Source organism: Streptomyces sp. NPDC030814 (assembly GCF_055572155.1).
Map to the genome: position 1 here is coordinate 1 of NZ_JBVIDX010000015.1, position 113,676 is coordinate 113,676.

A 113,676-nucleotide genomic window follows, 5' to 3' on the forward strand; every position below is an offset into this window, starting at 1 on the left:
CTGTTGAGTTCTCAAGGAACGGACGCTTCCTTTGTACTCACCCGAGTATCTTCTCGGGCTTTCCTCCGGGCGCTTCCCTTCGGTCTTGCGTTTCCAACCTTACCAGATCCGTTTTCCGTTCCGTTTCCGGTCGGATTTCATTTCCGGTAGCCGTTGGAGGGCTTTGCCTATTCGTTTGCCTTGCGGCTCCCTTTCGGCGAGTCCGACTTTATCAGAAGTTTTTGACCGGCCTTACCGGCCGCTCTCTCTGAATCATCGGGGTGGGCTCGCTCGTGGATCTTGTCCTCGAGGAACCGATAGATTCTCACTGCCGCCCGGGGCATGTCCACCTCTGGGCAACTGTTGAAATCTACCTCCCCGCGAGCTCCGTGTCAACGGCTCTTGCGGGAACGAGGACGACACTAACAGCCCGAGCGGGGTGGATGCACATCAGGCTGCCGTGGGCACCGTGGCGCTGCGTTCGTGCTCCTCGACGTCACCGGTTTCGCCGGCTCGCGCGGCGCGTCCGCCCAGGACATAGACGTAGGCGAGGAAGGCGACCTCGACGAGGACGCCGATGCTGATGCGGGCCCAGGTCGGGAGGCCGGAGGGGGTGACGAAGCCTTCGATGGCTCCTGAGATGAACAGGACCAGCGCCAGCCCTATCGCCATGCCCACGGCCGCTCGCCCCTCCTCGGCCAGCGCCGAGCGGCGGGTGCGGGGGCCTGGGTCGACGAGGGTCCAGCCGAGGCGCAGGCCCGTACCGGCGGCGACGAAGACCGCGGTCAGTTCCAGGAGGCCGTGTGGCAGGACAAGCCCCAGGAAGACGTCCAGTCTGCCCGCTGAGGACATCAGGCCGATGCCCACGCCCAGGTTGAGCATGTTCAGGAGAAGGATCCAGAGGACCGGCAGGCCCAGGAAGATGCCGAGGACCAGGCACATCGCGGCGGCCTGGGCGTTGTTCGTCCACACCTGGGCGGCGAAGGAGGCCGCGGGATGGCTGGAGTAGTACGTCTCGTACTGACCACCGGGGCGGGTCATCTCGCGCAGTGCGTCGGGGGCCGCGATCGACGCCTGGACTTCCGGATGGGTACCGATCCACCAGCCCAGGAGAGCCGCGACGAGGGTGGAGAGAAGCGCGGTGGGGACCCACCAGTGGCGTGAGCGGTAGACCGCCGCGGGGAAACCGTGGGTCAGGAAGCGGGTGACATCACGCCATGAGGAGCGGCGGGCACCTGTGACCGCACTGCGCGCGCGTGCCACGAGTTGGCTGAGACGGCCGGTGAGCTGGGGGTCCGGGGCGCTGGACTGGATCAGGGAGAGGTGGGTCGCCGTGCGCTGGTAGAGGGCGACGAGTTCGTCGACCTCGGCACCGTTGAGGCGGCGCTGGCGGCGGAGCAGTGCGTCGAGGCGGTCCCACTCGGCGCGATGGGCGGACACGAAGACATCGAGGTCCATCGGGTTGGCTGCTCCTCGTCCCTCTCGTACGGCGTGTCAGCTTGTCGTACAGGTCTTACTGCGGCGCGATGTGCCATCAGCTTGGCAGACTGGCCAGTCCCTGGGCGGGTCAGGGGATCGAACCGGAAGGACGACGGGTGTGAGTGAGCTAGTGACGGGCGAGGCGGTGGCGCTGGAACTGCGTCCCGCGAAGCTGCCGAGCCGGGCGCTGGCCGTGCTGCTCGACCTGGTCGTGGCGCTGGTCGTCTACCTCGTGGTGACCCTGCTCCTGGCCCTCGCCACGGCCGGTCTCGATGAGGCAGCCCAGATGGCGATAGGCATCGCGAGCTTTCTGCTCCTCCTGGTGGGTGTACCGATCGCGGTGGAAACATTGAGTCATGGGCGTTCGCTGGGGAAGCTGGCCTTCGGGCTGCGGGTGGTGCGGGACGACGGTGGGCCGATCCGGTTCCGGCACGCCCTGGTGCGCGGTGCCGTCGGGGTCGTGGAGATCTTGATGACCCTCGGGGTCATCGCGTGTATCGCTTCGTTGGTGTCTGCGCGAGGGCGGCGGCTGGGCGATGTGTTCGCGGGGACGTTGGTCGTACGGGAGCGGGTGCCGGCGGGGAAGTCGTCGTTCGTGCCTCCGCCGCCGCCCTGGCTGGCCGGGCAGTTCTCCGGTCTCGACCTGTCCGCCGTTCCGGATCCGCTGTGGCTGGCGATCCGCCAGTACCTGACGCGGGTGGGACAGCTGGATCCGCATGTCGGTGCGGCGATGGCGGAGCGTCTCGCCTCGGATCTCGCGGCGCGTACGGGGACCCCCGCGCCGTACGGGGTGCCGCCGGGCGCCTATCTCGCGGCCGTGGTGCATGAGCGACAGGCTCGGGAGGCTCGCCGGGCGTTCGGCGGCCCCGTGAGGCCCGGGTATGCGCCGCCTACCGGTGGCTTCGCGCCCGCGACCGGAGCGGTTGCGCCCGGGGCACCGGCGCCCGGTCCTGCTCCCGCCGCCCCGCCCACGCCTCCTGCTCCCGCTCCTGCCTCACCGACTGCTCCTGGGGCTTCCGCTCCCCTCGACGCGCCGCAGCAGCCGCCGACCGAGCGGCCGAGCACCGGGTTCGCGCCCCCCGCGTAGGCACGTCCGACGGACCGGCCGTCGATCCCCTCAGCCGATGCCCGTCAGTCGAACGTCGACGGCGGTGATTCCAGGTGTTCCAGCTCGATCCCGGGCGCCGCGAGGACCACGTCGCCGGCGATGTGAACGGTGTGCCGCTCCCCCGTGTCCAGGGCTGTGACCTGGTATTCGTCCACGGTGAGGGGGCCGTTGTCAGTGGCGTGTGCTTCTCTTGCGATCAAGGCCCAGGACTGGTCCAGAGTGCGCGGGGCGAGGACCGGGTCGGTGAAGGCGACGAGGCGTACGCGGGTGGCGGGCTCGGAAGGGGTGAGGCGCAGGAGACGGGCGGTGGCGACGAGGAAGGCCGGGGACGTGCCGGTGAAGGCGTGGGCGCGCACATTGCCTTCGGTGGCATGCGTACCGGTGGGGTCGGTGCGGACCCAGGTGACGCCGTCGAGGGCGGCGCCGCGGACCTGCCAGCTCGCGGCGTGCAGTTCGAGGCGGATGGGGCGGCCGAGTTCGTCGAGGGCGAGGTCGACGGAGCCGGCGTGGTCGCCGGACGGAGTGATCAGTTGGGAGACATAGCGCCAGCCGGAGGGACCCGGCGCGCAATGGAAGTGTTCTTCGGCGAGGAGGGTGTGGTCGTGCGGATCGTGCAGCGAATACCGGCCGCGGGGCATGGGCGTCCTGGGTCTTGACGGGCTGAGCCGGCCGACGGGCGGGCCACGGGACGAACGGGCAGGCCCCCGGCACGGGGGTGCGGGGGCCTGCCTGTGAGCTGCCGCGGCAGTGCGTCAGCGTGGTGCGTGATCAGTAGCGGTAGTGGTCCGGCTTGTACGGGCCCTCGACCTCTACGCCGATGTACGCGGCCTGCTCGGGGCGGAGCGTCGTGAGCTTCACGCCGAGCGCGTCCAGGTGGAGGCGGGCGACCTTCTCGTCGAGGTGCTTGGGCAGCGTGTAGACGCCGATCGGGTACGCGTCGGGCTTGGTGAACAGCTCGATCTGGGCCAGGGTCTGGTCCGCGAACGAGTTGGACATCACGAACGACGGGTGGCCGGTGGCGTTGCCCAGGTTCAGCAGACGGCCCTCGGACAGGATGATGATCACCTTGCCGTCGGGGAAGGTCCAGGTGTGGACCTGCGGCTTGACCTCGTCCTTGACGATGCCGGGGACCTTGGCGAGGCCGGCCATGTCGATCTCGTTGTCGAAGTGGCCGATGTTGCCGACGATGGCCTGGTGCTTCATCTTGGCCATGTCGCCGGCCATGATGATGTCCTTGTTGCCGGTCGTGGTGATGAAGATGTCGGCCTTGTCGACGACCTCGTCGAGGGTCGTGACCTGGTAGCCGTCCATGGCGGCCTGGAGGGCGCAGATCGGGTCGATCTCGGTGACGATGACGCGGGCGCCCTGTCCGCGCAGGGACTCCGCGCAGCCCTTGCCCACGTCTCCGTAGCCGCAGACGACGGCGGTCTTGCCGCCGATGAGGACGTCGGTGGCGCGGTTGATGCCGTCGATCAGGGAGTGGCGGCAGCCGTACTTGTTGTCGAACTTCGACTTGGTGACGGCGTCGTTCACGTTGATCGCCGGGAAGAGGAGGACGCCGTCGCGCTGCATCTCGTACAGGCGGTGGACGCCGGTGGTGGTCTCCTCGGTGACACCGCGGATCTCCGAGGCGAGCTGGGTCCACTTCTGGGAGCCCTCGGTGATGGTGCGGTGGAGGAGCTCCAGGATGACGCGGTGCTCGTCGTTCTCGGCGGTGTCGACGGAGGGGACCTCGCCGGCCTTCTCGTACTCGACGCCCTTGTGGACGAGGAGGGTGGCGTCACCACCGTCGTCGAGGATCATGTTGGGGCCGCCGGTGGGGCTGTCCGGCCAGGTCAGCGCCTGCTCGGTGCACCACCAGTACTCCTCCAGGGTCTCGCCCTTCCAGGCGAAGACCGGGACGCCCTGCGGGTTGTCCACGGTGCCCTTCGGGCCGACGGCGATGGCCGCGGCGGCGTGGTCCTGCGTGGAGAAGATGTTGCAGGAGGCCCAGCGGACCTGGGCGCCGAGGGCGACCAGGGTCTCGATGAGGACGGCGGTCTGCACGGTCATGTGCAGGGAGCCGGTGACGCGGGCACCGGCGAGGGGCTGGGCCTCCGCGTACTCCTTGCGGATCGCCATCAGGCCGGGCATCTCGTGCTCGGCGAGGGTGATCTCCTTGCGGCCGAACTCGGCCAGGGAGAGGTCGGCGACCTTGAAGTCCTGTCGGTTCTCGACAGTCGTCATGACGAGCTGCTCCTCGGTGTCGGATCGAGGGTGGGTAGGGCTGGTCTGCGCGGCGGCGGACACAGGGGTGCCCGAAGAGGACACAGGCATGCCCGCGTGCGCGCAGCGCAGTCCGTCGGAGGCCCTCTCTCCCTCGGGTCGGTCCTCCTGGGACCGCCCGACCGCCATCAGCAGCGACGTCTGGCTCCGTCCCAAGCTACACCGGTCGACCCTCGCGACCCCAGTCCGCCTGAGTACGGATCAAGCCGTTGCGTGCGGCTGCCGGGGGTTTCGTGGCTGTGGCCAGGGGCGTCGGTCGTGCGGCCGGGCGGGTGCGGGACCGGAAAGGGCAAAGGCCCGCCGTGTGATGCGGCGGGCCCGGTCCTGTGGGGCGGGGGGGTCAGTGGTCGGCGGTCGGCGCGGGGCCGCCGGGGGTGGCGTCGGCGTCGGGGCCCTTGGCGGCCTCGGCCTCGCTGTAGATGTCGGGCTCGAGGTAGATGACGCGGGCGATCGGGACGGCTTCGCGGATGCGGGCCTCGGCGGCGTTGATCGCGTGGGCCACCTCGGCGGCCGTGTCGTCGTGCTGGACGGCGATCTTGGCGGCGACGAGGAGCTCCTCGGGGCCGAGGTGGAGGGTGCGCATATGGATGACGCGGGTGACGGTGTCGCCGTCGACGACGGCCGCCGCGATCTTCTCGACCTCTTCGGCGCCGGCGGACTCACCGAGGAGGAGGGACTTGGTCTCCGCGGCGAGGACGACCGCGATCAGGATGAGCAGGGCTCCGATGCAGAGGGTGCCGATGCCGTCCCAGACGCCGTCGCCGGTGAGCAGGGCGAGGCCGACGCCACCGAGGGCGAGGACCAGGCCGACGAGCGCGCCGAGGTCCTCCAGGAGGACGACGGGCAGCTCGGGTGCCTTGGCGTGGCGGACGAAGTCCGTCCAGGACTTCTTGCCGCGCAGGACGTTGGACTCCTTGATGGCGGTCCGGAAGGAGAACGACTCGGCGATGATCGCGAAGACGAGGACGCCGACCGGCCAGTACCAGGCCTCGATCTCGTGCGGGTGCTTGATCTTCTCGTAGCCCTCGTAGAGGGCGAACATGCCGCCGACGGAGAAGAGGACGATCGAGACGAGGAAGGCGTAGATGTAGCGCTCACGGCCGTACCCGAAGGGGTGCTGCGGGGTGGCCTCGCGCTGGGCCTTCTTGCCGCCGAGGAGGAGCAGGGCCTGGTTGCCGGAGTCGGCGAGGGAGTGCACGGACTCGGCGAGCATCGAGGACGAGTGGCTGAAGAGGAACGCCACGAACTTCGCTGCCGCGATGGCGAGGTTGGCGCCGAGTGCCGCCACGATCGCCTTGGTGCCGCCTGACGCGCTCATCTGTCCGGGGTGTCCCTTCGCCTACGCATGTGTGTGCATGGGCATGGGTACCCACGCTTCCGTCCGTCACCGGCCGGGCTTTGCCCGCCTTTTGCAGGGGGCATTGTTGCAGCCCGGTCCGGTGTCGGTGCGCCGGGCTCTGGATCAGGGAGGGGTCATGGCGTTCAGGCGACCACCGTCGCGCGGAACAGTGTGCCCGGTCCGGACACCTCGGCCTTCTCGTGCGCGGGCACGAAGACGGACTGGCCGGGGGCGAGGGTGTGTTCGCCCGCTCGTACGGAACCGGCCGTGCAGAGCAGGATCTGCGGGGTGGGGAGGGTCAGGTCGTGCGGGGCGGTGGCCTCGGGGAGGACGTAGCGGGAGAGCCGGAACTCGTCGATGGGGGTCTCGTAGACCTCCTCGCCGTCGGGGGCCGCCTCGGGGCGCAGGACGCCGGGGTCGGTCGCCTGGAAGCGGACGACGCGCAGGAGTTCGGGGACGTCGACGTGCTTGGGGGTGAGGCCGCAGCGCAGGACGTTGTCCGAGTTGGCCATGATCTCGACGCCGAGGCCGTTGAGGTAGGCGTGCGGGATGCCGGCGCCGAGGAAGAGGGCCTCGCCGGGCTGCAGGCGTACGTGGTTGAGCAGCATGGCCGCGATGACGCCGGGGTCGCCCGGGTAGTGGTGGGCGATGTCGGCGTACGGGGCGTAGTCGCCGCCGAGGCGGCCGCAGGCGGCTGTGGCCTCGGTGACCGTCTCGGCCGTCGCCTCGGGGTCGGCGCTCAGTACAGCGGTCAACACCTCGCGCAGCGCGGCCTCTTCGGGGTGGGCGTGCAGGAGGTCGACGTACGGCTTGAGGGAGTCGACGTCGAGGGCGGCGAGCAGGTCGGCGGACCGCAGCGGTTCTCGGAAGCCGCAGAGGCCGTCGAACTCGGTGAGGGCGCAGATCAGTTCGGGCTTGTGGTTGGCGTCCTTGTAGTTGCGGTGACCCGCGCCGATCGGGATGCCGCGGTGCTCCTCGTCCTCGTAGCCCTCCCTGGCCTGTTCGAGATCCGGGTGGACCTGGAGGGAGAGGGGGGCGCCGGCGGCGAGGATCTTGAGCAGGAACGGCAGGCGGGGGCCGAACTTGGCGACCGTGCGCGCCCCCAGTTCGCGGCCCGGTGCCTCGTCGATCACCTCGGTGAGGGGTCCGCGCGCGGTGCGCGAGGGGGCGCCGGGGTGGGCGCCCATCCACATCTCCGCCTGCGGTTCACCGGTGGGGGCCACGCCGAGGAGGTGCGGGATGGCGGTGGTCGAGCCCCAGGCGTAGGGGCGGATGGTGTTGTCGAGGCGGTCCATGGTGTCTGTTCTTCTCCGTACGCCGTTCGGGGGTGTGCCGGGAGGGCCGGGTAAAGATCAGGCTCCCGAAGCGAGCGACAGGTAAACGGCGGCGAAATCCGTGATGGCGATCAGTTCCGCGAGGGTCTCCAGGTCGCTGCCCTCCTCGGGTTCCAGCTCGCTGACCGCGGTCTCGTGGCCGAGGGCCAGCTCGCGGGCGGCCGAGGCGGCGCTCAGTCCGCCGGTGGGCCGGTCGCGCAGGAGGAGCACGCGCGCGTGAAGGGCGGGCGGCTCCTCGACGCGGTCGCGGAAGAACGCCTCGGGGTCGGCGCTCGCGGCCAGGGGGCCGGACAGCACCACCGCGTGCGAGGCGAGGGCCTCGGGGAGCTGGGCGGCGAGGGTGGGGCGACCCGCGAGTTCGGCGAGCGCGGAGGCGAAGCGGCGGCCCACGGGGCCCGCGGCCTGGCCCTCGGTCCAGATCAGCGGGAGTGCGTCGGCGAACTCGGCGGCGAGCGTCTTGGCGGGATTGCTGTACGTGGCGATGGCGGGGCCGCAGCGCTCGGCGACGTGGTCGAGGCGGTCGGCGACCTTCGCCAGGGCGTCCGGGTCGGCGGCGACGAGGCCCATGCGGTCGAGGAGCGCGAGCATCGGGGTGAGCAGGGCCCACAGGATGCCGGGGGCGGCGGCCCCGAGGGGCACTTCCAGCTCGTACGGGGCGGTCGCCATCGGTACGAAGAGGCCGTGGGCGCCTGCCACCGCGTCGGCGACGGGCGTACGGGCCGGGGCGACGGCCACGACGGTGCAGCCGCGACGGTAGGCCTGGTCGACCAGGAGCGACAGGCCGGGTTCGGTGCCGTCGGCGGTGGCGATCAGGAGGAGGTCGACGGATCCGGCCCAGCCGGGGAGTTCCCAGCGGAGGGCGCCCGCGGCGGGAGCCACACCAGTGGGGTGGATCCGGGTGATCGGGCAACTGGCGCCGGCGAGGGCGCCGAGCAGGTCGGCGACGCCCGCGGAGGCCATGCCCGGGCCCGCGATCATGAGGGCCCGGGGTCGGCCGTCGGGTTTCAGGTCGGCGATGCCGGCCTCGGTGCCGAGGCGGATGGCCGTGCGGACCCGGGCGCCGGCCTCGGCGGCCCCTCGGAGCAGGCCGCCCTGGTCGGCCTGCGCCAGGGCGTCGGGGGTGTCTAGCAGCGATTCGTCGAGCATGGGCGGCAGCCTCCGATTCGCCGGGTGCCCTTTTTCGCCATTTCGCCGGGTTTCCCTACCCGAGCGGGATTACGCCTTGCGGTGCGCCGTGAGCCGGGCTCGGGCGTGGGGTCACGCCGGGCGGCGGGCCTCGTCGACGAGGAGGACGGGGATGCCGTCGCGGATGGGGTAGGCGAGGCCGCAGTCCTGGCCGGTGCAGGTCAGCTCGGTGTCCTGCTCGGTGAGGGGGGCGTGGCACGCCGGGCAGGCGAGGATCTCCAGGAGGCCGGCTTCGAGCGGCATGTCGGGGTCCCTTCGGGGGCGGGGTCTGTTGTGCGGGGTCGTGCGGTGCGGCCTGGTCAGAGTACCGCCGGGCGGGGGTCGGCGCCGGGGTTGGGCGGGAGGTCGGGTGCCGCCCGGGGGAGGGACCTCCCCTGGTTGGGCGTCCGGCGCCGGGCGGGTTTCGCCTGCCCGGCGCGTGGCCGCCCGCTCACCCTCTGATGATCGCCAGGACCTCGTCGCGGAGCTTGGCCATCGTCGCTTCGTCTCGGGCCTCTGCGTTCAGGCGGAGGAGGGGTTCCGTGTTGGAGGGGCGGACGTTGAACCACCAGTTCGGGGAGGAGATGGTGAGGCCGTCGAGCTCGTCCAGGGTCAGGCCCTCCCGGCCCTCGTACGCGGCCCGGACGGCGGCGAGGCGGGCGGCCTGGTCGTCGACGGTGGAGTTGATCTCACCGGAGCCCGCGTAGCGGTCGTACTGGGCGACGAGGCCGGAGAGGGGGCCGTCCTGGCCGCCGAGGGCCGCGAGGACGTGGAGGGCGGCCAGCATGCCGGTGTCGGCGTTCCAGAAGTCGGCGAAGTAGTAGTGGGCGGAGTGCTCGCCGCCGAAGACCGCGCCGCTGCGGGCCATCTCGGCCTTGATGAAGGAGTGGCCCACGCGGGTGCGTACGGGGGTGCCGCCGCACTCCTCGACCACCTCGGGGACGGACCAGGACGTGATCAGGTTGTGGATGATCGTGCCCCGGCCGCCGCGCTTGGCGAGCTCGCGGGAGGCGACGAGCGCGGTGATCGCGGAGGGTGAGACGGGGTTGCCGCGCTCGTCGACGACGAAGCAGCGGTCGGCGTCGCCGTCGAAGGCGATGCCGAGGTCGGCACCCTCCGCGCGGACGCGCCGCTGCAGGTCGACGATGTTCGCCGGGTCCAGGGGGTTGGCCTCGTGGTTCGGGAACGTGCCGTCGAGCTCGAAGTACATGGGCACGAGGTCGAGCGGCAGGCCGGCGAAGACAGTGGGGACGGTGTGGCCGCCCATGCCGTTGCCTGCGTCGACGACGACCTTCAGGGGGCGGATCGACGTGAGGTCGACCAGGCCGCGGAGGTAGGCCGCGTAGTCCGCGAGTGTGTCGCGCTGGGTGATTGTTCCCGGTGTCACGGCAGGCTCCGGCGCTCCGGACTCGCTCCAGGTCTCGGCCAGGGCGCGGATCTCGGCGAGGCCCGTGTCCTGGCCGACGGGGGCGGCGCCCGCGCGGCACATCTTGATGCCGTTGTACTGGGCGGGGTTGTGGGAGGCGGTGAACATCGCGCCGGGCAGGTTCAGCGCGCCCGACGCGTAGTACAGCTGGTCGGTCGAGCACAGGCCGATCTCCGTCACGTGCACGCCGCGTGCCGCCGCGCCGCGCGCGAAGGCGCGGGAGAGGCCGGGTGAGGAGGGCCGCATGTCGTGGCCGATGACGATGGCGTCCGCGTCGGTGACCTGGGCGAAGGCAGCTCCGAAGAGTTCGGCCAGGGGCTCGTCCCACTGGTCCGGGACAACACCGCGTACGTCGTACGCCTTCACGATCGTCGACAGATCAGCAGCCACGGCCAAACCCTTCTGAAGTCCTCACCGGATCGCCCCAAACTACCGCCCGGTGGTGCGGCCGACCGTGTGACTTCCGGGGATGTGGACGACTTCCGGGAGCCGCCGCCGCTCGGAGTCGCCCAAGGAGCCGACGAGTCGGAGAGCTCGACCCCGAACCGGCCGGGCCCGGCGGCAACGCCACCGGGCGGGGCGTCAGTTGTCGGGTGAGCGCAGGACGCGGAGGTGACCCCGGCGGGCGACCTCCATCGGGTCGGCCGTACGTGCGCCGCCACCGGCCTCGGCGGCACGCTGCTGCGGGCGGGCCGCCTCGCGCACGGCGTTGGCGAGCGCCTCCAGGTCGTCACCGCTGGGGCGGGCGGGGGCCGAGGCGTCCAGCAGGCGTACGACCTCCCAGCCGCGCGGGGCGGTGAGGCGCTCGGAGTGCTCGGCGCACAGGTCGTAGCAGTGGGGTTCGGCGTAGGTGGCGAGCGGGCCGAGGACCGCGGTCGAGTCGGCGTAGACGTACGTCAGCGTCGCGACGGCGGGACGGCCGCAAGCGGTGCGCGAACAGCGACGTACAGGGCTCACGACGTTGGACGGTACCGCACTCTTGAGCGGGCCGCGACGACTCCCCACCAGGTCACTCCACCGTGTCGTACTGTGAGACGCCCCACACGCCTCCGCGAACCCACCTCCCTGACCTGCGAGTAACCCCTCGTCCGGGATGCCGAACGGCTCGAAAGTCGATCAATTTCCGGTACAAATCAGGCCATTTGCTCTGAGCTTGCCGGTCTGGGAGAGAACGGAATCGAGCCCAACCTTGGCCGGAATGGTCATCCGGCGACAGGCCCGGCGGTTGTCCCGGGGCGCCCCCGTTCGGCGCGCCGGTTGGACGTACCAGGTCAGCGGCGTGGGGCCGGTGGTGCGGGCCGCGGTGTGGAGCCGGGCGCGCGGACCTCGTGGGGACTACGCTTCGCAGGTGATGGAGAACCTCGTACCGCCCCCCGCCGCCTCCGCACCCCGGCCCCGCCGTCGAGATCGGCACGGCAGGGGGATGCGCGGCCCCATCGCGCCGCCGCAGGTGCCGCTCGCGGCGAGTCGCGCGGAGGTCTTCGCGGACCTCGTGCAGGACTCCGTGGAGCGGCTGGAGCGGCGGTGGCCGCAGCTGGCCGACATCGACTTCCTCGTCCTCGAGGTGCCGCGGCTGGACGGCCCGGGGGACGGGGTGTGGAACGACGAGGCGGTGCCGCTCGGGGGGATCGTGCCGGCGCGGGAGGGGCGGGTCGCGCGGGTCGTCGTGTACCGGCGGCCGGTGGAGATCCGGACGAAGGGGCGGGACGAGCGGGCGGCCCTGGTGCACGAGGTGGTCGTGGAGCAGGTCGCCGAGTTGCTGGGGCTGAATCCGGAGACCGTGGATCCCCGGTACGGGGAGGACTGACCCGCCGAGGGGGCGCCCGGTGTGGTTCGCCCCCGCCGCCCCGTCCCGGTCTCCGAGGCCGAGGGCTGCCGCCCCTTCGACCCCGCCTCCTCCCGGCCCGTCGTTTGATCACACCTGGGCCGCGGAGCCTGGCACGCACATCGACGTCGGCGTGATCCAAACGGCAGACCCTAGTCCTGCAGTACCGCCACGTCCTGGCGGGCCCGGGGGACCGCTACCGTGCCGCGGTCGTCGGGGAGGGTCTGGATGGTGAAGGCCGGGATGGCGTCGACCTTGGATTCGAGGGTGCGCGAGGCGTAGACGGGGGTGTCGGTGAGGGGTTCCACGGTGAGGGCGTAGGAGCCCTTCAGGCCGGGCGGCGCCGGGAACTCCACGTTCTGGGTGGTGCCCGCCTTGATGGTGAAGGTCTTGGTCGTGGGCTCGCCCGTGGTGCTGCCCGCGGACGCGGTGACCTTGACCCTCGCGGTGCGGCTGGGGGCGGTGAGGGCGAGGGTCGTGCCCTTGGCGCGGTTGTCGGCGACCGTGGCGCGCTCGCCGACGGGCCGGGTGGCCGGGATGAACGCCGTTTCCTGGTTGTCGCCCTTGCCGCGCACGACACGGAGGGCGGCCACCACCGGGATCGGCTCGTCGGTGGGGCTCAGCAGGAGTGATCCGGCCTCGCCGCGGGTGATGGCACCGAGATCGGCCGTAGCGGTCATACCCGCCTTGACGTGCAGGGTCTCGTTGCCGGCCGGGGTGATCGCCCCGGCGGGCGAGGCGAGCCGGAGCTTCAGGTCGGCGTCGATGTCGCCGGGCGTGAAGGCGATCAGCTGGACGGACGTGGCGTCCTTCGGGATGCCGGGGAGGACCGCGCTGCCGGCCGGGTCGGTCGCGGCGGCGATCCAGTCACCGCCCTGTTTGTCGTCGAGGGCCTGCACGGCGGCGGCGACACGGCCGCTGCGGACACTGATGTGGACCGTGAGGTCGGCCTGCTTCTCCGTGGCGAGTGTCGACAGCAGCACGGGTTCGGTGGAGCGGGGCCGGACGGTGATTCCCTCCCCCACCGTCGACTTGAGGGCGCCGTCCTTTCCGTAGAGCTCGATGTCGACGACGGCGGCCGCGTCGTCCGGGTTGGTCAGGTGGACGTAGTCCGTGCGGCCGGCGGCGGTGCTCACCCCCGGGAACCAGAACTGAGTGTCCGGAGCGGTGCAGTTGACCCCGAGCAGGCCCCGGCCGGTGCCGGCGGCGACCTCGGTGGTCTCCTGGACGGTCCAGCCGGGCGCGAACTTCCCCTCGGCCGTGCCGATCAGCGCGGGCGCATCGCCGCCGTCGGTGCTTCCGGTGGCGGGCTTGCCGGGCTCCTTCGGCTCCAGGACGGGCTTGCCGGCCTTGCCCTTCTTTCCGGTGTCCGCCGACTCCTGTCCCCCGGAGGTCAGTTGGGCGCCGCCCTTGCCCGAGGTGCCCTTGGTGACGGGAGTGAAGGACGTGTACGCGGTCTCGGCGATGTCCGAGGCGCTCGGCTGGGGGCAGAGCAGACTCGTGCGCTCGACGGGGAGTTGCGCGGCCGCCTCGACGGTGGTGGTGTCGCCGCCGGAGGCGTCCGGCGCGCTGAGCACGGCGAACCCGGTGACGGCGGCGAGGGCGGTCGTGCCGGCGATCAGGGACAGGGTCGTGCGGTTCACTGCTGGCTCCCGTCGGGGCGCTCGGGGTCGGCGCCGGTGCCGTGCGACGGGTCGTACGTCGCGTCGTAGCCCTGGTTGTACGTCTGGTCGTAGGAGGACGCGTCGCCCCCGTAGGAGGCGTACGGGTCGTACTGGCCGCCCTGGTAGGGGTCCGCCTGGTAGTGCTGCTGGTCGTACGTGCCCGCCGGGTACTGCTGGGCGGCCTGGTACTGCTGGTCGTACTGGCCGTAGTCGGCGCCCGCGTAACTCGGTGTCTCCCACTCGCCGTACGACTGCTGCTGCGGGACGGGTGCGGGGGCCGGGGCCTCCTCGGCGGGGGGAGACGGGGTGGCGTCGGCCAACTGGTCGGCCTCCGCCTGGGCGCGCAGACGGCGGGCGCGGCGGCCGTCGCCGGTGATGTCCTGGGCGGGCACGGCGACCGGCTCGTCGGGCAGGTCGTCGTCGACGTCGCGGCGGCGGCCGGGCAGGGCGAGGACCACGAGGACGACGGCGAGCGAGCCCTGCGCCCACAGCCAGCCGGTGTGGCTCACGGGCTCGTCGAAGGTGACGTCCAGCCTGCCGCCCTCGGCGGGGAGCTGGAAGCCCTGGGCCCAGCCGTCGACCGTGGTCGGGGTGAGCGGCTTGCCGTCGAGAGTGGCGGTCCAGGACTCGTCGGCGGTGTCGGCGAGGCGCAGCACGCGTCCCGAGCCGCCGGCCGGGAGGGTGGTGTGCACGTCGACGGGGCCGGCCGCGACGGACTTCGGCTCGCCGGAGGCCGCCTCGACGGTGACCCGGGCCACCTCTCGGTCCACGCGCCACAGGGCGCTGCCGTCCTGCTGGCTGAGCCGGCTCAGCCCGGGCGTGGCGTCGAGGACGCGGCTCATCTCGCGGGGAGCGCCCCGGCGGACGAGGACGTAGCGCACGGCGAAACCGCCGAGTTCGTCGGCCTGGTCGGCGCCGGAGCCGGCGACGAGGTTGGCGACGACCTTGTCGAGCTGCTCGTTCTCGCCGACGGCGGCCGTGAGTTCGGCGTCGCCGAGGCGGACGCCCGAGCCGCGGACCAGGGTGTAGGAGACCTCGGCGGTCGAGTCGCTGTCGAGGACGAGGGTGCGGGCCTGGTCGCGGGTACCGCTCTCCTCGGCGACGAAGGCGGGGACCTGGACGGGGTCGCGGCGCTCCAGGGGACCGTCGGCGCCGCCGATCATCCAGCCGGCGGCGGCCAGGAGCGGGCCGACGGCGGCGGCGAGCGCGATCAGCGCGGCCACCGGCTGGCGCCAGCCGAAGCTCTGCTCGGCCACCCGCGCGCGTGCCCCGTCGGCGCCCAGCGTCGCGGCGGCGAGGAGGGCGATCCCGTAGACCAGGGTCGCGGGGCCCGCCCAGGTGGAGCCGTTGGACAGGACGGCGAAGACGAGGCCCGCCAGGGCGGCCGTCCAGGCGGTCCCGATCGCCGGTCGGCGTTCCGAGCGCAGCAGGGCGGCCAGCGCGGCGAGGACGACACCGATGAGCGTGAGGCCGCCGACCGTGCCGGGGCCGCCGGGGCTGATGCCGAGCAGATCGGTCGGGGAGGCCGCGCTCGCCCCGTACTCCAGGCCGGCCTCCTGGAAGAAACCGAACGGCAGCAGGGTCAGCGACCAGGGGGCCAGGATCAGCAGCGGAGTGCCCAGCTGGGCGAGGAAGCGCGGGCCGTAGGCAGTGATCTCGCGGCGGCGCACGACGAGCACGGCCACGCCGAGGAGCAGCGCCATGGGCCACACGATGGGGGTGAACGCGGTGGTGATCGTGAGCAGCAGCGCGTACGCCCAGGTGGCGCGCCAACTGCCGCGCGCCCCCGTGCTGTTCGTGAGCCCGGCCGCGGCGGCGCCCGCGCGGGCGATCAGGGGCAGCAGGATCGCGAGGACGGCGGTGCCGATGCGCCCCCCGGCGAGGGCGCCGGTGACGGCGGGCAGGAAGGCGTACACGACGGCCGCCCAGGCGCGCAGCAGCCGGGACTCGACGAGGGGGCGCGAGGCGAAGTACGCGGTGCAGCCGGCCAGCGGCACGGAGGCCACGAGGAGCACGGTGACCGCGAGCCCGGTCGAGCCGAACAGCAGGGAGGCGAGCATCGCGACGATCGCCAGGTAGGGCGGCGCGGCCTCGGCGCCGCCGGCGCCGATGGGGTGCCACGCGTCCAGGTAGCGCGACCACAGCTCGGCGGAGTCGGCGGGCGCGGGGAGGAGGGCGCCGCCCGCGAGCGCGCCGCCGCCGAGGAGCGCGCGGCAGGCGACGAGCGAGGCGAGCAGCAGCACGAGGAAGAGCAGCGGGCCCGGCTTGCGCGCGACGCGCTTGAGCCGGGCGAACTGCTCGACCTCCAGGAAGTCGGCGTCGTCGTCGCCGGGCCCGGACTCGACGGCCCCGCCGTGCCGTCCGGCAGAGGAGGTCTCGGTGTCGGAGCGGCCGAACAGATCACCGGCGGCCTGCTCGACAGTGGCGCGGACGGTCGCGCCGGGCGGCGGGAACAGCGCACGCAGCTCGCCCTTGTCGACCTGTGCCCCGCCTCTCCTGCGGCGCCCGGCGATGATTCGCTCGGGTCGCAGCAGCACGCTCAGCAGACCGCGGATCTCGTCGACGGCCTGCCCGGGGACCTTGCCCACGAGGTAGGCGACGGTCCGCAGCAGGGTGCCGAGCACGATGCGGAACAGCAGCCAGGGGAGCTGTGCGGTGCGGGAGTTGACGAGCAGGGTGTAGACGGCGCCCGCCTTGTCCACCATGTGCGGGGAGGCGGCGGAGCGGCCCACGCAGTCGACGGTGCGGCGCTCGCGGGCGGACGCCTCCGCGTGCCGTACGACCGCCTCGGGGGCGACGAGGACGCGGTGTCCGGCGGCGGAGACGCGCCAGCACAGGTCGACGTCGTCCCGCATGAGGGGCAGTCGGCGGTCGAAGCCGCCGAGCTCCTCGAAGACGTCGCGACGGATCAGCATGCCGGCGGTGGAGACGGCGAGGCTGGGCTTGACGTGGTCGTGCTGGCCCTGGTCCTGCTCGCGGCGGTCCAGGCCGGTCCAGCGGCGGCCGGAGGCCGCGATGGTGACGCCGACCTCCAGGAGCTGACGGCGGTCGTACCAGCCGCGGAGCTTGGGGCCGACGACGGCGACGTCGTCCCGGCCGAGCTCGCGTTCGTTCTCCACGACGCGCAGCAGCTGGGCGAGGGCGTCGGGCTCGGGGGCGCAGTCGTCGTGCAGCAGCCACAGCCATTGGACCGGCTCTCCGTGCGGGAGCTCGGGCATGTCGTACGCGTCGTCGCGCCATGTGCGGGTGACCGGGTCCCAGCCGCTGGGGCGGCGGAGGTAGGCCAGGTCGTCCTGGGTGAGCACGCCCGCGGTGCGGTTGGCCTCCTCGACGGCCTGGCCGAAGCCGGTGCGCCGGGCGAGGTGCAGGACACGGTCGGGGCCGAGGGCGTCGGCGAGGAGCTGGGCGGAGTCGTCCGCGCTGCCGGTGTCGGCCGCCATGGCGCTCTGCACGGGGCGCTCCTGGCCGAGCAGTCCGGCGAGCGCTTCGGGCAGCCATCGGGCGCCGTCGTGCGCGACGAGGACCGCGGTCACCACATGACGTGGGAACTCAGGGGTGGCAGCGTCGTGAGCTGCGGTGTGGCTGTGCACGGACATCGAGGTACGGGCCCCGGTTCGATGGACTGCGGTGGACGTCTGTGTCCGGCGGGGACAGCGGGACGTCTTGGACGAGGGCCCACACTAACGGCAATGAAACAGGGGCGGCGCGGAGCGCCTGGGTGAGGGGTGGTGGTCGGGAGACGGGCGGCACGGCGGCCCGCCGCCTGTGGACAAGCCACCTGCGACGGGCCGTTGGTCACCCGGTTCCGCTGGGACGTGCTTCGGACTGCCGGCTTCCTGAGTGGTGTCGTGCGTGGGCGTGCGTTCAGCGAGGGCTGCGCGCGCTCAGACGGCGGCCTTCTTCAGGCGGCGCCGTTCACGCTCGGACAGGCCGCCCCAGATGCCGAAGCGCTCGTCGTTGGCGAGGGCGTATTCGAGGCACTCGGAGCGGACTTCACAGGCGAGACAGACCTTCTTGGCCTCTCGGGTCGAGCCGCCCTTCTCGGGGAAGAAGGACTCGGGGTCGGTCTGAGCGCACAGTGCGCGCTCCTGCCAGCCGAGTTCCTCGTCCGCGTCGTCGACCAGCAGTTGCTGCACGAGCTCGGTCATGTGCGCCCCTCGTCCGTCTTTCGCGTCCCCGTCGTGCGGCCGTTACCGATTCCGGCTGAACGACACGAGTGAAATTACAAGTGTGCTGCTACGGGCGAGTCAAGCCGAGATCTGCTATTGGGCCCCTTATTCACTCTGCGGAACCAAGGCTATGCGGAAAGTGTTCAAATCGGCATAAACCTGACAGCAGCCTGGCGGTGGGCGGAAGTCCCGTACGGTCTCCCCTCCTTACGAGGGAAGACGTCCAGGAGTTCGATCTCGTTCCGGTCCGTTCGCGCTCACCCGTAGCGGGTTGTGCGCCATGTGTCCCCGACTTCCCCTGCACAAACCTTTCACCGGGGTGATGCACCGGAAGAGGTGAAGGGGCATCCACATAACGGACGTGAAGTTGACAGCAGAGGTGTGAACCGCTGTCCTAGTGGGCATGCTCGCGAACTCGGCACTCACCCCGACCCGCTCCGCCGGGTCCCTCGGTGCTGCCCGCGCTCGCTGTAGCTGTTGCTGTCCCAGCTGTTGAGCCCAACGCGCTCCGGCTGCCACTGAGCCCATCGCGGCTCGGCTGCTGTTCCCCTCCGCCCGCACCCGGGCATCCGCCCCGCCCGTGACCCGGGCCGACGGCACACGACACCCAGCCATCCCCCGCACTCCCCGCCGAGGACCACCTCACCCCATGAACAGCGACAGCGACCTCCAGATCGCCGGCGACATCCTCGAAGTCCCGCACCTGCTCCGGGCTCCGCGCCCGCACCCGGTCACCGTGGCCGAGTTCGCCGGACTGGCCCGTTCCATCGCCGAGGACCGCGCCCAGTGGGAGCACCTCGTCGAGTACGACGCGACGACGCGCTGGTACCACCGGCTGCGCACCGGCCCCGGGTACGAGGTGTGGCTGCTGTCCTGGGTGCCGGGCCAGGGCAGCGGGCTGCACGACCACGGAGGCTCATCGGGCGTGCTCACCGTCCTGGACGGCACGCTGACCGAGCGCACCGACAGCGGGACGCGGGCGCTGGACGCCGGCGCGCAGCGGGTGTTCGCGCCGGGCTATGTGCACGAGGTCGTCAACGACACGCTGGAACCGGCCATAAGCCTGCATGTCTACTACCCGGGCCTGACGGACATGCCGATGCACACCAGGGCCTGCGTCACGGACACGGCGGCCGTCACGGCCTGACGCCGGGACGCGGTGGCCGCCGGGCCGATGCGTTCCCCCTGACGCCGGGCCCCGGTCACGTCGGCCGAAACCGTTCGTGGTCGGGGGCGGGCGGGCGGCCCGTTGTCGTACCCGCCTGCGAGACTGGCTCCCATGCGCATTGTGGTTCTGGCGGGTGGCATCGGCGGTGCCCGGTTCCTGCGTGGCCTGAAGCGGGCCGCGCCGGAGGCCGACATCACGGTCATCGGCAACACCGGGGACGACATCCACCTCTTCGGCCTGAAGGTCTGCCCGGACCTCGACACGGTGATGTACACGCTCGGCGGCGGCATCAACGAGGAGCAGGGCTGGGGCCGGGCCGACGAGACCTTCCATCTGAAGGAGGAGCTCGCGGCGTACGGCGTCGGACCGGAGTGGTTCGGCCTCGGCGACCGGGACTTCGCCACGCACATCGTGCGGACGCAGATGATCGGCGCCGGATACCCGCTGAGCGCGGTCACCGAGGCGCTGTGCGACCGGTGGAAGCCGGGTGTACGGCTCATCCCCATGACCGACGACCGGGTCGAGACGCATGTAGCCGTCGACCTCGACGGCGAGCGCAAGGCCGTCCACTTCCAGGAGTACTGGGTGCGGCTGCGTGCCTCCGTGCCGGCCGAGGCGATCGTGCCGGTCGGCGCCGAGCAGGCGAAGCCCGCGCCCGGGGTGCTGGAGGCCATCGCGGAGGCGGACGTGATCCTCTTCCCGCCGTCCAACCCCGTCGTCTCCGTCGGCACCATCCTCGCCGTGCCCGGCATCAGGGAGGCGATCGCCGAGGCCGGGGTGCCCGTCGTCGGGCTCTCCCCCATCGTCGGCGACGCACCCGTACGGGGCATGGCCGACAAGGTCCTCGCCGCCGTCGGAGTCGAGTCCACCGCCGCCGCCGTCGCCGAGCACTACGGCTCCGGGCTGCTCGACGGCTGGCTCGTCGACACCGTCGACGCGGGCACCGTCGAGCGCGTCGAGGCCGCGGGCATCCGCTGCCGGGCGGTGCCCCTGATGATGACCGACCTGGACGCCACCGCGGCCATGGCCGGTGCGGCGCTGGCGCTCGCGCAGGAGGTGCGGGGCGCGTGAGCGAGGAGACCGCGAGAGAGGTGTCGTCGGCCGCCGGGTACCGGGTGTGGGCCGTGGCCGGCATTCCCGAGGTACAGCAGGGGGACGACCTCGCCAAGCTGATCGCCGCGGCCGAGCCGGGGCTGCGCGACGGGGACGTGCTGCTCGTCACCTCGAAGATCGTGTCCAAGGCCGAGGGGCGGAGGATCGAGGCGGCCGACCGGGAGGCCGCGATCGACGCCGAGACCGTCCGGGTCGTGGCCCGGCGCGGTGCCCTGCGGATCGTGGAGAACCGACAGGGCCTGGTGATGGCCGCCGCCGGGGTCGACGCCTCCAACACACCCGCCGGGACCGTACTGCTGCTGCCCGAGGACCCCGACGCCTCCGCGCGTGCCGTGCGGGAGGGGCTCAGGGACGCGCTCGGGGTCGACGTCGGGGTCGTGGTCACCGACACCTTCGGCCGGCCCTGGCGCAGCGGACTCACCGACGTCGCCATCGGCGCGGCCGGGGTGCGGGTCCTCGACGACCTGCGCGGCGGCACGGACGCGCACGGCAATGCGCTCGGTGCGACCGTCGTCGCCACCGCCGACGAGCTGGCCGCCGCCGGTGACCTGGTGAAGGGCAAGGCCGCCGGGCTGCCGGTGGCCATCGTGCGGGGCCTCGCGCATATCGTCGCCGAGGATGGCGGCGAGGGCACGAAGGCCCTGGTCAGGGGCGCCCGCGACGACATGTTCCGGCTGGGGACGTCCGAGGCCGTACGGCTCGCGGTGACCCAGCGGCGTACCGTACGGGCGTTCACCGACGAGCCGGTCGACCCCGGTGCGGTACGGCGTGCCGTGGCCGCCGCCGTCACCGCGCCGGCACCGCACCACACGACTCCGTGGCGGTTCGTGCTGCTGGAGTCCGAGGAGTCGCGGGTGCGGCTGCTCGACGCGATGCGGGACGCGTGGATCGCGGATCTGCGGCGGGACGGCAAGAGCGAGGAGTCCATCGCGAAGCGGGTGCGGCGGGGGAATGTGCTGCGCAACGCGCCGTACCTGGTCGTGCCGTGTCTGGTGACGGACGGCTCGCACACCTACGGGGACGAACGGCGCGACGGCGCCGAGCGGGAGATGTTCGTCGTCGCCGCCGGAGCCGGGGTGCAGAACTTGCTGGTCGCGCTGGCCGGGGAGCGGCTCGGGTCCGCATGGGTGTCCTCGACGATGTTCTGCCGGGATGTCGTACGGGAGGTGCTGGGGCTGCCCGGGGGATGGGACCCGATGGGGGCCGTGGCCGTCGGGCACCCGGCGGCGGAGCCGCCGGCTCGGGCGGAGCGGGACGCGGGGGCGTTCATCGAGGTGCGGTGACCCGGAGAACCTTGGCCTCCTATGCTCGTAGGGCTCCCCATAGCTTCCTAGGACCTCATCGTGGCTGGACGTTTCTCCCCCCGGCCCACTCGTACGACTGTGCGGGGTGGGCATGTCGTGGTGCCCGGTGGGGTGCCCCGGCCGGCGACCGCGCCAGGGCTTCGGCGGACCTGGACGCCTGAGGGGCCGTTCGATCTGGGGCTGGTGCTCGGGCCGCTCAAACGGGGGCCCGGCGATCCGGCGTTCCGGGCGACCGCCGACGGGGCCGTGTGGCGGGTCTGCCGTACGCCGGCCGGGGCCGGGACCCTGCGGGTCGCCGTGCGCGGCGGGGTCGTCGAGGCGGAGGCCTGGGGCCCCGGGCGCGAGTGGCTGCTCGACCGGCTGCCGCCGCTGCTGGGGGCGTTGGACGAGCCCGACGCGTTCGTGCCCCGGCATCGGATCGTGGCGGCGACCTGGCGGCGGCGCGCGGGGCTGCGGCTGACACGGACCGGGCTGGTGATGGAGTCGCTGATCCCGTCGATCCTGGAGCAGAAGGTCACGACGGACGAGGCGTACCGGGCGTGGCGGCTGCTCGTGCGGAAGTACGGGGAGCCGGCCCCGGGGCCCGCTCCGGCGGGCATGGCCGTGATGCCGACGGCCCGGGAGTGGGCGTTGATCCCGTCCTGGGAGTGGCATCGCGCCGGGGTCGACAACAAGCGGGCGTCGACGATTCTGCGGGCGGTCCGGGTGGCGGGGCGGCTGGAGGAGGCCGTCGGGATGTCGCCGGAGGACGCGCGGGCGCGGTTGGAGCTGGTGCCGGGGATCGGACCGTGGACTTCGGCGGAGACGGTGCAGCGCAGCCACGGGGCGGCGGACGCGGTGACCACGGGGGATCTGCATCTGCCGGGGATCGTGGGGTACGCGCTGGCGGGGGACCGGGACGCGGACGATTCCGTGATGCTGTCGCTGCTGGAGCCGTATGCGGGGCAACGGCACCGGGCGGCTCGGTTCATTCTGCTGTCGGGGCGGGTGCCGGGGCGGCGGACGCCGAAGATGCCTCGGTGGGACATCGGGCGCCTGTGAGGTCGGGGGTGCGGGTGCGTACGGCGGGTGCGGGTGGGTGGGGGTTGTTCGCGCCCACGCGGCGGAGCCGCATGTGTCACCGCCCCGCGCCCCTGAAAAGCGGTCGGGGCTGTGCCCCGTGCTTTTCAGGATGAAGGGCGGGCCGCAGGCCCGACCCCTTCAGGGGCGCGGGGAACTGCGCGAGGAACCACGACGGACCCGCACCCGCCAGAACCACCCGCACCCCCGAGGCATGAGGCGCCCTACTCGTCCGGTGAGAAGCGGAGCGCCCCCGTGGGGATCCGGGCGTCGCACCAGACCCGCACCCCCGTGCGGAGTTCGTTGTCCGCGCCGATGACCGCGCCGTCGCCGACGACCGTGCCCGTCAGGACGGAGCGTTCGCCTATGCGGGCGCGGGCGCCGATCAGGGAGTCGGTGATGACAGCGCCGGGTTCGACGACGGCGCCGGCGAGAACCGTGCTGCCGGAGACCCGCGCGCCCTCGCCCACGAACGCGCCCTCGCCGACGACGGTGCCGCCGGTGAGCTTGGCGTCGCCGGCCACCCGGGCGGTGGGGAGCACGAGACGGTCGCCGCAGCGGCCGGGCACCGCGGGGGACGGTGCGCGTCCGAGGACGAGGTCCGCCGAGCCCCGGACGAAGGCCGCGGGGGTGCCGAGGTCCAGCCAGTAGGTGGAGTCGACCATGCCCTGGAGGTGGGCACCCGCCGCCAGCAGGTCCGGGAACGTCTCCCGCTCCACCGAGACCGGGCGGCCCGCCGGGATCGTGTCGATGACCGAGCGGCGGAAGACGTACGCGCCCGCGTTGATCTGGTCGGTGATGATCTCCTCGGGCGTCTGTGGCTTCTCCAGGAAGGCGAGGACGCGGCCCGTTTCGTCGGTGGGGACCAGGCCGTAGGCGCGCGGGTCGGTCACCTGGGTCAGATGGAGCGAGATGTCCGCGCCGGTCGTCCGGTGGGTGCTGACCAGGCGGCGGATGTCCAGGCCGGTGAGGATGTCGCCGTTGAAGACGAGGACGGGGTCCTCGGGGGCGGAGTGGAGGTGCGCGGCCGCGTTGCGGATGGCGCCGCCCGTGCCGAGAGGCTCCTCCTCGGTGACGTACTCGAGGTGGAGGCCGAGGGCGGAGCCGTCGCCGAAGTGGGGTTCGAAGACCTCGGCCAGATACGAGGTGGCGAGGACGATGTGGTCGACGCCCGCCGCTCTCGCCCGCGCCAATTGGTGTGTGAGGAAGGGGACTCCGGCCGCCGGGAGCATGGGCTTCGGAGTGTGCACCGTGAGCGGACGCAGTCGGGTGCCTCTGCCGCCGACCAGGAGGATCGCTTCTGTCACCTGTCGTCTCTGCTTCCTGCCGGGACCGGCCGAACTGTCTTTCGGCCGGCCAGTGTATGCAGACCGTTCGATGGCGCCTTCGTGGTCGTGCGCAACCCCGCCTCGCTGCCGCTTCGCAGCTCGGCGGGGCCGTTGGGCCGAGGGCACGGTGGGTGTGCCCTCGGCCTTGCTGTGGTGCCGTGCGGTGGCCCCGGCCGGCTCCCCGGTTTCCGGCCCGGGGGTGTTCCATCCCCGGGTTCCCCCTTCAACCTGCCGCCGTGCTACCGCCCTTGGTAGCGGGCCGCCTGCGACCGGACCGAACCGAGCTTTCCGTAAAGGCGCCCCCCCGGGCAGTCGGTCGCGAACCCGTCACGGTGGCCGGAGATCACATGCAGTCGTACCTTCTTACCTTTTGCGTAGAGATTGCCACCTCCGGACGTGAGGTGTGTCGTGCCCTTGGGGTTCGCCCGGTAAAGACCGAGTTTCCACGCGGTGAGTTGCGCGATCCCCTTCACCGCCGCTCCGGGCGGGTAGGTGGAGCCGAAACTGCCGATGACCGCGATCCCCATGCTGTTCGTGTTGAATCCGAGGGTGTGGGCGCCCATGACGGGCTTCGCGACGCCACCCGCGCGCCCCTCGTAGATGTTTCCGCACTTGTCGACGAGGAAGTTGTAGCCGATGTCCCGCCAGCCGCTGCTCACCACGTGGTAGCGGTAGATACTGCGAATGACGGAAGCCGCCTCGTTGCAGCTGTAGTTGTTGCCCGAGGCCGTGTGGTGCACGAACGCCGCCTTGACGCGCTTGGTGTAGAGGAAGTCGCGCTCGCGAAGCTTCTCGTCGGCGCCCCAGCCGCGGCGCGTGACGATGCGCGGACGCGGCCCGATGTAGGGCTTCGTACCAGGCTCCAGGGAGGCCAGTCCGGCCTCCGTCGCCCTGCGCGACAACGCCGGGATCACGGTGGCGCCCAAAGGTGTGAGATCGGCGTTGACGGCGGAGGAGGCGGCCGACTCGACGGTCAGCGTGCCGAGCCGCGCGGTGTCCATGCCGACGGGCGGGGGGGCGGCGGGAGGTCCGGCCGCGGGGACGGCCCCCTGCGCCGTCATGGCCTCCGGGACACCGGGGCCGGGGTCGACCAGTTCCAGACGTAGCCCGTCCGGGAGCATCTGGACGCCCGGCACGGCCGTACGACCGCTGGCCTCGGCCCGTACGCGGACCTCGATCCCGTCCGATTCGCCCACCCACAGCGGGGCGGTGGAGCCGCGCACCCGGCTGGAGGTGCGCTCGGCGGTGTCCGGGTCGGCGGCGTGCTCGTGGTTGTGCGTCTCGACGTCCTGCCAGCCGGACCACCGGGCGGTGCCCCGTGCCCGCGTACGGACCTGGACGCGGCCCTGCAGTTCGGTGTCCGGGTCGTCCCATACGACGCCGACCAGGGAGAACGATCGTACGTCCCGTCGCCGGAGGCCCTGTTCGGCGGCGTTCGCGCCGAAGCCGCGGTCCCTCGCGCGCGGAACCAGGGGGAGCGACTGGGTGGTGCCGGACGGCGATGCGGTCGCCGGGTCGACGGCCGGGGTCCCGACCGAGGCGGCTCGTGCGGAGGTCGCGGACATGTCGGAGGCGGACGGGCTGTCGAGGGCCGGGGTCGCGGCGGCCGCCGGCAGTGCGGCCGGGAGGGCGAGGACCGCAGCGCAGGTGACGCCGATCGAGGAAGCGAGAAAACGAGAGCTACGCATGCGTCCGATCTTGGACATAGTCATACATATCTGTCCATCGCGGAACTGACGGACCGTCGGCTCCGCTCCGCCGAACCGGTGGGTGGCGCTGCGCCGAACCGGTGGCCCCTCCGGTTCGCCCCGGACTCGCCCGGCGCCCGGCCCCGCGTACGCTTACGCGCGTGAACGCCACCGACCGCACCCCTGCCGACCTGCTGCGATCCGCGCTCGCCGCGGACCCCGCGCGCCCCCTGGTGACCTTCTACGACGACGCCACGGGCGAACGCGTCGAATTGTCCGTGGCCACCTTCGCCAATTGGGTGGCCAAGACGGCGAATCTGCTCCAGGGCGACCTGGCCGCGCAGCCGGGTGACCGGCTCGCACTGCTGCTGCCGGCGCACTGGCAGACGGCGGTGTGGCTGCTGGCGTGTTCGTCGGTGGGGGTCGTCGCCGATGTCGCCGGGGAGCCGGGTGAGGCCGACCTCGTGGTGAGCGGGCCGGACACGCTGGAGAAGGCCCGGGCGTGCTCCGGGGAGCGGGTCGCTCTCGCGCTGCGGCCGCTCGGCGGGCGGTTCCCGCAGACCCCGGCGGGGTTCGTGGACTACGCCGTGGAGGTGCCGTCGCAGGGGGACCGGTTCGCGCCGTTCGTCCCGGTGGACCCCGAGGAGCCGGCGCTGATCGTGGCCGGGCGGGAGTTCAGCGGGGCGGAGGTCGTGGAGCGGGCACGGGCCGAGGCGGGCGGCATCGGGCTCACCGGGCCGGGATCCCGGCTGCTGTCCGGAGCGGGATACGACACCTGGGAGGGACTGCTGGCGGGGTTGTACGGACCGCTGGCGACCGGGGGGTCCGTGGTGCTGTGCCGGCATCTGGAGCGGTTGGGGGAGGACGCGCTGGCCAAGCGGATCGAGAGTGAGCGGGTGTCTGCCGTCTCGCGCTAGGGGGGTGTGGTGAAAGTCCAGTGCGGTGCCCGCGGTGTCCGGTGCGTGGCCTCGGCGTGCCGGACGAAGGCCCTCGTAGCGGCGCTACGTGGGTCTTTAACCGGTGCGGCGAGGGTGCGTGCCGGACACCGCGGGTGCTGTGCGGGACTTTCACCACACCCCTTAGTGCTGGGCGCCGCGGCGCGGGCGGGACTTCGCGGACACGACCTGGCAGTACCGTCCCGTCCGGCTGAGGGCCCTGGCGCGGCCGAGGGTCGCCCGTGGTCGCTCGCGCCACACGCGGCTCAGCCGCGTACGCCGCGGTCCCGCGCCCCTTCGGGCGCGGCTGCCCACCGCCCCGCAGGACGGCTCCCCACCCACACACGCCCCGCGGGAAGGCGCCGCACGCCCACCCGCCGCGCGGAACCGCGCCCTGCCTCTGACGGCCCTCGACCCCCGTCCCCCATTCGGCCTACCCCCGGCCGCCCCCTCCCCCGTCCCGCGCCATCGTCGTAGGAGCACGACTCGCTCGTACCTCGTACGCCGTGAGGGGTGGCCGGAAGTGAACGACGTCGGAGGCAGGACGGGGGCGCTCGGGCCCGGTGCGGGCGGTTCCGCCACCGGGGGCGGGCTTCTGCGCCGTCGCCGGCGACGCTGGCTGCGGTGGACGGCGGCGGGGGCGGCGGCGGTCGTGGTCGGGGGCGTGGCGGTGGGGTGGGCCGCCTACCGGAAGCTCGACGGGAACATCACCTCGGACACGAGGGCGGCGGACGAGCTGGCCCGGTTCGAGAAGGAGCGGCCGACGTCCCTGGTGCGGGACGCGCAGAACATCCTGCTGATCGGCTCGGACTCGCGCTCCGGGAGCGACAACGGCAGATACGGGCGGGACTCCGGCACCGAGAGGTCGGACACGACCATCCTGTTGCATCTGGCGGCCGACCGGAGCAGCGCGACGGCGGTGTCGCTGCCGAGGGACCTGATGGTGGACGTGCCCGGGTGCCGGAGGGCGGACGGCACCCGGACGAAGCCGACGTTCGCGATGTTCAACTACGCCTTCCAGGTGGGCGGTTCGGCCTGCACCATCCGGACCGTCGAGAAGATGACCGACATCCGCATCGACCATCACGTCGTCGTGGACTTCAGTGGCTTCAAGGCGATGGTCGACGCCGTGGACGGGGTCGAGGTGTGCATCGAGGCCCCCATCCGCGACAAGGCAGCAAAGCTCCGGCTGCCCGCGGGCCGGGTGAAACTCAACGGCGAGCAGGCACTGGGCTACGTGCGGGCCCGCAAGTCGCTCGGCGACGGCAGCGACACCGAACGGATGGACCGGCAGCAGCGGTTCCTGGCGGCACTGGCCGCGAAGGTGCGCAGCAACGGCGTCCTGCTGAATCCGGTGAAGCTCTATCCGGTGCTGGACGCGGCCACCTCGTCGCTCACCACCGATCCCGGCCTGGCGAGTCTGCGCGGTCTCTACGACCTCGTCCGCGGTATGCGCACCATTCCCGTGGAAAAGGTGCAATTCCTGACTGTTCCGAGGAAGTCGTATGCCCAGAACGCCAATCGTGACGAACTCGTCGAGCCGGCCGCGCACCGGCTTTTCGCCCGGTTGCGTTCCGACGCACCCGTGGCCGTGGCCCGGGAACTCCCGGAAGGAGCTCCCGAAGGCCATGCGGAAGAGACGTCGGGCGGGTCTTCTCCCACCCCGGATCCGATGCCCACATTCCGCGGTCGCACGGCCGCCGAAGAGGCCTGCGAGTGACCGGATCGGACCCCCGCAGGTAAAACGCACGTCAACACGAGGAACAAATGCTCTAGGAAATGGGCAGATTGCCCGCTTGTAGGGGCGTGCAATTTGTCACCGCCGTCGCTCAGCGCCTGATCGGGCGGCTAGTGTGAGCGATCCGGTGTGTCAGGCCTTCCCGGTCACGCACCACTTGCAGCGAGACCCGAGCGTCTTTTGAGGGGGAAGACGCCGCGTGGCCCCGACGGAGGAATCAGACAACCGTGGACGCGCAAGGCCGTGGGCGGGCGGAAGACATCGATCCCGCAGACCAGTGGGTACTCAACCCGAGCACCGGTGAATACGAACTGCGACTGACCCCTTCCGCACCGCAGTCAGGCGTACCCAGGCCCCGCCGGGCCACGCCCGCGGGGGTGGGGACCAGAGCGGCCCGCACCACCGCACGATCGGCGGCTCCGGACACCCGGGAGATTCCCGAGGTGGTCCCGGGGCCGCGGCGTCGACGGGGCGCGCCGGAGGAGGAGCCGCTGCCCGGCCGTCGCGGCGGCCGGAGCAAGACGAAGCCCAAGAAGTCCACGGGCAAGCGGATATTGGTGTGGACGGGCGGCACCCTCGCCTTCCTGCTGGTCGGCGTGAGCTCCGCGGCCTACCTGTACTACCAGCACCTGAACGACAACATCACCTCCATCTCCGACGACGGCGCCGGCACCGGCGGCTTCAGCAAGGACCGGGCGATCAACCTGCTGGTGATCGGCACGGACAAGCGCACCGGCAAGGGCAACGGGTCGTACGGCGACAAGGAGAGCGTCGGCCACGCCGACACCACGATCCTGCTGCACGTCTCCAAGGACCGGACGAACGCGACCGCGATGAGCATTCCGCGGGACATGATCGTGGACATCCCGGACTGCGAGACGACGCAGGAGGACGGCTCCAAGGAGATCATCCGCGGTACCTCCGACGTCCGGTTCAACACGAGCCTCGGCCAGGACGGCCGGACCCCGAGCTGCACGATGCGGACCGTGACGGAACTCACCGGGATCGTTCCCGACCACTTCATGGTCGCCGACTTCAACGCGGTGAAGACGCTCTCCACGGCGATCGGCGGCGTCGAGGTCTGCCTCGCCAAGCCCATCAAGGACTCCAAGTCCAAGCTGGACCTCTCCGAGGGCAAGCACACCATCCAGGGCGAGCAGGCACTGTCGTTCCTGCGCACCCGCTACAGCGTGGGCTTCGGCAGCGACCTGGACCGGATCAAGCTCCAGCAGCAGTTCCTCAGCTCGATGATCCGCCAGATGAAGTCCGAGGACACCCTCACCGACCCGGGCAAGGTCATCGACCTGGCGGAGGCGGCCACCAAGGCCCTCTCCGTCGACGACAAGATCGCCGACATCAAGAAGCTGGCCTCGCTCGGCCAGGAGGTCGGCAAGGTGAACACGAAGAACATCACCTTCACCACGGTCCCGGTGGTCGACAACACCGACCGCGCGACCGTGCTGCCCATGCCCGGCAAGGCGGAGCAGCTGTTCGAGACCATCCGCGACGACGTCTCGCTCAGCGACGTGAAGAAGAAGGAGAAGGAGAAGCAGGCCGCGAAGCTCAAGGGCAAGCGCGCCGATGCCTCCGAGGTCCGGGTCAACGTCTACAACGGCGGTGCCGAGGCCGGCAGCGCACAGGCCACTCTCAACTGGCTGCAGAACGATGTCGGTGTGACGAAGTCCAGCCAACTCGGCAACGCGGGCAAGACGTTGTCGAAGACGACCCTCGAGTACGACCCGGACCAGGCCGACCAGGCGCGCAAGCTGGCCGACCTCATGGGTCTGTCCGCGTCCGCGCTCAAGCCCGGCGAGGGCAACAGCGAGACCAACTCCCAGGGGCTGCCTGCGATGGTGCTGACCCTGGGCAAGGACTTCAAGGGCGCCGGGGTGAAGATCAGCGGTTCGACGTCGGCGGCGGACCTCGACGTCGAGAAGAACACGGCGGACAAGGAAAAGTGCGCCGGCTGATGACCTGACGGGGTCTTCTCGCGTCTATCAGGACGCAACACGAAGTACAGACGCCGGGCGGGCGCGAGGGTGCGCCCGCCCGGTGGGCTCCGGTGGTCATGCGGCGGCACCCGCCGCCGTAGCGACCCATGTGCGCGTCCACGTCCGATGTTCGACCGGGCGCACAGACGCGGTAACGGTCGTACTCACGGGTGGCCGATGTCATCCGGGCAGGGCGCAGTACGCGTTCAGGAGAGCATGCGTACATCCCAGTTGGGGTCTCGGAAGTCCAACAGGAGGCGGGGTCGGCCCCGTCGGCACAGCAGGGTGGGGAGGGGCAGGGAGATGGTACGGAGCGACGTGCGCGGGGACGGGGGGCAGCCGCGCGTCGAGGAACCCGGCGAGCGGGGCGGTGGCCTCGGATCGCCGGACGGCTCGTCCGGCGACGACGGGAGCGCCAGAGTCCCGGAACAGCGCGGACACGGCGGCGGCCGTCGGGGCGGCGCCGCAGGGCGCAGGCGGGCCGACGCTGCCGCGCCACGCCGGCGCAGACGGGTACTGCGCTGGTCGGCGACGGTGCTGACGGTGGTGATACTCGGCACCTCAGGGGCCGGCTACCTCTACTACCGGCATCTGAACAGCAACATCAAGAAGGAGAAGCTGAACCTCGGCGACACGAAGATCGCCGAGCCCACCCCCAACGCGGCCGGCCAGACCCCGCTGAACATCCTGCTCATCGGCTCCGACGCGCGGGACACCGAGGAGAACCAGAAGCTCGGCGGCGCCCGGGAGACCTTCGGCGGCACTCCGCTCGCCGACGTCCAGATGCTGCTGCACCTGTCCGCCGACCGCAGCAACATGTCGGTCATCAGCATGCCCCGCGACACCCTCCTCGACATCCCCAAGTGCACCGACCCGGACGACGGCAAGGTGTACGGGGCGACCAGCCGGACGATGACCAACGAGTCCCTGGGCCGCGGCGGCCCCGGTTGCACGGTCGCGACCTGGCAGGAGCTGACCGGCATCCACATCGACCACTTCATGATGGTCGACTTCGCCGGTGTGGTCTCCATGGCCGACGCGATCGGCGGCGTGCCGGTGTGCGTCACCGACAACATCGAGTCCCGGGACGGACAGGGGCACGGCTCCGGCCTGAAGCTGGAGAAGGGCACCACGTACATCCAGGGCAAGCAGGCCCTGCAGTGGCTGCGCACCCGGTACGGCTTCGAGGACGGCAGCGACATCGCGCGCGCCAAGGCGCAGCACATGTACATGAACTCGATGGTCCGCGAGCTGCGCGAGAACGCCACGATCACCAACCCGAACAAGCTGCGCAGGCTCGCCGAGGAGGCCACGGAGGCGCTCACCGTGGACGAGGGCCTCGGCGACGTGGCGAAGCTCTACGACCTCAGCAAGGAACTGCGCAAGGTCGAGCCGGCCCGGATCACCATGACGACGATGCCCTTCACCTACGTCGGCGCGCGCGTCGTGCCCAAGGAGGGCGACGCGGAGAAGCTGTTCCGGCTGGTGCGCGAGGACATCGCCCTCGACGGCAAGGACGCGAAGAAGGCCACCACCGAGGACCTGACCTCCGACGACCCGGCGGCGCCGGACGACGAGATCGGTGTGCTGGTGCAGAACGGCACCTTGACCTCAGCCCTCGGGGCGGCCCCCGGCCGCGCCCACACCGTGTCCCAGCTCCTCGTCCGGGAGGGCTTCGACAAGGCGTCGGCCGACTCGACCACCGCCACCACCGAGGACAAGACGGTCGTGCGCTATCCGAGCGCCGAGCTGGAGGGCGACGCCCAGGCGGTCGCCAAGGCGCTCGGCATCCCGCTGAGCCAGGTGGAGAAGTCCACGAACGTCAGCGGTGTCACGCTCGTCGTCGGCGCCGACTGGCGCGAGGGCGACGCGTACCAGGCCGAGAAGGAGGACGACAAGACCCCGAAGTCGGCGGACGCGCTGAACGGCGCGGACGACAAGGCCTGCATGAAGGTCAACCCGAACTTCACCTGGTAGTCCTCCTCACCTGATGGCCCGGCTGCGCCGGCTGATCCGGTGCACGTGCGTGGGGCCCCTCCCGAACCTCGGGAAGGGCCCCACGCATACGCGTGATCCGGTTCAGCTCTCGGTGAGCACGGCCGGGCGACGGGACGCGATGACCTTCTTCGCCAGCGACTTCGGACTGGTCAGGAAGCCGAAGCCCCACGACATGTGCATCGTGGCGAGGGCGAGGGGGATCTGCAGCCGCGCCTTCAGCGGCAGGCCCTTGCCCGCCGGGACCGAGCCCGCGACGATCGCCGCGAGATAACCGCCGGGGACGACGAATCCGAGCGGCGTGAGCAGCCCGCCCACCAGCAGACCGGCCGCTATCGCGCACACGGCGGTCGGCGGGGCGAGGTAGCGCAGGTTGATGGAGCCCTGGTGGTAGCGGGCCACGACATGGCGCCAGCGTCCGTAGTCCTTGTACTGCTTGGCCAGCGCCTTCACGCTGGGCCGGGGCCGGTAGGACACCTTCAGCTCCGGCGAGAACCAGATGAGGCCGCCGGCCTCCCTGATCCGGAAGTTCAGCTCCCAGTCCTGGGCGCGGATGAACTCCACGTTGTAACCGCCCTGCCGCTCCAGGGCCTCGCGCCGGAAGACACCCAGATAGACCGTCTCGGCCGGACCGGCCTGCCCGCCCGTGTGGAAGGCGGCGTTGCCCACGCCGATCTTCGAGGTCATGGCGGCGGCGACGGCGCGCTCCCAGTCGTTCTCGCCCTCGGCGTGCATGATGCCGCCGACGTTCTGCGCGCCGGTCTCCTCCAGGAGCCGTACGGCGGTGGCGATGTAGTTCGGCGAGAGCATGCCGTGGCCGTCGACGCGGACCACGATCGGGTGGCGGGATGCCTTGATCGCGGCGTTCAGCGCGGCGGGCGTACGGCCGGTGGGGTTCGGCACGGTGTGCACACGCGGGTCTTCGGCCACGAGCTGGGCCGCGATCTCGTCCGTACGGTCCGTGGACGGACCGAGGGCGATCACGACCTCCATCTCGCCGGCGTACTCCTGCGCGAGGATCGCTTGGACGGCTCCGCGCAGATGCCGCTCCTCGTTGAGGACGGGCATGATCACAGACACGGCGGGGAGCCGCACGTCGGGCTTGGCGTTCATAGGGGGCTCACGTTACCGCGAACGGGGGACAGCGACGCGCGCCGCCCGGTCGCCGATACGGGCCGCGGAGCGACTGCGCCTACGGTGCACAGCGTTCCCATGTCTCCCCCGACCGGTCACGCGGAGGTGTCCCCCGTGCCCACACCGCCCCGCCGCCCCGCACGGCCGCAGCGAGCCAGGCCCGCGGTCCGCCCCAGGAAACGGAGCTGGGCCATGCGGGCGGTGACCACGCTGTCGGTGGTGGTGCTGGCCGCCGCGGGCATCGGGCACGCGGTGGTCACCAGCCTCGACGAGAGGATCGCCCGCGTCGACCCCTTCAAGGACATGAAGAACCGCCCCGAGGCGGGCCACGGCATGAACGTCCTGCTGGTCGGCACCGACGGCCGCGACCGCATCACCGAGGAGGAGCGGCGCGCCTACCGGCTCGGCGGCGCCCCCTGCCACTGCACGGACACCATGATGATCGTCCACATCTCGGAGGACCGGGAGCGGGCCAGCGTCGTGAGCCTGCCGCGTGACTCCTACGCCGAGGCGCCCGCGCACACCGACCACACCACCGGCAAGCGCCGGCCCACCCACCCGATCAAGCTGAACGCCGCGTACGCGGAGGGCGGCCCCCAGCTCACCGTCCGCACGGTCGAGCGCATGACCAGGGTGAAGATCGACCACTACGTCGAGGTCGACTTCGCCAGCTTCATGCGGACCGTGGACGTCCTCGGCGGCGTCCGGATCTGCACCGCCCGCCCCCTGAAGGACTCCTACACCGGCCTCGACCTGCCCGCCGGCACCCACGACCTCGACGGCGGCCAGGCCCTGCAGTACGTGCGCTCCCGCCACGCCGACGGCTCCTCAGACCTGGGCCGTATGAAGCGCCAGCAGCGCTTCATGGCCGCCCTCATGGCTCAGGCGACGTCCTCCGGGGTGCTCCTCAACCCGATGAAGTTCCGCGACATCACCCGGGCCGTCCTCGGCTCGGTCCGCGCCGACAAGGAGTTCGGCACCGGCGAGCTGATCGACCTCGGCCGGGCCATGCGCGGCCTCACCCCCGCCTCCGCCGAGTTCACCACCGTCCCCATCGGCCGCATGGGCCACGTCGTCAAGGGCATCGGCTCGACCCTCCTGTGGGACGCCGCCAAGTCGCGCCGCCTCTTCAAGGCCCTCCGCGACGACCGCCCCCTCGCCCCCTACCGGGCCCGGGGCACGCGCGTCCTGGTCGAGGTGGCCCCGCAGCAGATCCGCGTCCAGGTCGAGAACGGCACGGCCGTCGCCGGCCTCGGCCGCGAGGTCGACCGCCAACTGGCCGCCACCGGCTTCCGCACCACCCGCAGTCCCCTGAACGCCCGGCGCACCGACGTCCGCCGGACGATCGTCCTCCACGACCCGCGCTGGGACCGCTCGGCCAGGTCCCTGGCGACCGCCCTGCCGGGCGCGGAGCTGCGGGAGGCCCCGGGCCAGGGACCCGTCCTGAAGGTGATCGCCGGAGCGGACTTCAAGAAGGTCCGCCGGGTACGGGCCGAGAACCCCGACCAGGGGGAGTCCGGAGTGGTGAGGGGCGACGAGGTGACCTGCCCCTGAAGGGTCCCGGCCAAGGCCCACGGGACCGTCGGCCGGGGACGCCTCAGTCCCCCAGCCCCTCCGCGATCCGCTTCTCCCGCAGCTCCAGGATCGCCTTGCGCCGGGCCAGCCGGTGCGTCCGCCGGATCTGCGCCTCCTGGTAGCGCCGCCGGTCCCGCTCCGTCTCCGGGAGCACCGGCGGCACCCGGCGCGGCTTGCCGTCGGCGTCGACCGCCGCGAACACCAGATACGCCGACCCCACCTGCTGCGGCGGCGTCGACTCGTTCCACCGCTCCGCGAGCACCCGGACACCGATCTCCATCGAGGTCCGCCCCGTCCAGTTCACCTGGGCCTTCACATGGACCAGGTCGCCCACGCGGACGGGTTCCAGGAAAGCCATCTCGTCCATGGAGGCGGTGACGGCGGGCCCACCGGAATGACGCCCTGCCACCGCGCCCGCCGCGTCGTCGACCAGCTTCATGATGACGCCGCCGTGCACCGTCCCCAGAAGGTTGGTGTCGTTGTGGGTCATGATGTGGCTCAGGGTGGTCCGGGACGCCGAGGTCGGCTTGCCGGGTATATCGGATTCCGCTGCGGGGGCCTGCTCTGTCATGGCGTCCACCTTAGGGGTCCTTTCACTATGCCCGCCCGGGCCGCATGGTCTGGCACCGCACCTCGCCGCGTTGCCGAAACGCCCACGTGGCTCCGCCACGAGGGCGCTCCGGCGCCTTGCGATGCACGGCACCGGACCACACGACCTGATCGGGCGCTCATAGTGAAAGGACCCCTTATGCGTGACCTCGTAAGGTCCGCTTTGCATCAGCTTGGCAACAGCCCCGCTGCGAAATTCCCAGGACCCTTGTACGGCCCACAGGGGGGCCCTGCACACTGGGGCCCATGAACGATTGGCCCGAGGGATGGTCCGACAGCAACCGCGGCGGCGGGTACGGACAAGGAAGCGCCAGCGCACAGCCTGACGGGCCGCGCGTGATGCGCCAGGTCCGTCGCGGCCCGTCGGCACCCCCTCAGGGCGGCGTGCCACAGCAGCCGTCGTACGGCGACGCGTACGACAACTACGGCGGCGGCCCCGACCAGTACGGCAACGCGTACGACAGCGGCTACAACACCGGCCAGGTGTACGGCGGCGGCGGTCCGGGCGGTCCCGGCGGCTACGACGACCGGGGCGAGCGTCCCGCGCCGAACTGGCGGCGCCGGATCAAGTGGACGGCGATCACCGTCACCGTCGTCCTGCTGGGCACGACGATCGGCACCTACTTCTGGGCCGACTCCAAGCTGAACCGCGAGGTCGACCTGTCGAAGGTCATCGAGCGGCCGGAGGAGGGCGAGGGCACCAACTACCTGATCGTCGGCTCCGACAGCCGCGAGGGCCTGTCCGACGCGCAGAAGAAGGAACTGCACACCGGGTCCGCCGACGGCAAGCGCACCGACTCGATGATGATCCTGCACACCGGTTCCAACGGCCCGACGCTGATCTCGCTGCCCCGCGACTCCAACGTGGAGATCCCGAGCTTCGTCGGCTCCGAGTCCGGCAAGACGTACAAGGGCACCGGCCGCCAGGTGAAGCTGAACGCCGCGTACGCCGAGGACGGGCCGGAACTGCTGGTGAGGACCGTCGAGGCCAACACGGGACTGCGCATCGACCACTACGTCGAGATCGGCTTCGCCGGCTTCGCGAACATCGTCGACGCGGTCGGCGGCGTGGAGATCGACATCCCGAAGGGCGGCCTGAAGGACACCAAGTCCGGCGCGAACTTCGAGGCGGGCAAGCAGACCCTGAACGGCGAGCAGTCCCTCGCCTTCGTCCGCACCCGCTACGCCCTCGCGCGCAGCGATCTCGACCGCACGAAGAACCAGCAGAAGTTCCTCGCGGCCCTCGCCAGCCAGACGGCGACGCCGAGCACGGTCCTGAACCCCTTCAAGCTGTATCCGACGATGAGCGCCGGCCTCGACACGCTGATCGTCGACAAGGACATGAGCCTGTTCGACCTGGCCGACATGTTCTGGGCGATGAAGGGCGTCACGGGCGGCGACGGCAAGTCCATGAACATGCCGATCTCGGGCAACGCCGGCAACGGCAACCTGCAGTGGGACACCGCGAAGGTGAAGAAGCTGGTGGAGGAGCTGAAGAACGACGAGACGGTGACCGTGTCGGACGGCTGACCCGCCGTCGTACGACGCGACCTGGCCGAGGGGCACCCCGTAAGAGGTGCCCCTCGGTCGTACGGCGGACCGCTGCGGCTCAGGCCGTCGCGCCCGACATCGCCCGGCACATCTCGGAACAGCGGCGACACGCCTCGGCGCAGCGCATCATCTGCGGATCGTCCGGCATGGACATACACGCCTCGGCGCACATGTCACAGGCGCGGGCACACATCGCGCACATCTCGGCGCTCATCGGGGAGCGGCGCATCATCATGTCCGCGCACATACGCGTCATCTCGGCGCAGTCCATCAGCGCGCGCATGATCTGCATCTGGGCCTGACCGCCGGCCTGCATGCAGGAGCTCATGGTCTCCTCGCACACGGTGTGGCACGTCATGCACGCGTTGACGCAGTCCTGCATCTCCCTGCTCATCGCGGTCATGCTTCCGGTTTCCTGCATGGCTCCTCCAGGGGGTGGGAGCGGGGTCCGGGGCGGACCCCGTGCTCTTCCGTCCTACGCCTCCCGGCCCCCACCCGCCATCGGGCGGGAGCAAACAATCCGCACCATTGACCCCACATGTCAACGGCCCCCGGCAGGGCTGCCGGGGGCCGTCGAGAGTTGCGCCGAAGAGGTTACGGCAGGTTGCGGGCCATCACGATCCGCTGAACTTGGTTCGTGCCTTCGTAGATCTGCGTGATCTTGGCGTCGCGCATCATGCGCTCCACCGGGTAGTCACGGGTGTAGCCGTAGCCGCCGAGGAGCTGGACGGCGTCGGTGGTGACCTCCATGGCGACGTCGGAGGCGAAGCACTTGGCGGCGGCGCCCTGGAAGGTGAGGTCGCTGTCGCCGCGCTCGGAGGCGGCGGCGGCCTGGTAGGTCAGGGCGCGGGCGGCGGCGATCTTCATGGCCATGTCGGCGAGCATGAACTGGATGCCCTGGAAGTCGGCGATGGGCTTGCCGAACTGCTTGCGCTCCTGGACGTAGCCCTTGGCGTAGTCGAGGGCGCCCTGGGCGACGCCGAGGGCCTGGGCGGCGATGGTGATGCGGGTGTGGTCCAGGGTCTTCATCGCCGTGGCGAAGCCGGTGCCCTCCTCGCCGATCATGCGGTCGGCGGGGATGCGGACGTTGTCGAGGTAGACCTCGCGGGTCGGGGAGCCCTTGATGCCGAGCTTCTTCTCGGGGGCCCCGAAGGAGACGCCCTCGTCGGACTTCTCGACGACGAACGCGGAGATGCCCTTGGAGCGCTTGTCGGGGTCCGTGACGGCCATGACCGTGTAGTACTCGGACTCGCCGGCGTTGGTGATCCAGCGCTTCACGCCGTTGAGGATCCAGTGGTCGCCGTCGCGGACCGCCTTGGTCTTCATGCCGGCGGCGTCGGAGCCGGCGTCCGGCTCGGAGAGGCAGTACGAGAACATCGCGTCGCCCTTGGCGAGCGGGCCCAGGTACTTCTTCTTCAGCTCCTCCGAGCCGGAGAGGATCACCGGGAGCGAGCCGAGCTTGTTGACGGCCGGGATGAGGGAGGAGGAGACGCAGACACGGGCGACCTCCTCGATCACGATGACCGTGGCGAGCGCGTCGGCGCCGGCGCCGCCGTACTCCTCGGGCACGTGCACGGCGTGCAGGTCGTTGGCGACGAGCGCTTCGAGCGCCTCGCGGGGGAAGCGGGCCTCCTCGTCGACCGCGGCAGCGTAGGGCGCGATCTTCGCCTCGGCGAGGGAACGGATCGCGTCGCGGAGCATGTCGTGCTCCTCGGACGGGCGGTACAGGTCGAAATCAGCCGATCCGGCCAAGGTCTCTCACGCTCCCGATGCTAACTACCGTTAAGTAACTCAATTTTAAAGGGCTTGCCCACGCCAGAGATACGTGAGCTTGGCGACAGGTCCGAGGGACGGGCGCGACGCCGGGGGGAATCTGCCCGGTGAGGGGCCCGCACACGCCCCGACTATGCTCAGGCAGCGCACTTGCCGTGCACTTTGCAGCGCACCTACGGCCGTACATCCCAGGAGCATCCATGGCCCTCAAGATCACCGTGATCGGCACCGGCTATCTCGGCGCCACCCACGCCGCGGCCATGGCCGAGCTGGGTTTCGAGGTGCTCGGGCTCGATGTCGTCGAAGAGAAGATCGACATGCTGCGCCGGGGCGAGGTCCCGATGTACGAGCCGGGCCTGGAGGAACTGCTGCGCAAGCACGTCGCCGGGATCGAGGGCTCCACCGGGCGGCTGCGCTTCACCACCGACTACGCCGAGGTCGCGGCCTTCGGCGACGTCCACTTCGTGTGCGTGAACACCCCGCAGCGGCACGGCGAGTACGCCTGTGACATGTCGTACGTCGACGCGGCCTTCGCCTCGCTCGCCCCGCATCTGACGGGCCCGGCCCTGGTCGTGGGCAAGTCGACCGTGCCCGTGGGCTCCGCCGACCGGCTGGCCGCGTATCTCGCCGAGCACGCCCCCGCCGGGGCGGACGCCGAGCTGGCCTGGAACCCGGAGTTCCTGCGCGAGGGCTTCGCCGTGAACGACACGCTGCACCCGGACCGGATCGTGGTGGGCGTCCGCGGCGAGAAGGCCGAGAAGCTGCTGCGCGAGGTGTACGCGACGCCGGTCGAGGAAGGCACCCCGTTCGTCGTCACCGACTTCCCGACCGCCGAGCTGGTGAAGACCTCAGCGAACTCCTTCCTCGCCACCAAGATCTCCTTCATCAACGCCATGGCCGAGGTGTGCGAGGCCGCCGGGGGCGATGTCGCCAAGCTGGCGGAGGCCATCGGGTACGACGACCGGATCGGGCGGAAGTTCCTGCGGGCGGGTATCGGCTTCGGCGGCGGGTGCCTGCCGAAGGACATCCGGGCGTTCATGGCACGGGCGGGCGAGCTGGGCGCGGACCAGGCGCTGACGTTCCTGCGGGAGATCGACTCGATCAACATGCGGCAGCGCGGCCAGATGGTCGAGCTGGCCCGGCAGGCGCTGGGCGGGGGCCCGTTCCTGGGCAGGCGGGTCGCCGTGCTGGGCGCGACCTTCAAGCCGGACTCCGACGACGTACGGGACTCCCCCGCGCTCAATGTGGCCGGACAGATCCACCTCCAGGGCGGACAGGTCACGGTGTACGACCCGAAGGGCATGGACAACGCGCGCAGGCTGTTCCCGACGCTCGGGTACGCCGACTGCGCGCTGGAGGCCGTGCGGGGCGCCGACATCGTGCTGCACCTGACGGAGTGGCGTGAGTTCCGGGAGCTGGACCCGCAGGCGCTGGGTGAGGTGGCGTCCCGTCGGCTGGTGCTGGACGGGCGCAACGCGCTGGACCCGGAGCTGTGGCGGCGGGCCGGCTGGACCTACCGGGCGATGGGGCGGCCGACGGCCTGACCCAGGGACCCACCGGTGGCCCCTTGACGGCGTCACCGCCGCCGTCGCCCCGCCGTCACCGCCGCCGTCGCCCCGCCGTCACCGCCGCCGTCGCCCCGCCGTCGTCCCGGTGCAGGCGGGTCGCGTCGGCGGGTCGGCATCGGCCGAGCGGTCGGCCTCTCCGGGCCGGGTCGTTCCGTGCGGTGAATTCCGTGCGGTGAATGCGCCGGACCGTGAGCGGGTCCAACCGAGGTGGGTCGGACCGGGCCGGGGCGGGCCGGGCCGGGACGGGCCGGGGTAGGCCGGGACGGGCCGGGGTAGGCCGGGACGGGCCGGGACGGGCCGGGGTAGGCCGGGCCGGGCCGGGACGGGCCGGGACGGGACGGGGTAGGCCGACCGGGACGGGCCGGGCCGGGCCCGGATGGGGCCGGGCCGAGAACGAGCCCGACCGGGGGCCGGGTCGTGAACGGGCGACGCCGTTCCGGCCGAGGCTCAGTCGGCCGGAACGGCGTCTGTTCTCATTCTCCACCGTCCGGGCCGCCCATGGGTGCGAAGCGCTTACTTCGCCGGTGACTCGTGAGGTGATGTCCGGCTCATCGGCCTCACTTGGCACGGTAGCGGCGCATCTTCGCGCGGGCTCCGCACAGTTGCATGGAGCACCAGCGGCCGCGTCCGGCGGGGCTGCGGTCGTAGTACGCCCAGTGGCAGTCGGCGGCCTCGCAGGCCTTGAGGCGCTGCCAGGTGCCCGCCGTGAGGGCCTCGGCGACGGCCGCGGCCACGCGGGCGGTCAGGGGCGCGGGGTCGGCGGCGGGGCGCAGGGTCGCCGAGCCGTCGGTGGCGCGGACGTCGACGAGGAGCGGAGCCGCGGCCAGCAGGTCGCCGAGCGGGGTCACGGCGCGGTGCGGCGGGTGTCCCGCGTGTGCGAGGCATACGGCCCGGAGGGACTCGCGCAGCTCCCGGACGTCCGCCAGGTCCTCGGCCGCCGTCAGGGCGAGGCGTGCCCTGCCCTCCGGGGTGTCGAGGGCGTCGGCGCCCGACTCCAGGTCCAGCGTGTTCACCAGGCTCTCGATGAGGGCCAGGCCGCCGGGGGCGGGCGCTCTCTCATTCATGCTTGCGACGTTACCTCCAATGGGGAAGCATGCAGTAACCGTTACTGGTTACCCGCCTCTACAGGTAACCGGATCACAAGCGAAGGAGAGCGGTCATGGCCATCGCCAAGCTGGATGTCGTCGTCGTGGACTGTCCGGACCCGGAGGCGCTCGCCGGGTTCTACGCCGAGCTGGTCGGAGGGGAGGTCTCCGGTGCGGGCGACTGGGTGGATCTGACGGTGCCGGACGGGGGTGTCCGGCTGGCGTTCCAGAAGGCGCCGGGCTTCGTGCCGCCGCAGTGGCCGTCGCCCTCGCGTTCGCAGCAGTTCCATCTCGACGTGAACGTGGAGGACATGGACGCGGCGGAGAAGGAGGTGCTGGCACTCGGGGCGAAGCCGCTGGACGTGGCGGACCGGGAGCGGGGGTTCCGGGTGTATGCCGATCCGGCGGGGCATCCGTTCTGTCTGTGCCGGGCCTGAGCCCGGCGGTCGGCCGGGGGCCCCGGGTCAGCCGTCCAGGTCGGTGATCCTCGCCGCGGAGGCCCCGCGGCGGTGCCGGGCCGCCCTCGCCGTGAAGTCGGCGCTGCGGAGGACGCGTTGGACGTTGCCCCAGGTGAGCAGGGCGAGGTCGTCGGCGGACCAGCCGCGGCGGAGGAGTTCGGCGACGAGGTGGGGGTAGCCGGAGGCGTCGGTGAGGTCCTCGGGGTGGGCGGCGCCGCAGTCGTAGGTGCCGGAGAGGCCGACGCACTCGGGGCCGGCGATCGCGCGCACGTGGTCGAGGTGGTCGGCGACGTCTCGGACGGACGGGCCGGTCTGCTCGGCGGCGAGCGGCACCATGCACAGGCCGTGGGCGTCGCCCAGCGCGGCCAGCAGGTCGTCGGGGAGGTTCGCGGGGTGGGGACGCAGGGCGTGGGCCGCCGAGCGGGTGCACAGGACCGGGGCGCGGGAGACCGCGAGGGTCCGGCGGATCGTCTGCTCGGAGGCGCCGGAGAGGTCGGCGAGGACGCCCACGCGGTTCATCTCGCGGACCACCTCCTCGCCGAACCTGCTGAGCCCGGCCTCGCTCGCCCAGGAGGTGCCGGCGAGGGTGAGGGTGGTCAGGCCGAGCGCGTGCAGGGCGCGCAGGATGCCGAGGGAGTCGCCGAGGGCGGGGGCGCCGGCGGGGCCGAGGAGGATGGCGACGCGGCCGCAGAGGCGGGCGTCGGTGACCTCGCCCGCCGTGCGGACCAGCCGCAGGCCCTCGGGGTGTGCGTGGACGGCCTCCTGGGCCAGGTCCAGCTGTTCCAGGGTGGCGCCGACGGCCCGGTCGCCGGTCAGCGGCTCGGGCAGGTGCAGCGACCAGAACAGGGCGCCGATGTGTCCCCTGCGCATGCGTGGCACGTCGGTGTCGACGCCGCCCTCGCCGAGTTCCAGGTCGTACCAGGAGAGGTGGCGCAACACCGACGGCAGCCCGCTGTAGCCGTCCGCCACGGGGTGCCGGGCGAGGAGGGCGTGCGCCTGCGCGAGTTCGTCCGGTTCCTCGGGTCCCGCGGGGTCCGTGAGCCGCACGGGGGCCTCAGAAACCTCCGCGAGGCCGGCCGTGTCGTACTCGGTCGTGCCGTCCGGCGGGGTTATGGGTTCCGCCACCCGGAGCCGGCGACTCGGCTTCGGCCTCCGCTTCGTGGGAGCGGCGGGCCGCCCGTCGAGCCGCCCCACCTCAGCTGTCGCTTGCAGTTCGTCCTGCAGGTCTGCCATGGCGGACCTCCGTAGCCGGTCGGTGAAGGCAGTACCGTCACCGTGCCACGGGGGCCGATCGGATTCCTGGTGGGTGGGGCGTTCGGGGGTACGGGCCGCCCCGCCCGCGCCGGGCGGGCGCCGTACCGCCGGCCGGGTGTCACCCGTCCAGCTGCTCCAGGGTCGCGTTCGACGGGCCCGTACGGGCCTTCAGGTCGCGGGCGACGTCCTCCGCGGCGCCCAGGACGCGTACCACGTTCTGCCAGGTGAGCTTGGCGAGGTCGGTCCGGGACCAGCCGCGGTCGAGGAGTTCGGCGATCAGGTTCGGGTAGCCGGAGACGTCGTTCAGGCCGTCCGGGGTGAAGGCGGTGCCGTCGTAGTCGCCGCCGATGCCGAGGTGGTCGATGCCGGCGACCTCGCGCATGTGGTCGAGGTGGTCCGCGACCGTGGCGACCGTGGCGACGGGGCGCGGGTTGCGCTCCTCGAACGCGCGGTGGACCCGCATGGCCTCGGGAGTGGTGTCGAGGTGGTGGAGGCCGTGGGCGCGCATGTTCTCGTCGGCGGCGGCGGTCCAGTCGACGGCGGCCTGGAGCACGAACTTCGGCACGAAGGTCACCATCGCCACTCCCCCGTTGGCGGGGAGGCGTTGGAGGACGTCGTCCGGGATGTTGCGGGGGTGGTCGCAGACGGCCCGGGACGAGGAGTGGGAGAAGATCACCGGTGCGGCCGAGGTGTCGAGCGCGTCGCGCATCGTGGTCGCGGCCACATGGGAGAGGTCGACGAGCATGCCCTCGCGGTTCATCTCCCGGACGACGGCGCGGCCGAACGCGGACAGTCCGCCGACCGCCGGTTCGTCGGTGGCGGAGTCGGCCCAGGCGATGTTGTCGTTGTGGGTGAGCGTCATGTAGCGGACGCCGAGCGCGTACAACGCGCGTAGCGTCGCGAGGGAGTTGTCGATGGAATGGCCGCCCTCGGCACCCATCAGGGAGGCGACGCGGCCCTCGGTGCGGGCCGCCTCCATGTCGGCGGCGGTCAGCGCGGACCGCAGGTGTGCCGGGTAACGGTCGATCAGCTGCCGTACGCAGTCGATCTGTTCGAGGGTTGCGGGGACGGCGCCCGGGAGGGACGCGGGGTCCGAGGGCACGTACACCGACCAGAACTGGGCCCCGACGCCGCCGGCGCGCAGCCGGGCCAGGTCGGTGTGCAGGTAGGCGCTCTGGTCGGTGGCGATGTCCCGGGCGTCCAGGTCGTAGCGGACCTGTTCGCGCAGCGCCCACGGCAGGTCGTTGTGGCCGTCGGCGACCGGGAACTCGCGCAGTAGTTCCCGGGCCTCCTCCAGCGAAGTCGTCCCCGTCATCCCGGTCACTTCCTCTTCCCCCGTCGTCCCCGTCACTTGCCGTGCTCCCCCGTCCTCCCGGTCGCCCGGGTCGTCGCGGCTCTCGCGGTCAGTCGTGCGTCACTTGCCGAAGCCGAAGCCGTTGCCCGCTCCCTCGACCTTGGTGCGCAGGCGCTTGCCCTTCTCGGTGGCCTGGTCGTTCAGCTCCTGCTGGAACTCCCGCATACGGACCAGGAGTTCCTCGTCCTGGGTGGCGAGGATGCGGGCGGCGAGCAGTCCGGCGTTGCGCGCGCCGGCCACGGACACGGTCGCGACGGGCACACCGGCCGGCATCTGCACGATCGACAGCAGCGAGTCCATGCCGTCGAGGTACTTCAGCGGTACGGGCACGCCGATGACGGGCAGCGGGGTCACCGACGCGAGCATGCCGGGCAGATGGGCGGCGCCGCCCGCGCCGGCGATGATCACCTTGAGGCCCCGGTCCGCGGCCTCCTCGCCGTAGGCGACCATCTCGCGCGGCATGCGGTGCGCGGAGACCACGTCGACCTCGTAGTCGATCTCGAACTCGTCGAGGGCCTGCGCGGCGGCCTCCATGACGGGCCAGTCGGAGTCCGACCCCATGACAATGCCTACGACCGGGCTCATTCGGTGATCGTGCCTCTCAGGTATCCGGCGGCGTGACGGGCGCGCTCCAGCACGTCGTCGAGGTCGTCGCCGTAGGTGTTCACGTGACCGACCTTGCGGCCGGGCTTCACGTCCTTGCCGTACATGTGGATCTTGAGCTGGGGGTCGCGGGCCATGCAGTGCAGATACGCGGAGTACATGTCGGGGTAGTCGCCGCCGAGGACGTTGACCATGACGGTCCACTTCGCGCGGGGGCGCGGGTCGCCGAGCGGGAGGTCGAGGACGGCCCGTACGTGGTTGGCGAACTGCGAGGTCACGGCGCCGTCCTGGCTCCAGTGGCCGGAGTTGTGGGGGCGCATGGCCAGCTCGTTCACCAGGATGCGGCCGTCGCGGGTCTGGAACAGCTCGACGGCGAGGTGGCCGACGACGTCCAGTTCCTTGGCGATGCGCAGGGCCATCTCCTCCGCCTGGAGGGCGAGGGCCGGGGCGAGGCCGGGCGCCGGGGCGATCACGGTGTCGCAGACCCCGTCGACCTGCTGCGACTCCACGACCGGGTACGCGACGGCCTGGCCGTGCGGCGACCGTACGACGTTGGCGGCGAGCTCCCGTACGAAGTCGACCTTCTCCTCGGCGAGGACCGGGACTCCGGCGCGGAACGGCTCGGCGGCGTCCTCGACGGAGCGGACGACCCACACGCCCTTGCCGTCGTAGCCGCCGCGGACGGTCTTGAGGATGACCGGAAAACCGTCGCCCTCGGCCGCGAACGCCGCCACGTCCGCCGGGTCGGCGACGATGCGGTGTCTCGGGCAGGGCACGCCGATCGCGTCGAGCTTCGCCCGCATCACACCCTTGTCCTGGGCGTGCACGAGGGCGTCCGGGCCCGGGCGCACGGGGATGCCGTCCGCCTCCAGCGCCCGTAGGTGCTCGGTGGGTACGTGTTCGTGATCGAAGGTGATCACGTCGCAGCCCTGCGCGAACGCGCGCAGCGTCTCCAGATCGCGGTAGTCGCCTACGACGACATCACCGACGACCTGGGCCGCGGAGTCCTGAGGGGTGTCACTGAGGAGCTTGAACCTGATGCCGAGAGGGATGCCCGCCTCGTGTGTCATACGAGCGAGCTGACCCCCGCCGACCATGCCGACTACCGGGAACGTCACCCCCCCAGAGTATCGGCCACGGAATCGGCCACTTCTTCCCGTGTCCGGTTTCTGTGTCCTTCGCCCGCCCTGGCCGCGCCGGAGAGGTGCTGCACAGGCGATGCCCGGGGGCGCTGGTTAGCATGGCGGAACCAGTTGGTTTCGATCGAAGATCAACTGTTTTGGGACCGACAGCACCGACCTGGTATCGACCGAGGTACGAACAGACCACCGAGCGACGGGGGCCGGCAGACGATGGGAAGTACCACCTCGGGGCCTCGCCCGAAGCCCCGCGGCGCCCTGCGCCGACGGATCGACCTCCTCGTCCGCGAGGTCGCCAAGTTCGGTGCGGTGGGCGGTGCTGGACTGCTGGTGAACCTCGCCGTGTTCAACCTCGTGCGGAACACCACCGAGCTCCAGGTCGTCCGGGCCAGTGTGATCGCCACGGTCGTCGCCATCGCCTTCAACTACGTGGGGTTCCGCTACTTCACCTACCGGGACCGGGACAAGAGCGGCCGGACGAAGGAGCTGAGCCTCTTCCTGCTGTTCAGCGTGGTCGGCCTGGTCGTCGAGAACGGCGTCCTGTACACCGCGACCTACGGTTTCGGCTGGGACAGCCCCCTGCAGAGCAACATCTTCAAGTTCCTCGGCATCGGCGTCGCGACCCTCTTCCGCTTCTGGTCGTACCGCACCTGGGTGTTCCGCGCACTGCCCGCCCGGGAGGCGGTGGCGAGCGCGGAATCGTTCCTGGAGGCGGGTGCCGCCCATCCGCCCGCGCTGACCGGCGGCCCGGCCAAGCGACCGAACGGCCGGCGTTAGAACCTGCGGCGCCCTCGCGAACCGGCTCCCCTACCGCACGGGCCGGTCGTCACCGGTCGGCGTCCGCACCGGCGTCCGCGACAGGAACAGCCCGAACACCGGCGGCTGCGCCTGGAGCATCTCCAGGCGCCCGCCGTCCGCCTCCGCGAGGTCCCGCGCGACGGCCAGCCCGATCCCCGTGGAGTTCCGCCCGCTGATCGCCCGCTCGAAGATCCGCGCCCCGAGGTCGGCGGGGACGCCGGGCCCCTCGTCGGTGACCTCGATGACCGCCTGGTTGCCGGTCACGCGCGTCCGCAGTGCCACCGTTCCGCCGCCGTGCATCAGCGAGTTCTCGATCAGCGCGGCCAGCACCTGCGCGACCGCCCCCGGCGTGCCCACGGCCTGCAGATGCCGTTTGCCGGAGCTGACGATGGCGCGGCCGGCGCTGCGGTAGGCGGGGCGCCACTCCTCCAGCTGCTGCTTGATGACCTCGTCCAGCTCGAACGCGACGGCGGAGCCGTTGCGGGGGTCGCGGGAGTTCGTCAGGAGCCGCTCCACGACGTCCGTCAGCCGTTCGACCTGGGCGAGCGCGATGTGCGCCTCCTCCTTCACGGTCGCCGGGTCGTCCGTGAGCGTGATCTCCTCCAGCCGCATCGACAGCGCGGTCAACGGCGTACGCAGCTGGTGGGACGCGTCCGCGGCGAGGCGCCGCTCGGCGGTCAGCATGCGGCCGATGCGCTCGGCGGAGGCGTCCAGCACATCCGCTACCCGGTCCAGCTCCGGGACGCCGTACCGCTTGTGCCGGGGGCGGGGGTCGCCGGAGCCGAGCCGTTCCGCGGTCTCGGCGAGATCGGTGAGCGGGGAGGCGAGGCGGTTGGCCTGCCGGACCGCGAGGAGGACCGCGGCGATGACGGCGAGCAGGGCGACCGCCGCGATGATCAGCAGCGTACGGCCGACCTCGCGGCTGACCGCCGAGCGCGACTCCTCGACGGTGACGACCTCGTCCTTCTCGCCCCTGGCCTCGTGGCGGATGACGTCGCCGACGGGCTTCACGCCGATCTCGATCGTGCGCTGGCCGGGGATCTGGATCCGGGCGTAGCGGTCGTCGCCGACCTGGTCCTCCAGGACCTCGGCGGTGATCCGCTCGTCGCCGATGATGCGGCTGTCCACGATGCTCGTCAGCTGGACCGCCTCGGACTCCACGCGTTCCTGGGCGCTGTTGCTGATCGTCCGGGTCTCGACGATGACGAGGGAGACGCCGAAGACCGCGATGACCACGAGGACCACGGCGAGGGTGGACTGGATGAGACGGCGACGCACGGCTGCCCTCCGGGCGGGGCGGGTGTTCTGGGACCTTCGATTGTGCGGCACCCGGCGCCGGGGGCGGAGCGGGGGCTGGAAACGCTCACCCGGGCCGCAGGCCGCCGGGGCGCCGGCCCGTGCCGTCCCGCGAGCGCCGGGCGGGGCAGGCACGGGGAACCGCGCGACCAGCCCGCTACGGCCCGCGTCCGCCCGGCCACCCGACCTCTGAGCCCGTGGGCGCCCGGCTCGCCCGGCCCCTCAGTTCTTCTCGAACCGGAACCCGACGCCTCGCACCGTCGCGATGTACCGGGGGTTCGCCGCGTCGTCGCCCAGCTTCTTGCGCAGCCAGGAGATGTGCATGTCGAGCGTCTTGGTGGAGGACCACCAGGTGGTGTCCCACACCTCGCGCATCAGCTGGTCCCGCGTGACGACCCGACCCGCGTCCCGCACCAGCACCCGCAGCAGGTCGAACTCCTTCGCCGTCAGCTGGAGTTCCTCCTCGCCCATCCACGCCCGGTGGGACTCGACGTCGATCCGGACGCCGTGCGTGGCGGGCGGCTGCTGCGGCTCGGCCGCCCCGCGCCGGAGCAGCGCCCGCACCCGGGCGAGCAGCTCGGCGAGCCGGAACGGCTTGGTGACGTAGTCGTCGGCGCCCGCGTCGAGGCCTACGACGGTGTCCACCTCGTCGGCCCGCGCGGTCAGGATCAGGATCGGCACGGTGTGGCCCTCGGCACGCAGCCGGCGGGCCACCTCGAGACCGTCCATGCCGGGCAGCCCCAGGTCGAGGACGACCAGGTCGACGCCGCCCTGCATGCCGGCGTCCAACGCGGTGGGTCCGTCCTCGCGCACCTCCACCTCGTACCCCTCCCGGCGCAGTGCGCGGGCCAGCGGCTCCGAGATGGACGCGTCGTCCTCGGCGAGCAGTACACGGGTCATGGGCTGATGGTAGTCCGCCGAGAACCGCAGGTGGAGGGTGATCGGCAAGCCTGATTCACACCGTTGTCCACCGGAATTCTTACCCCCACCAGCCATGATCGAGGGCGACGGGCCCGCCGCCGGATTCCGGTGAAGATCCAGGTGTGGCCCGTCGAAGAGCTGTGGAGATCAGGGGCGGTCCGTGGAGATGGCCCGCGCGCTGACGCGCCTCGGATGCCGCACCCTGCGCCCAGGGATGCATTTCCCGGACACACCTTCGAATGCGCAACCGATATCGCATTCTTACCTGTGATCCGCCTCTCAATCGCTTCCATTCCCTTGTCTATTGTGGCGTATGGTGATGGAACGCCTGTAGCGGCACATGGGGACCTTTGGCGGCATATCTGCGCTGAAGGTCTCTTTTGTGCCCGGAGCCGGGTTCTCCGGCTCCGCGGGAATGACCTGTGGCCGGCCCCGCGCCGACGGAAACCCCCTGTCGTCGACGCGCGTAGAGGACGTGGATCCCCGGTGGTGCCGGCCGCCCCTCCGACCGGGCGCGGCACCACTTGCGTGCGGCGTCCCGAAGCGCAAGGAACGACCATGGCGTCCAGCCTGACGAAGGACTCGGCCGACCGGGGGACCCCCGGCGGCGAGCGCACCTTCTTCGGCCACCCCCGAGGACTGGCCACTCTCTTCATGACCGAGATGTGGGAGAGGTTCTCCTACTACGGCATGAAGGCCCTTCTGCCGCTCTACCTGGTCGCGCCGAACGGCCTGGACCTCGGTGCGGCGGCGACGATCACCATCACCGCGGTGTACGGGTCGATGGTGTACCTGCTCACCCTCCCCGGCGGGTGGATCGCGGACCGCTTCCTCGGCCCGCGCAGAACGGTCGCCGTCGCGGGCGTCGTCATCATGCTCGGCCATCTGACCCTGGCCCTGCCGTCGGCCGGTGTCTTCTACCTGGGCCTCGCCCTCGTCGCCATCGGCTCGGGCCTGCTGAAGGCCAACATCTCGACCATGGTCGGCCACCTCTACGACGGCCCGAACGACCCGCGCCGCGACGGTGGCTTCACCGTCTTCTACATCGGCATCAACGCGGGCGCCTTCGCCGCGCCGCTGGCCATCGGCACGGTCGGCGAGAAGGTGAACTGGCACCTCGGCTTCGGGATGGCCGCGCTCGGCATGGCGCTGGGCCTCGTGCAGTTCCTGCTGGGCAGCCGTCACCTGAGCGAGCGCAGCGACATCGTCCCGACGCCGATGCCCGCCGCACAGCGGTCGGCCGTCCTGCGCAAGGCCCTGCTGTGGCTGGCCGTCCCCGTCGTCTTCTACGGCGTCCTCGGTCTGTCCGGTCACTACACCGTCAATTGGGCGGTGATCCCGGTCACTCTCATCGGTCTGATCGTCCCGATCTGGGTGATCGCCCGGATCAAGCGGGACCGTGACCTGGACGCCGCCGAGCAGTCGAAGATGTCGGCGTTCGTCTGGTTCTTCGTCGCCGCGGCGATCTTCTGGATGATCTACGACCAGGGCGCCTCGACTCTGGCCGTCTTCGCCAGCGAGTCGGCCGACAACAGCGTGTTGGGCTGGGAGTTCCCGGTCTCCTGGTACCAGTCCCTCAACCCGCTGATGATCATGGCGGCGGCGCCCGTCTTCGCCTGGCTGTGGGTGTGGCTGAACCGGCGGGGCAAGGAGCCGAGCACCATCGTCAAGTTCTCGGCCGCCCTACTGCTGATCGGCGCGTCCTTCTTCCTCTTCCTCGCCCCGCTGGCGATCGCCGGGGACGGCGAGAAGGCCGCCGCGCTGTGGATCGCCGGGATCTACTTCGTGCAGACCCTCGGCGAGCTGACGCTCTCCCCGGTGGGTCTGTCCGTCACGACGAAGATGGCGCCCGTGAAGTACGCCTCCCAGATGATGGGCGTCTGGTTCCTCGCGGTCAGCGCGGGCGACTCCGTCACCGCCCTGCTGTCCAACGAGGCCGTCGGCGGCGTCAACCTCGACCGGGCGGGCTTCGTCGCCGTCGAGGCCACGCTGGCCGCCCTCGCCGGTGTAGCGCTGTACATGTACCGCAACAAGGTCAAGCGGCTCATGGGCGACGTGCACTGAGCCCAGGACCGGCCCGGCTCCGCGTGGGGCCGCCGCATCTCCGGGTGCGGCGGCCCCACCGGCTTCTCCGGACTTGTCTGCCGGGCGCGGGGCTCAGCGCAGATACCGGCGCGGCATGAACGTGAAGACCGCGCCGCCGAGCAGGGCCGTCGTGCCGGCGACGAGGGCCAGCGCCTTGAGCGTGCCGTGACCGCCGTCCGCGCCCGTGTCGGCGAGACCGCCGCCCGGGGCTCCGCCGGAGGCCGTGCCCGAGCCGGACGCGGAGCCGCCCGCGGAACCGGACGACGAGGAGCCGCCGGCCGCGCCGCCGGGCTGTTCCTCCGTGTCGAGGGTGAGCGAGACCAGCGACTCGGCCGGGGTGCACGTCGTGGTCGTACCGAGCGCCTTGATCGTCAGCACGCCCGGGGCCAGCGTGGACTCACCGCTCGCGCCCGGCTTGTAGGTGCCGGTGAGGTCGGGGATCTCCATGGGGTCGCCCGCCTTGATCGGCTCAGAGTTCGTCGGTCCCTCGACGTGGACGGAGCCCTTGTCGGCCCCGCCGAGGACGATCTCCATGGCCGGTTTCACCGAGTCCGCGGGGATGTCGGCGGGGCTGTCCATCACGGACTTCTTGAACCGCACGGTGAGGTCGAAGCTCCCACCGTCCTTCGTGGCGTCGATCTGCACCGGCGAGACCACGCTCCGGTCGCCGATGGGCGTCCTGCAGTCGTAGGGAACCCGGACCTCCTTGCCGGGGAAGTCGGTCTGCCCGCCACCGCCGCCGCCCGTGGCGGAGCCGCCGCCGTCCGAACCGCCGCTGGTCGTACCTCCGTTGGTCGTGCCGCCGTTGGTCGTGCCGCCGGAGGTCGTGCCCGAGGTGGTCGTACCACCCGAGGTGGTGCCCGAGGTCGTCGTACCGCCGGCCGTCCCGCCGGCGGTGTTGCCGCCCGACGACGCGCTCCCGGTGGTGCCGCTCGTACCGGTGCCGCCCGAGGTTCCGCCGCCACCGGTGACGTCGATGGTCGCCCCGGCCGTCACCGGTGCGGTCGGCGCGCACCTGGTCTGGGTCGAGAAGACGTCGATGGCGTACGCGTCGGGGGTGAGGGTCACCGCGCCGGGTGCCGTCAGTTTCAGGGTGCCCTTCATGGTGGAGAGGACCATGGCGCCGCCCTTGGGGATGGCGGGGTTCTCGCGCGGTCCCTTCATGACGACGTCGGTGGTCTGCGCCCCGGCGGCCTTGAGGATGCCGCTCGGCTGGACGGTGTTGGCGGGCAGGTCGATGAGGTCGGGGTTCTTGGAGGCGGCCTGGACGAACTTCCACACCACCTCGACCTCGTCCCCGACCTTCGCCGTCCGCGGGGCGGTGATCTCCACCTTGGTCGTGCCCTCGACGGGCGGCAGCCCGGAGACCGGCGGCGGCACGCACTTCGTCGCGTACGCCACCTCGCCCGCGTACGCCGGCACGGCCGCCGCCCCCAGCAGGGCACCGGCCCCGCCGAGCATCAGGGCGACCCCGAGTGCACTCGCTCTTCGCTGCGCTCTCACGCGCTTCCCTCTCTGGTCGGAGATGTGGGGCTGTCTTCCCTCGGTGCGGAGAGCGCCCCGGTCGCCGTAGTCCCCGGATCGGTGTCCGGTGTGAACCACGGCAGGACCGGGGTCGTACGAGAAGTCGTGCGGGCCCCGGACGACGACGGGCGGGGTCCGGCGTGCGCGCCCGTCGACGCGCCCCGCCAGGGGAGCCGGCGGGTGAGTCCGGGGAGCAGAGCCGGTCGGCCGGACACCCTGCCGCGCGGCCGGGTCCGGTCCACCACCGCCAGTCCGACGCGGAACAGCGCGGCCGGGACGACGAGGCAGAGCAGCAGCCAGAAGAGGGTGACGCCCCAGGGGCGTCCCACACCCCAGGGGTGTTCGGCGAGAACCTTGCCCCCGTAGGTGAGGGAGACGGTGTAGTCACCATGGGCCCCGGCGGCGAGTTCCACGGGCAGGGAGATACGCGCCTTCCTCCCCGGCTCGATCGTGCCGCGCCACTGGTGGTCCTCCCACTGCGGCGCGTACACCCCGTGCGACGTGCCGACCTTGAAGACGGGGTCCTTGACCGGGGAACCGCCCACATTGCCGACGGTGAAGGCGAGTTCGCGGGTGGCCGGTGCCCCGAACCAGGTCAGCAGCCCGCTCGTCCCTCTCAACTCCGTGTCGGTCAGCACGGACAGCCGCCCGCCGGTGGCCTCCGGGGGCAGCGGCTCGACCGAGTGCCCGGCGACCTGGAACGCCGCGAAGGCCTCCGCCTTCTCCCCCGTGATGGTGGCGACGCGTACGACGCACGGGCAGGGCACCGGTGGCTCCGCGACCGGCACCTTCCGGCTGAAGTCGCCCTTGCCGTCGGCGGTCACGGCCCGGCCGTCGGCGTTGGCGCAGGAGTCGGTACCGCCCGGCACACCCCGCGAGGGTGCGGACTGCCCGCAGATCAGGATCATCAGCAGCGCCTTCGACCGCCATCCGCTGCCGGTGACGGTGAGGGAACCGCCGGTTCCCGCCTGCGACTTGGACAGCGTGACGGTCGGCCCGTCCGCCGCCACGGCCGGCCCGGCGCCACCGCCGAGCGGCGCGCCGAGCGCGAACGCCAGCGCGAGCACGACCGCCGGCACGCGGAACCGCCCATTCCTCACCTCGCCGCTCCCCTCAGCGGCGTACGGTCTGATTCCTGCGCGTCACCCACAGCACCCCCGCGGCGCCCGCGAGCAGCACGGTGCCGCCGAGCGTGCCGAGGGCGACCGTCGAGTCCAGGGGGCCGGTCCGGGGCAGCTCACCGCCCGAACCGCCGGCGCCGTTCGTGCCGCCGGAGGCCGAGCCGCCCGACCCGCCCCCGCCCGCCGCGGTGACGTCCAGCGTCAGCGACGGCCCCGGGTCGTTGCCCGGTGTGCAGGTGGTGACCGTCCCGAGGGCCTTGATGGTGAGCACACCGGCGGTGAAGTCGACCTTGCCGGTCTTCTTCGGGGTGTACGTCCCGCTCAGATCGTTGATCTTGATGGGGGTGTTGGCCGGAAGGGCCTCCTGGTTGGCCGGCCCCGTCACGGTGAGCGTCCCGCTCTCGGCCCCGCTCAGCCTGATCGTGGCGCTCGGGCTCATCGCCCCCTTGCCCAGCTCCACCGGGCTGGACGAGACGCCCTTCTGCCACGACATGGTGATCCGGTAGCCGCTGCCGCTCTTCACGCCCTTGATGTCGATGGGCGAGACCGCGGACTTGTCCCCGATCGGCGTCTTGCAGTTGTACGTGACGTCCACGACCTCGGCATGGGCCACCGGAGCGGCCATCAGCACCGCAGAGCCGGCCAGGGCCACGAGGGACGTGAGCGCGGCGGTTCGTTTCTGGTACGTCCGGTACGACACCTCGGCACCCCACATTCTGACGGAACATCAGATCGGCCGCTCAAGGTACGCCGGGGGTCTTGAGGAGGGAAGACACACGCAAGTGTCGGATGTGTGTCGACGCAAACGGGCCCGCGAGGTTCTACGAGACTCCTGCCGCGCTCAGGCCGGGGCGCCCAGTTCCGCCCACACGGTCTTGCCGGAGGCTCCCGGGGTACGCACGACACCCCAGTCCAGGCACAGCCGCTGCACGATGAACATCCCGTGTCCCCCGGGCCGCCCCGCCCGGTGCGGTGTACGGGGGGCCGGGTTCCCGGTCCCCCGGTCGGCCACCTCGATCCGCAGCACCTTGTTGTCGCAGCTGATCCACAGCTCGGCCGGTCCCCCGGCGTGCAGGCACGCGTTCGTGACCAGCTCGGACACCACCAGCAGCACGTCCTCGGCGGCGGCCCGCTGGTCCGCGGTGGCGGCCGGCAGCCACCCCCACTCGTACAGCGCCTGGCGGGTGAAGTCACGGGCGAGCGGGACCACGCCGCTCTCGCCGTCGAAGCTCAGCCGGTGGGACCGGCGACCGGCGGCCGACGCCGCGGGCGGGGTCCCTCCGGGCGCCCCGGAAGCGCCGCCGACGCCCGGTTCCGGGCCGCGGTCGCCCGGCGAGACGGGCCGGGTGGTGCTCATCAGCGCTTCACCTCACCGATTCACCAGTTCACGTATCAGGACTCAAGAGTGCGGTACCGGGGCCCGCTGCACATGCTTTTTCCTGCCGTCATCCGTCATGCCATCCGTTTTTCCGTCGTCGCCGTCGAGCCGCGGGCCGGGGCTTGCGACCCGTCCAGGATGTCTCCTGCCCGAGCGAACCGTCAGAACACCCACGTTTTCGGCACGAAACCTGTGACGCCAGTAACCCATCGGTCACTGTGTGGCACCGGGGCAGGACTCCGCACGGTCCCGTCCGCCCACCCCCCGGGGGGCAGGCGGGACCGTGCGGACACGACCTAGGCGGACAGGGCCGCCTCGACGGTGTCATGGACGGTGAAGACGGCCTCGGCACCGGTGATCTCGAAGACCCTGGCGACCGCCGGCAGCATCCCCGCCAGATGGACCCCGCCACCCGCGGCCTCCGCCCGGAGGCGGACGCCCAGCAGGACGTTGAGTCCGGTGGAGTCACAGAACTCCAGCTGTGTGCAGTCCACCACAAGGCGGACGAAACCCTTGTCCAGGCAGCCCTCGAGTGGCTCACGCAACAGCTCGGCGGTGTGGTGATCGAGCTCACCCGCCGGCGTCACGACGGCGCTGGCGCCCTCTTCCCGCACCTCGACCCGTAGCCGGCCCGACTGTGCGCTGCCGACCGTCCCACGGTCCATGCCGTCATCTCTCCCGACCGTCGTGGCTGCTGACTCGCCCTCGAACACTACGCCTTCTCCACACTCCCCGACAGCCGAACAATCACCTACAACTGGACATTTCGCCACAGTAGGCACTTGCGACGGTGTCCCGGAACCGGGTAGGCCTAGTAGTGACACCAATCGACACGGCCGGCTTCGGAGGCGCCGCACACCGCAGTGCACGTATTGGCATCGGCGGCCATATGCCGAGAACGATGGAGGACATCATGTCACCCCGGCTCGACGAATCGCATACCCAGAGGGCGACGTCGACACCCTCTCTGGAAGACGGTCTCGACGACCTCGCCCACCAAGCGGGCGACACGCTCGCGGATCTTCCGGAGATCCCCCCGTACGACGAGGTGGGGCCGGTGGACGCACGGGCCCTGTCCAAGACCCTCTTCGAGCGGCTGGAATCGCTCGAGGAAGGCACGCACGAGTATTCGTACGTCCGCAACACCCTGGTGGAGCTGAACCTCGCACTGGTGAAGTTCGCCGCCTCCCGCTTCCGCTCGCGCAGCGAGCCCATGGAGGACATCATCCAGGTCGGGACGATCGGCCTGATCAAGGCCATCGACCGCTTCGAGCTCAGCCGAGGCGTCGAGTTCCCCACCTTCGCGATGCCGACGATCGTCGGCGAGATCAAGCGTTTTTTCCGCGACACGAGCTGGTCCGTGCGGGTTCCGCGCAGACTTCAGGAGCTCCGGCTCGACCTGGCCAAGGCCGGTGACGAACTCGCCCAGAAGCTCGATCGCGCTCCGACAGTGGGAGAGTTGGCGGAGCGCCTCGGCCTCACGAACGACGAGGTCGTCGAGGGCATGGCGGCGTCGAACGCGTACACGGCCTCGTCACTGGACGCCCAGCCCGAGGAGGACGACTCCGAGGGCGCGCTGGCCGACCGCATCGGCTACGAGGACCACGGGCTGGAGGGCATCGAGTACGTCGAGTCCCTGAAGCCGCTGATCGCGGAGCTGGCACCGCGCGATCGGAAGATCCTTTCCCTCAGGTTCGTCGCCAACATGACGCAGTCCGAAATCGGGGACGAGCTGGGCATCTCGCAGATGCACGTCTCCCGGTTGCTGTCCCGCACGCTGGTCCGCCTGCGCAAGGGACTGACCCTCGACGAGTAGCACGCGTCAGCCACGACGAAACATTTCGGCCGGGTGCGGCAGGAGTCATGCTCCTCCGCACCCGGCCGAACTGTGTCCGGGTCCCGGCCGTTCTCGGCCCGTCCCGTCCGGCGGTCGCCGGCTCACACCACGCGTACGCCCCTGCGCCATACGCCCGTGACCAGGGGGACGCCCGGCCGGTAGGCGAGATGGACGTGGCTGGGCGCGTCCAGCAGGACCAGGTCGGCGTAGGCGCCCGGAGCGAGGTGGCCGATGTCGTCCCGGCGCAGCGCCCGCGCGCCCCCGGCCGTGGCCGACCAGACCGCCTCGTCCGGCGTCATCCGCATGTCCCGCACGGCGAGCGCGATGCAGAAGGGCATGGACGAGGTGAAGGACGAGCCCGGGTTGCAGTCGGTCGACAGGGCGACGGTGACGCCCGCGTCGAGCAGGCGGCGCGCGTCCGGCCACTCGGCGCGGGTGGAGAACTCGGCGCCGGGCAGCAGCGTGGCGACCGTACGGCTGTGGGCGAGGGCGTCCACGTCGGCGTCGGTCAGATGGGTGCAGTGGTCGGCGCTCGCCGCGTCCAGTTCGACGGCGAGCTGGACGCCGGGGCCGTGGGAGAGCTGGTTGGCGTGGACGCGGGGGTGCAGGCCCCTGGCCTTGCCGGCGGTGAGGATCGCGCGGGCCTGGTCGCCGTCGAAGGCGCCCTTCTCGCAGAAGACGTCGATCCAACGGGCGTACGGGGCGCAGGCGTCGAGCATCTCGCCGGTGACGAGGGCCACGTACGCGGCGGGGTCCTCGGCGTGCTCCGGGGACACGATATGGGCTCCGAGGTACGTCACCTCGTCCGTGTGGCGGGCGGCGATGCGCAGTGCCCGCGCCTCGTCCTCGACGGTCAGGCCGTAGCCCGACTTCGTCTCGAAGGTGGTCGTGCCCTGGCGGAGGGCCTCGCGGAGGTAGCGGGTGAGGTTCGCCTCCAGTTCGTCGTCGGAGGCGGCGCGGGTGGCGGCGACGGTGGTGCGGATGCCGCCCGCGCTGTAGGCCCGGCCGGACATCCGGGCGTTGAACTCCGCGGTCCGGTCGCCCGCGAAGACGAGGTGCGAGTGGGAGTCCACGAAGCCCGGCAGCACCGCCCGGCCACCGGCGTCGACCCGATTGTCAGTGGCGGGTGCTTTGCTCTGTTCACCGGTCCACGCGATGCGTTCACCGTCGATGACGAGTGCCGCGTCCCGGATCAGACCGAGAGGGGGGCCTTCCCCGTTCTCGGAGGTGCTCGACGAGCGGGGGGACCCCCGTCCGAGGGAGGGGTCGTTGGTGACCAGGGCGGCGATGTTGGTGATGAGCGTGCTTGCGGTGCTCGCGGAGTGGGCGGGGCTGACGGTCGTCGGGCTGCTCATGGCGTCCTTGGTGGCCTGGTCGGCGGTGGGGTCGGGTTCGGACTCGGCGGGTGCGCGGGCGGGCCTCATCCGCGCAGCGCTGCGACGGCCTCGGCGAGGGCCTTCGGCACATCAGGTACGAGGGCGTGCGCCCCGTCCCGTACGACATGCCGACCGCCCACGACCGTGTGCGACACGTCTGCTGCCGACGCGGCGAATACAGCCGTCTCCGCACCCAGCCGTGGAAGCGGGCCTGCCGTCCTGACCGAGTCGAGCGCGATCGTCGTGAAGTCGGCGAGCGCTCCGGGCTCCAGGGAGCCCGCCTCGTCCCAGCCGAGCGCCGCGTGGCCGTCGGCCGAGGCCGCCCGCAGGAGGGCCGCCGCCGTCCAGTGGCCGCGGGTACGGCTGCGCAGCCGCTCGTTCAGCTCCATCGCGCGCGCCTCTTCGAACAGGTCGATGACGGCGTGGCTGTCGGAGCCGAGGCAGAGCGGGGAGCCGGCCCGTTGGAGGGCGACGGCCGGTCCGATGCCGTCGGCGAGGTCACGCTCGGTGGTGGGGCACATGCAGGTGCCGGTGCCGCTGCCGCCGATCAGCGCGATGTCGGTGTCGGTGAGGTGGGTGTTGTGGACGCCGGTGGTGCGGGGCCCCAGCACCCCGTGGTCGGCGAGGAGTTGGGTGGGGGTGCGGCCGTGCGCCTCGTGGCAGGCGTCGTTCTCGGCCGTCTGCTCCGAGAGGTGGATGTGCAGCGGGGTCCGCCGCTCCTCGGCCCAGCGCGCCACGGTCGCCAGCTGTCCGGCGGGCACGGCCCGTACGGAGTGGATGGCCGCCCCGATCCGCGCGTGATCCCGCTCCTTGAGAACAGAACAGCGTTCTGCCCAGGCGTCCGCGGTGCCGTCGGAGAAGCGGAGCTGGTGTTGGTCGGGTGCCTGGCCGAAGCCGGAGGAGAGATAGGCGGTGTCGAGGAGGGTGATCCGGATCCCGGCGTCGGAGGCGGCCGCGATCAGTGCCTCGCCCATGGCGTTCGGGTCGGCGTAGGGGGTGCCGCCGGGCGCGTGGTGCACATAGTGGAACTCGCCGACGGCGGTGATGCCGGCGAGCGCCATCTCCGCGTACACGGCCCGGGCGAGTGCGTGGTAGCTGTCGGGGGTCAGCCGGTGCGCCACCTGGTACATGACCTCGCGCCAGGTCCAGAAGGTGCCCGAGCCGACCTGCACGGTGGCCCGCAGGGCCCGGTGGAAGGCGTGACTGTGGGCGTTGGCGAGTCCTGGGAGGGTGAGTCCCCTCAGGGGTTCGGCGCCGGGGGGCGGGGCGGGGATGCCGGTGCGGACGGCGGTGATGCGGCCCGCCCGGGGGCTGCCCGGCCCGGCCACGGTCAGGGTCACGCCCGGCTCGACATCGCTGCCGAGCCAGGCGTGTTCGAGCCAGTAGGTCGTCTCCGTCACCTGCGGGCCAGCCCTTCCAGTACGTCGGCGAGCGCGGTCACCCCGGCCAGGCAGTCGTCCTCGGCTGCGTGCTCGGCCGGGGAGTGCGAGACGCCCGTGGGGTTGCGTACGAACAGCATGGCGGTCGGGACGTGCCCGGAGAGGATCCCGGCGTCGTGTCCGGCGCCGGTCCCGAGCACCGGCACCTTCAGCTCGGCGGCGCCCCGGCCGAGGATGCGGGCGAGTTCGTCGCGCAGGGCGTGCTCGAACTCGACGACCGGGGTGAAGGACTCGCGGACGACGTCCAGTTCGACCCCGTGGAGCTGGGCGTAGTCGCGGGCCGCCTCCTGGATCGCGCCGACGACCGTGTCCAGCGTCTCCTGGTCCTCGGCGCGGGAGTCGAGCCAGCCGCGGACGAGGGAGGGGATGGCGTTCACCCCGTTGGGTTCGACGGTGATCTTGCCGAAGGTGGCGACGGCGCCGGCGAGCCGTGCCTCGCGGCGGGCGGCGAGCACGGTCTCCGCGTACGACAGCATCGGGTCGCGGCGGTCGACGAGCCGGGTCGTGCCCGCGTGGTTGGCCTCGCCCCGGAAGTCGAAGCGCCACCGTCCGTGCGGCCAGATGGCGCTGGCGATCCCGACGGCGTCACCGGACAGGTCCAGTGCCCGTCCCTGTTCGACGTGGAGTTCGACGAACGCGCCGATCCGGGCGAGCCGCTCGGGGTCGGCGCCGATGCCCTCCGGGTCGTAGCCGGCGGCCTCCATCGCCTGTGGCAGGGTCACCCCGTCGCCGTCGGTGAGCCGGTGCGCCTGCTCGACGGTCAGCTGCCCCGAGCTGAGCCGGGAGCCCACACAGGCGAGACCGAACCGCGCGCCCTCCTCGTCGCCGAAGTTCACGATCCCGACCGGCTTGTCGAACCGGGCTCCCCGGGCACGCAGTTCGTCGAGCGCGGCGAAGGAGGACACGACACCGAGGGGTCCGTCGAAGGCGCCGCCGTCCGGCACGGAGTCGAGGTGGGACCCGGTGACGACGGCGTCCCCCTGCCGGGGGTCGCCCAGCCAGGCCCACTGGTTGCCGTTGCGGTCGACCTCGTAGTCCAGCCCCCGGTCCCGGGCCTGCTCCTCGAACCAGGCCCGGCACTCGGCGTCCGCCCCGCTCCAGGCGAACCGCCGGTATCCACCGGAGTCGGGGTGGCGCCCGATGGGGAGCAGCTCACGCCACATCTCGTGGAAGGAGGCGCCGCCCGGCCCGGCCGGGCCCGCGGGTGCCGGTGGGGCGGCGGCCCCCGCCGGGGAGCCGCCGTCGTGCCCGCGCTGGCTCGGGGTCACGCGTCCTCACCCTCGCCGGTCGCGGCCTCGCCGCCTTCGCGCATCGGCACCCGTACGCCCCGCTCGTCGGCGACCGACTCGGCGATGTCGTAGCCGGCGTCGACGTGGCGGATCACGCCCATGCCGGGGTCGTTGGTGAGGACGCGGCGGATCTTCTCGCCGCCCAGCTTCGTGCCGTCGGCGACCGTGACCTGGCCGGCGTGGATGGAACGGCCCATGCCGACGCCGCCGCCGTGGTGGAGGGAGACCCAGGACGCCCCGGACGCCACGTTCACCATGGCGTTGAGCAGCGGCCAGTCGGCGATCGCGTCCGAGCCGTCGAGCATGGCCTCGGTCTCGCGGTAGGGCGAGGCGACGGAGCCGCAGTCGAGGTGGTCGCGGCCGATCGCGAGCGGCGCGGCCAGTTCCCCGCTCGCCACCATGTCGTTGAACCGCTCGCCCGCCTTGTCCCGCTCGCCGTAGCCGAGCCAGCAGATGCGGGCCGGGAGCCCCTGGAAGTGCACGCGCTCGCCGGCCATCTTGATCCAGCGGGCGAGGGACTCGTTCTCGGGGAAGAGATCGAGGATCGCCTTGTCCGTCTTCGCGATGTCGGCGGGGTCGCCGGAGAGCGCCGCCCACCGGAAGGGGCCCTTGCCCTCGCAGAACAGCGGCCGGATGTACGCGGGGACGAAGCCGGGGAAGGCGAACGCCCGCTCGTAACCGGCGAGTTGGGCTTCGCCGCGGATGGAGTTGCCGTAGTCGAAGACCTCGGCGCCGGCGTCCTGGAAACCGACCATGGCCTCGACGTGCCGGGCCATGGACTCGCGGGCGCGGGTGGTGAAGCCGGCCGGGTCCTTGGCGGCGTAGGCGGCCATGTCGTCGAAGTCGACGCCCACGGGGAGGTACGCCAGCGGGTCGTGGGCCGAGGTCTGGTCCGTGACGATGTCGATCGGGGCGCCCATGGTGAGGAGCTGCGGGACCAGGTCGGCGGCGTTACCGAGGACGCCGATGGAGAGCGGCCTGCGCTGGTCGCGGGCCTCGACGGCCAGCTGGAGCGCGTGGTCCAGGGAGTCGGCCTTCACGTCCAGATAGCGGTGCTCGATGCGGCGTTCGATGGCGCGCGGGTCGCAGTCGATGCAGAGCGCGACGCCGTCGTTCATGGTGACGGCGAGCGGCTGGGCGCCGCCCATGCCACCGAGGCCGGCGGTGAGGGTGATCGTCCCGGCGAGGCTGCCGCCGAACTTCTTGGCGGCGACTGCGGCGAAGGTCTCGTAGGTGCCCTGGAGGATGCCCTGGGTGCCGATGTAGATCCAGGAACCGGCGGTCATCTGGCCGTACATGGTCAGGCCGAGCTGTTCCAGGCGGCGGAACTCCTCCCAGTTCGCCCAGTCGCCGACGAGGTTGGAGTTGGCGATGAGGACGCGCGGGGCCCACTCGTGGGTCTGCATGACCCCGACGGGGCGGCCGGACTGGACGAGCATCGTCTCGTCCTGCTTGAGGGTCCTCAGCGTGCGGACCATGGCGTCGAAGGAGCGCCAGTCGCGGGCGGCCTTGCCCGTGCCGCCGTAGACGACGAGCTTGTCGGGGTGCTCGGCGACCTCGGGGTCGAGGTTGTTCTGCAGCATGCGAAGGGCGGCTTCCTGCTGCCAGCCCAGGGTGCTCAGTTCCGTACCGCGCGGGGCTCGAACAGGACCGGGGGGCGGCCCGTAGGGCCTCGGTTGAGGGCGGTGGTGGGAGACGGGCGGGCGGGGTCCTGACACGGGTCTGCCTCCTCGATTTACAGCAACTATTCACATCCTGACCCGATGAATAGAGCTAGTCAATACGCCCGTACGCCAGCGACGGCGCGCCGCGGATGTTTGGCTGGACACACTGGGTGCATGGGCCCGGGAACGACACCACCGCGGGGGGACGAGATGGGAGACGCGACGCACGGGGCCGACGGGACGAGGTCCGCCGCCCGGCGGGACGAGGGCGTCGAGACGGACGCCGAGCACACGCTCCGCCTGTTCGAGACGGATGACGAGCGCGCGGCCCGGCGGGACGACGCCGTACGGGCGGCCGTGGAGCAGGGGCTGCTCGGTCCGGGCACGCCGCTGCTCGGGCTGCTGGACGTCACCGGGATACGGGCCTCGGCGGCGGCGCTGCGGCGGGCGTTCGACGAGGTGACGGCGCCCGGCACGCCGGTACTGCACGCGTTCGCGGTGAAGGCGACGCCGCTGGTTGCGGTACTGCGGCTGCTGCGCGAGGCGGGGATCGGCGCGGAGGTCGCGAGCGCCGGCGAGCTGGCCCTGGCGCGGGCCGCCGGGATGTCGCCCCGGCAGACCGTGCTGGACTCCCCCGCCAAGACCCCGGCGGAGCTGCGGGAGGCGCTGGCACTGGGCATCGCCGTCAACGCGGACAATCCGCAGGAGCTGGACCGCCTCGACGCGCTCGTCCGCTCGGCCACCACCCGCTCCCCCCTCGGCATCCGGGTGAACCCGCAGGTGGGCGGCGGTGCGATCGACGCGCTGTCCACAGCGACGGCCACCTCGAAGTTCGGGGTGCCGCTCCGGGACGAGGGCGCCCGGGAATGGGTCGTACGGGCGTATCTGGAGCGGCCCTGGCTGAGCCGGCTCCACGCGCACTCCGGGTCACAGGGCATGCCGCTCTCGCTGATGACCCGGGGGATCGCGGAGACCTACGAACTGGCCGAGGAGATCAACCGGCGGCTCGGGCGGCAGCAGATCGACACGATCGACATCGGCGGCGGGCTGCCCGTGAACTTCGCGTCGGAGGCGGCGACACCGACGCACGCGCAGTACGCACGGCTGCTGGCGGAGGCGGTGCCGGGACTGTTCGACGGACGCTACGGACTGGTCACCGAGTTCGGGCGGTCACTGCTCGCGAAGCACGGGACCGTGCTCGCGCGAGTGGAGTACACCAAGAGCGCGGGCGGGCGGGCCGTCGCGGTCACCCACGCGGGAGTGCAGGTGGCGGCGCGGACGGTGTACGAGCCGGGGGCGTGGCCGCTGCGGATCGCCGTGTACGACGGCAAGGGCCGCGTGAAGGACGGGCCGGCGGTCGTGCAGGACGTGGCCGGACCGGCCTGCTTCGCGGGCGATCTGCTCGCCCGGGGGCGCTCGCTGCCGCGTCTCGAACCGGGGGACTACGCGGCGGCGCTGGACACCGGGGCGTACTACTTCGCCCACCACTACGGCTACAACTCGCTGCCCCGGCCCGCGATCTACGGCTATGCGCCCGGCGAGGGCGGAGTGCGCTTCGCGGTGGTCCGGCGGGCGCAGACGACGGAGGAGATCGTCGGAGAAGCGGGCGGCGGGGAGCGGTCGGGGCTTCTGGGGCTCTGACTCCCGCCTTTCCCGTCGGGTGAACGCCGTGCGGCGGACGCGGACTGTCCGCGGTGGGTCGCGGCTCCGCGCCTCCGGCAGCGCGGGGGGCGCCCGGGATATCGAATGCTTCTCCTTGTGCGCCCCTCGATCCCCCCATCATGGTCGATGCCGGACGGCCCGCCCAGGGGCGGTATGCGAGTCGACCGCATACCCCCACCTCAGGGCACCGGCCGCCCTCGCGGACCTCAACGGCGAGGAAAATGAGGTAAGTCGACCCACCTTAGTCGCCTCTCCGCATGTTCCGCTGGAAAATGCCGGATCGCTCACCCCTCGCGCACACGTTGCGTAGCGTCTGCGTCACTCAGCCGAACCGCAGGCAGGAGGGGAGCCACGGTGCCCGGAATCGACGAGTGTCTGGTGGAGGCCATGAGGCTGCCCGGTGCCCTGGGCGCCGCGGTGGTCGACTGGACCAGCGGGCTGGCGCTGGGCACGGTCGGGGAGGCCCCCGGCGGTGACCACGAGACGACGGCGGCGGAGGCGGCGGAACTGGCCCGGCTGGCGGCGGAGCACCGGGCCTTCGCCCCGGAGGAGGGTTCGGACTGGTCCGGGGCCGATCTTCCGGTCGAGGACCTGATCGTCAGCAACCGGGACACGTACCACGTACTGCGCTTCGTGCGGACGACGTTCGACAGCAGTGTCTTCCTGCATCTGTGGCTGGCCAGGTCGGACGGCAATCTCGCCCTGGCCCGGATCCGGCTGGGCGAGATGGCCGGGCGGCTGGTGCTGGCATGAGCGTGATCACCAGGTCGGCGCCCCCGCTGCCGGTGCGCGGCGAGCACACCCGGCACGCCGTCTCCCCCATGCTGCACCGGCTCGCCGCCGAGCGCGCCACCGGCGTTCTGCTGCGCGAGTCCGGCTCGCTCTATCTGTCCGAGGGCGAGGTCGTGCACGCCGAGAGCCCCCGGTCACCCGGGCTCGACGTACTGCTCAGGGCCGGCGGCGTCCTGGACGGCGACGGCTGGCGGGAGGCCGTCGACACGGCGGGGGCGGGGCTGCGCGTCGGGCGGTTCCTCGTCGACAGCGGACGGGTCGCGAAGGGCGCGCTGGAGCTGTGCCACGCGGGCGCGATGTTCGACGCGGCGTACTTCGTGCTGGGTCCGAGCAGCGCGCCGGCCCGCTTCCGTTACGGGGCCGCGCACTGGCTGGGACCGATACGCCCGGTGCCGGTGGCCACGGTCACGCGGGAGGCGTTGCGCCGCCGGGATCTGCTGCACCGCATCTGGCCCGACCCGGCGACGGACGACGCCCCGCTGATGCGGGCGGTCGGCCTCTCCTCCCCCTCGGTCCCGGTGCGCCAGGAGGCGGTGCTCGACCAGATCAACGGCTTCCGCACGGCCGCCGACATCTCCCTGACCCTCGGCCGCCCCACCTTCCACACCCTGGTGGCCGTCCGCCGCCTGGCCGCGGCGGGCCTGATCTCCCCGGCACCACCCCGCCCGCCCAGGATCCCACCGGCGCCGCACACCCCACCGGTCCACTCCGGGCCGGCACCGGCCGCCGCCCCGGACGGCACTCCGGCTCCGGCGGTGACGACCGCCGCCCCCGGCCGCACCGTGCCGACGCCGGCCGCGGGCCAGGGCCACGCCCCGCCGCACCCCGAGTCCGTCCCCGACGCCGTCCCCGTCCCACCGTGGCCGCCCGTCACCACCGACCCCGACATCGCCCTACTGCAAAGGCTCAGGGATGCGCTGGAGGCCCTTTGAGCGGCAGCGGGAGCGTCCCGCCGAGAGGAGATCACCCATGGCCGCCGAGGCCGAAGTCCTCGACGAACTGCACCGGTTGCGGGCCCGCGTGCCCCAGCTGACCGGGGCGCTCGCGGCCAGTGTGGACGGGCTGGTGCTGGCCCATGACACCCCCGGCGTGGAGCCGGAGGGCCTGGCCGCACTCACCGCCGCCGCACTGGGCGTCGCCGTACGCATCACCGACGCGGGCGGCAGGGGCGACCTCCGCGAACTGCTGCTGCGCGGCGAGCAGGGCTATGTGGCGACCTACGCGGCGGGCGCCTCCGCCGTGCTCACACTGCTCGCCCAGGACCGGGTCAACGTGGGGCGGCTGCACCTGGAGGGCCGGCGGACCGGCACCCGTATCGGCGAACTGGTGGACGCCTCGCCCCGCCGAGCGGCCGACCCGGCCGGCACCAGGGCCGCCATCAGGCCCCCGGCCGGCACCGGCCGGAGCCCGGCCCGGTCGCTCGCCCAGACCACGACCCCGAGCACCGACCCGACCCCGTCGCGGACGCCGTCCGGGGCCACGGTCAGGTCGGCCATGCCCCGCCGGACGCCCGGCGCCACGACCCCCCGATCCACCCCCCGAACCGCTCCCAACGCACCGACCACGTCAGAGAGTTGAAAGGACCGCACACCATGGCCAACACCGAGACCGCACTCAAAGAGGCCCTTGCGTCGATCGAGGGCGCGACCGGCGCCGCCCTCGTCGACTACACCAGCGGCATGGCACTGGGAACGATCGGAGGCAGCAAGGGTTTCGACCTCACCGTCGCCGCCGCCGGCAACACGGATGTCGTCCGCGCCAAGTTGCGCACCATGGAACATCTCGGTCTCAAGGGCGAGATCGAGGACATCCTGATCACCCTTTCCGACGCCTACCACTTGATCCGGCTGCTCACCGGCCGCGGCGGCAACGGCCTCTTCCTGTACCTGGTGCTCGACGCCAAGCGGGCCAACCTGGCGATGGCCAGGCACCAGTTGAAGAGGATCGAGGCGGAACTGGAGGTCTGACGCGACCTTCTCCGCCGACAGCCCAGCCACGAGGCGGCGCACCCCGACCGGGGCGCGCCGCCCAGGCGTGTCCCGCCCTTCCCTGGACAACCGCCCACCCTCGCACCCGCACCCGCACCCGCACACCCGCGCGAAGGGCACGCCGCCCCTCGGCTACCGTGTCCGCCTCGGGTCGAGAGGAGAAGGTGACGGTGCGAAGAGCGGTACGGGGGGCGGCGCTCGCCCAGGTGGCGGTGCTTGCGGGTCTGTTGGCGGGGTGCTCGGAACCGGCGGAGGGCAATCGGACGAAGCCGTCGGCCGTGGCCGGCGGGGCGGCGGAGTCCGCCGGCTCGGGCAAGGGGGACGACACCGCCGTGAGCGGCGGCTCGGTCGGCACGGCCGGTTCCGCCTGCGAGTTGCCGGTCGCCTTCGACACGGCGGAGAAGTGGAAGGCGGAGGCCGTCGACGCCGGGGCCGCCGAGGGCGGGGACGAGGTCGCCGCCGAACTGGCCGAGGCACTGCTGCACCAGGGCCCCTTCACCGCCGCCTGCGAGATCGACGCCAAGCCCGCCGGGAACATCGGCTTCATCCGGGTGTGGACCGGCGAGGCGGGCGCGAAGACCGGGGACGCGCAGGCGCTGCTGAAGGAGTTCGTGAAGGCCGAGGGCGACACGAGCAAGGCGAAGTACAGCGACTTCTCCTCGGACTCCGACGTCTCCGGCGCCGAGGTCGAGTACCTCCACACCAGTGAGGCCCTGGAGGAGACGAAGAAGGAGCGGGCCTTCCTCACCGTGACCCCCGAGGGCCCGGTCGTCGTCCACCTCGGTGGCTTCGACACCCAGGAACACGAGGAGATGCTCCCGGCGTACGAGCTGGCCAAGCGGACACTGCGCGCCACCTGAGCCCGCACCTCCGTCCCCCGCCGCCGCACACCGGTCGTGGGCATCGTCTTCGTCACCGTCCTGGCGATCGGCCTGGTGTCCACCGGCGAGATCGAGGGTCTCGGCGACACCACCGCCTTCCTGCTCCTCTGCGTCTTCGCCACCGTCAACGTCGCGGTGCTGGTCCTGCGCCGCGACCGGGTGGAGCACGCCCACTTCCGCACCCGACGGTCCCCCCGGTCCTCGGCGCCCTCGGCGCCCTCACCGCCCTCGTCCTCGCCGGCCCGCCGGCCGACCGCCCGGCCGAGGTCCACATCCGCGCGGGCGTCCGGCTGGCCATCGGCATCGGCCTGTGGGCGGTGAACAAGCTGGTGCTCCGCGTACGCGGAGAGGCCTGACCGCGCGTCAGCGGCGTCCGGCCGGACGCCGCCCCGTCCCTCCAGCAGCGGCAAGGAGCGGTCTACACGCGCCCCGCCGCCGTCGCCCTCATGGTCCGCCTGCCGCCGCCGGGGCCCGCGTCGCCCGCGCCGGCGCCCGTCGAGCGGTAGCCGGTCACGCGCTTGCCGGCGGGGGCGCCGCCGCGGGACGACAACCAGTCCACGCGGACCCAGAGGAGGTGTCCGTCGGCGCGTTCACGGCGACCGAGGCGGCCGGCCTTCAGCCACAGGCCGGTGCCGACGCCGGCCAGGAGCATGCCGCCCGCCGCGGGGACGACGAACGACGAGGCGACCGCCGCCGCGAAGGCGAGCAGCAGCCACCAGCGGTGTCCGCGCCGCCAGTTCCGCAGGGTCACCGCGCGGTCCTGGAGCACATCGTGCCTGCCCGCCCGCGCGGCCCCGCGCGCCAGTTCCGCGTACCGCCCCCGTCTCAGCACCGCGACGGCCACCGCCGCGACGATGAACAACGCCGCCCCGCCGAACACCCCGATCCGCCGTCCGGTCACCCCCGACGGCACCAGTCCGACACCCGCCGCGATCACTCCGAGCCACCACAACGGTGCCGCCCCGGCCCGCACCACGACGGCCACCCGAGCCAGCCCCTGTCCTCCGCGCGCCACTCTCCCGCCTCCCGTGTCCAGGTTCGGTTTCCCTGTTGGTACGTCAGTCGCCAGGCACGCCGACCGGCGAAGGTGAGACGTGCCTAAGAAAGCGAAATACCACGGGCCCGGCCGGAACCCAAGAGGTGCTACTCCACGAACAGCCCCCGAGCGGCGGCCTTCGCGTCGAACTCCTCCAGCCGCGCCTGCGCCTGGGGCAGGTCGTCGCACATGGCCTCCAGGAGCACCCGCCCGAGCAGCATCGGCGCGCAGGCGGTGTCGAAGGCCAGGCCCGTCCCGACGGCGGCGGGGAGCAGCAGGTCGGAGACCTTGGCGACGGGCGCGAAGGCGGAGTCGGCGACCGTGACGACCGTCAGCCCGGCCTCCTTGGCGTACGTGAGGATGTCGACGACCTCGCGGGGATGCCGGGGCAGCGCGAAGCACAGCAGCGTGGTCGCCCCGGCCCGTACCGCCGCGTCGATCCGGTCGTGGAGCATGCTGCCGCCCTCGTGCAGCAGCCGTACGTCGGGGTGGACCTTCGCGGCGAAGTACGAGAAGCCGTACGCCTGGGAGGCGGCGGCCCGCAGCCCGAGGACCGGCAGCGGCCTGGACGCGGCGAGCAGCCGGCCGGCCCGCGTCACCGGGGAGGGGTCGGCGAGCACCTCGGCCAGATGCCGCAGGTTCTCGATCTCGGCCTCGACGGCCTGCTGGTACTCGTTGAGGGCGGCGGCCGAGGCCGGCTCGGCGGGGGCGACCTCGCGCAGGTGCCGGCGCAGCGCCGGGTAGCCGTCGAAGCCGAGCGCCACCGCGAACCGGGTCACCGACGGCTGGCTCACCCCGGCGAGTTCCGCGAGCTCCACGCTCGACAGGAACGGCACGTCCGCGGCCCGCCGCACCATGCTGTGAGCGATCCGCCGCTGGGTGGGCGTCAGCCGGTGTCCCTCGAACAGCGTCTGGAGGCGCGCGGCGGGGCTGTCCGCACCGCCCGCCGCCCCCGTGCCGCCGGTGTTCCGCTCGGCGCTCATGACGCGCTCCCCCTCTGCGTTCCTGCCCGACCCTGCGTCCGGGCGTCCGCCGCGTCGAGGACAGGACCAGCGGGGCCCGCCCGCGGCGTCCCTCGACGGGCACACCACCCAGCCTATTCAGACACCGAGAACTCTGCATGACCCTATGCAGCCGGGGCAAGGAGCGTCCCGTTCCGGGGCGGGACGGCGGGTGGTTCCCAGGGCGAACACGGGGGCTGTCCCCAGTGCCGGGCGCATCGCGGCTCCCTACCGTGAGAGGCATGACCGGAATGGAAGCCCGTGACGCGCAGCTCGGGGACACCGAGCTCAAGAAGGAACTCGCCGCCACCCTGCACGCGCGCGGGGAGCTGGGCGAGGAGTACGAGTCCGCGCTTGTGGAGTCGTTCCTGGAGAAGGTGGACCAGCGCATCGACGGCGCGGTCGACCGCCGGGTCCGGCGGTCGGTCGCGGAGCAGCAGACGGTGCTGGCCCGCGAGTCCCGTTCCCCCAAGTCCACCGACTCCTGGGGCGAGCGCTACGGCTTCGGCGTCGTCTCCCTCGTCGTCGCCATCCCGCTCTCCGGCATCGGCGGCGGTGTGGCCGACTTCCGCGGTCTCTTCGTCACCTGGGCGGGCATCGTCGGTGTGAATCTCGCCTGGGCCCTGCGCACGTCGCCGCGCCTGGGCAGGCGGAAGGACGACCGGTCCGGTGACGCGGACCGGCCGGGATAGGAACAGGCGGGCCCCGACAGCGATATGCGCGGGGACCGCCGCACCCCCGTGTGACGGGGGGCGGGACGACGGCGGTCCCCGCGGGGACGCGGGCCGGGTCAGGCCGGGCTACGCGTCCGTGGCGTCCATGGAGGTCCGGGAGCCGCTCCGGAGGTCCGTGACGCCGTTTCGGTTGCCGGCCGGAGCGGGGAGCCTCCCCCACCGCCCTGCCGACATCCACCACTGTGCCGGACCCGTGTTAAGCGGGTGCTGCGCGGACGTGACGCGCTCGTACCACTTCTGCGAAGTCGAACGCGATTCCCGCTCAATTCTTCGCCCGCGCAGGCCGCTTGGAGCGTTTCCTCCCGGTGCGGGCCGAAGCCCCTCCCGGTCGCCCTACTGCCTGACCCCGTCCTTGGCGAGGAACGAGAGCAGGTCCTGCCGGCTGACGACGCCCTTCGGCTTGCCCTCGACGAGCACGATCGCCGCGTCGGCCCGGCCGAGCACGGACATCAGGTCAGCGACCGGCTCACCGGAACCGACCTGCGGCAGCGGCGCCGACATGTGCTTCTCCAGCGGGTCGTCGAGCGAGGCCCGCTGGGTGAACAGCGCGTCGAGCAGCTCGCGTTCCACGACGGACCCCACGACCTCGGCGGCCATGACGTCCGGGTGCCCGGCGCCCGGCTTCACGATCGGCATCTGGGAGACGCCGTACTCGCGCAGCACCTCGATCGCCTGACCGACCGTCTCGTCCGGGTGCATGTGGACGAGCGAGGGGATGGAGCCGCCCTCCTTGTGGTTGAGGACGTCGGCGACGCGGGCGCTCGGGCCCTCGTCCTCCAGGAAGCCGTAGTCGGCCATCCACTCGTCGTTGAAGATCTTGCTGAGGTAGCCGCGTCCGCTGTCCGGGAGCAGGACCACCACGACGTCGTCCTTCCCGAGCCGCTCGGCGACACGCAGCGCGGCGACGACCGCCATGCCGCAGGAGCCGCCCACCAGCAGCCCCTCCTCCTTGGCCAGCCGCCGGGTCATCTGGAAGGAGTCCTTGTCGGACACGGCCACGATCTCGTCGGCGACGGTCCGGTCGTACGCCGTCGGCCAGAAGTCCTCACCCACGCCCTCGACCAGGTACGGCCGCCCGGACCCGCCGGAGTACACGGACCCCTCGGGGTCGGCGCCGACGACCTGGACACGGCCGTCGCTCACGTCCTTGAGGTAGCGCCCGGTGCCGGAGATGGTCCCCCCGGTGCCGACGCCCGCCACGAAGTGGGTGATCCGCCCCTCCGTCTGCTCCCACAGCTCAGGGCCGGTCGAGTGGTAGTGGGACTCCGGGTTGTTGGGGTTGGAGTACTGGTCCGGCTTCCAGGCTCCGGGCGTCTCGCGCACCAGCCGGTCGGAGACGTTGTAGTACGAGTCGGGGTGCTCGGGGGCGACGGCCGTGGGGCAGACGACGACCTCGGCGCCGTACGCCCGCAGCACGTTGATCTTGTCGGTGCTCACCTTGTCGGGGCACACGAAGATGCACTTGTACCCCTTCTGCTGTGCGACGATCGCGAGCCCGACGCCCGTGTTGCCGCTGGTCGGCTCGACGATCGTGCCGCCGGGCTTCAGCTCCCCGCTCTTCTCCGCCGCCTCGATCATGCGCAGGGCGATGCGGTCCTTCACGGAACCGCCGGGATTGAAGTACTCAACCTTGGCCAGGACGGTCGCCTGGATGCCCTCGGTCACGCTGTTGAGCCTCACGAGCGGGGTGTTGCCGACGAGGCTGATCATCGAGTCGTGGAATTGCACCGTTGTCTCCGGAGCCGCAAAAGTGATGGTCGTGATGTCACGCCAGCCTAAGCCCCGCCCCTCTTGATCCCCTCACTGTTCACTCTGCCCAGGGATTGGCCGAGGGCCGCTACGGGGCAATGAGTGGTTGTACGGCGACGAGGAGGTGGCGGCGACGCATGTCGAGCATGTCCAGAGCGAGGGTGGCCCGGCGCATCGCGGCGGGCGCGGCGTACGGCGGCGGTGGCATCGGACTGGTCGGTGCGGCGGCCGTCGGCGTGCTGCTGACCGAGGTGCGGATGGCCAAGCGGGTCGTGGGCAACGGCAACAGCCCGTATCCACCGAGCGCCGAAGGCCTCTACGGCCGCTCCTACGGCAGTCGGTACGGCCGCCCGTTCGGCCCGCTCGCCCCGCACGACACCTCCGACGACCCCCCGCTGCGTCTGGTCATGCTCGGCGACTCCACCGCCGCGGGCCAGGGTGTCCACCGGGCCCGGCAGACACCGGGCGCCCTTCTCGCCTCTGGGCTCGCGGCGGTGGCCGAGCACCCCGTGGAGCTGCGGAACGTCGCGCTGCCGGGCGCCCAGTCGGACGATCTGGACCGCCAGGTCGCGCTGGTCCTGGAGGACTCGGACCGGGTTCCCGACGTCTGCGTGATCATGATCGGCGCGAACGACGTGACCCACCGCATGCCCCCGACCCGCTCGGTGCGGCACCTGTCGGCCGCCGTACGCCGACTGCGCACGGCCGGCGCGGAGGTCGTCGTCGGCACCTGCCCCGACCTCGGCACGATCGAGCCCGTGCAGCAGCCCCTGCGCTGGCTCGCCAGACGGGCCTCGCGGCAGCTGGCGGCCGCCCAGACGATCGGTGTCGTCGAACAGGGCGGCCGCACGGTGTCCCTGGGTGACCTGCTGGGCCCCGAGTTCGCGGCGAACCCCCGCGAGCTGTTCGGCCCCGACAACTACCACCCCTCCGCGGAGGGCTACGCGACGGCGGCAATGGCCGTCCTCCCCACCGTGTGCGCGGCGCTCAACCTGTGGCCCGCGGAGGAGGAGCGCCCCGACGTCTCCCGCCGCGAGGGCTTCCTGCCGGTCGCCCGGGCAGCCGCCGAGGCCGCGTCCGAGGCCGGCACGGAGGTGACGGCCGCGATGCCGACGGGGCCGCGGGGGCCGTGGGCCCTCCTGAAGCGACGCCGGCGGCGCCGGGTGCCGGCGACGGACCCGGCCCCCACGACGGCGGCCGAGCCGTCTGCGTGACGCCGGGCGCCCAGCGACTCGGGGGTACGTGTGGTTTGCGGGTGCGTGGATGGGCCGGTGCGGGTGGATGGGCCGGTGCGGGTGGATGGGGGCTGGTCGCGCAGTTCCCCGCGCGCCTGGAGGAACGGGCCTGCGGCCCGCCCTTCATTCGCAAAGCACGGGGCGCAGCCCCGGTCGCTTTTCAGGGGCGCGGGGAACGGCGCGTCACCCGGCCAAAAAGCAAGCGCTTAGAAAAGTGCGGTCGGAGTCACACCCTTATGGCCGTGACCTCGCCCCTACGTACGGGTAACTTCCCCCACAGCCCTGCCCCTGTCCGACCGGGGGGCACCGTACGCCCGCCCGTCGCCCGACCACCGCCCCTCAACGGGGCGCTACGCGCCACACCTTCTTGATTATGGAGCCGTGATGCCCGAAGCCGTGATCGTCTCAGCCGCCCGCTCCCCCATCGGCCGCGCCTTCAAGGGCTCGCTCAAGGACCTGCGCCCCGACGACCTGACCGCCACGATCATCAAGGCGGCCCTGGACAAGGTCCCGGCGCTGGACCCGAAGGACATCGACGACCTGATGCTCGGCTGTGGCCTCCCCGGCGGCGAGCAGGGTCACAACCTCGGCCGGATCGTCGCCGTGCAGATGGGCATGGACCACCTGCCGGGCTGCACCATCACCCGTTACTGCTCCTCCTCGCTGCAGACCTCCCGCATGGCCCTGCACGCCATCAAGGCCGGCGAGGGCGACGTCTTCATCTCGGCCGGCGTCGAGATGGTGTCCCGCAGCGTGAAGGGCACCAGCGACGGCATGCCGGACACCCACAACCCCCTTTTCGCCGAGGCGGAGGCCCGCACGGAGGCCGTGTCGAAGTCGGTGGGCGCCTCCTGGCACGACCCGCGCGAGGACGGCGTGCTGCCCGACCCGTACATCTCCATGGGCCAGACCGCGGAGAACCTGGCCCGCTCCTGGGGTGTGACCCGGCAGGAGATGGACGAGTTCGGCGTCCGTTCGCAGAACCTCGCCGAGGAAGCCATCAAGAAGGGCTTCTGGGAGCGCGAGATCACCCCGGTGACGCTGCCCGACGGCACCGTGGTCAGCAAGGACGACGGTCCCCGCGCCGGCGTCACCCTGGAGGCCGTACAGGGCCTCAAGCCGGTCTTCCGCGAGGACGGCCTGGTCACGGCCGGCAACTGCTGCCCGCTGAACGACGGCGCCGCCGCGCTCGTGATCATGTCCGACACCAAGGCCCGCGAGCTCGGCCTGACCCCACTGGCGCGGATCGTCTCGACCGGTGTCTCCGGCCTGTCCCCCGAGATCATGGGCTACGGCCCGGTGGAGGCGTCGAAGCAGGCCCTCTCCCGCGCCGGGCTGACCATCGACGACATCGACCTCGTCGAGATCAACGAGGCCTTCGCCGCCCAGGTGATCCCCTCGTACCGCGACCTGAACATCCCGCTGGAGAAGCTGAACGTGAACGGCGGCGCCATCGCCGTCGGCCACCCCTTCGGCATGACCGGCGCCCGCATCACCGGCACGCTGATCAACTCCCTCCAGTTCCACGACAAGCAGTTCGGCCTGGAGACGATGTGCGTCGGCGGCGGCCAGGGCATGGCGATGGTCATCGAGCGCCTGAGCTGACCGCTCCGCCGTAGCCGCACGGGAACCGACCGTGATGCTGTGGCCCGGGGTCCCGGAATCACCGGGGCTCCGGGCCGTTTTGTGATCCAATCTCCCCCAGGATGTGACCTATCTCCCGCCGGAGAGCGATTTACGCAGGTCAGAGCCATTTCACCACGAAACAGCCAGGCAAAGTCCTGCCCCTTTCGTGACGTTACGCACTGACAGCTGGTTAGTCCGCCCTTCAAGCTGATGTAGGAAGTCGGGGGTCGACTTTGAACCGGGAGTACGTCAGTGAGCGCCATGCCGATCGCCCTGCTGCTCACCACGGCGGCCACCGCCGCCGTGGGCGTGGCCGTCCTGCGCAGCCTCACGGGGCTGCGCCGTCAGGTCGCCGCTCTGCGCGACGAGCTGGCCGAGAGCCGTCTCGCCGGTGTGCGTGCCGTCGTGCCCGCCGCCCGTACGGCCGCCGACACGGAGGAGATACGCGCCGCGGTGGCCGAGGCGCTCGCCGAGGAGCGGGAGCGCGAGCTGGCCGAGGCGCGGGCGTTCTGGGCCGCCCAGGAGGCCCGTGACGCCTCCGACGCGCCCTCCCTGCTGGGTCTGCCCGACAGTGAGCTGTTCCTGCCCCGGCAGTCCGATTTCGCGGGTCTGGAGCACCTGGAACCGGTGACCGAGCCGAGCCTCGAGGGCGACGAGTTCGCCGGGGAGTCCGCGGAGCTGGCCGCGGCCCGCCGCCGCCACCCCTCGCACCCCGACTTCGTCCCGGTGCAGTCACCGGTCACCAACGACCACGAGCGCACGGTCGCCTGCCTGGAGGACCTGGCCGCCTCCCGCACCGAGCTGGCCGACGTCCGCCCGGGCCCCCTCGGCACCCTCGACGTGTATGTCTTCGCCGACGGCACCACCCTGTGCATGACCCCCGGCCACCGCGAGACCGCCGAGCGCCTCGCCAGGGCCCTCCAGAGCGGTCGGACGCCGGTCCTCCTGGGCGGCTCGGGCGTCTCGGGCGCGTACACCCTCACGTTCGAGTGCGGCGACGACATGGTCTACATCCTCGCGGACAGGGTGATCGCTTCCCTGTAGACGGCCGGTGAAGGGCCGGGCGGGATCACACGCCCGCTCTCTTCTGAGCCTCCTCCACCAGCGCCACCGCCTCCGCCAGCCCGGCCTCGTCGGCCAGGACGAGCGCGAGATCGTTCCCGGCGACCATCACCTGATCCGCCGCAGCGAACATCCCCGCGTCCGGCATCTCCCTGGGCTCCTCCTGCGGCGCCTCCAGACGCTGGGCACGCAGTGCCAATTCCCTGGCCAGCGCCAGTGCCTCCGCCGCGCCGCCCCGTTGCAGCCGGCTCTGCGGCGCGGCCCGCAACCGGTCGGCGAAATGGTCCACGGCACGGGTCAACGGCGTCGTATCAAGCACGCCGCGAGCGTACGCGCCCGAACCGGACTGTTGCCAACACGCCGCCACTCAGGCAACGTGACCTGAAGGACCGGCTTACATTCCCTTTCGTCCGGAGGCGCCGATGTCCCAAGTCTTCTCCGAGGAGACCCATCGCAATCTGCTCGCCCGCATCCCCCATTGCACCGGTCGTGAAGTATCCGACTGGCTGCGCAAAGTCGATGAAGGCCCCGCTCTCTTCAACTTCGAGGAGAAGGTCAGCTGGCTCCGGCACGAGTACGACCTCGCGTACGGCCACGCCAAAGCGATCGTTCATGAGTACGACCTGAGGAGGGCCGCGAGGAAGCTCCGCTGAGGGCGCCGAAACAGCACGAAGGGCCCCCGAACCATCCGGTTCGGGGGCCCTTCGCCTGACTGCGGGCGGGCGGGCCCGGGGCCCGCCCCCTGCTAGTCGTCGCCGCTGAAGATGGCGACCAGGCGGAGCATCTCGATGTAGATCCACACGAGGGTCATGGTGAGGCCGAACGCGGCCAGCCAGGACTCCTCACGCGGGGCGCCGTACGCGATGCCGTCCTCGATCTGCTTGAAGTCGAGGGTCAGGAAGAACGCGCCGAGCAGGATCGCGAAGATGCCGACGATCGCGCCGAGCGGGCCCATGCTGCGCAGACCGCCGTCGGGGGCGGCGCCGAAGACGACCAGCAGCAGGTTGACCGCCATCACCAGGATGAAGGCGATCGCGATGGTCAGACCGATACGGGCGTACCGCGCGGTGACCCGGATCCAGCCGGCCTTGTAGACCAGGAGGGTGGCGCCGGAGACGGCCATGGTGCCGAGCACCGCCTGGAAGGGCGCGCCGTCCCACTGGCTGTTGAACATCTCGCTGATCACACCGAGGAACACGCCCTCGAAGGCGGCGTACGCGAGGATCAGGGCGGGCGAGGCCTTGCGCTTGAAGGACTGCACCATCGCCAGGACGAACGCGATCAGCGCGGCACCGACGGCCAGGCCGTAGCTGGTGGGCGTGACCGGCAGGAGGGCCCAGGCGAGGACGGCGCCGACGATGACCGTCCCGAGGGTCAGACCCGTGCGCATGACGACGTCGTCCATCGTCATACGGCCGGTGGTGACCGGGGCCTGCGGCGGCGCGCCGTGCTGCAGGTCCTGCTGGGCGTACGGGTTCGTCGCGTACGGGTTGGCACCCTGCTGGGCGTAGGGGTTGCCCTGGGTGCCGACAGCTGCTCCCCCGGCCTGCGGCGCGGTGTTGAAGCCCGCGTAGCCGTTGTCGCGGCTGAACCCCCGTCGCGAGAAGACCGGGTTGCTGCTCCTCATTTCACTCCTCCATGGCCACCCTGCGCGGCCTTGGCTCAAGAGTAATAGGTAGGCAAAGGGAATGACTCTAGTGCTCAGGGAGGATCTTTCCCCTGCCGTGTCATCGAACACGCTACGCGTCTCCTTGATTCCCCGCCCCCACCCCCTCAACCCATGACCAACCCGCTACCACCCCGCGACCATCCGGAGATCAACCGGACGGGCCGGCGTCGTCCAGGCGGGCTCCGCCGTCCCTCCAGCCGGCCGGGTGGCGGGACGGGAACCGGGCAGGACGGAAAGGGGACGCGGGTCTGCGACCTTTCAGGTGCCGGCGGAAAGCACGCGACGAACCGAGGACGACCCAAGGAACCTAAGGAGAGGGATCCGGTGCCTACCCTGCTCGACACCGACCGCTCACGCGGTACGACGCCCGAGGCGTCGGCCGCACCTGCCTCGGAGGCGACCGCTCCCGCTGCGGAGAACCCCCGTGACTGGCCGCGCCTGCTGACCACGTTCGATCTGCGGGGAGCCCGCTACCGCGTGCTCCCGCACGCCCCGGACGACCGTGTCGAGGAGGCCGGCAGGCTCCGGGGCAGCCCTCTGGAGCAGTCGGCCAGGTGCCTCATGGTCCGGGTCAGGCGCGGCCGCCGCGTCATCCGGGACGTCGTCGCGGTGGTGCCGGGCGACCGGACGGTCGACCTGGTCGCGGTCGCCCGCCTGTTCGGTGGCACATCGGCCGCGTTCATCCCGCCGGAGGAGGCCGAGCGCCTGAGCGGGTGCCCGCGGGGCACGGTCCTCCCGTTCGCCGGCGGCCCGGAACTGGAGCTCGTCGTCGCCCCGGCGCTGCTGGAGCACGAGGAGATCTACTTCAGCGCGGGCCGCCTCGACCTCTCGGTCGCGCTCCGGACCGAGGACTACCGGGCGTTGGCCCGGCCCCGGGTGGCGCCGATCGCCGGCTGAGCCGGCACCCCCGTCGGGGCGGCAATCCGCCGCGGCACCGTCGCGGCCCCCTGACTCCCCGGCCGGTTGTCCCCGGCCGGCCGGGGCCCCACTTCGCCGAACCCCCCACACCCCCGGCCCTCCACACCCCAGCCGCACACGGCCTCACCAGCGCAGACACATTCCCCCACCCCGTGGCTTCCGGGCCCCGCGCGAGACGGTCTCCCCCCTGTCCCTCTCGCCGCGGGGCCCGGAATCCCCTCCCTGCCGACGCCCGCCCGTGCCCGCGCCGTGCGCACATGTCACCCCGGGAAGGCGGGCGGGAACGGGACGGGAACGGGACGGGAACGAGCCCCGGCATGCTCGCCACTCAACGACCGGAGCCGGGTCGTGCGCCCGGAAGGAACCTCGGAGAGGACCCATCGCCATGCCCAAGATCGTGCTCGCCTCCGGCAGCATTCGCCGTGAGTCGGCGAACGCCGCCGTGATCGCCACCGTCCGGCGGCTCCTCGAGCAGCGGGACGAGAGCTACGAGATCACGGAGTTGTCCTTGCGTCACTTCCCGCTCTTCGACGAGGACCTGGAGCGCGCCGGCGGCACACCCGACCTGCTCGCGGCGAAGGCGCAGGTCGCCTCCGCCGATGCGCTGATCATCAGCAGCCCCGCGTACAACGGTTACCCGTCGGGCGTCCTCAAGAACGCCCTCGACTGGCTGTCCCGGCCGGGCGACGCGGACCGCGCGCCGCTGGAGGGCCTGCCCACGGTCGTCGTCAGCGCCTCCCCGGGCCCGGCCGGCGGGGAGAACGTACAGCCGCACGTGCGTCAGATCCTCGGCAACTGCGGTGCCGCGCTCATCGACTGCGAGCAGGTGGCGGTCGGCAACGCGATCGAGCTCCGCACGCCCGAGGGCGTCATCACCGAGCCCTCCGTGGTCAAGGCCCTGGACGGCCTGGTCGACGCGGTCACCGCCCACATCGGCGCGGCCACTGGGCAGGAAGCGGCGGCGTAGCCGACCGGGTTCCGGCTCCGGTCCCTCCACAACAAGAGAGAGGCGGGCTCGTGACCATGGCGGCTCGAACTGACGACAGGCGGCTCCTGTTGGTGCTGCCCCGGTACCGAGTCATCCGGAAGGCCGTCGCCGCCGGATTCGACGTGTGGTCCCTGTGGGATCCCGGGCTGACCGACCCGCGGAGCCTGCGCCGGATCGAGGACGCCTCGCACGAGCTCCTGCTCACGGACACCTCCGACGAGCGGGGGCTGCGTGCGTTGGTGAACAGGACCGTGCGGCGGCACGGCATCGGCCATGTGCTGCACCTGTCCGCCGACGACCCGCTGGACCGCGTGCTGCCGGCGCTGGAGGAGGCCTGGCGGCTCGGCCGGGCTCCGAACCCCCCGTCCGCCGTCCGTGCCCTGAGCCGCGTCCGTCCCGCACCCCGTGATCCGCTGCCCTGTCCCGGTCCCTCCGGCCCCGTGCCGGAGTGGCCGGGATTCAGCGTTCAGGTGTTCTCCACGGAGGGACGACATCAGGTCATCGGGGTGACCGCCCGGCACGGCACGGGCCATCTCCATCCCGCTCCGTCCACGGCCCTCGACCGGTCCGCGGTGGAGCGCCTGGTCACCCGGACACTGGACGCGGCGGGACATCACTTCGGGCCGACGCACTTCGAGATCGCGTCCGCCGCGGACGGTCCACGCGTCATCTCGGCACGGGCCGGTCTGGGCGGTGACCGCATTCCGCTGCTCGTGGACATCGCCCAGGGCCTCGATCTGGAGGCCGCGGTATTCACCTCCCTCGTGGGCAAGGAGATGGGCCCGGTGCCCGAGGCCGTCCGCTTCGCCGCGATCGATTTCTTCCGTGTCCCCGCGGGGCGGCTGCGCACGGTCGCCGGAATCGACAGCATCTGCGCCCTGCCTTATACGCAGGCGGTGAGTTTCCCGTATGCCCCGGGCGACTCCGTGCCGATCCCGAATGGCACCGGCAACGGATATGTCGTGGTGTCGGGTGAAACCGCGGAGGAGGCGGCTCGGCGCAGCAGGGACGCACTGGGACTGCTACGCGCCGACATACGGGCGGAGAGGCCGGAGGGGAAGCCGGATGGGATGCCGGGACGGACGCCGGAGGAAAGACGGGTAGAAAGGCGGGAAGAGGCGCGGGAATGAGGCGGTAACGGTGCTGTTTCCCCAGCTCAGGAACGAGGAAGTCGAGAGACGGAAGAGAGGAACGACACGGGAGGAGGGACTGGAATTGTCGGTGGTGTCAGAGGAAATGACATCCACCGAAGGGGCACAGAATGCGCGGCAAGATGACCGGCGTGATCGGCGTTATCGCTACGGCTGGCATTTGGGGGATTGCTGTGACAGGTCCGGTCGGCTCTCTTCTGGCGGACGACCACGGGCCCTCCGGCGCATCCGCGGGAGTCATCCTCGCCGACGACCACGGCCCGTCGGTCATCGCCGCCGACGACCACGGCCCCTCCGGAACGGTTGCCGACGACCACGGCCCCTCCGTCGCGTCCGCCTCCGCCGGTCTCAACGACGACCACGGGCCGTCGGTCGCGCCGAGGACGCCTGTGCTCCGCGCCGCGTGAACCACCCTGGACCTCCACACGCCTGACACGGATCGATCCCTGATCGCCCAAGGGCTGTCCGCCGTGGGCTCGGGCGGCGGCAGACGGGGCCGCTGCGGGCCCCGTCCTCGGAACGGGAGGCCGGGGCCCGATCGACGTCCCGGCTCAGGCGAGCCGGCGTGCGTCGTGCGGCACGCCCATCTCGGCGAAGAGCTCGTCGGCACGGCGCCGGTGGGCCTCGGCGCCGGCGAAGTCACCCAGTTCCTCGCCGGCCTTCGCAAGTCCGTGCATCGCCTGCGCCATCTCGTAGCGGAACGCTATGCCGGAGGCCAGTTCATGGGCGTTGCGGTGTCTGTCCCGGGCCTCGGAGAACTTCCCCAGCGCGCGCAGCACTCGCCCCGCGGCGTTCTCCACCGTGGCCCGGCGCGCGGTGGTCTCGGCGGCCGCCAGCTCCGTGGCGCGCTCGATGTAGGGCAGCGCCAGCTCGGGCCGGCCGAGCATCACATAGGCGTCGGCGCAGTAGGACAGGATGAGGGCCGTGTTGGCGGGCTTGTTCAGCCGGTCGCAGAGCTCCAGGGCCTCGTCGAGCCGTTCCAGGGCGGTCTGTGGTCTTCGGAGTCCCAGCAGGGCCAGGGCCAGCGTCGACAGTGAGACGATCGAGTTGCTGATCTCTCCGATATCCCGGTACAGCGCGAGCGAGCGGGCCGCCGCGTCGACCGACTCCTGGTACCTGCCCAGCCGGGCGTTGACCGAGCTGAGCAGCCCGAGGCTCACCGCCTCCTCTCTCACCTGGCCGAGCTCCTGCTGCAGTCGCGCCGAGCCGGTGAGCAGTTCCAGCGCCTCGCCGAACTTGCCGAGGCTGTTGTAGACCTGGCCCAGCCTGCTCATGCACACGGCCTCGCCGAGCCTGTCACCGGCGCGGGCCACCTCCAGCGCCTCCCGCAGATGCGCGGCGGACTCCTCGTACAGCCCGAGCCTCCACTGGCCCATGGCCAGATTCGTCAGGCTGATGCGCAGCAGGACCGGTTGCCCCAGGCTGCGGGCGGCTGCCACAGCTGCCTGGTTGGTCTCCTGAAGGTCGTGCGGGTAGTTCCTGACGTGGGAGTGGAAGCCGAGGGCGCGCGGCAGGTACGCGGCGTGCAGCAGGTGGTCGTTCTCCACGGCCAGGTCCACGGCGGACAGCAGGCTGTCCCGCTGCCGGTCCAGCCACTGCAGCGCCTCGTCGGCCGAGGCGAAACCGGGGTGGAGCGGGCGGCCGGGCGGCAGGAACTCCGGGAACCGCGGTCGCTTCGGGAAGAGGGTGTCGCAGGCGCTCTCCGCCGTCAGCAGGTAGTGGTCCAGGAGCCGGCGCACCGCCTGGTTCTCCTCCTCCCCGGCCTGCTGGGTGCCGAGGAGACCTCTGGCGAAGCTCCGGACCAGATCGTGCATCCGGTACCAGCCGGGCTCGCGCTGTTCCAGCAGGTGGGCGTCGAGCAGGTGCTCCAGGATCTCCTCGGCGTCGTGGGGGTGGCAGTCGAGGAGCGCCCCGGCGTCCGCGGGGTCGATGTTGCGGCCCGGGTGCAGGCCCAGCAGCCGGAAGGCCGTGCGCTTCTCCTCACCCATCGCCTGGTACGACATGCGCAGCACGACCGCGACGCTGCGGCCGGTGGAGTTGAGTTCGTCCAGTCGGCGGGTCTCGTCGCACAGCCGGTCCACGAGCCGCTGGATCGTCCAGTGCGAGCGGTTCCTGAGGCGGGCGGCGGAGATGCGGATCGCGAGCGGCAGCCGGCCGCAGAGCCGGATCAGCTGGGCACAGGCCTCCGGTTCGCGCTCGACCCACTCCTTGCCGAGGGTCCGGGCCAGCAATTCGGTGGCGTCGTCGTCGGACAGCACGTCCAGTGACAGCCAGCGGGCCCCGTCCAGATCCACCAGGCGGGGGCGGCTGGTGACGATGGTCAGGCAGTCGGGGGAGGCCGGGATCAGCGGCATGACCTGTTCGGCGGTGGCGGCGTTGTCGAGGACGATCAGCAGCCTGCGCTGCGCCGTGATCGAACGCCACAGCGCGGTACGGGCCGCGGGGTCGTCGGGCAGTTCCTCGCTGGGCACACCCGCCGACGCCAGCAGCGCGTCGAGCGCGGCGGCCGAGCTCAACGGCTCCTGACCGGGGGTGAATCCGCGCATGTCGACGAAGAGCTGGCTGTCCGGCCAGTACGGCGCGAGCTGGTGGGCGGCCTGCACGGCCAGCGCGGTCTTGCCGCTGCCGCCCATGCCGTCGATGGCGATGATGTGCGCCCAGACGCCGTCCTTGTCGAGGGCCGTCTCACGGATCCAGTCCATCTCGGCCGCCCGGCCCGAGAAGTCCCGCAGGGCGTACGGCAGCGTGCTCGGCGAGGACGGCATGGCCGGTGCGGACGGCAAGGGCGGCGCGGGCGCGGCGGAGGACGTCGGCGCGGAGGGCGGCGCCGGGAGGGAGGAGGGTGCGCTCGGGCCGGGCTCGCCCGGCCCTGGTAAGGGGGTGGTGGCGGGCGGCGCGGGCGGTTCCCGTACCGGCTCGTCAAGGGCCAGTTCGGGGCTCTGGCGCAGGATGTCCTCGTACAGCTTCGTCAGGGCGGTGCTGGGGTCGATGCCCAGCTCCTCGGCGAGGAGGTGGCGGACGCGCCCGTACTCCTCCAGGGCCTCGGCCTGCCGTCCCGTGCGGTACAGGGCGAGCATCAGCTGTCCGCGCAGGGTCTCCCGCAGCGGATGCTGATTGACCAGCACACGCAGTTCACCGACGACCGCCGATGCCTCACCGGCCGACAGCTGCAGGCTGAACAACTGCTCGGCGGCCGCCAGATGCTGCTCCTCCAGTGCCGCCGACGCGGCGTCGATGACCGAGCCGCCGAAGCCTGCCATGACCGGGCCGCGCCACAGTTCCATCGCCGCTCTGAGCTCTTCCGCGGCGAGGGCCCGACGGCCCTCCTCCACGGCCTTGCGCGCCCGGCGCAGTCGGGACCGGTACTGGCTGAGGTCCAGCTGGTCCTCGCCCACCGACGCCCGGTAGCCGGGCCCGTCGGTCAGTATCATCTCGGCCCCGCCCGGTATGCGCTGCCGCAGTTCGGCGACCGCCTTGCGGATCTGGTGCGAGGCGCTGATCGGCGGATTCTCGTCCCAGGCGGCCTCCACCAGGCGTGGCACGGGAACGACTCGGTTCGCCTCCAGGAGCAGCATCACCAGTGTGCGTGAACGCAGAGCCCCGCCGAGTCTCAGCGGTGAATCCTCGTACCAGCCTTCGAGAACGCCGAGGATTCGGAATCTCGGGCTCCGAATTTCTGCAGCACTATGTGCCATCTCCGCACAGCCCCCCGTCGACGATCTTTCAGGTCTGATCGACAGCTGCCAGATTCTATGCAGGCTTGTTCGATCGCATCAATTGATCCTTGTACGCTCCGCTACCGCAGTGTCACGGTAAACGCTTATTTCCTGTGACGGCCCGCCAGGTCAACTGGTGGCCATTTTCGACCCCTCGTTCCGGAGGCCCGATCTGCCCCCTCCTGGCCCGCCGCGCCAGCGACTTCCCGCCATGAGGGACCGATGCGGAATCGCGCCGGGAAAGGCTCGGTACCGCCGACGGCCAGTGTGTTTTTTGGCCGGGAGTAGCCGCTCCGGTCGCCGTCCGGAGGGGGAAGGCCGATGTACGACCATCGCGACCACGTTACAGAGCTCTGCTCAGGGCTGTTCGCCTCGATGCCGCGGGCAGGCCAGCGGCTCAAGGCGGAACGGTACGTCCGGGCCCTGCTGTCCGTGCCCGGACGCAAGACCCTGCGGAACATCGCCGACTGGATGGAGGGCGAGCCCGCCGACCGTGAGCCCGCCAAGCAGAGCGTCCACCACTTCATCAGCAACTCCTCGTGGGACTGGACACAGGTACGGCTCGCGCTCGCCCGGTACGTCGAGGACGCCGTCGCCCCCCGCGCGTGGGTCCTCAGGCCCCTCGTGATCCCGAAGGCCGGACCGCACTCCGTGGGCGTCGACCAGCAGTTCGTGCCGCACCTCGGTATGACCGTCCACGGTCAGCAGGCGTACGGCGCCTGGCTCGCGTCCGAGCACACCGCCGTCCCCTGCGACTGGGCTCTGCTGCTGACCCGTGCCTGGCTCGACGACCCCGACCGGCGCAGCCGCGCGCAGATACCGGCCGACGCGCTGCCCGCCGGGCCCGAGGAGGTCGCGGCGCGGCTCGCCCTCGGGGCGAGCCGCGGCCTGCCGTCGCGGCGGCCCGTCGTGGTCGACGCCGAGGGACTCGACCCCGCACGGATACTGCGGGTCCTGGTGCCGGCGGGCGTTCCCGCCGTGGTCCGCGTGCCCGCGGCCACCCCGCTGCGCGTCGACCCGTCCGTCCTGCACAGTTACAGCGAACGGCCGTCCACGGCGGACCAGCTCGTCGCCGGGTGCCGGCGTCTGTGGCGCCCCGCCGAAGGACGCCTGGTGCGGGCCGCGCTTCCCGTCGTGCTCCCCGCCGCCCCGCGACAGCCCCTGCTGCTGCTCGCCCAGTGGGCGGCCGGAACCCGCGGCCCGGACCGCTACTGGCTCGCCACCGCGCCCGACCCCGGCGCACCCGCCGGCCTCGGCACGTCCCGCGATACCGCTGCGTCCCGCAGTACCGGTGCGTCCTGCCGCTTCGACGAGACCCCGCTCGCGCTCGCCGCGCTGGCCGACACCGTGGAGCTGGCCTTCAGCCGGGTGGCCGAGCACACAGGGATACGGGACTTCGCGGGGCGCTCCTTCCAGGGCTGGCACCGGCACATGACCCTCGCGTCGGCGGCGCACGCGGCGGCGGTGCTCCGTGACCGCCGGGTGGTGCCCGGGGTACGCGCGGCGTAGGGCTCCCGCCGGGCCGCGAGGCGGGGTGCGCGGGGTCTCGCGGGATCCGCACAGTCCGTCGGGTCTCTCGGGATCCGCGCAGTCCGTCGGGTCTCCCGGGATCCGCACAGTCCGTCGGGTCTCTCGGGATCCGCACAGTCCGTCGGGTCTCCCGGGATCCGCACAGTCCGTCGGGTCTCTCGGGATCCGCACAGTCCGTCGGGTCTCTCGGGATCCGCACAGTCCGTCGGGTCTCGCGGGATCCGCAGGGTCCGCCAGGTCTCGCGGGATCAGCGGGATCCGCGGGATCCGTCGGGTCTCGCGGATCCGCAGGACCCGCCAAATCTCGCCGCACCCGCAGAATCCGCCAGATCTCTCGGGATCCGCAGGACCCGCCAAATCTCGCCGCACCCGCAGAATCCGCCAGATCTCGCCGGATCCGCAGGACCCGCCACGTTTCGTGGGTCCGGTTATCGCCGTGCCCCGGCCCGACCCGGCGTGTTCGAGCCCACTCCGAGCCGCGCTCCAGCTCCCTCCGCGACCGTTGCGTACGCACCGGACGCGAGGAGACGACCATGACGGAGGCAGGGCCTGTCGCGAGAGTCCCGTCGGACGCCGCACGGCAGGCGGGGCTCTCCCGGCAGTCCCCGGCGCCGCGCGACCCGGCGGCCCGGCGGGCCGCGCTGGAGGCGGTGCTCGGCGACCCGCGCGACACGGCGAACCCGCTGGGGGACGCCGCGGTGCTCGCGGCGGAACGCCGCGGGGACCTTCCGCTCGGCGGCGAGCCGTCGCTCGCGTCGTTCGGGCTGCACGAGGACTTCGTGCCCGCGGAGCACGGCGGGCGGCTGGCGGGCCTGGACGAGGCCGCCGCCCTGCTGCGGGCGGTGTTCCGGCGCGACGCCGCGCTCGGCCGCGGCTACGGCTCCGCGTCACTGGGCGCCGCGCTGTACGCGTGGTGCTTCGGCACCGCCGGCCAGCGCGGGGCCACCGCCCGCATGCTGCTCGCCGGCGAGCGCATCACCGGCGGCGCGGCCGTCGAGGACGGCCTGGGCGCGACCGCCGGCGACCGGGGTCCGCTGCGGCTGACGGGCCGTACCACCGGCCTGGTGAACGCCCCGCGCGCCGCGGGGTTCGTGGTGGTGCCCCGGCACACCGGCTCGCAGGGCGAGTCGGTGCTGCTCCTGCGCCGCGAGGACCTCCCGGCGGGCGCGGTGGGGCAGCTGTCGCCGTACGACGTCACGGTTCCGCGCCGTATCCCCGCGGGTGAACTCGTGCTGGAGGACTGGGCGGTGCCGGCCGGGGCCGTGATCGGCGAGGCGGGCGACGGTCAGTGGGTCACCCGGCGGGTGGCCCAGGCGCGCCTGTCGCTGCTCCCGTCGATGGCGGTCGGCTGCGCCGACACCGCTCTGCGCACCGTGCTGACGGCCGTGCTGACGGAGCGCGGCGGGGTGCGGGGGCTGCGCTCCCGGGTCACGCGCCGCACGCTGGTGTGCGCGTTCGCCGATCTGCTGGCCGCGGACTGTCTGTCGCTGGTGACGCTGCGCTCGCTGCATCTGATGCCGGAACGGTCGAGCATCTGGTCGGCCGCGGCCAGGTATCTGGTGCTGCGGCTGCTCCAGGAGGGCGTGGGCGATCTGATGACGGTCCTGGGGACCGACTCCCTGCGGGACGGAGACGGCCTCGGCACCTTCCACAAACAGGTGCGGGATCTCGCGGCGATGCCGCCGGGCCCCACCGGGTCGGCCGCCGCCCTGGCCACGCTGCTGCCGCAGCTGCCGACGCTGGCACGCCGCTCCTGGACGGCGCGGGGGCGGCCGGCCCCGGAGGAGCTGTTCCGGCCGGACGGGCCGGTACCGCCCCTGGAGGGCACCCGGCTGAAGCTTGCGGCGGCCGACGACGGCCTCACCGTGCTGCTCGCGCGGGCCCGGGACGGGCTGGCCGACGTCGGCCTGGCCGACTGGCCGACCGCGCTCTCGGACGAGCTGGCCGACCTGCGCGAACGGTGCCGGCGGCTGCCCGAGCTGGATCCCGCCGCGCTCGCCAATCCACGCGGCTTCGCGCTGAGCGAGCGCTACGCGCTGCTCGCCGCCGCCGCCGCCTGCCTCGGGGTGTGGCGTGCGGCCCGGCACGCGGGCACGGGCGGGTTCCTCGCCGAGCCGGCCTGGCTGCTCACCGCGCTGGGACGGATCTCGGTGCGGCTGGGGCTGCCGGTGACGGCTGCCTGGGCCGACCACGAGGACGTGATGCTCGCCGAGGCCGTACGGCGCTGCCACGAGGGCCGCAGCCTCGATCTGTACGACACCGCGCTGGGCACACCGGCCCGGCGCCGCGAGAAGGGATGAGCATGTCCGTACGCCGTGGTCTGGCAGGGCCGCCACCGCTGCGCGTCGCCTCCCCCGACGGTCCGTGGGAGGCGCTGCGCGGCGCCCTCCGCGACGGCGGGTACGGGCTGGCGTACGGCCTGGCGAGCGAGTGGGCGCCCGCGGCGCGCGGTCCCGCGCTGCGCGGGCTCCTCGGTCACGAGTACGGCCGCTATCTGGCGTTGAACGGCGAGGAGGCCCGCACCCGGTTCGCCGTGTCGCGCCTGGTGCTGAAGCACGGGGCGGCCGCGGTGCTGGGCGCGGAGCCGGCCGATCTGGAGCTGGCCCGGCGCCCGAACGGCCGCCCGTATCTGCGCGGGTGCGGCCGGCTGGACGTGAGCCTCAGCCACACGGGCGACGTGGTGGCGGTGGGCCTGAGCCGGCTGGGCCCGATCGGCGTGGACGTCGAGCCGCAGGGCAGGGCGGCGTACGGCACGGGGCTGGAGGAGGACGTGTGCACGGCGCATGAGCGGGCGGCCCTGGGATGGCTGCCGGAGGAGGGCCGCAACGCCGCGGTGATCCGGCTGTGGACGCTCAAGGAGGCCTACACGAAGGCGCTGGGCCTCGGGATGCGCCTGTCGTTCCGTTCGTTCGGGTTCACCACCCCGTCGACGGAGACGGCCGCGCCGCGGCTGCTGGGCACCGACGGGCTGCCGGCCGACGACGGCGGCTGGCACTTCGAGACCCACACACTGGACGGCCGGTGCACCCTGAGCGCGGCCGTGGGACCGGCGCCCCACGCCGCCGCCGGGACGGTGGACGCGTCCGGGATGGTGGACAGCGGCCTGATGCGGGCGGTGGTGAGCTGCTCCCGCAAGGACGCGCTGGCCACGGCCGGCACCGGCGCCGAGGGGGACGGCGACGGCACCGCGGGGAGGACCACGTGAGCCGGCACTCCCCGGCGGACGCCCGCATGGTCGAGGTCGACGACGGGGTGTACGCGTACGTCCAGCCGGACGGAGGCTGGTGCCTGAACAACGCGGGGCTGATCACGGCCGGCGGACGGCCCGCGCTGATCGACACGGCGGCGACCGAGGCGCGCGCGCTGGCGCTGAAGGAGGCGGTCGCGGCCGTCACACCGCGTGCGCCGCGCTATGTGGTCAACACCCATCCGCACGGGGACCACACGTTCGGCAACCGGTTCTTCGCCGACGACGCGGTGGTGATCGCCCACGAGGCGACCCGCGCCGAGATGGACCTGGCCCAGCTGCATCTGACCGGCCTGTGGCCCGAGGTGTGCTGGGGCGATCTGGCCGTGGAACTGCCGACCCTGACGTTCCGTGAGCCCGTGACGCTGCATCTGGGCGATGTCAGGGCCGAGTTGACGCATCCGGGCGTGGCGCACACCACGAACGACACCGTCGTGTGGCTGCCGGAGCAGCGGGTGCTGTTCGCCGGCGATCTGGTGATGAACGGGGCCACGCCGTTCTGCCTCACCGGATCGGTGGCGGGCACGATCGAGGTCGTCGACAGGCTGCGGGCGCTCGGCCCGCGCGTCGTCGTGCCGGGCCACGGCCCCGTCGGCGGGCCGGAGTTGCTGGACACCGCCGACCAGTACCTGCGCTGGGTGCAGGAACTGGCCGCACAGGGCCTCGCGGCGGGCCTGAGTCCGCTGCAGACCGCGCGTGCGGCCGACCTCGGCCCGTACGCCGAACTCCTCGACAGCGAGCGGCTGGTGCCGAATCTGCACCGGGCGTTCGCGGAGGCCGGCGGTGCGCCGCCGGGCCACCCGCTCGACATCGGGCTGCTGTTCTCGGAAATGGTCGAGTTCCACGGCCGACTCCCCGAATGCCACGCGTGAGAGACCGAAAGGGGCAGAAGTGAGTGTCATCCAGGAGACCGAGGAAGCGCCGGTGACCGCCGGCACCACCCGGGCACGGGTGGAGGAGCTGACCTCGCTGCGCGCGGCGGTGGTCGCGGGGCCGGGCGAGAAGGCCACCCAGGCGCAGAAGGCGAAGGGCAAGCTGACCGTACGGGAGCGGCTGGACATCCTTTTCGACGAGGGCTCGTTCGTCGAGATCGAGGGGCTGCGCCGGCACCGCGCCACGGGCTTCGGGCTGGAGGACCGCCGCCCGCACACCGACGGTGTGGTCACCGGCTGGGGCACGGTGGACGGCCGCCCCGTCTTCGCCTACGCCCACGACTTCCGGATCTTCGGCGGCGCGCTCGGCGAGGCGCACGCCCAGAAGATCCACAAGCTGATGGATCTGGCGGAGTCCGCCGGCGCGCCCGTCGTGGGGCTGTGCGACGGCGCGGGCGCCCGTATCCAGGAAGGCGTGACGGCGCTCGCCGGGTACGGCGGAATCTTCCGCCGCAATGTGCGCAACTCCGGGGTGATCCCGCAGATCAGCGTGATCATGGGGCCCTGCGCGGGCGGCGCCGCCTACTCCCCCGCGCTGACGGACTTCGTGTTCATGGTGCGCGGAACCGCGCAGATGTTCATCACGGGTCCGGACGTGGTGCAGGCGGTCACCGGCGAGCAGATCACCCATGACGAGCTGGGCGGCGCCGATGTGCACGCCGAGCGGTCCGGGGTGGCGGGGTTCGTGTACGACAACGAGGAGTGCTGTCTGAGGGACGTACGGCACCTGCTGTCGTTCCTGCCGTCGAACAACCGGGAGACGCCGCCCGGCGGCCGCACCTGCGACCCCGCGGACCGGCGTGTGGAAGCGCTGGTGGACCTGGTGCCGGCCGACCCGAACCAGGCCTACGACATGGCGAAGGTGATCGAGGAGATCGCGGACCACGGCGAGGTCTTCGAGGTCCACGAGCGGTGGGCGCCGAACGTGATCTGCGCGCTGACCCGCATGGGCGGCGAGGTGGTGGGCGTCGTCGCCAACCAGCCGCAGCGGATGGCCGGGGTACTGGACATCGAGGCCAGCGAGAAGGCCGCCCGCTTCGTGCAGATGTGCGACGCCTTCAACATTCCGCTGGTGACCCTGGTGGACGTCCCGGGGTTCCTGCCGGGCGTGGACCAGGAGCACGGCGGAGTCATCCGGCACGGCGCCAAACTGCTGTACGCCTACTGCAACGCCACCGTGCCCAGGGTCCAGGTCATCCTGCGCAAGGCCTACGGCGGCGCCTACATCGTCATGGACTCGCGGTCCATCGGTACGGACGTGTCGCTGGCGTGGCCGATCAACGAGATCGCCGTGATGGGCGCGGAGGGCGCCGCGGGCGTCGTCTTCCGCCGGCAGATCGCGCAGGCGGACGACCCCGAGGCCATGCGCGCCCGCCTGGTCAAGGAGTACAAGGAGGAACTGATGCACCCGTACTACGCGGCCGAGCGGGGCCTGGTCGACGACGTCATCGACCCGGCCGACACCCGGTCCGTACTGATCCGCACCTTGTCCGTGCTGCGCTCCAAGCACGCACCACTGCCCAGCCGCAAGCACGGGAACCAGCCCCAGTGAGCGCCGACGGCACGCCCACCGGGCCGGAGGCGGAGACGCGTGCGGTGCTCAGCGGCGCGTCCTGGCGGATCACCCGCGGCAATCCCACACCGGAGGAACTGGCCGCGCTGGCCGTCGTGCTGGCGGCCCGGATGCGGACCGCTCAGGCCGAGGACGGCACCGGGACACCGCTGCGCGCCGCGTCCTGGGACGGCGGCCCGGAGCGCCGCCCGGCCCCCGCCTGGACCGCACGCCCCCTGCCGGGCTGGCGCTCGGCCGCGTGACGGCCCGTCAGGCCTCCTCGGCACCAGGGGAACAGGGGAACAGGGGAACAGGGCGAGAGTGACACTCTCGCCCTGTTGGCATAGGGGGGTTCGTCGCACCACGCCTACCGTTTTGGTCATCACCTCACAGAACGCGGCAACCGGCATTCTTCAAAGAGGAGCAAGCGTGGTGCGGTTCAACCTCATCGGCCCGTTCGAGATCGTCGCGCAGGACGGCAGGTCCTACCTGCCGAGCACGCCGAAGGTGTGCCAGACACTGGCGTTGCTGCTGACCCGGGCGAACGAGATCGTCACATCCGATTCCCTCATACACGAGCTGTGGGGCGAGAGCCCGCCCCGGAGCGCCGTCACGACGCTGCAGACGTACGTCTACCACGCCCGGCGCATGTTCGTGGCCGAGAACCTCGTCCCCGCCGAACGGCCCCTCCTGGTCACCCGTGCCCCCGGCTACGCCGTCCAGGTCGAGGACGACGAGGTCGACATACGGATCTTCGAGCGGCTGGTCGCCGAGGCGCACACCGACCTCGGCGCACACCGGTACGAGTCGGCCGTGCGGAAGATCGACGGGGCCCTGGAGCTGTGGCGGGGGCCCGCGCTGTCCAACATCCCCGCGGGTGACCTGCTCACCGGGCACATCGTGCACCTGGAGGAGCTGCGCATCCGGGCGCTGGAGATCCGGATCGAGGCCGAGGGCGGGCTGAACCGGCACCGCGAGTCCATTCCGCAGTTGCGCAAGCTCGTCAACGACTATCCGCTCAACGAGTGGTTCCACAGCCGGCTCATCATGGCGCTCGGCTCCTCCGGACGGCGTGCGGAGGCCCTCCAGGCGTACCAGAACCTGCGCCGCATCCTCGCGGACGAGCTGGGCCTGGAGCCCTCCGCGGACCTCCAGCGGCTCCAGCTGGAGCTGCTCGGTTCCCGACCGGACGGCGGGACGCGGGGGACCCCGCACACCGGTTCCGGGAACACCGCGCAGGGGCCCACGCGGCTGCCCGTCTTCACCTGAGCACTTCACGCGATCGCCCCCGCCGGCCCAGGGCCGGCGGGGGCGATCGCGTGTCGGGTGGCGCGAGCCGAACGGGTCAGGAGTTCTTCGCCACGAAGTCCCGGACACTCTCGGCGATCCATTCGACGCGCTGCTCGTCCAGGCCCGGATAGACACCCACCCAGAAGGTGTGCTCGGCGACGAGGTCGCTGTTCACCAGGGAGCCCACCACACGGTGCGGGCGGTCCTGGTAGGCCGGGTGGCGGGTGAGGTTCCCGGCGAAGAAGCGCCGGGTGCCGATCCTGCGGGCCTCCAGGAAGTCCACCAGTTCCTTGCGGGTGAAGCGGGCCTCGGGGCGCACCGTGAGGGCGAAGCCGAACCAGCTGGGGTCGCTGTCGGGGGTCGGCTCGGGCAGGATCAGGCCGGGCACGCCGTCCAGTCCCTCCCGCAGGCGGCGCCAGTTGGCGCGCCGGGCGTCGCCGAAGGCGTCCAGCCGGCGCAGCTGGCTCAGGCCCAGCGCGGCCTGGAGGTCGGTGGCCTTCAGGTTGTAACCGACGTGGGAGAAGATGTACTTGTGGTCGTAGCCGTGCGGCAGCGTGCCCATCTGGTAGTCGAACCGCTTGAAGCAGCGGTTGTTCTCCCCCGGCTCGCACCAGCAGTCCCGGCCCCAGTCGCGCAGTGACTCCACGATCCGGGCCAGCGACAGGTTGCTGGTCAGCACGCAGCCGCCCTCGCCCATCGCGATGTGGTGCGCCGGGTAGAAGCTGGTCGTGGCGATGTCGCCGAAGGTGCCGGTCAGCCTTCCGCGGTAGGTCGAGCCGACCGCGTCGCAGTTGTCCTCGATCAGGAACAGGTCGTGTTCCTCGGCGAGCGCGGCGATCTCCTCGACGGCGAACGGGTTGCCCAGGGCATGGGCGATCATGATGGCCCTGGTGCGCGGGCCGATGGCCGCGGCCACCCGCTCCGGCGTGGTGTTGTACGTGGGGATGTCGACGTCGACGAAGACGGGCACGAGGCCGTTCTGGATGATCGGGTTCACGGTGGTCGGGAAGCCCGCCGCCACGGTGATCACCTCGTCGCCGGGCCGCAGCCGCCGGTCCTCCAGCAGGTGCGAGGTGAACGCGGACAGCGCCAGCAGGTTCGCGGAGGAACCGGAGTTGGCGAGGTGGGCCTTGCGCAGCTTGAAGTACCGGGCGAACTCCCGCTCGAAGCGGCGGGAGCTGACCCCCGAGGCGATCCGCATCTCCAGCGCGGCCTCGACCAGCGCCGCCCGGTCCTCGGCGTCGAAGACGGCGCCGGAGGGCCACACCTCGGTCTCGCCGGGCACGAACTCCCCTGCCCCGCAGCCGTGCTGGTCGCCGTGGGCGTGGTAGTCACGGACCTGTTCCAGGATGCGGGCCTTGGCCGTCGCCCGCGCCTGCTTGGCGTCGGGGGAACCGGTCTCCAAGGTGTCGGTCATCGTGCATCGCCTCCCACGGCGTACTGAGCCTGTCGATGGATGTCGGCGGTGAGCTCCGCCTGTCGTGCACTGATCGCGCCGGACGTGCCGGCCCCGTCGCCGGCCCCGTCGCCGTTCGGATCGTCGTCGTGGTCGCCGTTCCTGACCGCCCGGGCGAACGCTTCGACGGCGCCGAGGCACTGGTCGTACGGCTCCAGCTCCTGCCGCCGGACGCCGTCCGGGCCCTCCAGCAGCAGGACGGGGCGGTGGTCGGGCGGCGGGGTGAAGGCGTGGTCGAGGCGGAGCCTGCCCGTGCTGCCCAGCACCTCGTAGCGGGACGTGTACCGGTGCTCCATGCCGAAGGTGAGCTGGGCGGTGGCGCCGTCCTCGTCCCGGCGCAGCAGGGCGGCGCCCGCCACGTCCACGCCCCGCGCGGGATCGGTGCGCAGCACCGCCCCCGCCACCCGCAGCGCCGGGCCGAGCAGCAGTTGGGCGGCGCGCAGCGGGTAGACGCCGACGTCGAGGAGGGCGCCCCCGCCGAGGTCGGCGCGGTAGCGGATGTCGGCCGGGGGCCGCGGGGGGATGGCGAAGGCGGCCGAGACCGCGCGGACCTCGCCGACGGCGCCCCGCTCGACCAGGTCGAGCACGGCCCGGTGCTGCGGGTGGTGGACGAACAGGTAGTTCTCCCTCAGCACCAGCTCCGACTTCCGGGCCAGGGCGACCAGTTCCTCCGTCGTCCGGGGATCGGTGGTCAGCGGCTTCTCGGCGAGGACGTGCTTGCCGGCCTCCAGAGCGGCGCGTATCCAGTCGGCGTGCAGCGCCGCCGGCAGGGGTATGTACACCGCGTCCACGCGAGGGTCGGCGAGCAACGCCCGGTAGTCGGGAAGGGCGTCGGCCCTGTAGGCGGCGGCCAGGGCCTTCGCGCGTGCGGGATCACGGCTCGCCACGGCGGTCAGGGTGATTCCGGGCGCGCGGGACACGGCGGGCAGGATCCGCCGGACGGCGATGTCGGCGGCGCCCAGCAGCCCGAGCCGTACGGTGCCCCCGGTCATCGGGCCGGCCGCCGCAGGAAGCGCAGGCACGTGAGCAGGTTGCGGGCCTCGACGTTGACGTGGTTCGAGTACCTCAGCAGACTGCCGAGCTGTCCGGGCGTCATCCAGATGTGGTCCTCGCCCGCGTCGAGCGGCACGGTGTCGTCGGCCTCGACGACGAGGTAGCGGTTCTCGGCGTGGTGGAAACGGCCGCCCTCCTCCGAGTGCACCACGTCGAAGAGGATCCGCGACGGGGGCGCCGACAGGACCGTGTCCAGGAAGCGGGGCCGCTGCTCCTCCGGGCGGCCCTCGTGGTTGGCCGGGCAGCACTGCACGGTCGGCGCCATTTCGGCGATGTCGCGGGAGCCGGCCTCCGTGCGGGCGTTCACCAGCACATGGGGCCGGCCGTCGATCCGCCGGGTGAGGAAGGCGATCACACCGCGTCCGGCGGGGGCCAGCATCGGCTGCGACCAGCGGGCCACCTCGCGGCCGTCCGCCTCGACGTCCACGCCGATCACCGAGAAGTAGCGGCCCTCCTCGTGGACGAGGCGGTCCCCGGTGTGGGTCCAGCCCTTCACCTCGGCGAGCGGGATGCGGCGCCGGTGCAGGTCCTGCGGGGCCTTGACGTCGGTGAACCAGCTGAGCAGCTCGGTCATCGAGTGCCGGCCGCGGTCCTCGGCGCCGGGCCCGCCGAGGTCGTCGGGCCAGGGCTCCGGCAGGCCCGACAGGACGGTGCGGGTGTCCATGTTGACGACGTTGTCCAGGGCGAGCAGGTCCCCGATCTGCTCCAGGGTCAGCCAGCAGAAGCCCTCGCGCGGCGGCACGTCCTCGTCGGGCGGCAGCTCCACGATCATGTTGCGGTTGCGCTTGCTGTGGAACCAGGAGCCCTGCTCGGACTGGAGCGCGTCGAACAGGACCCGCTGCCGGGGCGGCGCCAGGAAGTACTCCAGGTACGGGACGGCGCCGCCCTGGTGGACGCGGGTGAAGTTGGAGCGGGTGGCCTGCACGGTCGGGGACATCTGCAGGACGTTGATGTTGCCCGGCTCCATCTTTGCCTGGAGCAGGAAGTGCCGTACGCCGTCGAAGTCCTTGACGAGGACGCCGAGGATGCCGGCCTCGGGCTGCACGATGATCGGCTGCGTCCAGGACCGGGTCTCCCGGCGGCCGGTGGTGATCTCGACGCCCTCGACGGTGAAGAACTTCCCCGTGCGGTGCCGCAGGTTCCCGGTCTCCGGGTCGGCCGCCCAGCCGTCCAGGGCGTCGAGCGGCACGGGGGTCACGCGGTGCCGGTGAGTGCGGTTCCTTTCGGCGAACCAGTCGAGGAACTCCGACGTCTGTCGGAAGCGGAACACAGTGGGGAACACGGTGGGGCCCTCCCGGTCGGCTGCTGTGCCGCCAGCATTCGGTACGGCGGTAGAAGGGGGCTCGAAGTCGGGGCGCGGCGGTGACCTGGGGGGTTTCCGGGGGAAACAGGACCGGCGGGTGCCGTGGAGGCACCCGCCGGTCGGGGCGCGGGCCCGACTCGGGCCGCGCGGGCCGTCGTTCAGCTCTGGCGGTCGCCGACCTCCGCCAGCGCCTTGAGGACGGCGGTCTGCCGGGTGTCGCGCTCGCGCACCAGCTCCTCGTACGACGAACCGCCGTACACCTCCTCGGCCTGCTCGATGAGGGACTGGATCGTCGCCTCGTCCAGGGTGGGGCGGCCGAGCAGTTCCCAGCCCTTCTCCAGACCGGAGCCGAGCGTGCCCAGCCACTTGCGCAGGCCGCCCGTGCCGCCGCCCAGGTGGAAGGCGAGGAAGGGGCCCACGGTGGCCCAGCGCAGCCCGATGGAGTGCGTGACGACCCGGTCCAGCTCCTCCAGGGAGACCACGCCCTCCTTCACGAGGTGGATCGACTCGCGCAGCAGCGCGGACTGCAGCCGGTTCGCCGCGAACGCCAGGACCGGCTTGCGCAGCACCACCGGGACCCGGCTCACCGACTCGAAGAACGCGACGGCCTCCCGCACGGCCTCCGGGGAGGTGCGCTCACCGGCGACGACCTCCACGAGGGGCACGACGTGCGGCGGGTTGAAGGGGTGCCCGACGACGAGCCGGGCGGAGTCGGCCATCAGGGCGCCCATGTCGTCCGGGTTCAGGGTGGAGGTGGACGACAGGATCAGCGCGTCGGGCCGGGCCGCCTTGCCGATCCGGGCGAAGAGTTCCTGCTTGAGTTCCAGGTTCTCCGGCGCGTTCTCCACGATGACGTCGGCGTCCGCGACGGCCCGCTCCACGTCGGGCTCGAACTCCAGGCGCTCCCCGAACGTGGCGGGGTCCGCGGTGCCCTCGGGGAGGAACGGGGCGAACAGGTCGAGGGCGTCCTGGACGATGCGCGGCGCGTCGGGCCTGCGGCTGTTGACCTTCACGCGCAGCCCGTGGCCGAGGAACAGCGCGATCCAGCCGAGGCCGATGGTGCCGGCGCCGATCACGGTGACCGTCCGCGGCGGTGCTGGGGTGGTCATGGGTGAGTGCCTCGCTTCGGGTTCGACGGGCCGGAGGTCATCGGGCGGCGGAGAGCTTCGGGATGACCTGATCGGCCATCAACCGCATGGTGGTGGCGGCGTCCTCGAAGGACAGATGGCCGGAGTGGACGCCGAGACTGATGGTGATGTCGTCGCCGAACCACTCGGCGATCTGCTCCAGTTGGGCGCGGACCTGGTCGGGGGCGCCGATGAGGAGCTTGTTCTGCGCCAGCTTCCCGTCGAAGTGCGAGGTTTTCGTGGCCTCGACGAGCTTCTCGTAGCCGGGGTAGGCGGAGCTGCGCGTGGTCTCCCAGGAGGCGACGGCGGCGCGGATCGCGGCGGTGTTGCGGTCGTCGTCGTACCGGCCCTTCGCCCGGGCCGTGTCGCCGTCCTCGGACACCACGCACGGGTAGCTGAAGTGGATCCGCTCGGTGCCCGGTGCGCGGCCGGAGGCGGCCCACTCCTCGCGGTAGACGGCGAGCCGGCTCTGGAGCTCCTCGGTGGACATCACGTTGGGCACGGTCTGGAGGTTGTGCCCGGCGCGGCCCGCCTCGGCGCAGGACTCGGCGCTGCGGGCGGTGGTGACGAACACCGGCGGGTGCGGGTCCTGCACCGGGCGGGGCAGCAGGGTGACCGGGCCGAAGCGGTGGAAGCGGCCCTCGAAGACCACGTCCTCCTCGGCCCACAGCCGCTTCACCGCCTCGACGCCCTCGGTGAATCGGTCCTTGGACTCGTCGATGGGAATGCCGAACGCCTTGAACTCGTCCGGCAGGAACGCCCGTCCGAACGCGGCGTCGACCCGGCCGCCCGAGATGGCGTCGAGCATGGCCAGCTTGCCCGCCAGCTTCACGGGGTGCTGGAAGGCGGGGATGGTGGCGCTGGTGCCCAGCCGCACCCGACGGGTACGGCCCGCGGCAGCGGCCAGGAACGTCACCGGGTCGGGGCTGTAGCCGCCGTACGGGAAGAAGTAGTGCTCGACCATCTTCACGTGGTGGAGGCCGAGTTCCTCGGCGAGGTCCACCAGGCGCAGCGCCTCGTCGAAGTACTGGGCGCCGGACTTGTCGCGGGGACCGACGGTGGGGAAGAAGACGATTCCGAACTTCATCAGCGGGGCACCTCAGTCCCGGTCCGAGCCGTCATGGGTGAGTTCACGCCGCCGCACCTGCCAGGTGTCCGCCACACGCACGAGGTGGTCGTGGCAGACGACACTGGCGAAGATCTCCAGCGGGCCGCCGCGCCGGGTGCGCATGGCCAGGGCGTAGGCGCGGGTGTGCACGGAACCGTCGTCCTGCGGGCGGACGTCGAGCATGCCGAGCCAGTGCCGGAAGTCGATCCCGTCGGCGATCAGCCGCTCCTTGCGCTGGGTGGCCGAGGCCCTGATGGCCTCCCGGCCGATCAGCGGCTCGTTCAGTCGGCTGGCTTCCGCGAAGACCGCGTCGGGGGTGAAGGTGTCGGCCCAGTCCCCGGGCCTGCCGTCGTCGAGCAGTCCCATCTGGCGGGAGTAGAACTGCTGGATCCGCGCATACAGGTCGGCGGAGGCGAAGGTCTCCGCCGACACCGGGTCCGTGGTGGTGGGGTGGCTCATGGGAACCGCCTTTCGTCAGTCGTGTCGCCTGTGGTCACAAGGTCCGGTGGCGGCCGCCGGGTCAGTCGACCGCGGGCTCCAGCAGCCGTGCGCCGTACGCCCCGCCCGCGATGTCGAAGCGCAGGGCGACATGGCCGGCCAGGCAGTGCACATCCCGCCAGATCCGCTGGAGGGGGTGGGCGGCGAGCTGGCCGGTGCTGCCGATCGTGCGGAACAGCCGCTCGACGACGTCGACCAGCTGATCCACGGCGTGTGCGCAGTCGGCGGGGTTGCGTACCAGTTCGAGGGGGGTCGCCCGGGGAGCGTCGGCGACCCGGGCCGCCCGCTCCAGCAGCAGGCCGGCCGCGTCCACGGTGGCGGCCGCGCGGGCGATGGTGAGCCGGGGGCCGGGATTGTCCTCGTCGGCGTCCATCGCCAGGTGCTCGGACCAGACCCGCAGGGCGCCCCGGGCCGCCCCCAGGGCGGGAGCGGCGAAGAGCAGCCCGCTGATCAGCCGCAGCGGCGCGGTGTGGCAGCGGGCGGTGGAGCCTACGGCCCGGCCGGCCAGCATGTCGTCACGGGGGAAGCCGCGGTGTCGCGGTACGAACACGTTGTCGACGGTCAGGGTGTGGCTGCCGGTGGCCCGCATGCCGACCGCCGACCAGGTGTCGACCACCTGGTAGTCCTGGCGCCGCAGCGCGAAGAACCAGGGCACGTGCCGGTCGCCCTGCGGCACCAGCGCGCACACCAGCGCCCAGTCGGAGAAGCCGACCGCGCTCGTGAACTCCCACTCCCCGGTCACCCGCCAGCCGCCCGCGACCTCGGTGACCGCACCTCTCGGGATGAGCGCGCCCACGACCACGGTGTCAGGGCCCTGCTCCCACAGATCCCGCTGGCCCTGCTCGGGGAGGAAGGCGCCCATCCGGGCGGCTCCCGCCGTGACCGAGGCGCACCAGGCGGCCGAGGTACAGCCCTCGGCCAGCGCCGCGACCCCGTCCAGCAGATCCAGGGCGCCGCCCTCGCTGCCGCCGAACCGGGCCGGCACGAAGTGCCGTGCGAAACCGGCGTGAATGATGCCCTCGGCCACCGCCGGTGCCAGCTCACGGTCGGTGTCCCCGTCGGCGGCGTACCGGGCGGCGGTTCCAGCGAGATCGCGGGCCCGTTCGGGTAGACGGGTGCGGCTGGTTGTCGGCTGGCTCGGCATAGGACCCACTTCCCTCGCCCGGTGATCTGGTCGCGGACGCGGCCGGGGTGCCGCGTGGCGACCACCGTGGAAGTGAGCGGTCGAGGCGTTCTGGAGGCGGACTCGACGAGCCGGGCGGACACGAGCCCGGCCGGTGCGGCGGGCGCCCGTGCCGCGCGTTCACGAGCGGCTTTCGAGCGGCCGTCGAGCGCGTGCCGGGACCATCGTCCGCCGCCCCGGAGGAGGAGCACATGACACTGCACGGTCCGGTGAGGACGTGTCACGAGGCGACGGTGCGGGTGACCGCCGATGACGTCCACCGGCTGCTCGCGGACCTCACCGCCTGGCCGCTGGTCTTTCCACCGCTGGTCCATGTGGAGCCTCTCGGTGACCGCGGCGGATATCAGCGCGTCGGTCTGTGGGCGCTGACAGGGGGAGGACGACCGGACGCCGAGGGGATCGACCGCTGGGTGGCGTTGTGCCGCGTCGACGACGAGACGCGGCGCGTCGAGCTGAGGCCCGAGAGAATCGAGGCGCCACTGGCCTCGATGTGCCGTGCGTGGGTGGTGGAGGCGGCCGGGGACGGTGCCTGCCGGGTGCGTCTGGAGCACGAGTTCCGGCTCGCGGTCGGGGATGTGCGAACAGCCGCCCGTGTACGGCGCACGATCGAGGAGGTCTCCCGGAGCGAGGTCGCCGCACTGAGGGCGGCCGCCGAGCTCTCCGTGCACTTCCCGGAGTTGCTGATGACCGTCGAGGACCGCGTGGAGATCGGTGCGCCTCGCGAGGAGGTCTTCGGCTTCCTCTTCGACGCGGCCGCCTGGCCCGCGGTCATGCCGCAGGTGTCCCGGGCCGAGGTACGGCGGAGCGGTCCGTGGGCGCACGTACTGGAGATGGAGATGCGGGAACCGCACGGAAGGGCGGCGTCCGGTACCCGCACCGCCCGCGTGGGGTTGCCGCATCACCGGATCGCCTACCGGCAGCTGCCGTCGCCGTTCGCCAGCTCGCACCAGGCGCAATGGCGGATCAGCGGCCGGCCGGGCGGCGGCACCACGGTCACCTCCCGGCAGACTGTCGTCATCACGGAGTCCCGAGCCGCCGCCGTGCTGGGACAGGACGCGGGACTCGACGCGGTTCGCGCCTTCGTGCGGGCCGAACTGACATCCGAGGCAAGGTTGTTTCTGGACGCCGCCAAGGAACAGGTCGAACAGACACAGCGACGGGTTCACGGCGGCCCCACCGAAAGGACTTCATGATGCGGGCGGCTGCTCTCTCTTCGTTCGGCCCACCCGAGGTGCTGGAGGAGACACATCTGCCGGAGCCCCCGGTGGGGCCCGGTGAGGTGCGGGTGCGGGTCAGGGCGGCGGGTGTGCTGCCCTTCGACGTGCGGGTGCGGGGAGGGTGGACTCCACCGTTCGTCAGGCGCGAGTTCCCGATGGTGCTGGGCAACGAGTTCGCGGGCACCGTCGACGGGGTGGGCGAAGGTGTCACGGAGTTCGCCGCCGGTGACGATGTGCTCGGCTACAGCGTTCTCGGCGCCTATGCCCAGTACCTGACCGTGCCCGCCTGCCAGGTCGTCGCCAAGCCGGCGGACATGCCCTGGGAGAAGGCGGCCGGACTGCCGGCCAACGGGCAGGGCGCCCACATGGCCCTGTCCACGGTCGGTGTGCGGCCCGGTGACACCGTGCTCGTCAACGCGGCCGCCGGCGGTTTCGGCACCATGGCGGTACAACTGGCCCTGGCCTGGGGCGCGGGCACGGTCATCGGTACGGCGAGTGAACGCAACCACGACCACCTGCGGGCCCTGGGCGCGGTGCCGGTGAGCTACGGGGACGGACTCGAGGAGCGCGTGCGGGCCGTCGCCCCCGGCGGAGTGGACGCCGCCGTCGACGCGGCGGGCCCGGAGGCTCTGCGGGCGTCGGTGGCGCTGGTGAAGGACCGCAGCCGGGTCGTGACGATGGTCGCCACCGAGGAGGCGGCGAAGCTCGGGCTGCCGGACGTCGCCGGATCCCGCTCGGCGGAGCGTCTGACCGAGTTGGTCGAGCTGTACGTACGGGGAAGGGTCACCGTCCACATCAGGAGCACGTACCCGCTGGCCAGGGCCGCCGACGCGCACCGCGACGTGGAGAGCGGGCACGGCCGCGGCAAGGTCGTGCTGACCGTCGACTGATCTCGGCTTCGCACGGCGGGGGGCGGCGGGGGCGGCCCGCGGCCGTCCCCCGCCGTGTCCCGTGCCGCGGCCCGGTTCCTCTCAGGGACGGGCGGTCCACCGCTGTGGCTCGCCTCCGCCGTCCCGTTCGCTCTTCGCGCCCCGCCCGCCCGGCTCCGGCCGGCCGTCGGCCGGGAGGTGCGTGTCCCCGGCCTCGGTCTCGGCCTCGGCGGGCTTGCGCGGCATGAGCAGCGCAGGCACCGACATCGCCGCCACCAGCGCGAGCACCCACCAGAACGTGGTCCCGTAGGCCGCGGCGTCCGCCCCGGCCGTTCCGCCGGGAGACGAGGAGAGGCCGGCGGACAGCAGCAGGGAGACCGCAGCCGTTCCGAAGGACGCGCCGACGCGCTGACCGACGGCGATCATCACGGTGCCCCGGGGGATGCCGGCCGCGGGGATGTCCCGGTACGCGGTGGTGATGACCGCCACGCCGATGACGCCCAGTCCAAGTCCGCGGACGCACAGGGACAGACCCAGGAGGGTGTCGTCCGCCGTCCGGTCGAGCTGGGTGAAGGCGGCGGTACCGAGGACGGAGACGACCGTACTGACCAGCACCAGGGTGCGCGGGTCGTGACGGTCGGTCAGACGGCCGGCGATCAGGATGCCCAGCAGCATGCCGAGCCCTTGAGGGGCCAGCAGCCAGCCGGTGGTGGAACTGTCGTGGCCCAGCACCCGTGAGAAGAACAGCGGCAGCACGAGCAGGGGGCCGTACACGGCGACACCGTGCAGGAAGATGAGCGCCGAGGACGTGGTGAAGACGCGCGATCGAAACAGCCGTACGTCGACGAGCGGGTCCGCGGACCGCGCGGAGTGCGCGCAGAACGCGGCGATCAGCACAACACCGGCCACCAGGGTCCCCAGCGTGACGGGATCCGCCAGTTGGGAGACCTCGCTCACCCGGGAGAAGCCGTAGACCAGGGCCACCATGCCCGGTGGCAGGAGCAGCATGCCCAGCCGGTCCGCCGCGGCGTGCCGGCGGGGGGCCGAGTCCGGCAGCACCTTCCATGCCAGCGCGAGGGCCACCAGCAGCACCGGGACATTGACCAGGAAGACCCAGCGCCAGCCCGCCGCGTCCACGATCAGGCCGCCGGCGACTGGGCCCAGGATGGGGGCGAGCTGGCCGGGGACACCCACGAGGCTCATCACCCGGCCGAAGCGTTGCGGTCCGGCGGCCTGCGCGAGGATCGCCTGCACCAGCGGGAGCACCATGCCGCCTCCGACGCCCTTCACCACTCGGAAGGCGATCAGACTCTCGACGTTCCAGGCCATCCCGCACAGCACGGATCCCGCCAGGAAGACCGCCAGGGCCCACATCCAGGTCCGTTTCTCGCCGCACCGGTCGGCGACCCACCCGACGAACGGAGTGACCAGCGCCAGTGTCAGCAGATAGGAGGTGTTCACCCAGGACAGGGCGGTCTCGGAGGCGTGCAGTTCGGCACCGACGTCGTGCAGCGCGACGCTGACGATGGTGGAGTCGAGCAGTGACGCGACGGCCCCGATGAGGAGGGTGCCGGCCAGGGTCAGCAACTGGAGGTCAAGACGTTCCGGCGCGCGTGACCCGGTACGAGCTCGCAACGGTTCTCCTCCCAGCCGGACTCGAGTCCGGCTCGATCGTGGCCGGGTGTCCTGGCCGGTGAGTTCTCGTCTGCCGTCCGAGGAGTTGACAATGAAGACCGCCACGCACGGGGCCGCCGTCCATGACGATGTGGACCTGTGGATCGACCCGCTGTGCGCCTGGACCTGGATCACGTACCAGTGGGTGCGTCAGGCGGAGGCGGTCCGGCCGCTCTCGCTGCGCCTGCACGTGACCGGTCTGGCATATCTGGAAGGGGCGCCCGGCCTGGATCAGGAGACCGCCAGGTTCCGCGAGCTGGCTCCCGGCCCGGTCCGGGTGCTCGCCGCCGCGCGCGCCGGCCATGGCGACGAGGTGCTCGCCCCGCTGTACGAGGCGGTCGCCCGCCGCCTCCACGGTGCGGGCGGACTCTATGACGGCCTGTATGAGCGCACCCGAGGCATGAGCCAGGAGGACAAGCGTGCCCTGCAGACCACGTTGCTGGAGAAGGGGCACGACCTCGTCTCCGCCGCGCTGTCCGAGGTGGGGCTGCCGTCCGCGCTGACCGGGGCCATGGTCTCCCCCGACTGGGACGAGGCGCTTCGCGCCGCGCACGAGGCCATCCCGCGGGAGGGCCGGGACCTGGAGATCATCGGCGTGCCGGTGATCTCGGTCAACGGCGCGACCGGGGTGTTCGGCCCCGTGCTCACGGCCGTCCCGGCCGGGGAACGCGCCGGTCGGCTGTGGGACGGCTTCACCGCTCTGGCGGCCGAGGACCTGTTCCGGGAGATGCGCCGCGTGGTCCCCCGCGGCGAACCCCTGCCCCGCACCCTCGTGTCCGACCGGTGACGCCACGACGGCGGCCGTAGCCGGTGGGAGGTGGAGGCCGCGGGGAAGTGGTTTCGCGGCCTCCCCGGGGTACGCCCCGTCCGCCTCGTGCGCGGGCGGGGCGTTCATGCCGGCGGCGTTCAGTCCACGAGAAGGACGATCTTGCCCTGGCCATGGCCGGTCTCCAGTTCGCGGTGGGCGTCCGCGGCCTTGGCCAGGGGGTACGTCCGGCGAATGTGGATCCGCAGCTCACCCCGGTCCACCATGGCGGCCAGCTCGGCCAGCCGCCGAGCCGAGCGCTGGCTGGAGATCCACCGCACACCCAGCTCCTGGTACTCCCCGAAGGCGAAGATCGTGCCGATCCGATCCTTGTTCTCGACGAGTTCCACGGCGGCACGCAGGCCCTCGACGCTCGCCAGATCCAACGCGACGTCGACGCCTTCCGGGGCGGCGGCCCGCACCCGGTCGACGAGCCCCTCGCCGTACGTCACCGGGACGGCGCCCAGGTCACGCAGGTACGCGTGGTTCTCCTCGCGCGCGGAGGCGACCACCTTGGCGCCGCGCGCCACCGCCAGTTGGACGGCGACCGTGCCCACACCGCCCGCGGCTCCGTTGACGAAGAGCGTCTCGCCCTTGGCGACGTCCAGTGCCTCGATCGCGGTGTGCGCGGTCTGCCCCGACGCGGACAGGCAACCCGCGACCTCCCACGGCACCCCCGCCGGCTTGGCGACGACCTGGTCGGCGGCGGCGACGACGTACTCGGCGTTCGACAGCTGCGTGCGGTAGCCGAGGACCTCGTCGCCGACGGCGAGGCCGGTGACGCCGTCACCGATCTCATCGACGACCCCGGCGAAGTCACCACCGGTGATGTAGGGGAAGGTGATGGTGACACCGGGCGGACTCCAGCCTCCGCGCACCGCGCAGTCGGTCGGCTGGGCGCCCGACGCCTTCACCCGGACACGGACCTCACCGGGACCCGGCGCCGGTGTCTCGACCTCGATGAGTTCGAGGACCTCCGGCCCGCCGAAGCTGTGGAAACCAGCGGCTTTCATACTCAACACCCTTTCCGGCACCATGCGGTGCCCTGCCTGCCCGCCTCGCCGGGACACGCACGAACCTAGAACCTCAACCAGACTTGATGGCAAGGCAGTCCGAAGGATCCGGACACGGCGTGCCGTGACATGGGCCCGGTTCCGCGCCTCGCCGGGCGGCCACGATGCCCGACGGAGATCCAGAGCCGGTCCAGGGACACTCGAGGAGCCCTCGACGCCGGACGGGAGGCATCTCGTGTCCCGGCTCCGGGCCGAGGTCACCGCACGGTCGTGACGGACGTCTGCACCGGCTGCGCGGGGTCGGGGTAGCACTGCACCGATGTGAACGCGTTGATGCTGGTGTCGAGTCGCTTCATCGTCAGGCCGGGGTCCTCGAAACCGGACCCACCCACGGAGGTGGCGAGCGTCCCCTTGGCCGGGGCGAGGAACTTCGCCTCGATGACCGGGAGTTCGAAGGTCTGGCCGCCGTAGAAGGGGCCGCTCGCGGTGAGCACCAGTTCGTCGCCGGACACCCTCAGGGACTGCTGCGAGGAGCCGAGGTTGCTCCCGCCGACGAGCCGGTGGCTCACCAGCCGGGAGCCCGAGGGCTTCCTGACCTTGACGGTGATGTCCCTCACCTCTTTCTGGTACGCGGGGTTGAGGCTGTAGGCACCCTGCGCGTAGGTCACGGTGAAGGCCTGGTACGGGCGAACCGTCTCCGGGGCCGTGACGTCGAAGACGCGGTTGCTGGTGTACTCGCTCCACACACCGTTGTCCGGAACCCGGCACAGGTGCGGAACGGTGACAGGTGTGGCGGCGGCCGTGCCCGGTATCGCCAAGACCCCGGCGACCGCGAACGACAGGATGGCCGCGCATCGGCGGGATGTGGTGTTCCTGGTCAACGTCTCTCCTCCTGGTTGAGCTGCTGGAACGACAGGATCAGGAAGGTATGCAGGGGTTCTGGAAAATGACTCGAAGCAACCTGTTCCACCGCGCTTCGAGCCGGGTGAGACGGCGCCCCGCGATCCTGTGCCGGCACAGCTCCGACATGAGACAGGGGTGCAGGAGTGACACTCAAGGGAAAGGTCGCCGTGGTCACCGGCGGCACCAGGGGAGTGGGACTGCGTATCACCGAGGCCCTGGTGGCCGAGGGTGCGAGGGTCGTCGCCGCGGCCCGCGGAGCGGAGGGTGCCGAGGAGACGCTCGCTCCGTTCGGCGGGGAGGCGGTGTTCCGTCAGGCCGACGTCAGGGACGCGGAGTCGGTGCGCGCGCTGATGGACTCGGCAGTGGATTGCTTCGGCGGTGTCGACATCCTGGTGGCCAACGCGGGTCTGAGCCGACCGGGGCCCGTGGCCCAGCTGTCCGCCCACGACTGGAAGGACGTGGTGGACACCAACCTCCACGGGTTGTTCCACTGCGTCCGGGCGGCTATCCCTCATCTGGAGCGCAGCACGGGCGGCCGGGTCATCACCCTGTCCTCGGCACTGGGCAGCCGGCCCACCCGCGGCGCCTCGGCGTACTGCGCGACGAAGGCCGCGGTGGAGATGTTCACGAAGGTGGTGGCGTTGGAGTTGGCTTCGAAGGGCATCAACGTCAACTGCATCTCCCCCGGATTCATCGACGAGGGCATGGGCAGGGCGCTGCGACAGAACGAGGCGGTGTGGAGCCAGTACGCCCCCAAGGTGTCCCTCGGCCGTATGGGCCGGGGTGAGGAGGTCGCGGCGGCAGCCGTCTACCTGGCCGGGGACGGCGGATCGTACGTCAACGGCCATGTGCTGGAAGTGAACGGGGGACTGTCGTGGTGACGGGCACCTCCGCCTGAGGGGCGGGGGTGACGACGGGGCGGCTCCCGGTGAGCCGCCCCGTCGTCACCCCTGGTGCACGCTGCCGTCCTCACAACCCGGTGTCCACCCCGGCCCGTCGCGCCGCCTCGGCGAACACCTCGGCGGTGTCGGGGAGCGCGTCGATCCGGTCCCGGTAGCCGGCCCGGGCGGCGGCCAGCCGGTCCCGGGTCTCCTCGTCGTACAGGAGCTTCGTCAGTCCCGACACGACCGCCTCCTCGTCCAGGAGTTCGGCGTGGGCGACGGAGTCGACGAAGGGGTTGCCCCGGAACAGGGGACGGTAGATGGAGTTCCAGCGCAACGGCCACAGATGGAACTCCGGCAGCACGCCGGGGAAGTCGGCCAGCCAGCGCCGCGCCCCCTCGGACAGTCCGCCGGGTGACCGCGCCGGCCTGTCCGCCCCCGACCGCCCGGTCACGTCCGTCCGGTTGATCGTGAAGAACCCCGGTACGTCGGCGAACACGGCCCGCTCCAGTGCGGAGGAGGGCAGTGAGAAGGACAGCACCGCGTCGGCGGCCCGCAGCCAGTCGTCGTGCTCGGCGGCGGTGTGGTCCGTCACGATGTGGGTGCGGTCCCCGGGCAGTCCCCGGTAGGCGTCCCACATCGGACCGAGCATCAGGAAGTGCGTGGTCTCGGGGAGCCGGTTCAGGTAGTGAACGATGAGCTCCGGTACTCGTGAACCCAGTGCCCTGGTCAGGTCGTTGCCCTTCTCGGACAGGATCCGCTGCCAGAGCAGGGTCGGGACCATCAGCAGGCGGCTGCCGTCCGGCATGCCCAGCGGCGCCCGCATCCGTTCCCGGGCGGCGGCCGTCATGGGTCCGATGGTTCTGGTGACCCGGTAGGGCAGGCCCCGGCTGCCGGGTGGGCAGGAGGGGCGGGCCACCGGTACGGGGCGCAGATGGGCCGCCATGTCGAGGATGCGGTCGCTCGCTCGGACCGTACGGCCGAGGATCTCCAGCTCGAAGTCGGTGTTCTCCAGCTCGTACAGGTCCAGGGGGATGACCGGCAGTGCGAACTCGTCGATGAACCACGGGTCCTCCCCGTAGCTGTATGTGATCGACAGCCAGTGGGCGACGTAGTCGCTGAGCACGAACGCGTCCGGCTTCCAGTCCCTGACCAGTTCTCCCACGACCCGGCGGATGCCTGATCCCATGGCTGGTTCCACCACGGCGCAGCCGTGGCCCGCGGCCCTCACCTGTTTCTCGTTGTAGGGATCGACCACGAAGTGGCTCTCGACCCCGCCGGCCCGCAGCTGCCCCGCGAGATCCAGTCCCACGGTCACCTCGTGGTGCTCCTTGACCACGGTGGCCAGAAATATCAACCGCATGGCGCCCCCAGATGATCGGTGTCCCGGCGCCGGGCGGCCGGGATCCGGTCGTCACCGTCCCGCCGGGGCCTCGATGCCCGATGGACGAGGGCTCGAGGGCGCCGGGGGGCCGGGGTCCAGCGGGCACTCCCATGGTGGTGCCCCTCGTGACATCACCGAACGGGAGGCCCACATGACAGCAGCGACGAGATCAGCGGGGACACCGACCGCGGGTCACCGACTACCGACACTCACCGGGATGCGCTGGGTGGCCGCGCTCCTCGTCTTCGTCTACCACGCCACCTGGGAGGTGTTCCCGCCCGGAACCTTCCCCACCTGGGTCACCGAACCGACGAGCAACGCCGGCTGGGTCGGCGTCTCGTTCTTCTTCGTCCTGAGTGGTTTCGTGCTGACCTGGTCGGCACGTCCCGGCGACTCCGTACTCCGGTTCTGGCGGCGTCGGCTGCTGAAGATCTATCCGAACCACCTCGTCACCTTCGCGGCGGCCCTGGGGCTGGCGGCTTGGGCGGGGTGGCAGGTCAGCGGCGAGATCGCCGGCCTGCTGCTGCTCCAGTCATGGTTCGTCGACCCCGGGGTCGTGTTCGGGGTGAACTCCGTCAGCTGGTCCCTCGCTTGCGAACTGTTCTTCTACGTGTCGTTCCCGCTCTGGCACAGGCTCTTCGCCCGGCTGCCGGTGCGGGCGCTGTGGCCGGTGGCGGGCCTCACGGCGGCGGCGGTGATGTGTGTGCCTGCGGCGGCGCAGCTGCTGCCCTCGACCCCGTCCCTGCCGTGGTCCTCCACGCCGGCGTGGCAGTTCTGGTTCGTCTACGTCTTCCCGGTGACCCGCATGCTGGAGTTCGTCCTGGGCATGCTGGTGGCGCGCATCCTCAAGGAGGGGCGCTGGATCGGTCCGCCCCCCGCGGGCGCGGGCGCGCTGCTCGTGGCCGGCTACGGCATCTCGCTGTACGTACCGGACCTGTACGCCTTCGCCGCCGCCACGGTGGTCCCCCTCGCCCTGGTGGTCGCGGCGGGTGCCTCGGCGGACATGCGCGGCACCTCGTCGCCACTGGGCAGACCGACCATGGTGTTCCTCGGTGAGGTGTCGTTCGCCTTCTACCTCTGGCACCTGCTGGTTCTGCGGCATCTCGCCCACGCGTGGGGAGGCGACGGAGGCCGGGGCGCCTGGTCGGCCGGCGGGCTGGCCGCGGTCGCGCTGGTGGTCTCCGCGCTGCTGGGATGGCTGCTGTACGCGCTCGTGGAGCGACCGGTCATGCGCTGGTTCGGGGGCTCCCACGGCGCACCGGCCGACGGGCCGGTCGCCGCAACCGCGAGCGCTCTTCGAGGCACCGGTGGGACGGTCCATGGCGACCCGAACACGGATCTTAAGGAGCCGGACCATGCCCGAATCTGAGGCGAAAACCGCGACCGAGGTCGGGGAGTACTTCGACGACCGAGAGTGGTTCTACGAGCTGTTCGGCACGAGGGCGTACAACCAGCACATCGGGTACTACGACCAGGTCTCGCCGGACACCGACCCCAAGGACCGGCACACCGACCGGCTGGTGGAGCTGGCCGGACTCGCATCCGGACGGCATCTGCTGGATGTGGGCTGCGGATTCGGGTGGCCCGCGATCCGCGCCGCGCGGACCACCGGTGGCCGGGTGACCGGGGTCAACATCAGCAAGGAGCAGCGCGCCCGTGCCGAACGCCTCGCGCGGGAGGAGGGCGTCGCCGACAGGGTGGCGTTCGAGGTCGCCGACGCCATGCGGTTGCCCTATCCGGACGGTTCGTTCGACTGCGCCTGGGCCGTCGAGTCACTGATGTACATGGCGGACCGGCCGCGGGCCGTGCGGGAGATCCACCGGGTTCTCAAGCCGGGCGGAGTGGTGGTCCTGTCGGACTACTGCGAGACGGGGCCGCTGACGGGCGAACAGCGGGCCGCCATGAAGGAGGGCTTCACCGTCGACTCGCTGCCCGACCGCCGCTCCTATGCGCGGATGCTGCGGGATGCCGGATTCAGCCTCGCCCTCCTCGAGGACGCCACCGCGCACCTGCGGCGATCGGCGGCCGGCATCCCCGAGTCGCTGGAGCGCAGTTACCCCCTGATCGCGCAGAAGGCGGGCAAGGACTACGCCGACGAGTTCAGGGCCATGCTGGAGCAGGTCTGTGTGCTGGAACGTGACCTCCTCGGCTATGTCATCGCCGTGGGGGTCAAGGCCGACGAGGGAGCCGTCCGGTGAAGGGCATCGTCCTGGCCGGGGGCAGTGGGACACGGCTTCATCCGATCACCCGTGGGGTGTGCAAGCAGCTCCTGCCCGTCTACGACAAGCCGATGATCTACTACCCGCTCTCGGTCCTCATGCTGGCCGGCATCCGGGACATCCTCGTCATCACCACTCCCTGGGACCTTCCGCAGTTCAGGCGGTTGCTGGGCGACGGCAGCGCCCTGGGCCTGCGGATCACGTTCGCCGAACAGCCCCAGCCTCGCGGTCTGGCCGAGGCGTTCCTGATCGGTGCCGACCACATCGGCGACGACTCGGTGGCGCTGGTGCTCGGTGACAACGTCTTCCACGGTCCGGGCTTCTCCCAGCTCCTGCAGAGTCATGTGCCGCACACCGACGGCTGCCTGCTGTTCGGCTATCCGGTCAACGACCCGGAGCACTTCGGCGTGGGCGAGACGGACGCCGAGGGCCGTCTGGTCTCGATCGAGGAGAAGCCCGCCCACCCGAAGTCCAACAGGGCGATCACCGGGCTGTACTTCTACGACAACGACGTGGTCTCCTTCGCCCGTGGCATGCGGCCGTCCCCCCGGGGCGAACTGGAGATCACCGACATCAACCGCCGTTACCTGGAACAGGGCAGGGCCCGTCTGGTGGATCTGGGACGCGGCTTCGCCTGGCTGGACACCGGTACGCACGACTCGCTGCTCGACGCCTCGCACTACATCCAGGTCCTGGAGCAGCGGCAGGGCCTGCGCATCGCCTGTGTCGAGGAGGTCGCCCTGCGCATGGGGTTCATCGACGCCGACCAGTGCCACCGGCTGGGGAAGGCACTCGCGAAGTCGGGGTACGGCCGGTACGTGATGGCGGTGGCCGAGGCGGCTCGACGGACGCCCGTGTCCGCACCCGCCGACTCCCCCGGCGCGGAGCATCTGCCCGCGGACACGATGGGGATCTCCCGACTGGTCCGTGTGCCGTGACAGGAGGGGAAGGGGGTGGGGGCGGACCCGCGGGGGTCTGCCCCCACCCCCTTCCCCTCACGGCCGCCTGCCTTCTCAGCCGCGCGCCTCGACCGCCTTGCGTACCGCCTGCGTCACCGCGGCCGTGTCGGCGTCGGTGAGCCCCTGGTGCAGCGGGAGGCAGAGGGTGCGGTCCGCCGCGGCGTCGGTCGCCGGCAGCACGGCGTCCGAACCGTAGACGGGCACCTTGTGCAGCGGCGGGTAGCGGAACGTGGTGTAGATGCCGGCCGTGTAGAGGTCGGCCGCCACCTCGTCGCGGATCGCGGCGTCCAGCTGCACCCAGTAGAAGTAGTGCGAGGTGGTGTGTCCGGCGGGCAGCTCGGGCGGCAGGACCAGGCCGGGCAC

The 113,676-nt window shown here is 71.9% G+C and carries 98 protein-coding genes and 1 pseudogene (1 of these 99 only partly in view); 47 read left to right on the forward strand and 52 right to left on the reverse strand.

Annotated features, from left to right (window positions below):
* Positions 1 to 429: 429 nt before the first annotated feature.
* On the reverse strand, positions 430 to 1,437 hold the full coding sequence (locus ACZ43N_RS27575; RefSeq protein WP_468101227.1) for a stage II sporulation protein M: 1,008 nt from the start codon (positions 1,435 to 1,437) through the stop codon (positions 430 to 432).
* Between the two features lie 139 nt (positions 1,438 to 1,576).
* Here ACZ43N_RS27575 and ACZ43N_RS27580 point away from each other — a divergent pair, with 139 nt between their 5' ends.
* Entirely contained in the window at positions 1,577 to 2,545 is a 969-nt protein-coding gene (locus ACZ43N_RS27580) for an RDD family protein (protein ID WP_468101229.1), read from the forward strand.
* 44 nt (positions 2,546 to 2,589) lie between these two features.
* On the opposite strand, the gene ACZ43N_RS27585 is transcribed toward ACZ43N_RS27580, so the two are convergent.
* The 8 genes from ACZ43N_RS27585 to ACZ43N_RS27620 form a co-directional block, all read right to left on the reverse strand.
* Positions 2,590 to 3,204 carry a hypothetical protein gene (locus ACZ43N_RS27585; RefSeq protein ID WP_468101231.1) on the reverse strand — a complete coding sequence of 205 codons (615 nt, stop codon included), beginning with the start codon at positions 3,202 to 3,204 and terminating at the stop codon, positions 2,590 to 2,592.
* Between the two features lie 130 nt (positions 3,205 to 3,334).
* Complete coding sequence (gene ahcY, locus ACZ43N_RS27590; protein WP_468101233.1) at positions 3,335 to 4,792, reverse strand: adenosylhomocysteinase; 1,458 nt, start codon at positions 4,790 to 4,792, stop codon at positions 3,335 to 3,337.
* A 379-nt stretch (positions 4,793 to 5,171) separates the two neighbouring features.
* Positions 5,172 to 6,149, reverse strand: a complete 978-nt coding sequence (locus ACZ43N_RS27595; protein ID WP_468101234.1) for a cation diffusion facilitator family transporter — start codon at positions 6,147 to 6,149, stop codon at positions 5,172 to 5,174.
* Between the two features lie 164 nt (positions 6,150 to 6,313).
* Entirely contained in the window at positions 6,314 to 7,465 is a 1,152-nt protein-coding gene (gene manA, locus ACZ43N_RS27600; protein WP_468101236.1) for a mannose-6-phosphate isomerase, class I, read from the reverse strand.
* A 57-nt stretch (positions 7,466 to 7,522) separates the two neighbouring features.
* A complete protein-coding gene (locus ACZ43N_RS27605; RefSeq protein WP_468101237.1) occupies positions 7,523 to 8,650 on the reverse strand; it encodes an SIS domain-containing protein in 1,128 nt (375 codons plus the stop codon).
* A 111-nt stretch (positions 8,651 to 8,761) separates the two neighbouring features.
* On the reverse strand, positions 8,762 to 8,932 hold the full coding sequence (locus tag ACZ43N_RS27610; protein WP_468101239.1) for a Trm112 family protein: 171 nt from the start codon (positions 8,930 to 8,932) through the stop codon (positions 8,762 to 8,764).
* Between the two features lie 187 nt (positions 8,933 to 9,119).
* The gene (locus ACZ43N_RS27615; protein ID WP_468101241.1) at positions 9,120 to 10,484 is read right to left on the reverse strand and encodes a phosphomannomutase/phosphoglucomutase; all 1,365 of its coding nucleotides are present in this window, start codon (positions 10,482 to 10,484) and stop codon (positions 9,120 to 9,122) included.
* Positions 10,485 to 10,676: 192 nt separating this feature from the next.
* A complete protein-coding gene (locus ACZ43N_RS27620; protein ID WP_468101242.1) occupies positions 10,677 to 11,099 on the reverse strand; it encodes a DUF3499 domain-containing protein in 423 nt (140 codons plus the stop codon).
* A gap of 346 nt (positions 11,100 to 11,445) precedes the next feature.
* Between ACZ43N_RS27620 and ACZ43N_RS27625 the strand changes: the two genes are divergently transcribed.
* Positions 11,446 to 11,901 (forward strand): metallopeptidase family protein, encoded by a 456-nt coding sequence (locus tag ACZ43N_RS27625; RefSeq protein WP_468101500.1) that lies wholly within the window; start codon positions 11,446 to 11,448, stop codon positions 11,899 to 11,901.
* Positions 11,902 to 12,071: 170 nt separating this feature from the next.
* Here ACZ43N_RS27625 and ACZ43N_RS27630 read toward each other — a convergent pair whose 3' ends face one another.
* The 3 genes from ACZ43N_RS27630 to ACZ43N_RS27640 form a co-directional block, all read right to left on the reverse strand.
* Positions 12,072 to 13,562, reverse strand: a complete 1,491-nt coding sequence (locus ACZ43N_RS27630) for a DUF5719 family protein (RefSeq protein WP_468101244.1) — start codon at positions 13,560 to 13,562, stop codon at positions 12,072 to 12,074.
* The gene (locus ACZ43N_RS27635) at positions 13,559 to 17,179 is read right to left on the reverse strand and encodes a glycosyltransferase family 2 protein (RefSeq protein ID WP_468101245.1); all 3,621 of its coding nucleotides are present in this window, start codon (positions 17,177 to 17,179) and stop codon (positions 13,559 to 13,561) included. Before ACZ43N_RS27635 ends, ACZ43N_RS27630 begins: the two co-directional genes overlap by 4 nt.
* A 288-nt stretch (positions 17,180 to 17,467) precedes the next feature.
* Complete coding sequence (locus ACZ43N_RS27640) at positions 17,468 to 17,731, reverse strand: WhiB family transcriptional regulator (protein ID WP_003975777.1); 264 nt, start codon at positions 17,729 to 17,731, stop codon at positions 17,468 to 17,470.
* A 670-nt stretch (positions 17,732 to 18,401) separates the two neighbouring features.
* Between ACZ43N_RS27640 and ACZ43N_RS27645 the strand changes: the two genes are divergently transcribed.
* The 4 genes from ACZ43N_RS27645 to ACZ43N_RS27660 all read left to right on the forward strand — a co-directional run bounded on the left by ACZ43N_RS27645 (position 18,402) and on the right by ACZ43N_RS27660 (position 22,378).
* A complete protein-coding gene (locus ACZ43N_RS27645) occupies positions 18,402 to 18,899 on the forward strand; it encodes a cysteine dioxygenase (protein ID WP_468101246.1) in 498 nt (165 codons plus the stop codon).
* A gap of 132 nt (positions 18,900 to 19,031) precedes the next feature.
* The gene (gene cofD, locus ACZ43N_RS27650; RefSeq protein WP_468101247.1) at positions 19,032 to 19,991 is read left to right on the forward strand and encodes a 2-phospho-L-lactate transferase; all 960 of its coding nucleotides are present in this window, start codon (positions 19,032 to 19,034) and stop codon (positions 19,989 to 19,991) included.
* Positions 19,988 to 21,316: a coenzyme F420-0:L-glutamate ligase gene (locus ACZ43N_RS27655; protein ID WP_468101249.1), complete on the forward strand. Its 1,329-nt coding sequence runs from the start codon at positions 19,988 to 19,990 to the stop codon at positions 21,314 to 21,316. Before cofD ends, ACZ43N_RS27655 begins: the two co-directional genes overlap by 4 nt.
* 60 nt (positions 21,317 to 21,376) lie before the next feature.
* Positions 21,377 to 22,378: a DNA-3-methyladenine glycosylase family protein gene (locus ACZ43N_RS27660; RefSeq protein ID WP_468101251.1), complete on the forward strand. Its 1,002-nt coding sequence runs from the start codon at positions 21,377 to 21,379 to the stop codon at positions 22,376 to 22,378.
* Between the two features lie 242 nt (positions 22,379 to 22,620).
* Here the strand turns inward: ACZ43N_RS27660 and manB are convergent, their stop codons facing one another.
* Together manB and ACZ43N_RS27670 are read right to left on the reverse strand one after the other, a co-directional pair.
* Complete coding sequence (gene manB, locus ACZ43N_RS27665; RefSeq protein ID WP_468101253.1) at positions 22,621 to 23,703, reverse strand: mannose-1-phosphate guanylyltransferase; 1,083 nt, start codon at positions 23,701 to 23,703, stop codon at positions 22,621 to 22,623.
* A 260-nt stretch (positions 23,704 to 23,963) separates the two neighbouring features.
* A complete protein-coding gene (locus ACZ43N_RS27670; protein ID WP_468101501.1) occupies positions 23,964 to 25,430 on the reverse strand; it encodes a peptidoglycan recognition protein family protein in 1,467 nt (488 codons plus the stop codon).
* Positions 25,431 to 25,573: 143 nt separating this feature from the next.
* On the opposite strand from ACZ43N_RS27670, the gene ACZ43N_RS27675 reads away from it, so the two are divergent.
* The 4 genes from ACZ43N_RS27675 (at position 25,574) to ACZ43N_RS27690 (ending at position 32,053) form a co-directional block, all read left to right on the forward strand.
* Entirely contained in the window at positions 25,574 to 26,329 is a 756-nt protein-coding gene (locus ACZ43N_RS27675) for a TIGR03089 family protein (protein WP_468101255.1), read from the forward strand.
* Between the two features lie 541 nt (positions 26,330 to 26,870).
* Positions 26,871 to 28,067, forward strand: coding sequence for an LCP family protein (locus ACZ43N_RS27680; protein ID WP_468101257.1), 1,197 nt, complete (start codon positions 26,871 to 26,873; stop codon positions 28,065 to 28,067).
* A 245-nt stretch (positions 28,068 to 28,312) separates the two neighbouring features.
* The gene (locus ACZ43N_RS27685; RefSeq protein WP_468101258.1) at positions 28,313 to 30,055 is read left to right on the forward strand and encodes an LCP family protein; all 1,743 of its coding nucleotides are present in this window, start codon (positions 28,313 to 28,315) and stop codon (positions 30,053 to 30,055) included.
* Positions 30,056 to 30,379: 324 nt separating this feature from the next.
* Positions 30,380 to 32,053, forward strand: coding sequence for an LCP family protein (locus ACZ43N_RS27690; protein WP_468101260.1), 1,674 nt, complete (start codon positions 30,380 to 30,382; stop codon positions 32,051 to 32,053).
* A gap of 102 nt (positions 32,054 to 32,155) precedes the next feature.
* Here the strand turns inward: ACZ43N_RS27690 and ACZ43N_RS27695 are convergent, their stop codons facing one another.
* Positions 32,156 to 33,184 carry a glycosyltransferase family 2 protein gene (locus tag ACZ43N_RS27695; RefSeq protein ID WP_468101261.1) on the reverse strand — a complete coding sequence of 343 codons (1,029 nt, stop codon included), beginning with the start codon at positions 33,182 to 33,184 and terminating at the stop codon, positions 32,156 to 32,158.
* 99 nt (positions 33,185 to 33,283) lie between these two features.
* Here ACZ43N_RS27695 and ACZ43N_RS27700 point away from each other — a divergent pair, with 99 nt between their 5' ends.
* Entirely contained in the window at positions 33,284 to 34,759 is a 1,476-nt protein-coding gene (locus ACZ43N_RS27700; protein ID WP_468101262.1) for an LCP family protein, read from the forward strand.
* A 43-nt stretch (positions 34,760 to 34,802) separates the two neighbouring features.
* Here the strand turns inward: ACZ43N_RS27700 and ACZ43N_RS27705 are convergent, their stop codons facing one another.
* Entirely contained in the window at positions 34,803 to 35,351 is a 549-nt protein-coding gene (locus tag ACZ43N_RS27705; protein ID WP_468101264.1) for an acyl-CoA thioesterase, read from the reverse strand.
* A 284-nt stretch (positions 35,352 to 35,635) separates the two neighbouring features.
* Between ACZ43N_RS27705 and ACZ43N_RS27710 the strand changes: the two genes are divergently transcribed.
* Complete coding sequence (locus tag ACZ43N_RS27710; protein ID WP_468101265.1) at positions 35,636 to 36,919, forward strand: LCP family protein; 1,284 nt, start codon at positions 35,636 to 35,638, stop codon at positions 36,917 to 36,919.
* Positions 36,920 to 36,998: 79 nt separating this feature from the next.
* Here ACZ43N_RS27710 and ACZ43N_RS27715 read toward each other — a convergent pair whose 3' ends face one another.
* Positions 36,999 to 37,361 (reverse strand): four-helix bundle copper-binding protein, encoded by a 363-nt coding sequence (locus ACZ43N_RS27715; RefSeq protein WP_468101266.1) that lies wholly within the window; start codon positions 37,359 to 37,361, stop codon positions 36,999 to 37,001.
* 173 nt (positions 37,362 to 37,534) lie between these two features.
* Complete coding sequence (locus tag ACZ43N_RS27720) at positions 37,535 to 38,692, reverse strand: acyl-CoA dehydrogenase (RefSeq protein WP_468101268.1); 1,158 nt, start codon at positions 38,690 to 38,692, stop codon at positions 37,535 to 37,537.
* Between the two features lie 221 nt (positions 38,693 to 38,913).
* On the opposite strand from ACZ43N_RS27720, the gene ACZ43N_RS27725 reads away from it, so the two are divergent.
* A complete protein-coding gene (locus ACZ43N_RS27725) occupies positions 38,914 to 40,257 on the forward strand; it encodes a UDP-glucose dehydrogenase family protein (RefSeq protein ID WP_468101270.1) in 1,344 nt (447 codons plus the stop codon).
* A 581-nt stretch (positions 40,258 to 40,838) separates the two neighbouring features.
* Here ACZ43N_RS27725 and ACZ43N_RS27730 read toward each other — a convergent pair.
* On the reverse strand, positions 40,839 to 41,345 hold the full coding sequence (locus tag ACZ43N_RS27730) for a CGNR zinc finger domain-containing protein (RefSeq protein ID WP_468101272.1): 507 nt from the start codon (positions 41,343 to 41,345) through the stop codon (positions 40,839 to 40,841).
* Between the two features lie 95 nt (positions 41,346 to 41,440).
* On the opposite strand from ACZ43N_RS27730, the gene ACZ43N_RS27735 reads away from it, so the two are divergent.
* Positions 41,441 to 41,803, forward strand: coding sequence for a VOC family protein (locus ACZ43N_RS27735; RefSeq protein ID WP_468101273.1), 363 nt, complete (start codon positions 41,441 to 41,443; stop codon positions 41,801 to 41,803).
* Positions 41,804 to 41,830: 27 nt separating this feature from the next.
* On the opposite strand, the gene ACZ43N_RS27740 is transcribed toward ACZ43N_RS27735, so the two are convergent.
* The 4 genes from ACZ43N_RS27740 to ACZ43N_RS27755 all read right to left on the reverse strand — a co-directional run bounded on the left by ACZ43N_RS27740 (position 41,831) and on the right by ACZ43N_RS27755 (position 46,153).
* Positions 41,831 to 43,057: a dipeptidase gene (locus ACZ43N_RS27740; RefSeq protein ID WP_468101275.1), complete on the reverse strand. Its 1,227-nt coding sequence runs from the start codon at positions 43,055 to 43,057 to the stop codon at positions 41,831 to 41,833.
* Between the two features lie 139 nt (positions 43,058 to 43,196).
* Positions 43,197 to 44,393, reverse strand: coding sequence for a dipeptidase (locus ACZ43N_RS27745; RefSeq protein WP_468101277.1), 1,197 nt, complete (start codon positions 44,391 to 44,393; stop codon positions 43,197 to 43,199).
* 99 nt (positions 44,394 to 44,492) lie between these two features.
* Positions 44,493 to 45,017 carry a 5-(carboxyamino)imidazole ribonucleotide mutase gene (purE, locus tag ACZ43N_RS27750; protein ID WP_468101279.1) on the reverse strand — a complete coding sequence of 175 codons (525 nt, stop codon included), beginning with the start codon at positions 45,015 to 45,017 and terminating at the stop codon, positions 44,493 to 44,495.
* Positions 45,014 to 46,153 (reverse strand): 5-(carboxyamino)imidazole ribonucleotide synthase, encoded by a 1,140-nt coding sequence (locus ACZ43N_RS27755; protein ID WP_468101281.1) that lies wholly within the window; start codon positions 46,151 to 46,153, stop codon positions 45,014 to 45,016. The genes purE and ACZ43N_RS27755 overlap by 4 nt, the downstream gene beginning before the upstream one ends.
* 234 nt (positions 46,154 to 46,387) lie before the next feature.
* Here ACZ43N_RS27755 and ACZ43N_RS27760 point away from each other — a divergent pair, with 234 nt between their 5' ends.
* A complete protein-coding gene (locus tag ACZ43N_RS27760) occupies positions 46,388 to 46,951 on the forward strand; it encodes a GtrA family protein (RefSeq protein ID WP_468101283.1) in 564 nt (187 codons plus the stop codon).
* Between the two features lie 30 nt (positions 46,952 to 46,981).
* Here the strand turns inward: ACZ43N_RS27760 and ACZ43N_RS27765 are convergent, their stop codons facing one another.
* Together ACZ43N_RS27765 and ACZ43N_RS27770 are read right to left on the reverse strand one after the other, a co-directional pair.
* A complete protein-coding gene (locus ACZ43N_RS27765; protein ID WP_468101285.1) occupies positions 46,982 to 48,250 on the reverse strand; it encodes an ATP-binding protein in 1,269 nt (422 codons plus the stop codon).
* A 240-nt stretch (positions 48,251 to 48,490) separates the two neighbouring features.
* Positions 48,491 to 49,168 carry a response regulator transcription factor gene (locus ACZ43N_RS27770; RefSeq protein ID WP_468101287.1) on the reverse strand — a complete coding sequence of 226 codons (678 nt, stop codon included), beginning with the start codon at positions 49,166 to 49,168 and terminating at the stop codon, positions 48,491 to 48,493.
* A gap of 579 nt (positions 49,169 to 49,747) precedes the next feature.
* Between ACZ43N_RS27770 and ACZ43N_RS27775 the strand changes: the two genes are divergently transcribed.
* Entirely contained in the window at positions 49,748 to 51,253 is a 1,506-nt protein-coding gene (locus tag ACZ43N_RS27775) for a peptide MFS transporter (protein ID WP_468101289.1), read from the forward strand.
* 93 nt (positions 51,254 to 51,346) lie between these two features.
* Here the strand turns inward: ACZ43N_RS27775 and ACZ43N_RS27780 are convergent, their stop codons facing one another.
* The 5 genes from ACZ43N_RS27780 to ACZ43N_RS27800 form a co-directional block, all read right to left on the reverse strand.
* Positions 51,347 to 52,735: a hypothetical protein gene (locus ACZ43N_RS27780; RefSeq protein WP_468101503.1), complete on the reverse strand. Its 1,389-nt coding sequence runs from the start codon at positions 52,733 to 52,735 to the stop codon at positions 51,347 to 51,349.
* A gap of 38 nt (positions 52,736 to 52,773) precedes the next feature.
* Positions 52,774 to 53,898, reverse strand: coding sequence for a hypothetical protein (locus ACZ43N_RS27785; RefSeq protein WP_468101291.1), 1,125 nt, complete (start codon positions 53,896 to 53,898; stop codon positions 52,774 to 52,776).
* A 13-nt stretch (positions 53,899 to 53,911) separates the two neighbouring features.
* Positions 53,912 to 54,634 (reverse strand): peptidase, encoded by a 723-nt coding sequence (locus tag ACZ43N_RS27790; RefSeq protein WP_468101293.1) that lies wholly within the window; start codon positions 54,632 to 54,634, stop codon positions 53,912 to 53,914.
* Positions 54,635 to 54,760: 126 nt separating this feature from the next.
* Positions 54,761 to 55,276, reverse strand: a complete 516-nt coding sequence (locus ACZ43N_RS27795) for an ATP-binding protein (RefSeq protein ID WP_468101295.1) — start codon at positions 55,274 to 55,276, stop codon at positions 54,761 to 54,763.
* Positions 55,277 to 55,593: 317 nt separating this feature from the next.
* Positions 55,594 to 55,962: an STAS domain-containing protein gene (locus ACZ43N_RS27800; RefSeq protein ID WP_468101297.1), complete on the reverse strand. Its 369-nt coding sequence runs from the start codon at positions 55,960 to 55,962 to the stop codon at positions 55,594 to 55,596.
* Positions 55,963 to 56,210: 248 nt separating this feature from the next.
* Here ACZ43N_RS27800 and ACZ43N_RS27805 point away from each other — a divergent pair, with 248 nt between their 5' ends.
* The gene (locus tag ACZ43N_RS27805) at positions 56,211 to 57,113 is read left to right on the forward strand and encodes an RNA polymerase sigma factor SigF (RefSeq protein ID WP_468101505.1); all 903 of its coding nucleotides are present in this window, start codon (positions 56,211 to 56,213) and stop codon (positions 57,111 to 57,113) included.
* 122 nt (positions 57,114 to 57,235) lie between these two features.
* Here ACZ43N_RS27805 and hutI read toward each other — a convergent pair whose 3' ends face one another.
* From hutI to hutU, 4 genes are all read right to left on the reverse strand, one after another.
* Positions 57,236 to 58,558, reverse strand: a complete 1,323-nt coding sequence (hutI, locus tag ACZ43N_RS27810) for an imidazolonepropionase (RefSeq protein WP_468101299.1) — start codon at positions 58,556 to 58,558, stop codon at positions 57,236 to 57,238.
* Positions 58,555 to 59,910 (reverse strand): formimidoylglutamate deiminase, encoded by a 1,356-nt coding sequence (locus ACZ43N_RS27815; RefSeq protein WP_468101301.1) that lies wholly within the window; start codon positions 59,908 to 59,910, stop codon positions 58,555 to 58,557. The genes hutI and ACZ43N_RS27815 overlap by 4 nt, the downstream gene beginning before the upstream one ends.
* Complete coding sequence (locus tag ACZ43N_RS27820) at positions 59,907 to 61,112, reverse strand: allantoate amidohydrolase (protein WP_468101506.1); 1,206 nt, start codon at positions 61,110 to 61,112, stop codon at positions 59,907 to 59,909. The genes ACZ43N_RS27815 and ACZ43N_RS27820 overlap by 4 nt, the downstream gene beginning before the upstream one ends.
* A 101-nt stretch (positions 61,113 to 61,213) precedes the next feature.
* Positions 61,214 to 62,956, reverse strand: coding sequence for a urocanate hydratase (hutU, locus tag ACZ43N_RS27825; protein WP_468101303.1), 1,743 nt, complete (start codon positions 62,954 to 62,956; stop codon positions 61,214 to 61,216).
* Positions 62,957 to 63,112: 156 nt separating this feature from the next.
* Between hutU and ACZ43N_RS27830 the strand changes: the two genes are divergently transcribed.
* The 7 genes and pseudogenes from ACZ43N_RS27830 to ACZ43N_RS27860 form a co-directional block, all read left to right on the forward strand.
* Complete coding sequence (locus ACZ43N_RS27830; RefSeq protein ID WP_468101305.1) at positions 63,113 to 64,543, forward strand: type III PLP-dependent enzyme domain-containing protein; 1,431 nt, start codon at positions 63,113 to 63,115, stop codon at positions 64,541 to 64,543.
* A 375-nt stretch (positions 64,544 to 64,918) separates the two neighbouring features.
* Positions 64,919 to 65,317 (forward strand): hypothetical protein, encoded by a 399-nt coding sequence (locus ACZ43N_RS27835; RefSeq protein WP_037692967.1) that lies wholly within the window; start codon positions 64,919 to 64,921, stop codon positions 65,315 to 65,317.
* On the forward strand, positions 65,314 to 66,288 hold the full coding sequence (locus tag ACZ43N_RS27840; protein WP_468101307.1) for a hypothetical protein: 975 nt from the start codon (positions 65,314 to 65,316) through the stop codon (positions 66,286 to 66,288). The genes ACZ43N_RS27835 and ACZ43N_RS27840 overlap by 4 nt, the downstream gene beginning before the upstream one ends.
* Positions 66,289 to 66,325: 37 nt before the next feature.
* The gene (locus tag ACZ43N_RS27845) at positions 66,326 to 66,934 is read left to right on the forward strand and encodes a roadblock/LC7 domain-containing protein (protein WP_468101309.1); all 609 of its coding nucleotides are present in this window, start codon (positions 66,326 to 66,328) and stop codon (positions 66,932 to 66,934) included.
* 14 nt (positions 66,935 to 66,948) lie between these two features.
* Positions 66,949 to 67,323: a roadblock/LC7 domain-containing protein gene (locus ACZ43N_RS27850; RefSeq protein ID WP_033524857.1), complete on the forward strand. Its 375-nt coding sequence runs from the start codon at positions 66,949 to 66,951 to the stop codon at positions 67,321 to 67,323.
* A gap of 185 nt (positions 67,324 to 67,508) precedes the next feature.
* Positions 67,509 to 68,204: a lipoprotein gene (locus ACZ43N_RS27855; protein WP_468101311.1), complete on the forward strand. Its 696-nt coding sequence runs from the start codon at positions 67,509 to 67,511 to the stop codon at positions 68,202 to 68,204.
* A 12-nt stretch (positions 68,205 to 68,216) separates the two neighbouring features.
* Positions 68,217 to 68,581 (forward strand): annotated as a pseudogene (locus ACZ43N_RS27860) (amino acid permease); the annotation flags it as partial.
* A 62-nt stretch (positions 68,582 to 68,643) separates the two neighbouring features.
* Here the strand turns inward: ACZ43N_RS27860 and ACZ43N_RS27865 are convergent.
* Complete coding sequence (locus tag ACZ43N_RS27865; protein WP_468101313.1) at positions 68,644 to 69,240, reverse strand: hypothetical protein; 597 nt, start codon at positions 69,238 to 69,240, stop codon at positions 68,644 to 68,646.
* 128 nt (positions 69,241 to 69,368) lie between these two features.
* Positions 69,369 to 70,244 carry a MurR/RpiR family transcriptional regulator gene (locus tag ACZ43N_RS27870; protein WP_468101314.1) on the reverse strand — a complete coding sequence of 292 codons (876 nt, stop codon included), beginning with the start codon at positions 70,242 to 70,244 and terminating at the stop codon, positions 69,369 to 69,371.
* Positions 70,245 to 70,513: 269 nt separating this feature from the next.
* Here ACZ43N_RS27870 and ACZ43N_RS27875 point away from each other — a divergent pair, with 269 nt between their 5' ends.
* A complete protein-coding gene (locus tag ACZ43N_RS27875) occupies positions 70,514 to 70,954 on the forward strand; it encodes a hypothetical protein (protein WP_468101508.1) in 441 nt (146 codons plus the stop codon).
* Positions 70,955 to 71,329: 375 nt separating this feature from the next.
* Here the strand turns inward: ACZ43N_RS27875 and ACZ43N_RS27880 are convergent, their stop codons facing one another.
* The gene (locus tag ACZ43N_RS27880) at positions 71,330 to 72,724 is read right to left on the reverse strand and encodes a cystathionine beta-synthase (RefSeq protein WP_468101316.1); all 1,395 of its coding nucleotides are present in this window, start codon (positions 72,722 to 72,724) and stop codon (positions 71,330 to 71,332) included.
* Between the two features lie 158 nt (positions 72,725 to 72,882).
* Here ACZ43N_RS27880 and ACZ43N_RS27885 point away from each other — a divergent pair, with 158 nt between their 5' ends.
* From ACZ43N_RS27885 to ACZ43N_RS27895, 3 genes are all read left to right on the forward strand, one after another.
* On the forward strand, positions 72,883 to 73,959 hold the full coding sequence (locus tag ACZ43N_RS27885) for an SGNH/GDSL hydrolase family protein (RefSeq protein ID WP_468101318.1): 1,077 nt from the start codon (positions 72,883 to 72,885) through the stop codon (positions 73,957 to 73,959).
* Between the two features lie 405 nt (positions 73,960 to 74,364).
* Entirely contained in the window at positions 74,365 to 75,585 is a 1,221-nt protein-coding gene (locus ACZ43N_RS27890) for an acetyl-CoA C-acetyltransferase (protein WP_468101320.1), read from the forward strand.
* A 282-nt stretch (positions 75,586 to 75,867) separates the two neighbouring features.
* Positions 75,868 to 76,650: a hypothetical protein gene (locus ACZ43N_RS27895; RefSeq protein WP_468101509.1), complete on the forward strand. Its 783-nt coding sequence runs from the start codon at positions 75,868 to 75,870 to the stop codon at positions 76,648 to 76,650.
* Positions 76,651 to 76,675: 25 nt separating this feature from the next.
* Here the strand turns inward: ACZ43N_RS27895 and ACZ43N_RS27900 are convergent, their stop codons facing one another.
* On the reverse strand, positions 76,676 to 76,987 hold the full coding sequence (locus ACZ43N_RS27900; protein WP_468101321.1) for a hypothetical protein: 312 nt from the start codon (positions 76,985 to 76,987) through the stop codon (positions 76,676 to 76,678).
* Positions 76,988 to 77,090: 103 nt separating this feature from the next.
* On the opposite strand from ACZ43N_RS27900, the gene ACZ43N_RS27905 reads away from it, so the two are divergent.
* Positions 77,091 to 77,321, forward strand: coding sequence for a DUF4287 domain-containing protein (locus ACZ43N_RS27905; protein ID WP_009338122.1), 231 nt, complete (start codon positions 77,091 to 77,093; stop codon positions 77,319 to 77,321).
* Positions 77,322 to 77,413: 92 nt separating this feature from the next.
* On the opposite strand, the gene ACZ43N_RS27910 is transcribed toward ACZ43N_RS27905, so the two are convergent.
* On the reverse strand, positions 77,414 to 78,295 hold the full coding sequence (locus ACZ43N_RS27910; RefSeq protein ID WP_468101322.1) for a Bax inhibitor-1/YccA family protein: 882 nt from the start codon (positions 78,293 to 78,295) through the stop codon (positions 77,414 to 77,416).
* A 366-nt stretch (positions 78,296 to 78,661) separates the two neighbouring features.
* On the opposite strand from ACZ43N_RS27910, the gene ACZ43N_RS27915 reads away from it, so the two are divergent.
* The 4 genes from ACZ43N_RS27915 to ACZ43N_RS27930 all read left to right on the forward strand — a co-directional run bounded on the left by ACZ43N_RS27915 (position 78,662) and on the right by ACZ43N_RS27930 (position 81,801).
* On the forward strand, positions 78,662 to 79,234 hold the full coding sequence (locus ACZ43N_RS27915; protein ID WP_468101324.1) for a YbaK/EbsC family protein: 573 nt from the start codon (positions 78,662 to 78,664) through the stop codon (positions 79,232 to 79,234).
* A gap of 406 nt (positions 79,235 to 79,640) precedes the next feature.
* Positions 79,641 to 80,222 (forward strand): NADPH-dependent FMN reductase, encoded by a 582-nt coding sequence (locus tag ACZ43N_RS27920; protein ID WP_468101326.1) that lies wholly within the window; start codon positions 79,641 to 79,643, stop codon positions 80,220 to 80,222.
* A 56-nt stretch (positions 80,223 to 80,278) separates the two neighbouring features.
* Complete coding sequence (locus tag ACZ43N_RS27925) at positions 80,279 to 81,373, forward strand: hypothetical protein (protein ID WP_468101327.1); 1,095 nt, start codon at positions 80,279 to 80,281, stop codon at positions 81,371 to 81,373.
* Between the two features lie 131 nt (positions 81,374 to 81,504).
* Positions 81,505 to 81,801: a hypothetical protein gene (locus ACZ43N_RS27930; protein WP_468101329.1), complete on the forward strand. Its 297-nt coding sequence runs from the start codon at positions 81,505 to 81,507 to the stop codon at positions 81,799 to 81,801.
* A 144-nt stretch (positions 81,802 to 81,945) separates the two neighbouring features.
* On the opposite strand, the gene ACZ43N_RS27935 is transcribed toward ACZ43N_RS27930, so the two are convergent.
* Positions 81,946 to 84,969: an AfsR/SARP family transcriptional regulator gene (locus ACZ43N_RS27935; protein WP_468101330.1), complete on the reverse strand. Its 3,024-nt coding sequence runs from the start codon at positions 84,967 to 84,969 to the stop codon at positions 81,946 to 81,948.
* A gap of 462 nt (positions 84,970 to 85,431) precedes the next feature.
* On the opposite strand from ACZ43N_RS27935, the gene ACZ43N_RS27940 reads away from it, so the two are divergent.
* The 7 genes from ACZ43N_RS27940 (at position 85,432) to ACZ43N_RS27970 (ending at position 93,640) form a co-directional block, all read left to right on the forward strand.
* Positions 85,432 to 86,619 (forward strand): IS701 family transposase, encoded by a 1,188-nt coding sequence (locus tag ACZ43N_RS27940; protein WP_468101332.1) that lies wholly within the window; start codon positions 85,432 to 85,434, stop codon positions 86,617 to 86,619.
* A 554-nt stretch (positions 86,620 to 87,173) separates the two neighbouring features.
* Positions 87,174 to 88,940 (forward strand): acyl-CoA dehydrogenase, encoded by a 1,767-nt coding sequence (locus ACZ43N_RS27945; RefSeq protein ID WP_468101333.1) that lies wholly within the window; start codon positions 87,174 to 87,176, stop codon positions 88,938 to 88,940.
* 2 nt (positions 88,941 to 88,942) lie between these two features.
* A complete protein-coding gene (locus ACZ43N_RS27950) occupies positions 88,943 to 89,845 on the forward strand; it encodes a 4'-phosphopantetheinyl transferase family protein (RefSeq protein WP_468101334.1) in 903 nt (300 codons plus the stop codon).
* On the forward strand, positions 89,842 to 90,759 hold the full coding sequence (locus ACZ43N_RS27955; RefSeq protein ID WP_468101336.1) for an MBL fold metallo-hydrolase: 918 nt from the start codon (positions 89,842 to 89,844) through the stop codon (positions 90,757 to 90,759). The genes ACZ43N_RS27950 and ACZ43N_RS27955 overlap by 4 nt, the downstream gene beginning before the upstream one ends.
* A gap of 19 nt (positions 90,760 to 90,778) precedes the next feature.
* The gene (locus ACZ43N_RS27960; RefSeq protein WP_468101337.1) at positions 90,779 to 92,371 is read left to right on the forward strand and encodes an acyl-CoA carboxylase subunit beta; all 1,593 of its coding nucleotides are present in this window, start codon (positions 90,779 to 90,781) and stop codon (positions 92,369 to 92,371) included.
* Positions 92,368 to 92,634 carry an acyl-CoA carboxylase epsilon subunit gene (locus ACZ43N_RS27965; RefSeq protein ID WP_468101339.1) on the forward strand — a complete coding sequence of 89 codons (267 nt, stop codon included), beginning with the start codon at positions 92,368 to 92,370 and terminating at the stop codon, positions 92,632 to 92,634. The genes ACZ43N_RS27960 and ACZ43N_RS27965 overlap by 4 nt, the downstream gene beginning before the upstream one ends.
* Positions 92,635 to 92,800: 166 nt before the next feature.
* Positions 92,801 to 93,640, forward strand: coding sequence for an AfsR/SARP family transcriptional regulator (locus tag ACZ43N_RS27970; protein WP_468101341.1), 840 nt, complete (start codon positions 92,801 to 92,803; stop codon positions 93,638 to 93,640).
* A gap of 76 nt (positions 93,641 to 93,716) precedes the next feature.
* Here ACZ43N_RS27970 and rfbH read toward each other — a convergent pair whose 3' ends face one another.
* The 7 genes from rfbH to ACZ43N_RS28005 all read right to left on the reverse strand — a co-directional run bounded on the left by rfbH (position 93,717) and on the right by ACZ43N_RS28005 (position 101,350).
* Entirely contained in the window at positions 93,717 to 95,078 is a 1,362-nt protein-coding gene (gene rfbH, locus ACZ43N_RS27975; RefSeq protein ID WP_468101343.1) for a lipopolysaccharide biosynthesis protein RfbH, read from the reverse strand.
* Positions 95,075 to 96,139: a Gfo/Idh/MocA family protein gene (locus ACZ43N_RS27980; RefSeq protein ID WP_468101345.1), complete on the reverse strand. Its 1,065-nt coding sequence runs from the start codon at positions 96,137 to 96,139 to the stop codon at positions 95,075 to 95,077. The genes rfbH and ACZ43N_RS27980 overlap by 4 nt, the downstream gene beginning before the upstream one ends.
* The gene (locus tag ACZ43N_RS27985; RefSeq protein WP_468101347.1) at positions 96,106 to 97,452 is read right to left on the reverse strand and encodes an NDP-hexose 2,3-dehydratase family protein; all 1,347 of its coding nucleotides are present in this window, start codon (positions 97,450 to 97,452) and stop codon (positions 96,106 to 96,108) included. The genes ACZ43N_RS27980 and ACZ43N_RS27985 overlap by 34 nt, the downstream gene beginning before the upstream one ends.
* Positions 97,453 to 97,631: 179 nt before the next feature.
* Positions 97,632 to 98,582 carry a 3-hydroxyacyl-CoA dehydrogenase NAD-binding domain-containing protein gene (locus ACZ43N_RS27990; protein ID WP_468101349.1) on the reverse strand — a complete coding sequence of 317 codons (951 nt, stop codon included), beginning with the start codon at positions 98,580 to 98,582 and terminating at the stop codon, positions 97,632 to 97,634.
* A 37-nt stretch (positions 98,583 to 98,619) separates the two neighbouring features.
* Positions 98,620 to 99,687: an LLM class flavin-dependent oxidoreductase gene (locus tag ACZ43N_RS27995; protein WP_468101351.1), complete on the reverse strand. Its 1,068-nt coding sequence runs from the start codon at positions 99,685 to 99,687 to the stop codon at positions 98,620 to 98,622.
* 12 nt (positions 99,688 to 99,699) lie between these two features.
* The gene (locus ACZ43N_RS28000; protein WP_468101352.1) at positions 99,700 to 100,167 is read right to left on the reverse strand and encodes a nuclear transport factor 2 family protein; all 468 of its coding nucleotides are present in this window, start codon (positions 100,165 to 100,167) and stop codon (positions 99,700 to 99,702) included.
* 61 nt (positions 100,168 to 100,228) lie between these two features.
* Positions 100,229 to 101,350, reverse strand: coding sequence for an acyl-CoA dehydrogenase family protein (locus ACZ43N_RS28005; RefSeq protein ID WP_468101354.1), 1,122 nt, complete (start codon positions 101,348 to 101,350; stop codon positions 100,229 to 100,231).
* 230 nt (positions 101,351 to 101,580) lie between these two features.
* Here ACZ43N_RS28005 and ACZ43N_RS28010 point away from each other — a divergent pair, with 230 nt between their 5' ends.
* Both ACZ43N_RS28010 and ACZ43N_RS28015 read left to right on the forward strand, forming a co-directional pair.
* Positions 101,581 to 102,582, forward strand: a complete 1,002-nt coding sequence (locus tag ACZ43N_RS28010) for an aromatase/cyclase (protein WP_468101356.1) — start codon at positions 101,581 to 101,583, stop codon at positions 102,580 to 102,582.
* Positions 102,579 to 103,496 (forward strand): NADP-dependent oxidoreductase, encoded by a 918-nt coding sequence (locus tag ACZ43N_RS28015; protein WP_468101358.1) that lies wholly within the window; start codon positions 102,579 to 102,581, stop codon positions 103,494 to 103,496. The genes ACZ43N_RS28010 and ACZ43N_RS28015 overlap by 4 nt, the downstream gene beginning before the upstream one ends.
* 81 nt (positions 103,497 to 103,577) lie before the next feature.
* Here ACZ43N_RS28015 and ACZ43N_RS28020 read toward each other — a convergent pair whose 3' ends face one another.
* Positions 103,578 to 105,110, reverse strand: a complete 1,533-nt coding sequence (locus tag ACZ43N_RS28020) for a DHA2 family efflux MFS transporter permease subunit (protein WP_468101360.1) — start codon at positions 105,108 to 105,110, stop codon at positions 103,578 to 103,580.
* A gap of 91 nt (positions 105,111 to 105,201) precedes the next feature.
* Here ACZ43N_RS28020 and ACZ43N_RS28025 point away from each other — a divergent pair, with 91 nt between their 5' ends.
* Positions 105,202 to 105,936 carry a mycothiol-dependent nitroreductase Rv2466c family protein gene (locus ACZ43N_RS28025; protein WP_468101362.1) on the forward strand — a complete coding sequence of 245 codons (735 nt, stop codon included), beginning with the start codon at positions 105,202 to 105,204 and terminating at the stop codon, positions 105,934 to 105,936.
* Positions 105,937 to 106,055: 119 nt separating this feature from the next.
* Here ACZ43N_RS28025 and ACZ43N_RS28030 read toward each other — a convergent pair whose 3' ends face one another.
* Positions 106,056 to 106,967 carry an NADP-dependent oxidoreductase gene (locus ACZ43N_RS28030; RefSeq protein WP_468101364.1) on the reverse strand — a complete coding sequence of 304 codons (912 nt, stop codon included), beginning with the start codon at positions 106,965 to 106,967 and terminating at the stop codon, positions 106,056 to 106,058.
* A gap of 257 nt (positions 106,968 to 107,224) precedes the next feature.
* Complete coding sequence (locus ACZ43N_RS28035; protein ID WP_468101366.1) at positions 107,225 to 107,848, reverse strand: hypothetical protein; 624 nt, start codon at positions 107,846 to 107,848, stop codon at positions 107,225 to 107,227.
* Between the two features lie 165 nt (positions 107,849 to 108,013).
* Between ACZ43N_RS28035 and ACZ43N_RS28040 the strand changes: the two genes are divergently transcribed.
* On the forward strand, positions 108,014 to 108,751 hold the full coding sequence (locus tag ACZ43N_RS28040) for an SDR family NAD(P)-dependent oxidoreductase (protein WP_468101368.1): 738 nt from the start codon (positions 108,014 to 108,016) through the stop codon (positions 108,749 to 108,751).
* An 88-nt stretch (positions 108,752 to 108,839) separates the two neighbouring features.
* On the opposite strand, the gene ACZ43N_RS28045 is transcribed toward ACZ43N_RS28040, so the two are convergent.
* Positions 108,840 to 110,114: a DUF6365 family protein gene (locus tag ACZ43N_RS28045; RefSeq protein WP_468101370.1), complete on the reverse strand. Its 1,275-nt coding sequence runs from the start codon at positions 110,112 to 110,114 to the stop codon at positions 108,840 to 108,842.
* A gap of 238 nt (positions 110,115 to 110,352) precedes the next feature.
* On the opposite strand from ACZ43N_RS28045, the gene ACZ43N_RS28050 reads away from it, so the two are divergent.
* From ACZ43N_RS28050 to rfbA, 3 genes are read left to right on the forward strand one after another with little or no spacing between them, the layout of a single operon-like run.
* The gene (locus ACZ43N_RS28050; RefSeq protein ID WP_468101372.1) at positions 110,353 to 111,504 is read left to right on the forward strand and encodes an acyltransferase family protein; all 1,152 of its coding nucleotides are present in this window, start codon (positions 110,353 to 110,355) and stop codon (positions 111,502 to 111,504) included.
* Positions 111,491 to 112,333 (forward strand): SAM-dependent methyltransferase, encoded by an 843-nt coding sequence (locus tag ACZ43N_RS28055; protein WP_468101374.1) that lies wholly within the window; start codon positions 111,491 to 111,493, stop codon positions 112,331 to 112,333. The genes ACZ43N_RS28050 and ACZ43N_RS28055 overlap by 14 nt, the downstream gene beginning before the upstream one ends.
* Entirely contained in the window at positions 112,330 to 113,292 is a 963-nt protein-coding gene (gene rfbA / locus ACZ43N_RS28060; RefSeq protein ID WP_468101376.1) for a glucose-1-phosphate thymidylyltransferase RfbA, read from the forward strand. Before ACZ43N_RS28055 ends, rfbA begins: the two co-directional genes overlap by 4 nt.
* Before the next feature lie 75 nt (positions 113,293 to 113,367).
* Here rfbA and ACZ43N_RS28065 read toward each other — a convergent pair whose 3' ends face one another.
* Positions 113,368 to 113,676, reverse strand: partial view of a DegT/DnrJ/EryC1/StrS family aminotransferase gene (locus ACZ43N_RS28065; protein ID WP_468101378.1) — the final stretch only. 825 nt of this gene lie beyond the right edge of the window; 309 of the gene's 1,134 nt are visible here — the last part of the coding sequence; its start codon lies off the right edge, out of view — the gene reads right to left on this strand; its stop codon occupies positions 113,368 to 113,370.

Coding starts and splice junctions, on each gene's coding strand:
- ACZ43N_RS27840 (WP_468101307.1), top strand. CDS start 65,314: ATGAGCGTGATCACCAGGTCGGCGCCCCCGCTGCCGGTGCGCGGCGAG.
- ACZ43N_RS27920 (WP_468101326.1), top strand. CDS start 79,641: ATGCCCAAGATCGTGCTCGCCTCCGGCAGCATTCGCCGTGAGTCGGCG.
- ACZ43N_RS27730 (WP_468101272.1), bottom strand. CDS start 41,345: ATGAATGAGAGAGCGCCCGCCCCCGGCGGCCTGGCCCTCATCGAGAGC.
- cofD (WP_468101247.1), top strand. CDS start 19,032: ATGCGCATTGTGGTTCTGGCGGGTGGCATCGGCGGTGCCCGGTTCCTG.
- purE (WP_468101279.1), bottom strand. CDS start 45,017: ATGAGCCCGGTCGTAGGCATTGTCATGGGGTCGGACTCCGACTGGCCC.
- manA (WP_468101236.1), bottom strand. CDS start 7,465: ATGGACCGCCTCGACAACACCATCCGCCCCTACGCCTGGGGCTCGACC.
- ACZ43N_RS27935 (WP_468101330.1), bottom strand. CDS start 84,969: ATGCTGCTCCTGGAGGCGAACCGAGTCGTTCCCGTGCCACGCCTGGTG.
- ACZ43N_RS27850 (WP_033524857.1), top strand. CDS start 66,949: ATGGCCAACACCGAGACCGCACTCAAAGAGGCCCTTGCGTCGATCGAG.
- ACZ43N_RS27645 (WP_468101246.1), top strand. CDS start 18,402: ATGAACAGCGACAGCGACCTCCAGATCGCCGGCGACATCCTCGAAGTC.
- ACZ43N_RS27725 (WP_468101270.1), top strand. CDS start 38,914: ATGGCCCTCAAGATCACCGTGATCGGCACCGGCTATCTCGGCGCCACC.
- ACZ43N_RS27950 (WP_468101334.1), top strand. CDS start 88,943: ATGTCCGTACGCCGTGGTCTGGCAGGGCCGCCACCGCTGCGCGTCGCC.
- ACZ43N_RS27710 (WP_468101265.1), top strand. CDS start 35,636: ATGAACGATTGGCCCGAGGGATGGTCCGACAGCAACCGCGGCGGCGGG.
- ACZ43N_RS27930 (WP_468101329.1), top strand. CDS start 81,505: ATGCGCGGCAAGATGACCGGCGTGATCGGCGTTATCGCTACGGCTGGC.
- ACZ43N_RS27575 (WP_468101227.1), bottom strand. CDS start 1,437: ATGGACCTCGATGTCTTCGTGTCCGCCCATCGCGCCGAGTGGGACCGC.
- ACZ43N_RS27945 (WP_468101333.1), top strand. CDS start 87,174: ATGACGGAGGCAGGGCCTGTCGCGAGAGTCCCGTCGGACGCCGCACGG.
- ACZ43N_RS27925 (WP_468101327.1), top strand. CDS start 80,279: ATGGCGGCTCGAACTGACGACAGGCGGCTCCTGTTGGTGCTGCCCCGG.
- ACZ43N_RS28010 (WP_468101356.1), top strand. CDS start 101,581: ATGACACTGCACGGTCCGGTGAGGACGTGTCACGAGGCGACGGTGCGG.
- ACZ43N_RS27830 (WP_468101305.1), top strand. CDS start 63,113: ATGGGAGACGCGACGCACGGGGCCGACGGGACGAGGTCCGCCGCCCGG.
- ACZ43N_RS27635 (WP_468101245.1), bottom strand. CDS start 17,179: ATGTCCGTGCACAGCCACACCGCAGCTCACGACGCTGCCACCCCTGAG.
- ACZ43N_RS27990 (WP_468101349.1), bottom strand. CDS start 98,582: ATGACCACCCCAGCACCGCCGCGGACGGTCACCGTGATCGGCGCCGGC.
- ACZ43N_RS27740 (WP_468101275.1), bottom strand. CDS start 43,057: ATGGCAGACCTGCAGGACGAACTGCAAGCGACAGCTGAGGTGGGGCGG.
- ACZ43N_RS27800 (WP_468101297.1), bottom strand. CDS start 55,962: ATGGACCGTGGGACGGTCGGCAGCGCACAGTCGGGCCGGCTACGGGTC.
- ACZ43N_RS28025 (WP_468101362.1), top strand. CDS start 105,202: ATGAAGACCGCCACGCACGGGGCCGCCGTCCATGACGATGTGGACCTG.
- ACZ43N_RS27885 (WP_468101318.1), top strand. CDS start 72,883: ATGTCGAGCATGTCCAGAGCGAGGGTGGCCCGGCGCATCGCGGCGGGC.
- ACZ43N_RS27690 (WP_468101260.1), top strand. CDS start 30,380: ATGGTACGGAGCGACGTGCGCGGGGACGGGGGGCAGCCGCGCGTCGAG.
- ACZ43N_RS27715 (WP_468101266.1), bottom strand. CDS start 37,361: ATGCAGGAAACCGGAAGCATGACCGCGATGAGCAGGGAGATGCAGGAC.
- ACZ43N_RS27845 (WP_468101309.1), top strand. CDS start 66,326: ATGGCCGCCGAGGCCGAAGTCCTCGACGAACTGCACCGGTTGCGGGCC.
- ACZ43N_RS27585 (WP_468101231.1), bottom strand. CDS start 3,204: ATGCCCCGCGGCCGGTATTCGCTGCACGATCCGCACGACCACACCCTC.
- ACZ43N_RS27875 (WP_468101508.1), top strand. CDS start 70,514: ATGGAAGCCCGTGACGCGCAGCTCGGGGACACCGAGCTCAAGAAGGAA.
- ACZ43N_RS27995 (WP_468101351.1), bottom strand. CDS start 99,687: ATGAAGTTCGGAATCGTCTTCTTCCCCACCGTCGGTCCCCGCGACAAG.
- ACZ43N_RS27775 (WP_468101289.1), top strand. CDS start 49,748: ATGGCGTCCAGCCTGACGAAGGACTCGGCCGACCGGGGGACCCCCGGC.
- ACZ43N_RS28005 (WP_468101354.1), bottom strand. CDS start 101,350: ATGCCGAGCCAGCCGACAACCAGCCGCACCCGTCTACCCGAACGGGCC.
- ACZ43N_RS27610 (WP_468101239.1), bottom strand. CDS start 8,932: ATGCCGCTCGAAGCCGGCCTCCTGGAGATCCTCGCCTGCCCGGCGTGC.
- ACZ43N_RS27780 (WP_468101503.1), bottom strand. CDS start 52,735: ATGCTCGGCGGGGCCGGTGCCCTGCTGGGGGCGGCGGCCGTGCCGGCG.
- ACZ43N_RS28055 (WP_468101374.1), top strand. CDS start 111,491: ATGCCCGAATCTGAGGCGAAAACCGCGACCGAGGTCGGGGAGTACTTC.
- ACZ43N_RS27670 (WP_468101501.1), bottom strand. CDS start 25,430: ATGTCCAAGATCGGACGCATGCGTAGCTCTCGTTTTCTCGCTTCCTCG.
- ACZ43N_RS27870 (WP_468101314.1), bottom strand. CDS start 70,244: ATGAGCGCCGAGCGGAACACCGGCGGCACGGGGGCGGCGGGCGGTGCG.
- ACZ43N_RS28015 (WP_468101358.1), top strand. CDS start 102,579: ATGATGCGGGCGGCTGCTCTCTCTTCGTTCGGCCCACCCGAGGTGCTG.
- hutI (WP_468101299.1), bottom strand. CDS start 58,558: ATGAGGCCCGCCCGCGCACCCGCCGAGTCCGAACCCGACCCCACCGCC.
- ACZ43N_RS27625 (WP_468101500.1), top strand. CDS start 11,446: ATGGAGAACCTCGTACCGCCCCCCGCCGCCTCCGCACCCCGGCCCCGC.
- ACZ43N_RS27605 (WP_468101237.1), bottom strand. CDS start 8,650: ATGCTCGACGAATCGCTGCTAGACACCCCCGACGCCCTGGCGCAGGCC.
- ACZ43N_RS27795 (WP_468101295.1), bottom strand. CDS start 55,276: ATGAGCACCACCCGGCCCGTCTCGCCGGGCGACCGCGGCCCGGAACCG.
- ACZ43N_RS28045 (WP_468101370.1), bottom strand. CDS start 110,114: ATGCGGTTGATATTTCTGGCCACCGTGGTCAAGGAGCACCACGAGGTG.
- ACZ43N_RS27735 (WP_468101273.1), top strand. CDS start 41,441: ATGGCCATCGCCAAGCTGGATGTCGTCGTCGTGGACTGTCCGGACCCG.
- ACZ43N_RS27705 (WP_468101264.1), bottom strand. CDS start 35,351: ATGACAGAGCAGGCCCCCGCAGCGGAATCCGATATACCCGGCAAGCCG.
- ACZ43N_RS27595 (WP_468101234.1), bottom strand. CDS start 6,149: ATGAGCGCGTCAGGCGGCACCAAGGCGATCGTGGCGGCACTCGGCGCC.
- ACZ43N_RS28000 (WP_468101352.1), bottom strand. CDS start 100,167: ATGAGCCACCCCACCACCACGGACCCGGTGTCGGCGGAGACCTTCGCC.
- ahcY (WP_468101233.1), bottom strand. CDS start 4,792: ATGACGACTGTCGAGAACCGACAGGACTTCAAGGTCGCCGACCTCTCC.
- ACZ43N_RS28050 (WP_468101372.1), top strand. CDS start 110,353: ATGCGCTGGGTGGCCGCGCTCCTCGTCTTCGTCTACCACGCCACCTGG.
- ACZ43N_RS27790 (WP_468101293.1), bottom strand. CDS start 54,634: ATGTGGGGTGCCGAGGTGTCGTACCGGACGTACCAGAAACGAACCGCC.
- ACZ43N_RS27940 (WP_468101332.1), top strand. CDS start 85,432: ATGTACGACCATCGCGACCACGTTACAGAGCTCTGCTCAGGGCTGTTC.
- ACZ43N_RS28030 (WP_468101364.1), bottom strand. CDS start 106,967: ATGAAAGCCGCTGGTTTCCACAGCTTCGGCGGGCCGGAGGTCCTCGAA.
- ACZ43N_RS27820 (WP_468101506.1), bottom strand. CDS start 61,112: ATGTGGCGTGAGCTGCTCCCCATCGGGCGCCACCCCGACTCCGGTGGA.
- ACZ43N_RS27745 (WP_468101277.1), bottom strand. CDS start 44,393: ATGACGGGGACGACTTCGCTGGAGGAGGCCCGGGAACTACTGCGCGAG.
- ACZ43N_RS27700 (WP_468101262.1), top strand. CDS start 33,284: ATGTCTCCCCCGACCGGTCACGCGGAGGTGTCCCCCGTGCCCACACCG.
- ACZ43N_RS27805 (WP_468101505.1), top strand. CDS start 56,211: ATGTCACCCCGGCTCGACGAATCGCATACCCAGAGGGCGACGTCGACA.
- ACZ43N_RS27895 (WP_468101509.1), top strand. CDS start 75,868: ATGCCGATCGCCCTGCTGCTCACCACGGCGGCCACCGCCGCCGTGGGC.
- ACZ43N_RS27770 (WP_468101287.1), bottom strand. CDS start 49,168: ATGACCCGTGTACTGCTCGCCGAGGACGACGCGTCCATCTCGGAGCCG.
- ACZ43N_RS27640 (WP_003975777.1), bottom strand. CDS start 17,731: ATGACCGAGCTCGTGCAGCAACTGCTGGTCGACGACGCGGACGAGGAA.
- ACZ43N_RS27910 (WP_468101322.1), bottom strand. CDS start 78,295: ATGAGGAGCAGCAACCCGGTCTTCTCGCGACGGGGGTTCAGCCGCGAC.
- ACZ43N_RS27695 (WP_468101261.1), bottom strand. CDS start 33,184: ATGAACGCCAAGCCCGACGTGCGGCTCCCCGCCGTGTCTGTGATCATG.
- ACZ43N_RS27890 (WP_468101320.1), top strand. CDS start 74,365: ATGCCCGAAGCCGTGATCGTCTCAGCCGCCCGCTCCCCCATCGGCCGC.
- ACZ43N_RS27760 (WP_468101283.1), top strand. CDS start 46,388: ATGGGAAGTACCACCTCGGGGCCTCGCCCGAAGCCCCGCGGCGCCCTG.
- rfbH (WP_468101343.1), bottom strand. CDS start 95,078: ATGACCGACACCTTGGAGACCGGTTCCCCCGACGCCAAGCAGGCGCGG.
- ACZ43N_RS27905 (WP_009338122.1), top strand. CDS start 77,091: ATGTCCCAAGTCTTCTCCGAGGAGACCCATCGCAATCTGCTCGCCCGC.